Annotated in this window: 82 protein-coding genes (1 of these 82 only partly in view); 27 read left to right on the top strand and 55 right to left on the bottom strand. The window is 63.2% G+C overall.

The features are described from left to right. From VGO12_RS18135 to repA, 5 genes are all read right to left on the bottom strand, one after another. Positions 1–715: the 5' portion of an RHE_PE00001 family protein gene (locus VGO12_RS18135; RefSeq protein ID WP_327514134.1), read on the bottom strand. The gene continues 443 nt to the left of window position 1, outside the view; only the first 715 of its 1,158 coding nucleotides appear in the window; its start codon is at positions 713–715; its stop codon lies off the left edge, out of view. 93 nt (positions 716–808) lie between these two features. Continuing rightward, positions 809–1,483, bottom strand: coding sequence for an AAA family ATPase (locus VGO12_RS18140; RefSeq protein ID WP_327514135.1), 675 nt, complete (start codon positions 1,481–1,483; stop codon positions 809–811). A gap of 422 nt (positions 1,484–1,905) precedes the next feature. Continuing rightward, the gene (gene repC, locus VGO12_RS18145; protein WP_327514219.1) at positions 1,906–3,186 is read right to left on the bottom strand and encodes a plasmid replication protein RepC; all 1,281 of its coding nucleotides are present in this window, start codon (positions 3,184–3,186) and stop codon (positions 1,906–1,908) included. A 154-nt stretch (positions 3,187–3,340) separates the two neighbouring features. Then, positions 3,341–4,348 carry a plasmid partitioning protein RepB gene (repB, locus tag VGO12_RS18150; RefSeq protein ID WP_327514136.1) on the bottom strand — a complete coding sequence of 336 codons (1,008 nt, stop codon included), beginning with the start codon at positions 4,346–4,348 and terminating at the stop codon, positions 3,341–3,343. Positions 4,349–4,351: 3 nt separating this feature from the next. Continuing rightward, complete coding sequence (gene repA, locus VGO12_RS18155; RefSeq protein WP_414650744.1) at positions 4,352–5,548, bottom strand: plasmid partitioning protein RepA; 1,197 nt, start codon at positions 5,546–5,548, stop codon at positions 4,352–4,354. A 296-nt stretch (positions 5,549–5,844) separates the two neighbouring features. Between repA and VGO12_RS18160 the strand changes: the two genes are divergently transcribed. Together VGO12_RS18160 and hutC are read left to right on the top strand one after the other, a co-directional pair. Then, entirely contained in the window at positions 5,845–6,021 is a 177-nt protein-coding gene (locus tag VGO12_RS18160; RefSeq protein WP_327514138.1) for a hypothetical protein, read from the top strand. A gap of 129 nt (positions 6,022–6,150) precedes the next feature. Then, positions 6,151–6,930: a histidine utilization repressor gene (gene hutC, locus VGO12_RS18165; RefSeq protein WP_327514220.1), complete on the top strand. Its 780-nt coding sequence runs from the start codon at positions 6,151–6,153 to the stop codon at positions 6,928–6,930. Positions 6,931–7,025: 95 nt separating this feature from the next. Here hutC and VGO12_RS18170 read toward each other — a convergent pair whose 3' ends face one another. The 7 genes from VGO12_RS18170 to VGO12_RS18200 form a co-directional block, all read right to left on the bottom strand. Continuing rightward, entirely contained in the window at positions 7,026–8,270 is a 1,245-nt protein-coding gene (locus tag VGO12_RS18170; RefSeq protein ID WP_327514139.1) for an adenylate/guanylate cyclase domain-containing protein, read from the bottom strand. Positions 8,271–8,386: 116 nt separating this feature from the next. Beyond that, positions 8,387–9,865: a HAMP domain-containing sensor histidine kinase gene (locus VGO12_RS18175; RefSeq protein ID WP_327514140.1), complete on the bottom strand. Its 1,479-nt coding sequence runs from the start codon at positions 9,863–9,865 to the stop codon at positions 8,387–8,389. Then, positions 9,862–10,536 carry a response regulator transcription factor gene (locus VGO12_RS18180; protein WP_327514141.1) on the bottom strand — a complete coding sequence of 225 codons (675 nt, stop codon included), beginning with the start codon at positions 10,534–10,536 and terminating at the stop codon, positions 9,862–9,864. The genes VGO12_RS18175 and VGO12_RS18180 overlap by 4 nt, the downstream gene beginning before the upstream one ends. A gap of 75 nt (positions 10,537–10,611) precedes the next feature. Next, a complete protein-coding gene (locus VGO12_RS18185; protein WP_327514142.1) occupies positions 10,612–10,992 on the bottom strand; it encodes a hypothetical protein in 381 nt (126 codons plus the stop codon). Between the two features lie 291 nt (positions 10,993–11,283). Then, positions 11,284–11,580, bottom strand: a complete 297-nt coding sequence (locus VGO12_RS18190; RefSeq protein ID WP_327514143.1) for a hypothetical protein — start codon at positions 11,578–11,580, stop codon at positions 11,284–11,286. 327 nt (positions 11,581–11,907) lie between these two features. Further along, positions 11,908–12,675: an EAL domain-containing protein gene (locus tag VGO12_RS18195; protein WP_327514144.1), complete on the bottom strand. Its 768-nt coding sequence runs from the start codon at positions 12,673–12,675 to the stop codon at positions 11,908–11,910. A gap of 75 nt (positions 12,676–12,750) precedes the next feature. Further along, a complete protein-coding gene (locus VGO12_RS18200; protein WP_327514145.1) occupies positions 12,751–13,473 on the bottom strand; it encodes a hypothetical protein in 723 nt (240 codons plus the stop codon). Positions 13,474–13,744: 271 nt separating this feature from the next. Here VGO12_RS18200 and VGO12_RS18205 point away from each other — a divergent pair, with 271 nt between their 5' ends. Both VGO12_RS18205 and VGO12_RS18210 read left to right on the top strand, forming a co-directional pair. Continuing rightward, the gene (locus VGO12_RS18205; RefSeq protein WP_327514146.1) at positions 13,745–15,127 is read left to right on the top strand and encodes a sensor histidine kinase; all 1,383 of its coding nucleotides are present in this window, start codon (positions 13,745–13,747) and stop codon (positions 15,125–15,127) included. 5 nt (positions 15,128–15,132) lie between these two features. After that, positions 15,133–15,798 carry a response regulator transcription factor gene (locus VGO12_RS18210; RefSeq protein ID WP_327514147.1) on the top strand — a complete coding sequence of 222 codons (666 nt, stop codon included), beginning with the start codon at positions 15,133–15,135 and terminating at the stop codon, positions 15,796–15,798. On the opposite strand, the gene VGO12_RS18215 is transcribed toward VGO12_RS18210, so the two are convergent. Continuing rightward, positions 15,795–16,232: a hypothetical protein gene (locus VGO12_RS18215; protein ID WP_414650745.1), complete on the bottom strand. Its 438-nt coding sequence runs from the start codon at positions 16,230–16,232 to the stop codon at positions 15,795–15,797. The two genes, VGO12_RS18210 and VGO12_RS18215, sit on opposite strands and share 4 nt — an antisense overlap. 388 nt (positions 16,233–16,620) lie before the next feature. Here VGO12_RS18215 and VGO12_RS18220 point away from each other — a divergent pair, with 388 nt between their 5' ends. Then, a complete protein-coding gene (locus VGO12_RS18220; RefSeq protein ID WP_327514148.1) occupies positions 16,621–17,769 on the top strand; it encodes a hypothetical protein in 1,149 nt (382 codons plus the stop codon). Positions 17,770–17,835: 66 nt separating this feature from the next. Here the strand turns inward: VGO12_RS18220 and VGO12_RS18225 are convergent, their stop codons facing one another. The 16 genes from VGO12_RS18225 to VGO12_RS18300 form a co-directional block, all read right to left on the bottom strand. Then, the gene (locus VGO12_RS18225) at positions 17,836–18,918 is read right to left on the bottom strand and encodes a sn-glycerol-3-phosphate ABC transporter ATP-binding protein UgpC (RefSeq protein ID WP_327514149.1); all 1,083 of its coding nucleotides are present in this window, start codon (positions 18,916–18,918) and stop codon (positions 17,836–17,838) included. Positions 18,919–18,921: 3 nt separating this feature from the next. Beyond that, the gene (locus tag VGO12_RS18230; RefSeq protein ID WP_327514150.1) at positions 18,922–19,968 is read right to left on the bottom strand and encodes an NAD(P)-dependent alcohol dehydrogenase; all 1,047 of its coding nucleotides are present in this window, start codon (positions 19,966–19,968) and stop codon (positions 18,922–18,924) included. A gap of 18 nt (positions 19,969–19,986) precedes the next feature. Then, positions 19,987–20,808, bottom strand: a complete 822-nt coding sequence (locus VGO12_RS18235; RefSeq protein ID WP_327514151.1) for a carbohydrate ABC transporter permease — start codon at positions 20,806–20,808, stop codon at positions 19,987–19,989. Next, positions 20,808–21,668, bottom strand: a complete 861-nt coding sequence (locus VGO12_RS18240; protein ID WP_327514152.1) for a sugar ABC transporter permease — start codon at positions 21,666–21,668, stop codon at positions 20,808–20,810. Before VGO12_RS18240 ends, VGO12_RS18235 begins: the two co-directional genes overlap by 1 nt. Positions 21,669–21,759: 91 nt before the next feature. Beyond that, positions 21,760–23,037, bottom strand: a complete 1,278-nt coding sequence (locus VGO12_RS18245) for a sugar ABC transporter substrate-binding protein (RefSeq protein WP_327514153.1) — start codon at positions 23,035–23,037, stop codon at positions 21,760–21,762. Positions 23,038–23,261: 224 nt separating this feature from the next. Then, positions 23,262–24,194, bottom strand: a complete 933-nt coding sequence (locus VGO12_RS18250) for an AraC family transcriptional regulator (RefSeq protein WP_327514154.1) — start codon at positions 24,192–24,194, stop codon at positions 23,262–23,264. A 54-nt stretch (positions 24,195–24,248) separates the two neighbouring features. Next, a complete protein-coding gene (gene pepT, locus VGO12_RS18255; RefSeq protein WP_327514155.1) occupies positions 24,249–25,481 on the bottom strand; it encodes a peptidase T in 1,233 nt (410 codons plus the stop codon). A 100-nt stretch (positions 25,482–25,581) separates the two neighbouring features. Continuing rightward, positions 25,582–25,857, bottom strand: a complete 276-nt coding sequence (locus tag VGO12_RS18260; protein WP_327514222.1) for a type II toxin-antitoxin system RelE/ParE family toxin — start codon at positions 25,855–25,857, stop codon at positions 25,582–25,584. Further along, complete coding sequence (locus tag VGO12_RS18265) at positions 25,857–26,117, bottom strand: ribbon-helix-helix domain-containing protein (RefSeq protein WP_327514156.1); 261 nt, start codon at positions 26,115–26,117, stop codon at positions 25,857–25,859. Before VGO12_RS18265 ends, VGO12_RS18260 begins: the two co-directional genes overlap by 1 nt. A gap of 109 nt (positions 26,118–26,226) precedes the next feature. Then, on the bottom strand, positions 26,227–27,039 hold the full coding sequence (hpaI, locus tag VGO12_RS18270) for a 4-hydroxy-2-oxoheptanedioate aldolase (RefSeq protein ID WP_327514157.1): 813 nt from the start codon (positions 27,037–27,039) through the stop codon (positions 26,227–26,229). Positions 27,040–27,047: 8 nt separating this feature from the next. Next, on the bottom strand, positions 27,048–27,851 hold the full coding sequence (hpaH, locus tag VGO12_RS18275; protein ID WP_327514158.1) for a 2-oxo-hept-4-ene-1,7-dioate hydratase: 804 nt from the start codon (positions 27,849–27,851) through the stop codon (positions 27,048–27,050). A gap of 3 nt (positions 27,852–27,854) precedes the next feature. Then, positions 27,855–28,724, bottom strand: coding sequence for a fumarylacetoacetate hydrolase family protein (locus VGO12_RS18280; protein WP_327514159.1), 870 nt, complete (start codon positions 28,722–28,724; stop codon positions 27,855–27,857). Continuing rightward, on the bottom strand, positions 28,721–30,157 hold the full coding sequence (locus VGO12_RS18285) for a pyridoxal phosphate-dependent decarboxylase family protein (RefSeq protein ID WP_327514160.1): 1,437 nt from the start codon (positions 30,155–30,157) through the stop codon (positions 28,721–28,723). Before VGO12_RS18285 ends, VGO12_RS18280 begins: the two co-directional genes overlap by 4 nt. 52 nt (positions 30,158–30,209) lie before the next feature. Next, positions 30,210–31,190 carry a 3,4-dihydroxyphenylacetate 2,3-dioxygenase gene (gene hpaD / locus VGO12_RS18290; protein WP_327514161.1) on the bottom strand — a complete coding sequence of 327 codons (981 nt, stop codon included), beginning with the start codon at positions 31,188–31,190 and terminating at the stop codon, positions 30,210–30,212. Between the two features lie 33 nt (positions 31,191–31,223). Then, positions 31,224–32,741, bottom strand: coding sequence for a 5-carboxymethyl-2-hydroxymuconate semialdehyde dehydrogenase (gene hpaE / locus VGO12_RS18295; RefSeq protein ID WP_327514162.1), 1,518 nt, complete (start codon positions 32,739–32,741; stop codon positions 31,224–31,226). A gap of 62 nt (positions 32,742–32,803) precedes the next feature. Continuing rightward, on the bottom strand, positions 32,804–33,196 hold the full coding sequence (locus tag VGO12_RS18300) for a 5-carboxymethyl-2-hydroxymuconate Delta-isomerase (protein WP_327514163.1): 393 nt from the start codon (positions 33,194–33,196) through the stop codon (positions 32,804–32,806). A 108-nt stretch (positions 33,197–33,304) separates the two neighbouring features. Here VGO12_RS18300 and hpaR point away from each other — a divergent pair, with 108 nt between their 5' ends. Next, complete coding sequence (gene hpaR, locus VGO12_RS18305; RefSeq protein ID WP_327514164.1) at positions 33,305–33,793, top strand: homoprotocatechuate degradation operon regulator HpaR; 489 nt, start codon at positions 33,305–33,307, stop codon at positions 33,791–33,793. A 20-nt stretch (positions 33,794–33,813) separates the two neighbouring features. Here the strand turns inward: hpaR and VGO12_RS18310 are convergent, their stop codons facing one another. Genes VGO12_RS18310 through VGO12_RS18335 form a run of 6 tightly spaced genes read right to left on the bottom strand, consistent with a single transcriptional unit; the run spans position 33,814 to position 40,181 of the window. Next, positions 33,814–34,836 carry a phosphotransferase enzyme family protein gene (locus VGO12_RS18310; protein ID WP_327514165.1) on the bottom strand — a complete coding sequence of 341 codons (1,023 nt, stop codon included), beginning with the start codon at positions 34,834–34,836 and terminating at the stop codon, positions 33,814–33,816. Positions 34,837–34,843: 7 nt separating this feature from the next. Then, complete coding sequence (locus tag VGO12_RS18315; protein WP_327514166.1) at positions 34,844–36,124, bottom strand: aspartate aminotransferase family protein; 1,281 nt, start codon at positions 36,122–36,124, stop codon at positions 34,844–34,846. A 4-nt stretch (positions 36,125–36,128) separates the two neighbouring features. Then, positions 36,129–37,484: an aspartate aminotransferase family protein gene (locus VGO12_RS18320; RefSeq protein WP_327514223.1), complete on the bottom strand. Its 1,356-nt coding sequence runs from the start codon at positions 37,482–37,484 to the stop codon at positions 36,129–36,131. Positions 37,485–37,486: 2 nt separating this feature from the next. Then, positions 37,487–38,149: an HAD-IA family hydrolase gene (locus tag VGO12_RS18325; protein ID WP_327514167.1), complete on the bottom strand. Its 663-nt coding sequence runs from the start codon at positions 38,147–38,149 to the stop codon at positions 37,487–37,489. Beyond that, entirely contained in the window at positions 38,146–39,399 is a 1,254-nt protein-coding gene (locus VGO12_RS18330; RefSeq protein WP_327514168.1) for a Tm-1-like ATP-binding domain-containing protein, read from the bottom strand. Before VGO12_RS18330 ends, VGO12_RS18325 begins: the two co-directional genes overlap by 4 nt. After that, the gene (locus tag VGO12_RS18335; RefSeq protein WP_327514169.1) at positions 39,399–40,181 is read right to left on the bottom strand and encodes an IclR family transcriptional regulator; all 783 of its coding nucleotides are present in this window, start codon (positions 40,179–40,181) and stop codon (positions 39,399–39,401) included. The genes VGO12_RS18330 and VGO12_RS18335 overlap by 1 nt, the downstream gene beginning before the upstream one ends. 295 nt (positions 40,182–40,476) lie before the next feature. On the opposite strand from VGO12_RS18335, the gene VGO12_RS18340 reads away from it, so the two are divergent. Together VGO12_RS18340 and VGO12_RS18345 are read left to right on the top strand one after the other, a co-directional pair. Further along, entirely contained in the window at positions 40,477–41,928 is a 1,452-nt protein-coding gene (locus tag VGO12_RS18340; RefSeq protein ID WP_327514170.1) for an APC family permease, read from the top strand. 109 nt (positions 41,929–42,037) lie between these two features. Continuing rightward, positions 42,038–43,516: an aldehyde dehydrogenase gene (locus VGO12_RS18345; RefSeq protein ID WP_327514171.1), complete on the top strand. Its 1,479-nt coding sequence runs from the start codon at positions 42,038–42,040 to the stop codon at positions 43,514–43,516. 62 nt (positions 43,517–43,578) lie between these two features. Here the strand turns inward: VGO12_RS18345 and VGO12_RS18350 are convergent, their stop codons facing one another. Beyond that, entirely contained in the window at positions 43,579–44,481 is a 903-nt protein-coding gene (locus tag VGO12_RS18350) for a LysR family transcriptional regulator (protein WP_327514172.1), read from the bottom strand. Between the two features lie 199 nt (positions 44,482–44,680). On the opposite strand from VGO12_RS18350, the gene VGO12_RS18355 reads away from it, so the two are divergent. Together VGO12_RS18355 and VGO12_RS18360 are read left to right on the top strand one after the other, a co-directional pair. Continuing rightward, positions 44,681–46,408: an amidohydrolase family protein gene (locus VGO12_RS18355; RefSeq protein ID WP_327514173.1), complete on the top strand. Its 1,728-nt coding sequence runs from the start codon at positions 44,681–44,683 to the stop codon at positions 46,406–46,408. Positions 46,409–46,569: 161 nt separating this feature from the next. After that, on the top strand, positions 46,570–47,280 hold the full coding sequence (locus VGO12_RS18360; RefSeq protein WP_327514174.1) for a YczE/YyaS/YitT family protein: 711 nt from the start codon (positions 46,570–46,572) through the stop codon (positions 47,278–47,280). Between the two features lie 57 nt (positions 47,281–47,337). On the opposite strand, the gene aroQ is transcribed toward VGO12_RS18360, so the two are convergent. The 6 genes from aroQ to VGO12_RS18390 all read right to left on the bottom strand — a co-directional run bounded on the left by aroQ (position 47,338) and on the right by VGO12_RS18390 (position 51,977). Next, positions 47,338–47,781 (bottom strand): type II 3-dehydroquinate dehydratase, encoded by a 444-nt coding sequence (gene aroQ, locus VGO12_RS18365; protein WP_327514175.1) that lies wholly within the window; start codon positions 47,779–47,781, stop codon positions 47,338–47,340. Positions 47,782–47,812: 31 nt separating this feature from the next. Further along, positions 47,813–48,874, bottom strand: coding sequence for a Gfo/Idh/MocA family oxidoreductase (locus tag VGO12_RS18370; protein ID WP_327514176.1), 1,062 nt, complete (start codon positions 48,872–48,874; stop codon positions 47,813–47,815). A 101-nt stretch (positions 48,875–48,975) separates the two neighbouring features. Continuing rightward, positions 48,976–49,701, bottom strand: a complete 726-nt coding sequence (locus tag VGO12_RS18375) for an amino acid ABC transporter ATP-binding protein (protein ID WP_327514224.1) — start codon at positions 49,699–49,701, stop codon at positions 48,976–48,978. A 66-nt stretch (positions 49,702–49,767) separates the two neighbouring features. Next, a complete protein-coding gene (locus VGO12_RS18380) occupies positions 49,768–50,613 on the bottom strand; it encodes a transporter substrate-binding domain-containing protein (RefSeq protein ID WP_327514177.1) in 846 nt (281 codons plus the stop codon). A gap of 40 nt (positions 50,614–50,653) precedes the next feature. After that, positions 50,654–51,304: an amino acid ABC transporter permease gene (locus VGO12_RS18385; protein ID WP_327514178.1), complete on the bottom strand. Its 651-nt coding sequence runs from the start codon at positions 51,302–51,304 to the stop codon at positions 50,654–50,656. A 4-nt stretch (positions 51,305–51,308) separates the two neighbouring features. Further along, complete coding sequence (locus tag VGO12_RS18390) at positions 51,309–51,977, bottom strand: amino acid ABC transporter permease (RefSeq protein ID WP_327514179.1); 669 nt, start codon at positions 51,975–51,977, stop codon at positions 51,309–51,311. A gap of 371 nt (positions 51,978–52,348) precedes the next feature. Between VGO12_RS18390 and VGO12_RS18395 the strand changes: the two genes are divergently transcribed. Together VGO12_RS18395 and VGO12_RS18400 are read left to right on the top strand one after the other, a co-directional pair. Next, positions 52,349–53,053: a TetR/AcrR family transcriptional regulator gene (locus VGO12_RS18395; RefSeq protein ID WP_327514180.1), complete on the top strand. Its 705-nt coding sequence runs from the start codon at positions 52,349–52,351 to the stop codon at positions 53,051–53,053. 124 nt (positions 53,054–53,177) lie between these two features. Continuing rightward, positions 53,178–55,067 carry a bifunctional sugar phosphate isomerase/epimerase/4-hydroxyphenylpyruvate dioxygenase family protein gene (locus VGO12_RS18400; RefSeq protein ID WP_327514181.1) on the top strand — a complete coding sequence of 630 codons (1,890 nt, stop codon included), beginning with the start codon at positions 53,178–53,180 and terminating at the stop codon, positions 55,065–55,067. A 20-nt stretch (positions 55,068–55,087) separates the two neighbouring features. Here VGO12_RS18400 and VGO12_RS18405 read toward each other — a convergent pair whose 3' ends face one another. Further along, a complete protein-coding gene (locus VGO12_RS18405; RefSeq protein ID WP_327514182.1) occupies positions 55,088–55,600 on the bottom strand; it encodes a flavin reductase in 513 nt (170 codons plus the stop codon). An 8-nt stretch (positions 55,601–55,608) separates the two neighbouring features. Further along, on the bottom strand, positions 55,609–57,171 hold the full coding sequence (locus VGO12_RS18410; protein ID WP_327514183.1) for a 4-hydroxyphenylacetate 3-hydroxylase N-terminal domain-containing protein: 1,563 nt from the start codon (positions 57,169–57,171) through the stop codon (positions 55,609–55,611). Positions 57,172–57,266: 95 nt separating this feature from the next. On the opposite strand from VGO12_RS18410, the gene VGO12_RS18415 reads away from it, so the two are divergent. Continuing rightward, positions 57,267–58,142, top strand: a complete 876-nt coding sequence (locus VGO12_RS18415) for a helix-turn-helix domain-containing protein (protein WP_327514184.1) — start codon at positions 57,267–57,269, stop codon at positions 58,140–58,142. 45 nt (positions 58,143–58,187) lie between these two features. Here the strand turns inward: VGO12_RS18415 and VGO12_RS18420 are convergent, their stop codons facing one another. From VGO12_RS18420 to VGO12_RS18435, 4 genes are read right to left on the bottom strand one after another with little or no spacing between them, the layout of a single operon-like run. Beyond that, entirely contained in the window at positions 58,188–59,312 is a 1,125-nt protein-coding gene (locus tag VGO12_RS18420) for a P1 family peptidase (RefSeq protein ID WP_327514185.1), read from the bottom strand. A gap of 2 nt (positions 59,313–59,314) precedes the next feature. Further along, on the bottom strand, positions 59,315–60,145 hold the full coding sequence (locus VGO12_RS18425; protein WP_327514186.1) for an ABC transporter permease: 831 nt from the start codon (positions 60,143–60,145) through the stop codon (positions 59,315–59,317). Positions 60,146–60,153: 8 nt separating this feature from the next. Then, complete coding sequence (locus VGO12_RS18430) at positions 60,154–61,053, bottom strand: ABC transporter permease (RefSeq protein ID WP_327514187.1); 900 nt, start codon at positions 61,051–61,053, stop codon at positions 60,154–60,156. Beyond that, entirely contained in the window at positions 61,053–62,144 is a 1,092-nt protein-coding gene (locus VGO12_RS18435; RefSeq protein WP_327514188.1) for an ABC transporter ATP-binding protein, read from the bottom strand. Before VGO12_RS18435 ends, VGO12_RS18430 begins: the two co-directional genes overlap by 1 nt. A 163-nt stretch (positions 62,145–62,307) precedes the next feature. Here VGO12_RS18435 and VGO12_RS18440 point away from each other — a divergent pair, with 163 nt between their 5' ends. Next, a complete protein-coding gene (locus VGO12_RS18440; RefSeq protein ID WP_327514189.1) occupies positions 62,308–63,387 on the top strand; it encodes a spermidine/putrescine ABC transporter substrate-binding protein in 1,080 nt (359 codons plus the stop codon). A 271-nt stretch (positions 63,388–63,658) separates the two neighbouring features. Further along, entirely contained in the window at positions 63,659–64,516 is an 858-nt protein-coding gene (locus tag VGO12_RS18445; protein WP_327514190.1) for a MurR/RpiR family transcriptional regulator, read from the top strand. A gap of 17 nt (positions 64,517–64,533) precedes the next feature. On the opposite strand, the gene VGO12_RS18450 is transcribed toward VGO12_RS18445, so the two are convergent. The 4 genes from VGO12_RS18450 to VGO12_RS18465 all read right to left on the bottom strand — a co-directional run bounded on the left by VGO12_RS18450 (position 64,534) and on the right by VGO12_RS18465 (position 69,126). Continuing rightward, complete coding sequence (locus tag VGO12_RS18450) at positions 64,534–65,832, bottom strand: amidohydrolase family protein (RefSeq protein WP_327514191.1); 1,299 nt, start codon at positions 65,830–65,832, stop codon at positions 64,534–64,536. A 136-nt stretch (positions 65,833–65,968) separates the two neighbouring features. Then, positions 65,969–66,751, bottom strand: coding sequence for a sulfite exporter TauE/SafE family protein (locus VGO12_RS18455; RefSeq protein WP_327514192.1), 783 nt, complete (start codon positions 66,749–66,751; stop codon positions 65,969–65,971). A gap of 7 nt (positions 66,752–66,758) precedes the next feature. Beyond that, a complete protein-coding gene (locus VGO12_RS18460) occupies positions 66,759–67,634 on the bottom strand; it encodes an MBL fold metallo-hydrolase (protein WP_327514193.1) in 876 nt (291 codons plus the stop codon). Next, entirely contained in the window at positions 67,627–69,126 is a 1,500-nt protein-coding gene (locus VGO12_RS18465; protein WP_327514194.1) for an aminotransferase class V-fold PLP-dependent enzyme, read from the bottom strand. Before VGO12_RS18465 ends, VGO12_RS18460 begins: the two co-directional genes overlap by 8 nt. A 100-nt stretch (positions 69,127–69,226) precedes the next feature. On the opposite strand from VGO12_RS18465, the gene VGO12_RS18470 reads away from it, so the two are divergent. Together VGO12_RS18470 and VGO12_RS18475 are read left to right on the top strand one after the other, a co-directional pair. Further along, positions 69,227–69,709: an Lrp/AsnC family transcriptional regulator gene (locus tag VGO12_RS18470; protein ID WP_327514195.1), complete on the top strand. Its 483-nt coding sequence runs from the start codon at positions 69,227–69,229 to the stop codon at positions 69,707–69,709. A gap of 232 nt (positions 69,710–69,941) precedes the next feature. Next, positions 69,942–71,921 (top strand): caspase family protein, encoded by a 1,980-nt coding sequence (locus tag VGO12_RS18475; protein ID WP_327514196.1) that lies wholly within the window; start codon positions 69,942–69,944, stop codon positions 71,919–71,921. Positions 71,922–72,014: 93 nt separating this feature from the next. Here the strand turns inward: VGO12_RS18475 and VGO12_RS18480 are convergent, their stop codons facing one another. Both VGO12_RS18480 and uxuA read right to left on the bottom strand, forming a co-directional pair. Next, entirely contained in the window at positions 72,015–72,707 is a 693-nt protein-coding gene (locus VGO12_RS18480; RefSeq protein WP_327514197.1) for an RraA family protein, read from the bottom strand. A 10-nt stretch (positions 72,708–72,717) separates the two neighbouring features. Then, positions 72,718–73,908: a mannonate dehydratase gene (gene uxuA / locus VGO12_RS18485; RefSeq protein ID WP_327514225.1), complete on the bottom strand. Its 1,191-nt coding sequence runs from the start codon at positions 73,906–73,908 to the stop codon at positions 72,718–72,720. Positions 73,909–74,120: 212 nt separating this feature from the next. Between uxuA and VGO12_RS18490 the strand changes: the two genes are divergently transcribed. The 10 genes from VGO12_RS18490 (at position 74,121) to VGO12_RS18535 (ending at position 84,101) form a co-directional block, all read left to right on the top strand. Then, a complete protein-coding gene (locus VGO12_RS18490; protein WP_327514198.1) occupies positions 74,121–74,864 on the top strand; it encodes a FadR/GntR family transcriptional regulator in 744 nt (247 codons plus the stop codon). 121 nt (positions 74,865–74,985) lie between these two features. After that, positions 74,986–75,945, top strand: coding sequence for a substrate-binding domain-containing protein (locus VGO12_RS18495; RefSeq protein WP_327514199.1), 960 nt, complete (start codon positions 74,986–74,988; stop codon positions 75,943–75,945). Positions 75,946–76,014: 69 nt separating this feature from the next. Beyond that, positions 76,015–77,559: a sugar ABC transporter ATP-binding protein gene (locus VGO12_RS18500; protein ID WP_327514200.1), complete on the top strand. Its 1,545-nt coding sequence runs from the start codon at positions 76,015–76,017 to the stop codon at positions 77,557–77,559. Then, complete coding sequence (locus tag VGO12_RS18505; protein WP_327514201.1) at positions 77,556–78,548, top strand: ABC transporter permease; 993 nt, start codon at positions 77,556–77,558, stop codon at positions 78,546–78,548. Before VGO12_RS18500 ends, VGO12_RS18505 begins: the two co-directional genes overlap by 4 nt. A 55-nt stretch (positions 78,549–78,603) precedes the next feature. Then, entirely contained in the window at positions 78,604–79,389 is a 786-nt protein-coding gene (locus VGO12_RS18510) for an SDR family NAD(P)-dependent oxidoreductase (protein WP_327514202.1), read from the top strand. Positions 79,390–79,403: 14 nt separating this feature from the next. Beyond that, the gene (locus tag VGO12_RS18515) at positions 79,404–80,522 is read left to right on the top strand and encodes a mannonate dehydratase (RefSeq protein WP_327514203.1); all 1,119 of its coding nucleotides are present in this window, start codon (positions 79,404–79,406) and stop codon (positions 80,520–80,522) included. A 9-nt stretch (positions 80,523–80,531) separates the two neighbouring features. Beyond that, entirely contained in the window at positions 80,532–81,425 is an 894-nt protein-coding gene (locus tag VGO12_RS18520; protein WP_327514204.1) for an SMP-30/gluconolactonase/LRE family protein, read from the top strand. After that, the gene (locus VGO12_RS18525) at positions 81,422–82,444 is read left to right on the top strand and encodes a hypothetical protein (RefSeq protein ID WP_327514205.1); all 1,023 of its coding nucleotides are present in this window, start codon (positions 81,422–81,424) and stop codon (positions 82,442–82,444) included. Before VGO12_RS18520 ends, VGO12_RS18525 begins: the two co-directional genes overlap by 4 nt. Before the next feature lie 42 nt (positions 82,445–82,486). After that, positions 82,487–83,329: a fumarylacetoacetate hydrolase family protein gene (locus VGO12_RS18530; RefSeq protein ID WP_327514206.1), complete on the top strand. Its 843-nt coding sequence runs from the start codon at positions 82,487–82,489 to the stop codon at positions 83,327–83,329. A gap of 22 nt (positions 83,330–83,351) precedes the next feature. Further along, positions 83,352–84,101 (top strand): SDR family oxidoreductase, encoded by a 750-nt coding sequence (locus VGO12_RS18535; RefSeq protein WP_327514207.1) that lies wholly within the window; start codon positions 83,352–83,354, stop codon positions 84,099–84,101. A 350-nt stretch (positions 84,102–84,451) separates the two neighbouring features. Here VGO12_RS18535 and VGO12_RS18540 read toward each other — a convergent pair. Continuing rightward, positions 84,452–85,087: isocitrate/isopropylmalate family dehydrogenase (locus tag VGO12_RS18540; protein WP_327514208.1), on the bottom strand; the 636-nt coding region annotated here is incomplete at its 5' end.

The raw sequence follows: 85,087 nt of genomic DNA on the forward strand, positions 1-85,087 counted from the left end.
TTCTGTCCCAGACGTCGAAGACAAGCGCTGCCCCGAGGCAAGGGGGCAGGCGATCGGCGGCCGACAGCGTCTCCCGCCACTCGGCAAGACGGGCCTCCTCGTCCCATTCGTCATCAAAAAGCAGGCCCAGCTGTCCAAGCGGCTCCGGCTTGACGATGAGCGCAGCCCGTTCTGCAGACTCAAGCGTGTCCTGGTCATGCTCATCCAGAAGCTGTTGCGACCGGGCGATGGCGGCGTCAATGGCTGCGAATTCGGCGGCCATCGGATTGCCCTGCTCGTCGTCGTCGGGTTCTGGTCCGGACGGCCCGGCAGCGTCGTGCGTTCGAAGCGCATGCGTCTGGATCGGCGCGCCGCCGTCGACGGCTGCGGCCTGTTCGCCCCGAAGCGTGGCAAGCCCCGGAACAGTCAGTGCCCATCCCGGCTCCGCGAGCCAAATGCGTCGACGGGCGCGAAGCACGGTATGGGCAATCGTCAACTCGTGAGTCGGGGCACGGGCATCCATGTGGGCGTCGTGGAGCACAAGATCTTCGACATGAACGAGCTCGCCGGCGACCCAGAGCGCGGCAGCGGCGTCGAAGAAGTGGCCGCGCTCGCGATACCCGTCTTCGACCACATGCCGGCTGGTGCGCTCGTCAAGGCGGGCCAGCGCATCCTCCGCCGAAATCATCAGCGCTATCAGGGTCGGATGGTAGGGATCAGGGCTTTTGTATCGCATTTTGAATGAGGATGATTTCGACAAGAACGGAACGTAACATGATAGTTGTTTCCGTCCCAGCATCGAGCGGCTTCGTCCACTGGCGGATTGCCGTCATCGCCCACAGTTTGAATTTTCGGGAGGGAAGGCGTTGACAGCTGTCAACAGGGTCCTGCTTTGCCGGCCACCAATTCTCTGCGCCCTTCCTCTTGCCGAAGCAAAGGGATGGGCCGTTGCAGGTGTAGCTCTAGGCCAACCGCTTGGGTCAAACCGGTCCTGCGGCCGTCGGCTGCGACATCTGGCGCAGGATATTCTCGACCGTTTCTTCGGCGAACCCGTATTCGCGATGATCCGGCCGAGGCCGGCCAGATTGTGTTCCAGCGCCTCATAGGTCTTGGTCACGGCATCACCCATCCGTTCCCGGCCCACTCGCGTTGTTTCCCGATGGATGACCTCGTCGAGCGGCGCCCATAGAGTAAAGACGTGGAACGCGATACCTGCCGACAAGCCACGGCGGAAAAGCTCAATCGTCTCAGCACGATCGAAAACATAATCGACCAGCACCCGTGCTGCGCCCATGTCCAGATAGCTCGCGGCAAGTGCGGCAGCGGCTCTGTAGGTCGAGCCGGGACCCAGATGATCACGGGTATTGGCCGGTGCGAATGATCGCACCGCGTCGCCGGAGATGTGGATTGTACCCGGGCTTCTCCGGGCGAGCGCACGGCCAATCGTCGTTTTTCCAACGCCGGCTGATCCATTGATCACCAGGACTTGCGCGTCTTTCGGCACCCGCCCTTCCTCTGTCGAATCCTCACGTCTGAACGTGAGCAGGGGAGGGGCACAATTGGAGAACTCGCCGTGTTGACAGGTGTCAACAGCCCAATCGTGGCCCTGTTTACGCGGACGAGATGGGGATGCGGCGCGTCATCTGATCCCATCAGGATCCAGGTGAATTCTCGCGAAGTCCAATCCCCATCCGCATGACGGAACAAAACATCCTGTTCCCTTCCGGTACAGATCGAAAACCTAATCTTTTCTGATAAATGCGGGGCGCCTGAAACCGCTACACCGCTTATCTTAAAGCAGAGATATCAACGAATCCCTTCCTTCGCAGTGTCCTCCATTTCCCAGGCGCAGACAAGCCGATGGCTACATGCGGCCGGGCTGAACGGCGGCACTGGGCGCGAGTGTCTCGATTGTCATACGGCGCCTCATCCGGGCATGGCGGACGCCCCAAGTTGTGCGCGCAGACGTGCCGACAGCATTGGTTGGACCGAAAACGCCTGACTTTGCGCCCGCCGTGTGAGCTCGCGCAGATAGCCGCCGGCAGAATGGATATGTTCGGCTCTCTCCAGTAGGCAGGCAAGAATGGTTGCGGTTGTTTCAGGGCCGAGAACCACACAGGCCGCATCGTAGGCGTCGGGGCTCACGCCAAGCATGGTCTTGACGACCGTCGCCGCCTGGATGAGGTCACGCCAGTTGTGTATGCGCCCTGCGGGGCCGTAATCGTTGATCTGCGGGCACGCCTTGAGAACGTCCGGGAGCCGTTGTTGAAGGGGATAGGGCGAAGGAGCGAGCGATCTTTGGCTTGCAGCCTGCTTGCCTGGAGTGTTCCGAACCGTCCCGTCGTCAAACCGGGTTTTCGCGCCGCCACCGGCCGAAAGATCTCCCACCACATGTTCATCAGCGATTTCAGATTCAGAAGGATAATCGGATTCTGTATTCTGTATGTGCCGCTCATTCTGGCGTTCATTGGCAGCCGTATTTTCCGTTTTCAGCTGTTTTTCCAATTGATTAGTCAGATCGTCGCGCAATGTCGAAAGCATGGCCACGACGCGTGACACGTCGCTGATCAAGGGCTTGCGTGAGAGCGTGGCACAGACGGCCTGGCACCGGGTTTCCACCGCCTGAGCGTAGAAGCCGTCAAACGGGCGCAGGAGATCGACGAGCTTGGCGACGTCGCGGCGCAGCAGGCTCAATCGTTCACGCATGGCCTGCAGATAAACCCGGTCCGCTTCCAGCCGGGCGGCTTCCGCTTCGAATTCGCTGGCACGCGCAATCAATGGCGCAAGGTCGAACCCGAAGGCCTGGCCAATGGCACCCTTGCGATCGCGCCGGGCGTAACGTTTGCCGTTCGGGCTGTCGCGCCGCACCAGCAGGCCGGCGTCGATCAGCGTCGTCAGGTGTCGCCTGAGCGTCGTTTCGGCCATGCCGTGCGTTCTCAATGACAATTGAGCATTGGACGGGAACACGACGAGGTTGCCGGCCCGGTCGAGTTCGGTCTTCGGATAGAAAGACAGAAGTGCGTTCAGCACGGCAAGTGAACGATCAGACACACCAAGGCTGGCCTTGGCAGAGCATATAGTTCGAAACAATTTCCATTTGTCGACGGCCCCATCGTCGGCAGGCGAAACGCTGGAAAGTTGGCTTGCCAACATCCCAAGCGTCATCGACCGCCGCCCGAAGGGCGTCGTGACAATCCCACGATCCATTTTCTTCACCTTTTCCAAGGCAAAAGAAATCCGTTCGCCGAAACGACGTTGAAAACTCTTGACACCGATTCGCGGAAATGGGATTCTCTAGTTGCTACACGAGAGAAGGGTTTCCGCTGCGCTAGTCGTTCGGAAGCCTTTTTCTTTTGCTCTGTTAGTCTCCTGTTTCCTCTTGATATTCGAGGTACAGAGATTTGAGCCTCTGCCTCACGAAATCTGCAAAACCCGGCGCCGCTTTCCTGCTGAAGGCGAGCGTCATTTCGCCGTCCGTCTCACGGATCCTGAGCGGGGTCGTATCGTCGGGCGCCACCCAGGGAACGGCCCTTGGACGCGCTCTCGGCGTACTCAGGAATGCGAACAGGGCGTCGAAGCGCCGTTCGAGATCTGTCTCCTGAAACCGCTTGCCGCGCGTGAACGTGCTTGCCGCTTCCGACATGCCGTGCTGTGCCAGTAGCTCGCACAACTCGAGCCATCGCCGACGGCCGATCGACGGTGCCGCGCCGATCGCTTCGATCACCGCTATCGGTAGCCTGCGAACAATCGAGATCATCTTCGAGAGCGCCGCCTTGTCGACACCGAGGGCCGACATGATGATCTCGCGCGAAAAGCCGCGATCCTCCAGCCGGGCGGCAAACAGAGACCGCTCGATAAACGACAGATCGGCGCGGGTATTGTTTTCCTGGCCCTGCGAGACGACCAGCTGCTCATCGTTGAGCTCACGGACAACGGCGCGCACCTTGGTTTCGTTGTCCCGCGCCGCCGCCAGCCGCCGGTGCCCATAGGCGACCTGGTAGCGGCCTTCGACAGTCGGATGCGGTCGCACCAGGATCGGGACCTGTTGTCCGTGGTCCCGGATCTGGGCCGCCAGGCTTTGCTGTGCGTCGGGAGAGATCGACAGACGATCGGCGACAAAGGATGCATCGACAAGCGCCGGGTCGAGCTCGACGACCACGAGCCCCTCGGCGAGTTGCCGTTCGAGTTCCTGAGCCCGCTCGACCCTCTGGGTGATATTGGAAAGGGACCGGGTGATGCCGCCGACCGGGTTCGTGGTCCGGGGTGCGGCGTTCAAGCCGGCGATGGGCCGGTTTGCGGCAACTGGTTCGAGATCGGCGCCGTCCACGGCCCGGTCATCGGAGATACCGATCAGGTTCTTGCGGGCCATGGATTACTTCCTCCCCCAGACCTTGCGGATCAGTTCCTCGATCTCGCCATTGACCAGGTTGAGCGAATCCATCGCGCGATCATAGGTGCCGCGCACGAATTGCGAGCGTTCGACTTCGTAGAGTGTCTGCTTGGTGACGCCGGCATCCGAGATCGCCGTGGACTTCACCATGGCATTCTGCAGCATGCGATTGCCGAAGATCGCCCGCATGAAGCCGGTCATCTGGCTCTGAGGCCCGTCGTTCGGTTCAAAGCGGGTGCCCAGATAGCGCATCCAGTCGTAGCTGGTGCGGCCACCGGCCTTTTCCACGACGCTCATCAGTTCGCTGGTCATTGACAGGAACTGCGACATCGACATGACGTCGAGCATCTGCGGATGGACCGTGATCAGGACCGACGTCGCGGCGCAAAGGGCCGACATGGTGAGGAAGCCGAGCTGTGGCGGGCAATCGACGATGACGACGTCATAGAAGCTCTCGATCTGGCCGATCACATCGCCGATGCGGGCAAAGAAGAGCGTCTCGGCGGCACCGCCGGTCATCATTGCTTTCGGGGTTTCGTGCTCGAACTCCATCAGCTCGAGATTGCCAGGGATAAGGTGCAGATTGGCCGTATAGGTCGAGCGCACGACCTCGGCGATCGGACGTGGAGCCTCATAGCGGATCGCGCCATACAGCGTCTCGCCCTCGCCGACATCCAGTTCCGGCTGATGCCCGAAGAGGGCGGAGAGGGAGGCCTGCGGATCGAGATCGATCGCGAGCGTCCGGTAGCCACGAAGCGCCAGATACTGCACCAGGTGGGCAGCCGTCGTGGTCTTGGCCGACCCGCCCTTGAAGTTCATCACCGATATGACTTGCAGCTTCTCGTCGCCGCGGCGGTGCGGCACATATTTGCCGGTCTTGCCGCCTTCGTCGAGCACACGGCGGATACGCTCGATGTCGTCGATCGCATACATCCGCCGGCCGTTTGACAATGGCGCCGGCCCATGGCCCTCTGAGGCCACCTGTCGCAGGTAGCCTTCGGCGATTCCGATGAAGGCTGCAGCCTCGGCCGGACTGAAAAGACGCATCGCCTTCTGGGCCTGCGGCGGAAAGATCTTCTTTTGATGTTGCTGCAGCTGATGGGCCAGTTCCAAAGCGTCGGCAGCCAGAAGCGTCGGCAGATGCTCCTGTACGTCTTGGCTTTGAATTTTCTGCTGCAACATCGATATCCCCGGAAACTGCGCAAAAACCGTCATATCGGAACAATATGCGCAGATGCACTATGCTCCGATTCGGCGCGGTTTTACAAATGCATAGCGATCCGGACCCGATGCCGCCGCGGCTGGCTGGTTGTCCGCGGACAACTCGGTTGTGGAGGGCCTGTTGCCCTCGGATGATCAGCAGAGGGACGGGGTCATGATCAATTCTGTTAGAGCATAGATTTAATAGACTATTGACTGCGTGCGAGATTGTGTCAGGATTGTGTTTATCGATCCCGTGAGCGAGAAGGTTCGTCATGTTCTATCTTGGTGGAATGACCCTCGGCTATCTGGCGCCGCCGCCGCCGAAGGCGATCCGGCAGAAGCAGACCGATGTTCGGCCGTCGGCGGCTGAAAAGGCCGACTGCGAGGAGGCGGACCGGAACCAGGAATGGGCGCGCGCGTTCCTGACGCCCTGGCATCTGCTGTACTGACAGCCCTGACGAAAGGGATTGCGACGCGTTGACAGCTGTCAACAGGACCGCAAACCGGTCGTCGTGGAAAAGCGCGAAACTGTGACGGGAGGGCTGTTTCGGAACCGCGAATTGATTAAGTTCGCAGTCATGGACAGCAAGCAAGACCGACCCGTCTCGAATGACCTTACCGCCGGCGCTGTGGACAGCCAGGGGCAAACTCTGTCGTTGCATCAGCGTATCCTCGGCGACGTCGAAGGGCGCATTCTGTCGGGAGAATGGCCGCCGGGCCACCGGATACCGTTCGAGCATGAGTTGACCGAACAGTACGACTGCTCGCGGATGACGGTGAACAAGGCCTTGACGGAGCTCGTCAAGCGCGGCCTGATCGAGCGGCGGCGCAAATCCGGAAGCTACGTGACCTTTCCCCAGGTCCAGTCCGCCGTCATGGAGATCCACGACGTCAAGCTCGAGGTTCAGTCGCTGGGGCTCGAATACAGGTTCGAGCTGGACGAGCGCAAAGTGCGCAAGGTCGAGGGTAGGGATGCCGATCGGCTCGATCTCCCGATGTCCGCACGGCTTCTCGAGGTGACGTGCCGGCATTTTGCCGGAACGCGGCCTTTCTGCTTCGAAGAGCGCTTGATCAGTCTTGCCGCCGTTCCGGAAGCCGAAGAGGAATTGTTCGAAACCTCAGCGCCCGGCTCCTGGCTGCTGGGCAAGGTGCCATGGAGCACGGCAGAGCATCGCATCCGGGCCGTCGCTGCAAACAAGGCGGCGGCACAGGCGCTCGATATCTCGAGCGGCACCGCGTGCCTGGTCATCGAGCGGCGCACCTGGAGCGGCCGCGCGCCGGTGACCCATGTGCGCCTTACCTATCCCGGTGACCGCCACGAACTTGTCGCGCAGTTTGCTCCGAGCCCGATCGGATAGCCTATGTCGCGTGGTGGCAGTTGTCCGCGGACAACTGCCAATCCCCGTAGCGAATAGCGAGGACCGCCAATCACAACAACGCGATGGCGAAACGTTCAGGCGACCACGCGCAAGGTCGGGGTCGGTCCGTTGCCCGAGAAGGCGTAGACGTCGATGGGCTCGCCAATTCCGCGGACCGGATAGGAGCCGAGATGTTCCATGCTTTCAGAGCAGCCGGCCAGCTCCACGAATGCCCGTGACAAGAGCACCGGGCGTTTCGTTTCTTTCGTCAGGCTCTCCAGTCGCGACGCGATATTGACCGCAGGGCCGATCACCGTGAAATCCAGCCGCCGACGCGAGCCAATATTGCCATACATCACGTCGCCGACATGGACGCCGATCCCATAGCCGAACGGTTCCCTGCCCTTGGCCGAGTTTTCCTTGTTCAGGAGGGCAATGGCAGTCTCCGCTTCGCTGATCGCTTCAAGCAGGTTTTCGGCTGCGCCTGGATTGCTGAGCGGAAAGATCGCCAGCAGACCATCGCCCATGAACTTCAGGATTTCGCCGCCGTGGCGTTCGATCGGTTCGGACATGGCGTCGAAATAGGCGTTGAGCAGTTCGATTACGTCGTCGCGCGGCCAGAGATCGGACAGTTTGGTGAAGTTCCTGAGGTCGCAGATGAGGATGGCGGCGCCAACCGTGACGCCGCTGCCACGGGTCGTGGCGCCTGCGAGGATCTGTTCGCTTGCATGCGGGCCGACATAGGTCTCAAGCAGGGTGCGCACGAAGCGGTTCTTGAGCCGGATCTCGCTCACCAGCGCCAGCGCGGGCAGCAGCTCCTTCAAGAATGCGACATGCTCATCCTCGAAGCCGCCCTCGACGTCGGTGGTGAAGGTGACGACGTGGCGCTTGCCGAGGGTGTGCACCAGCGGCCAGGCGATGTACTCGGTCAATCCCTCAGCCTTCAGGTCGACGTAAAGCGAGTTTTCGGCGTGTTCGTCCGCCAGCACTTCCAGGTTCGTGCGCACTTCCTCGCCGCCGTTGTTGATCACGTAAAGCGGGCTGTTGAGATAAAGCGTGGTGTTCTGGGTGCCGTAATCGTAGAGATCGATCTCGCCCTCGGCGAGACCCTTGCGCCACAGGATGCGGGCGCCGAGCCATTGCGGATGGTTGATGCGAAAATGCAGGGTCGCTCTTGCAACGGGCACCCCGGCGGCCATCAGCCGCTCACACAGCTCGACCAGAATGTTGTCGATGAAACGTTGGTCGCGCGTCTCGATAATCAGCCAGTCGAGCACACTCTTTTGTCGTGCCGACCAGTTTCCGTCTTGAGCTGAAGTCGAAGATGCCTGCGTCTGCATTGCCATTCTCCATGATGATCGAACGCGACGCCAGAAGGCGGGGAGCATTCGCGAAACACAGGAGCAAATGTGGAGCATCAACGGCGCCTTGATAAGGGGGCGGTTGAAAAGCGTGCTCAGAAAATTGGGGAGGGGATGGATGCGGGACGGTCGGCTGCCGGATTGCGCTCGATGAGCGGCAGCTGCAGCCGCACGCGGGTACCCCGCCACGGGCCGGTGAGAATGTCGATGCGACCGCCGTGCAGCCTGGCGATTTCGCGCGCAAGGTTCAACCCAAGACCGGCACCGGTCGAGCGCGGGCGCAATCGATAGAACGGCTCGAACACCCGTTCGCGCTCAGCCACCGGAATGCCGGGGCCGTCGTCGTGAATCTCAAGGCCACCTTGAGCGTTGATCAGCACGGTGATCGTGCCGCAACCGCCGCCGTGTTCGATCGCGTTGCGCAGCAGGTTTGCGGTGGCCTGCTCGACTTGCCGTGGCCGCGCGCTGACGAGCGCAGTCGCCATTTTCGCTTCGAAGGCGAGCTCGTAGCCGGCTTCGAAGGCAAGCGGCGCGAAGTCGGCAGCCATGTTCTTCGCAACGCCGACAAGGTCGATGACCTCTGGCGCGCCAGCGGCGTGCTCCAGCACCTGCCGGTCGAGCAACTGCTGGGCGAGATGCGACAGGCGTTCGATGTCGAGGCGCAGACGGGCGCTTTCGGGATCTTCCTGGAGAAGCTCGGCGCGCGTGCGCAGAATGGCGATCGGCGTGCGCAGCTCGTGGGCTGCGTCGGTCAGGAACCGATTGCGCTGGTCATAGCCTTCGCCAAGACGTGCCAGCGCCCTGTTGAAGGCGTGCACCAGTGGGGCGACCTCGGTCGGGACATCCTTGGTCTCGAGCTGGACCGCCCGATTGTCGATGTCGATGCGTCCCGCCTGATCGGCGGTCGACACCAGGCTTGCAAGCGAACGACGGATGACGGCGGGCGTCGTCATCAAGGTGGTAAACCCCATGACGAGAACGATGGGCAACAGGAAACAAAGCGCAAGCAGGACAAGCACGGGCACCACTTCCGTCCAGGTCGTCGTGCCGTCGATGTCACGCGCGACATCGACATCGACGTGAATTTGCACGTCCAGCGTTTCATTGTCGCGGCGTGCTGTAACCGTCGAGGTGATGATCTGGACCCGCCCGGCGTCGGTTTCGGCGTTTCGCAGGACCGCGTCCGGCAGCGTTCCACCCTCGGCGAAAAGCAATGTCGCCCCTTCCACCCGTTGGAGCAGATCGCCGCCGCTTGCGGTGTAGGGCGCCGGAACGTTTCCTTGCGTGAGGATCTCGCCGGCGGGTCCGCGAATGACAAACCAGAGATGGGGATAGGACTGGCGAAGCTCCGTGAACTCCTCCGTCTCGCGCACCATCAGCCCGCCGTTCGCATCGCGTCCGATGGCGCGGTTGAGGATATCGAGGGCGGCCTCGTTTTCGACCACGAGCCGCGGTTGGGCGATGAAAAGTGCTGTGATGATCAGACCGATGAACACGAACAGCGTCACCGCCTGCAGCACGATCAGCCGGCGCACCAGGACCCATTGCAGCGATCGCGGACGGGCCTTCGTCATGTCGTTGCGCGCAGAAGATAGCCGAGGTTTCGGATGGCGCGGATCTCGACGCCGGCGCTGACCTCGTCGAGCTTGCGGCGCAACCGGGAAAGATGCGAGTCCAGCGCATTGGAGCCGATCTCGTCGTCCATGGCGTAAACGGACTCTTCCAGCGTCGAGCGCAGAACGGTTCGCCCCGGACGCCGCATCAGCGCCTCAAGCGCGAGCCGCTCGCGGCGCAGGAGGTCGAGCGGCTTGTCGTCGACGGCCGCTTCGCGATGACGAAAATCGTAGATCAGGCGCCCGACCCTGGTCTGTTCCGCTTTGAGCGACACCGGCCGCCGGGCGAGCGCCCTCAGCCGCGCCATCAGCTCCTCGACGGCAAAGGGTTTGGCGAGATAATCGTCGGCGCCGGCGTCAAGCCCGGTCACACGGTCGTCGATCGAGCCGAGTGCGGTCAGCATCAGCACCGGGGCTTCCACGCCAAGGGTCCGCAGTTTCGGGATGAGGGTGAGACCTTCCCCGTCGGGCACCCGGCGGTCGAGCACGACGACATCGTAGGGCCAGAGCTCGGCGACGGCCTCGGCATCGGCAAGGGTCGAAACGTGGTCGACGATCACCTGACGCCGCGCAAGCGCGGCCTTCAGGGCAGAGGCCATCTCCGGTTCGTCCTCGAGAAGCAAGATGCGCATGCTACACCTTCCTGGCGCGCTCGCGTCCGCTCGCGCTGCTGATCGGTCATGGAGTTTTCGGCCTGCGTTGAACGCTCACTCACATTCGAGCTTCGGCTGACGGAAATTGGTGATGTACCAGCGTCCGTGCTGCATGCGCGCGTAGAAGGTGTAGAAGCATTCCTGTTCTTCGACGTAACCGGGTGTCGAGTATTCCTCGTAGCGCATTCCACGTCGGGTGTCTCTGATTTCGCCGCTCGACGTGCCGCCCACGACATTCGTCGAGATCTTGCGCCATTGATAGGCTCTCTGGTCCCAGCCGAGATCGAGCACGTTGGTGGGCGGGCCATAGTCGATGATGACCGATTCGACCGGCTGACCGATGTAGTTTTTCATCGTTTCGGAGGCGCAGCCGGTAAGGAGAGCGGCGGCGGCGGCAAGGCATGTGAGGGCGCGACGGCCTTTGGCGAAAAGCATGATGGATCCCGGTCCTGCTCGTGGCGCCAGGCGTGCGGAATTGATCTGCCTCGGCCACCAAGGTGTTTGACTGCTGCATCTGACCGGACGCGAATCCACGACGATGAAGCGATAGACCGGCAGCTAACGAGCCAAGATTACAGGGACATTGCGAATGGACGACGGCCCGGCATACATGTGCCAAGATATCAGGCCAGCCGGCGCGCCTGAACCAAACGACCGCCGCGTGACAAACGGTGGCAAAGGGCAGGAGCGAAAACCGACGTACCGTGAGCCGGAGGCTGCCAGCGGTCAGGCCGCGCGGTGTGCGCCTTCCGTGGCATCGGCCGCGTAGACCAGGCCGGGCTGCACGATCCACTCGCCCGAGCGCAGTGCCAGGACGTCGAAGCCGCCTTGCGCAAGCCGTGGTGCGACGCCGACGAAGCGGTAGCGCAAGCCATCCTGGTCGATCACGGCTTCGCGGATCGGTTGCCCGGCAAGCGAGCCGATCACCGCACCGGCGTGCTGGATACCGGGCAGCACGAAGTATTCCGTCGGCAGGCGACGGCTCGCCCTGGAGGTGAGTTTGAACCCGTTCTTGAATGTCATCGTCTTGCTCGTTGCGCGGCATCCACGGCTTCGAGGAGGCCGGTGCCAGCACACTTTCGTGTTACATTGTGGTTGTTCGGCCGGGGCGGATATCCTGCTTGCGGAAGTCGAGCCGACAGCGCAGGCGCGCCTGCGCTGCATGGCTGCGTCTCAAGCCACCGAAAAGCGGCACCATGAAGGCAAGGGGAAGAAGGAGCGCCATGCCTCCTGGGCGACCCACCGCCTTCACACCGGTATCAAGCCACAGACCCACATTCGAAATCGCTTGGGAAACAGCGCCGGAACCATAAGAAAAACGTCAGGCTGCGGCGAACGTCTCACGGGCGATCAGCACAGATATTTGGTCCGGGCCGGGTGCACGGCGCCGCCGAACAAGGGGGCAAGGGTTGGCTCGGAGAGCAGGAAGCCTTGCACATGGCTGGCTCCGGCTGCCTGCGCGGTCTCGAACTGTTCATAGGTTTCGACGCCTTCAACGACCACCACCGGGGCGACGCAGGACGCGAGGCCGACCATGTGCTGAAGGAAACGCCTCGCCTCGCTGCGGCCGAGGCGCAGAAAGAGGCCGTCAATCTTCACGATGTCGACGGGCAGCGAGAGGAGCGCCTCCGGCGTCGAAAAGCCGGTTCCGAAATCGTCGAGGGCAATCCGGTAGCCGAGATTTCGAACGCCTTGCAGGAACGGGCGGGCAGCCGGATGAGCCGAGACCGGCAGGCTTTCCGTCAGCTCCAGAACGAGACGTGACGCAAGCAGGGCGTTTGCGGCCAGCAGGTCATGGAGGAGAGCCCGGTTGCGCTCGTCGGAAATGTTCGCGGCGGAAACGTTGCAGCCGAGGTCACCCGATGGATGGCATGCCAGCCAGTCAAAGGCGAGGCTGAGCATGTGCCGGTCGAGCGCTGCGACACGACCGGCCGCCTCCAGGTGGCCGATGAACTCGCTAGCCGCCAGGATCCCGCCGTCCGGCCCCACGAGCCGTCCCAGGCACTCCGAGTAAAGGACCTGTCCGACATCCGCGATGGAGTTGACGTGCTGAAGCGAAAACCCGACCCGACCGTCTTTTGCCGCCTGATCGAAAACGTCAAGAACGCGATTGTACATCCGGGATTCCTGAGATTGGCCCGCAAGGAAGGCGTGCAGCCGGCCGTCGCGAAAGGCGCCGGGCCGGCCGAACCGTCATTGCACCGGCTCGACTTCGGGGTCGTCGAGGTCGGACGACAGCGGTGGGAGCGTGTCGCGGATTTCGTCGATCTTGCCGACGGCCGGCCCGACGCCGAGAATATCCTTGGCTTGGAAAACCATGTCGTCGGTGACGACACCGTCCTTGGTGAAGCCGGCAAGCGCCTCGCGAAGCGCTTCGTCGCTGAGGGCTGGATCCGCCGGTATGGCGCCGACGCCGTTCTCGGCTTCGAATTCTGCATAGGCGATCGCATAGGCCGAAACGGCCGCCATCTTCGGGTCGTTCGAATTGAGATAGGCGTGATAGTTACGGTTGAGCGAACGGAAGCCGGGCGTGACGCCCGGGGCCGCGACGGGATCGAGCAGAGGATCCGAGACGACCGGCGTGGATTTTACAACCTTTTCTGCCTTTGTCGGCCTCGATACCTTCGCGTTGCTGCCGGACTTCTGCGACCTGTGGTGCGACTGCCCGTCGGTATCGTCGGTTGCCTTTTTGCCAGCGCGTCCGTCGTCCGATCGACCGGTGCCGGAACGGCTTTCGTGGCTGCTGCCATGCCCGCCGCCGTTGCCGCCGCCATGGTCGCTGCCGCCACCCCCACCACCGCCGTTGCCGCCCTTGGCGTAGGCCGCTTCGACGAGCCAGGCGGTGCCGCCGCAGAGCGGTGCTACGGCCAGCGTGAGCGTCAGCATGCTCCGGGCGACGATGTTCTTGATAGCCATCAGGTTCTCCATTGCTTCGGCATGAGTCGGTCTTCAAGAAAGAAGGCGGCCCGCTTGATTTGGCGAAGATATCGCCGGGGCCGAAGCGGTGCCATCGGCCCCCGACCATTGCCGTAGCGTCTAGGACTTAGGTCCGAGGGACGGACCTCAAAGGTCTGGGGGCATGGGCGGCCGCGGCGACATGGTTGACCATCGATCGGGAGTGGCTAGGTTGGCGCAGCCTTGCTACAATCGTCGTGCCGCGTGCCGGCGGCCCGATCCGAGAGACCTGGTGCAACTCAGTCAACTCATCACCCGCTGGAATTCTCACTCTCTCGCAACACAGTTCCTGGTCATCGGGGGAGTGGTCGCCGCTGGCGCGATGCTCTTGGTCGGCGCTTTCGTTTCCAATCGCATCGAGGATGCGGTGACGCGGAACTCCGCCGCGACGACGGCACTCTATGTCGACAGTGTGATTGCGCCGCTTTTGCCCGACATGCAGAGAAACGAGGTGCTTGACGAGACAGTGGCACGCGCGCTGGACGAGACGCTCGGCCAGGGAGCTCTTGGAGACCGGTTGCTGTCGTTCCGGCTCTGGCGGGCGGACGGCACCGTGCTGTACGCAAGTGACCCGAGCGCAACCGGCACGAACACCGGGCTTGGCGATGAGTTGCGGATGGCGTTTTCCGGGAAGATGGTCGCCCGTTTCGACCCGGATGGAGAGCCCGGGCAGGGGCGAGCGGGCGTCCCGGCGCTTGCGATCTATAATCCGGTGCTGCAGCCCTGGTCGGGGCAGGTGGTCGCCGTTTCCGAGTTTCACGAAGTCGCCAACGACTTCGAGCAGAGCCTGAACCGGGCCCGCCTTCATACCTGGCTGGCTGTCGGGGCGTTCACGCTTGCCTTCTTCGTCATGCTGTCGGCCATCGTGCTGCGCGGAAGCAGGACGATCGAGAGCCAGCGGCATGCGCTCAAGCAGCGAGTCGACGAGCTTTCAACACTGCTTGCGCAAAACGAGACATTGCGCGGTCGCCTGCAGCGGGCATCCCAGCGCGCGACCGCGCTGAACGAGGGCTATCTCAGGCGGATCGGTGCCGACCTGCACGACGGCCCCGCCCGGCTTGTCGCCTATGCCGCCCTGCGGCTCGACAGTGAAGCCTTCAAGAGCAGCAGGATACCGGTCGCAACGCGCGAGCACGAGATCGGGGCGATCAAGGCGAGCCTGGACGAGGCGATGCAGGACATCAGGACGATCTGTGGCGGGCTGGTGCTGCCGCAGATCGAGGCGGCCGGGCTATCGGAAATTCTTCAGCGCGCCGTCAAGGCGCACAGGCAACGGACGGGATCGGAGGTCGAACTCTCCCTGAGCAATCCGCCCGACCGCCTGTCACAGGCAGCAAAGATCTGTATTTTCCGGTTCGTCCAGGAAACGCTCAACAACGGCTTCCGCCATGCCGGTGGCGTCGGCCAGCGGGTCGCGCAGTGGGCGGACGGCGATTGCGTCACGATCGAGGTTGCCGACGCAGGACCCGGATTCGATCCGGAAAAGGTTCAGCCCGCAAGCCTTGGCCTTGCGGGCCTCAGGGAACGGATCGAGAGTCTTGGTGGAACGTTCGAACTTGTTGTCGGCGCGCACGGAACCACCGTCCGCATGACGACCAGCATCAGGGAGATTTGACGGTCATGGTCGCAGGGATACGCGTTGCCGTCGTTGACGATCATCCGTTGTTTCGGGAGGGCGTGACGCGCAGTCTCTCGGAGATCGAAGGGTTCGAGATCGTCGCGGAGGGCAGTTCGAACGACGATGCGGTCAGGATCGCCAGGACGCTCGAGCCGGACGTGATGCTCCTGGATATTTCGATGCCCGGAGGCGGGCTTGAGGCCATACCGGCGATCCTCGAGATCCGCCCGTCGCAAAAGATCATCATGCTCACCGTTTCCGAAGACGGTGACGACGTAACACGCGCCCTCGATCGCGGCGCCACCGGCTATGTGCTCAAGGGGGTCGGCGCGAGCGCGCTTGCCGAGGTCATCCGCACCGTGGCTTCCGGCGAGCGTTACGTGGCGCCCGCCCTGTCCGCCAAGCTTCTTTCCAGCCGGACGGCCCCGGCCGCGTCAGACAAATCCAGTCTCGTTGCCAATCTGACACCGCGTGAGAAGGAGGTTCTGCAACTGGTGGCCGCGGGCATGAGCAACAAGCACGTCGCAATCGAGCTCGACCTGCAGGAAAAGACCGTCAAGCATCACATGACGCAGATCATGACGAAACTCGGCGTTGCCAATCGCACCGAGGCGGCGATGGTGCTGCGCGATTCACGCGAAGCGCAGCCGCCACGGACGCATATCTAATGTGCAAACGACTGCAGGCGGCGTTTGTCGGCCGTGGTCGCGCGTCGATTGATGATGGTGCGGCCGCGACCATCCTTCATGATGTAGCGCCCGCTTTCGATCACTTCCGTGATGCCGCCCCTGCGACCGGCGCCTTCGTCTGTCGGCTCTTCGCTGGAACGCGAGGCCTTGGCGTTGTTGCCGCCGGAACCGCTGCCGCTCGAGCCACTGTTCCCGTTTCCTCCACTGTTTCCGCTATTCCCGCTGTTGCCCCCGTTTCCGCCCCCGTTTCCGCCATTGCCGTTTCCCCCGCCGCTATTCCCGTTCTTGGCAAGGGCCGTCGCCTGGGCGATCGCGACGCCATTGGCGGTGACGCTGAGTTCATAGGGCACGCTGGTGGCCAATAGGAAAGCAGCGGCCGCGAGGGCTGCGGCAAATGGCGTTCGGGGCATCACGATGTTCAAACCTCTGGCGGTCCCTTCCGTGCGCCGTCAGGACGCGGCCTGTCGCCGATCGGGCGCGCACGTCTCGACTTTGCCCACGGCCGACAGGGCCAGTCAACGTGCGTCTGCGATCATGGCGGCGCTGCCAGACCTTTTCGCTTGCGCCGCCGGACGTTCGTCGGGGCGCTATCGGACCAAGGTCCCTGCTGCCGTTTACGGGCAGCGGGGCGACATTTTACCGTGTGCCGAATTGTATCGTTTCATTCGGCCATATTCTCGACACCGAGATTGTTGACCAGTCGCCGCAGGCTGGGAACACCCGGCGCTCATCGAGCGCCCGCCGCTGCGTCTTGTTCGGGACACAGCGGCGGGCGTTTGCGCCTTTTGAAAGATCACTCGCTTGTCGCACGACACATCGCCCGGGCACGTCAAGAAACGCATCGTGCTGCATTTTCCCGGTTTCGAGCCACTGGATGCGACTAAACATCAGGCCCGCTACCAGCGATCTGCGCTCAAGACGGCCAGACTTCAGGATTTCGCCGTGAAGGTCGGTCCGGTGCAGACAGAAGGGAGCAGCCGCTACTTCGACGTCGACAGTGAGGGCCCGGACTGGCAGACGAACAGCCGGGTCTACATTTTCGATCATGACGATCTCGTCAAACACCTGAGCAACAGGCCGACGCTGATCAGAATGGCGGGTGGGTTTCGCAGTGCCGCCCGGGTGATATGGGAGGGCGGGGCGCTCGGCTATTTCCGTCACGCCTGGCGTTTTGGCCTGTTCTTCGTCTTTCCGTTCCTGCTCGTGGCGATCGGGCTGGCCCTGAGTGTGGCGCTCGGCACCGCGCCCTATTGGCTGGCGATGGAATCATGGCTGCTGCTCGTCAGCGGGATGCTTGCCTATCTTGCCTTCTTCAAGTTCTTCCTTCCCTGGTCGGAGCGATGGCATACGCTTCATCTCTTTGACGACTGGGAATTGGCCGTCGCCGTTGCCTCGATGGAAAAACCCTATTTCAAGCAATGGGTTGAGGATCGCCTGGCATCCGTGCGGGCAGCGATGAGCGAGCCGGCGGACGAGTATGTCATCAGCTCTCACAGCATGGGCTCGAGCATCGCTGCACAAGTCGTCGGCGCGCTGGTGGAGCGGGAAGCAAATCTGTTTGAGGGCAAGCGCGTCGTCTTTGTCACGCTTGGCGGGGCGATCCTGCAATGCGCGCTGCTGCGCTGCGCCGATGTGCTGAGGGCCCGCGTCGGCGCGATCGCTCGGGTCCGGGACATTTTCTGGTTCGACGTCCAGTGCCTGACCGACGCGATCAATTTCTACAGGTGCCAGGTTGTCGCTTTGACCGGACATCACAATGCGCCACAGCCACCGATCGTCTTCATCCGGGTCAAGCACATGCTTTCCCCGGATCGCTACCGCCGGATCAAGCGCGACTTCCTCCGGGTTCATCGTCAATATGTGCTGGATGCGGATGTGCGTGCGCCGTTTGATTTTACGATGATGACGGCGGGGCCGCTGCCGGCGGCGTCGTTTGCCGATCCCGCTTGAGGACATCCGACCTGCTCAGCCCGGATTGAAGCCGGGCTGATGTTGCCGTAGCGACGGATCCTCAGGTCAGGGCTTCCGCAAGGAGAGCCCGCTTTCCCGGTCGAAGAGATGCAGGCTTTCCGGCTCGATGGCGAAGGCAACGACGTCGCCGGGTTTCGGGCAAGCACTGGCCTTGACCAGCGCACCGATTTCCTTGTCGGCATAAAGGAAGGTCACGAGCGCGTCATTGCCATGGAATTCGACGAGGTCGGCGGTGCCGGAAATGTGGTTGACGCCTTCTGCGGCGATCTTCAGATCGGCCGGACGAATGCCGAGCACCACGTGCTGGCTATGGCGGAGCGCGAACGTGTCGTCCGGGACAGCGAAGTTGCCGCCGGCGCTGCGCAGCAGCCATCCGCCTTCGGTCTTTTCGACGATGGCATCGATGACGTTCATGTTCGGCGTGCCGATGAAGCCGGCAACAAAAAGCGTGCGCGGCCGCTCGTAGATCTCGGCGGGCGTACCGACCTGCTCGATCGCGCCGCCTTTCATCAGGACAATCCTGTCTGCAAGCGTCATTGCCTCCAACTGGTCGTGGGTCACGTAGATCGTCGTTGTCTTCAGCTTCTGGTGCAGTCGGGCGATTTCGACCCGCATGTGGTTCCTGAGTTTCGCATCCAGATTGGAGAGCGGTTCGTCGAACAGGAAGACGCGCGGCGTCTTGATCATGGCGCGGGCGATCGCGACACGCTGCTGCTGTCCGCCGGACAGTTCGGTCGGCTTGCGGGCAAGATAGGGCTCAAGCCCGAGCGTCGCTGCGACGGCTTGTATGCGCGCGCCGATCTCCGCCTTGGGAACCTTCATGCGCTTCAGGCCGAAGGCGATGTTGTCGTAGATCGTCATGTGCGGATAGAGCGCGTAGTTCTGGAAGACCATCGCGACGCCGCGATCCCGGGGTGGCAGGTCGTTGACCGCCAGACCGCCGATCGAGACGGTGCCGCCGGAGATGTCCTCAAGCCCGGCGATCATGCGCAGAAGCGTTGACTTGCCGCAGCCCGACGGCCCCAGAAACACGATGAACTCGTGATCGGCGACATCGAGGTTGAAATCGCTGATGACGTTGACGGCGCCGTATTGCTTGTCGACGCTGGAGCAGACGATGTTTGCCATGGCTCAATCCTTTCCGCTGTCCATGAGGATCTGCAGCTTGATGTCGGTCGGCCGGGCCGAGGCGGCTCGCTCGAACGCCTTTACGCTGTCTGCAAACCGGAAGGTTTCGGTGATCAGCGGCTTCAGGTCGACCTTGCCGGACGCGATCAGTTGCAAGGCGCGGTCGAAGATGTTGGCGTAACGAAACACCGTCTCGATGCGGACTTCCCTGGAGATCGCGCCCGGCACGTCGAACTGCACGACCTCGACCGGCAGCCCGACCAGCACGACGGCGCCGCCCGGACGGACCAGGTCGAAGATGCCCGCAAAGGCCTTGGCGCTGCCGCTGGCCTCGAAGACGATATCGGCACCCCATCTGCCGGTTTCTTCGGCGATGACATCGGCAAAGGCGCGCTCGGCGATGTTGATCGGGATGATGCCCGGATACTGGGCGGCGATCGCCAGTTTCTCGGCGCTGAAATCGGAGATGAAGACGCGGCTGCAGCCGCCGGCAAGGGCCGCCAGCGCCACCATGATGCCGATCGGCCCGCAGCCGATGACGGCGGCGACGTCGCCCGGCGCGATCCGGGCGCGGGCGGCCGCCTGCATGCCGATGGCGAAGGGCTCGACCATGGCGCCTTCGGCAAAGGAGACGGTGTCTGGCAGCTTGTAGGTGAAGGCGGCCGGGTGGACGGTAAAGGGCGTCAGCACGCCATGAACCGGCGGTGTCGCCCAGAAGCGCACCTTGGGATCGACATTGTAGATGCCGAGCTTGGAGGCGCGGGACGAAAGGTCCGGAACGCCCGGTTCCATGCAGACGCGGTCACCGACTTGAAGCGTTTCGACGTTGCTGCCGACCGCGACGACGGTGCCCGCGGCCTCATGCCCAAGCACCATCGGCTCGCGCACCACATAGGGGCCGATGGCGCCATGGGTGTAGTAGTGCACGTCGCTGCCGCAGACGCCGACCGTGTGAATGGCGATCTTGACGTCATCGGGACCGAGTTCCAGCGGGAGATCGATCTCCCGGAGCGCGAGCTTGCCTTTTTGCTCGAGGACCAATGCTTGCATGAGAGTATTTCCCTGTTTCTACTGTGTCTTGCGTTTGAAGGCGCTGTTGAGCATGCCGCTTAAGACCCCGATGAAGAGCAGCGGCGGAATGGAGAGCAGCACCACGGAGGCGTTGAGGATGCCCCAGGGCACGTCGCGGCCGAGTTGGGTCAGTTCCGAGGCGACGATCGGCAGCGTCTTGGCGTCGGACGTCGTCAGCATCAGCGCGATCAGGAATTCGTTCCAGACGAGCACGAAGGCAAAGGCGACGGCGCCGATCAGGGATCGAAGGGCAATCGGCAGCGCGATCAGGAAGAAGATCGCGTAAGGGCCGTAGCCGTCGACGCGGGCCGCTTCCTCGACTTCCTTCGGCACCCGGGCGAACGCCGGGACGCTCAGCCAGATGATGGTTGCAAGCGTCAGCAGAGAATAGGTGACGATCATCGACAGGCGGGTGTCGTAAAGCCCGAAGTCGAGCCAGATCACCATCAGCGGAATGGCGATCGCGACCGGCGGCAGGAAGCGCAGCGACAGCACGAAGAACTGAATGTCGCGAGACCATCGATTGGGATAGCGCGCAATCGCATAGGCCGCCGGCAGGCCGAGCACGGCACCGATCAGCACTGCAGCACCCGAGATCAGCAGCGAATTGACAAGGCCGGCAAAGACGCTTTCCCGGCCGAGCACATAGGCGAAGTTGTCGAGCGTCGGCTCGAAGAGGAAGAGCGGTGTCGGGGTGACGATGTCGACCCGGTTCTTGAAGGCGTTGAGCGTGGTCCAGACCATCGGGAAGACGGCGGAGAAGGCAGCAAGGCCAAGGATCAGCCGGCCAATGAGGCGGCCAAGGGTGTGAGCGGTCATCACTGAACCCTCTTCCAGATGAAGGTGAAGGCGATCGAGGTGGCGATCATCATCAGAACGGCCATGCTGGACGCGTAAGAGATGCGGCCGGATTCGATGAAGCCTTGCGAAAAGGCGTACATGTCGAGTGTTTCGGTCGCGATGCCGGGGCCGCCGCGGGTCATGACGTAGATCAGGTCAAAGGCGCGCAGCGACTCGATCATCTTGACGAAGGCGAGCGAGATCAGCGGTGCCTTCAGCATCGGCAGCGCGATGAAGGCATAGATCTCCCACGTGCGCGCATGGTCGAGCCTTGCCGCTTCGAAGGGCTGCGGCGGCAGCGTTTCCAGAAGCTTCGAGACGATGACGGCGAAGAACAGGCCCCATTGCCACACGTCCACCAGCGCAACGGTCGCAAGGGCCGTCGCCGGATTGGAAAGCAGGTCGAGCGGCTCACCGGTGATCGCCTTATAGGGGTAGGTGGCGATGCCGTAGAGCGGGTGAAAGGCGAACTTCCAGACGAAGGCGGCAGAAACGCGCGGCAGGATGACCGGCACGAGGAACAGCAACGCCAGCAGGTTGCGCGTGCGCGGCGATACGCATTCGAACAGCAGAATGCCGAGGCCGACGGCGATGACGAGCGTCATGCCGACCGTGACCGCCTCCCAGGTCAGCGAGACGCCGATGGCGTTGATAAAACGGCGATCCGAGAACAGGTCGATGTAGTTGGCGAAGCCGATGAGGCTGCCGTCCGGACGGCTGAGCTCCCGGTTCTGGAAAGAGATGTAGATCGCATAGGCCGTCGGCACGAGGGCGAGAACGGCGAGGATCCCCATCGCCGGGGTGAGGAACACCGCCGGCAGGCTGTTTTTTTGGCTCATGTCATGACGTCCTGCGGCTTCAAGCGCCGATGGTGCGGCGGTCCACCGGCGCGGCTTTTTGCCGGCCGATGGACACTCGGGAGGAACGGCGTTACTGGCCGCGGGCAATCAGGTCCTTGGCGAAGCCGTCGAGTTCGTCGAGGCCTTCCTTGATATCGCTGCGGGTGCCGGTGATCAGTTCTTCCAGGATGATGCCCCAGCGGTCGCCGAGATCGGGCCATTGCGGGCTCTGCCAGAAGTTGACGGCGGTAACCTTGCCGGTGTCGGCGAGCGCCTGGCCGAGATCGGGACCGTAGAGCTCGGCGAATTTCGGGCTGGTCATGATGCTGGTGCGGTTGAGCTCGCTGAATTGGCCGGCGTCGAGCCTGCGCGCCTCGTTTTCCTTCGAGGTCGCCCAGGCGACGAAGAGGCCGGCGCAGGCCTTGGAAGCCTCGTCCTTGTTGGCCTTCATGCCGATCGCCAGGCCATGGCCGTAGCCGCCGCCCGTCAGCGGTGCGGGCGGCGGCAGGTAGCCGACCTTGCCGGCGACCTTGGAGGATTTCGGATCGATCGCCATGCCGACGAGCGGGGTGGATTCGATCAGCATCGCCACCTGGCCGGAGGTGAAGGCGCCGACCGCCTCGTCCCAGCCTCCGGTCTGGCTGCCCGGAGCCGAATACTTGAAGAGCTCGAGATAGGTCTCGGTCGCCTTGATCGCCTGCTTGCCATCAAAGACCGGCGTCTTGCCGTCGAACCAGTTGCCGCCGAACCCCTTGAAGAAGGGCATCCAGCGCCAGACATTGGCGCCCGAGCCGCGCTGGCCGCGCAAGGCCGTACCGTAGATGCCCTGGTCGGGCTGGTTCAGCTTCTTGACGGCGGCGACATACTCGTCGAGCGTTTTCGGCGGCGCGATGCCGGCCGCTTCCAGCAGGTCCTTGCGGTAGACCATCAGGTCGCCGCCGCCGGTGATCGGCGCAAACCAGACCTTGCCGTCATAGGTCGCGACCTTCTGGCGGCCTGGGTCGAAGTCGGCATAGTCGTACTCTGCCGGATAATAATCCATCAGCGGTGCGACCCAGCCCGCCGACGCGAACAGCGCCACATTGGCCTCGTCGATGTAGTAGACGTTGTACTTGCCGATGGTCGAGGCGTCGGCCTTGGTCTTGGCGCGCCGATCGTTTTCATTGAGATAGTCGATCTCGAAGGATGCACCGCCCGAGAGCTTTTCGAATTCGGACTTGTAGTCCTCAAGCAGCGTCAGGCCGTCGCGTGGCTGAGCCAGCACCTTGATCGTGCCCGAGCATTCGGCCGCGACCGCGAGCGTCGTCAATCCGCTGGAAAAAAGGCATGCGAAGGCAAGGCTCGAAACGAGCGTTTTGGCTTTAGTCATTGTGAAAGACCTCCCCAGGTCTGCGATGCGCGCCGGATACTCCTCAGATCCAGCGCTTTCCTCATAGCGAACCGTTTCGCTGCGTCTGATGATAGGCCCTACGCGGCGCCGAACTAGCGTGCCAGATGCGGCCGATCTATACTTTCATGCGGAAAAGGACGCTCAACGCATCATTTGCAGCGCAGCAAATGCAAGGATTCATCGTTGACGTCCGGCGTGGCGCCTTAAGAGCGGGAGGTCCGGCGTTGGCTGGTCAGCCGCCGATAGGCCGATGGCGTCATCTTGTGCTGGCGCAGGAAGGTGCGGTTGAAGTTGGAGATGTTGAGGTAACCGACTTCGAAGCAGATGTCGGTGATCGGCATGTCGGTTTCGGCAAGCAGCTTGCAGGCCTGCCAGATGCGCAGCTTGTTGACGTGGTCGGTGAAGGTGTTGCCGGTGTTCTTCTTGAAGAACCGCGAAAACGCCGTCTCGCTCATGCCGGCCTCTCTGGCGAGGTCGGCCAGATGGATGTCGCTCGCGATGTTCTCGTAGATGAAGGCGAGCGCCTGGCGCAGCACGTCGAGGGATTGCTGGTCGAGCTCCGGCGCGAACTCCGGTGAGGAGAGCCGATCGTATTCGTTGGTGTTGACGAGCAGGTCGAGCAGCTGGATGAACAGTGAGAGACGCGAAAGACCTTTCAATGCGCCCATCTGTTCGATCAGCTCGGCCCCCTTTGCCCGGCTCTCTCCATGAAACACAAGGCCGCGTTCGGCGCGGGCGAAGAAGGCATCGAGTTCGGCGAATTCCGGCAGGGCGTCGGTAATCTCGCGCATGCGGTCCGGGTGGAACTGGATGACGATATCGCGCCCCTCGATGATCTCCCCGGGCTCGGTGACCGTCACCCAGTCATGCGGCAGGTTGCTGCCGATGACGGTGAGATATCCGGGGTCGAACCGGCCGATATGATCGCCGACGAAGGCGAGGCCCGAAGCCTTGCGGATGAGATGGATCTCGATTTCCGGATGGAAGTTCCAGACGTTGCGTTCCCAGGGATAGTTGTCGAGGCGCCATAGGAACGTCTCATCAACCCCGGTGACGATGTGCTCGAAGGTCGGCGGATTGGTCGCCAGCGAAGCCGGCTTCGTCGGCGCGCGCTTGGAGCCTCGCGCCGCGCTCATTGCCGGGTCTCTCCTGACGAGATATCGATCGCTGCCTCCCTTGTCGGCCTTTGCTCAGGCGCGCTCCGCCCAGGTTTTTGCCAATTCAACGAGCGTCTTTACGCTGCGTTCCATGTCCTGGCGGCTGACCCATTCGAGTGGCGAGTGGAAGGCGTGGCCGCCGGCAAACAGGTTGGCGGAGGGCAGGCCCATGAAGGAGAGGCGCGAACCGTCGGTGCCGCCGCGGATGCTGCCGCGCACCGGCTGCATGCCGGCCCGTCGGATCGCCTCGATGGCGTTTTCCACGATCTCGGGATGGCGGTCGAGAATGGCCTTCATGTTGCGATATTGCTGCTTCACCTCGAAGCTGTAGGTTGAGCCGGGATAGGCCGCCATCACGTCCTTGACGATCGCCTCGAGCATGGCCTCCTTCTTGGTGAGGCCCGCTTCGTCGAAATCGCGCACGATGAAGCCGAGCTGCGCCTTGTCCATCGAACCGGTCACGCCGGTCGGATGAACGAAGCCGTCGCGGCCCTCGGTGCCTTCAGGAGACACGTCTCTCGGAAGCCGGCTAATGATGTCGCCGGCGACCTTGATGGCGTTTTCCATCTTGTCCTTGGCAAAGCCGGGATGGATGGCGACGCCGTGAATGACGATCTCGACACCATCGGCCGAGAAGGTCTCGTCCTCGATATGTCCTGCAGTTTCGCCATCGACCGTGTAGCAGAATTGGGCCCCAAGCTTTTTCAGGTCGACCTTGGCGACGCCGCGGCCGATCTCCTCATCGGTGGTGAAGAGCAGCTTGATCGTGCCGTGTTTGATGTCTGGATTGTCGATGAGAACCTGCGCCGCCGTGACGATTTCAGCAAGGCCGGCCTTGTCGTCGGCACCCAGCAGCGTCGTGCCATCCGTGGTGACGATGTCATTGCCGATCTGGTCGTTCAGAACAGGGTGATCGCTGACGCGGATGACCTGCTGCGGATCGCCCTTCAGCTGGATATCGCCGCCCTGATAATTCGAGAGGATCTGCGGCTTGACGTCGGTTCCGGTGAAGTCGGGCGCCGTATCCATGTGCGAACACCAGCAGATGACCGGAACGGGCTTGTCCACATTCGAAGGAATGGTGGCGTAGACATAACCGTTTTCATCGAGGTGGGCATCCTCGAGCCCGATCGCCAGTAGCTCCTCGACGAGCACGCGACCGAGGTTCTTCTGCTTCTCCGTCGATGGCTGCGTCTTCGACCTCGGGTCGGCCTGGGTGTCGATGACGACGTAACGGAGGAAGCGGTCGAGAACGGTATCGGTCATGAGCGGGATCCAATGCTGGTGGCGTTGAACCGCTATACCCCCGCGTCACAATTCCTCAAACCGGATTCGGTTGTGGCGTATAGTGCGGGAACATCTTGGCTCAGCGGTCTTCGCGTGTATGCCAGATGCGCAGGATAAAGATCGTTGACTGCTTGATCTCATAGCGCATTTCATAGTGTCCAACGAGCAAGCGACGAACTTCTCTGGGCGCGAACTCGTCAATGCGTTCCCCAAGACGGGGTTGTTCGATCAGATGGGACGGGGCGGAGATTAAGGACCGCACCGTCCGTGCCGCCGCCGTCCTGTTGACGGGCGCCAGAAACTCGAAAAGGCGCCCCAAATCGGACGAGGCCTTTGGCGTCCACTTCAGCTCCATCATTGCGGAACGGGGAGCGGTGTGTCGCTTTCGAGACTGTCGGCCCAGGCCTGCATGGCCTGATGATCGATGACGTTTCCGGCATCGACGTCCGCAAGCGCCTCAAGCGTCAAACGGCGTCGTTCTTCTTCCTGGTCGACCCAGGCAGCAAGCGCCTGCTTGATGATCCAGCCGCGCGGTCGCTCCAGACGGGCCGCGAGCTGATCCACCTTTTCTGCCAGCGGCAACGGAACGTGCGCAGTCAGCACTTTCGTTTCCATGTGCATCTCCTTCAATCAGTATCAATCATAGTGATTAATTCTGACTAAGTCGATGATGTTCGGCGTTCGGCTCCATCTGTCGGGCGGCGGCACGAGATAAGTCGGAACGCTAGTAAGCCCCGCCCGACCGTCCCATGATTTCGGCATCGCCACTGCTACTCTTGAACTCCGCAGCCAGCTTGGAAGTCGCACCGACCAGCAGGCCGACGTCGTTGCCGACGGCGACAAAGGTGGCGCCGAGCTCGAGATAGCGCCGTGCGAGCGCCTGGTCCGAGGTGAGAATGCCGGCCGCATTGCCGTGCGACTGGATGCGAACGAGCGCCGCTTCCACGGCCTGTTGAACCTCGGGTGCGCCAGGTTTGCCGAGGTAACCCATATCGGCGGCAAGGTCGGCAGGGCCGATGAACACACCGTCGACGCCGTCGGTGGTGGCGATGTCGTCAAGGGCGGCAAGGCCGGCCCGGCTTTCGATCTGCACGAGCAGGCAGATCTCGTCATTGGCGGTCTGCAGATAATCCGGGATGCGGTTGAAGGCCGACGCCCGGGCAAGGGCAGCACCCACGCCGCGTACGCCGTGCGGCGGGTAGCGCACGGCGCGCACCAGGGCGCGGGCCTGTTCGGCGCTCTCGACCATCGGCACCAGCAGCGTCTGCGCGCCGATATCGAGGATCTGCTTGATCATCCAGGTTTCGCCGATCGGCGGACGGACGATCGCGTGGCTTGGCGAAGCCGAGAGCGCCTGAAGCTGGGCCGCCAGCAACGGCACGTCGTTCGGCGCATGCTCGGCATCAAGCAGCAGCCAGTCGAAACCGGCACCGCCGCAGACTTCAGCGGTGTAGGGATTGGCAAGCGCCAGCCAGAGACCGATCTGTGGGCGCTTTTCGGCAAGCGCCTGTTTGAACTGGTTGCGGGGAGCGGGCATGGTCGTTCCTATTCGAAGTAGCAGCTGACGGTGCCGGACGGACCGAAGTCGGCGACGATCGTGTCGCCATGGCGGGCCTCGATCGGGCGGATAAAGGAACCGGCAAGCACGATCTGCCCGGCCTCGATGCGGTCCCCATAGAGCGACAGTCGATTGGCAAGCCAGGCGATGCCGCGGGCCGGATGATTGAGCACGCCGGCGCCAAGCCCGGTCTCCTCCACCTCGGCATTGCGCGAGACGATCGCGCCCATCCAGCGCATGTCGATCGCATCCGGCCGCATCTGCCGCCCGCCGAGAACGATGCCGGCATTGGCGGCGTTGTCGGAGATGGTGTCTACGATGGTGCGGGCTTTCTTGGTCTCGGGATCGACGCGCAGGATGCGGGTGTCGAGGATTTCGAGCGCGGGGGTCACATAGTCCGTTGCGTTCAGAACGTCGAAGACGGTGACGTTGGGACCTGAAAGCGGCGCCTTCATCACGAAGGCGACCTCGGCCTCGATGCGCGGCTGGATGAAACGGTTGCCCGGAATGCGCGCGCCGTCTTCAAAAAGCATGTCGTCGAAGAGCACGCCGGAATCCGGGATGTCGATGTTGAGCGCATATTGCATCGCCTTGGAGGTCAGCCCGATCTTCCAGCCGATCACCCGGCGTCCGCCGGCGATCTTCTTTTTCACCCAGGCGGCCTGTACCGCATAGGCGTCGTCCATGGTCATGTCGGGGTGTTTGAGCGACAAGAGGCCGGTCTGGATGCGCTCGCGTTCGGCGGTGTCGAGGGCGGCGGCGGCCGCCTCGATCTGGGATTGTTCGAGCATGGCTCAGGCCTCGTCGGCAATGGGGTTGATGAGTGTGCCGATGCCTTCGGCCTCGACCTCGACGATATCGCCGGGCTTCAGCCAGATCGGCGGATCGAAACGGGCGCCGGCGCCGGTCGGCGTGCCGGTGACGATCACGTCGCCCGGAACCAGCGTGGTAAACGTCGAGACGTAGTTGATGATCTTGCGGAAGGAAAAGATCATCCGGCTGGTCCGGTCCTGCTGGCGCACCTCGCCGTTGACCCGCGTTTCGAGCCTGATGTCCGCGAGTTGCGCTTCATCGGTGAAGGGCACCAGCCACGGACCGATCGAGCCGGTGCGGTCGAAGTTCTTGCCCTGGGTGACGTTGAACTTGGCGTGCCGCACCCAGTCGCGGATCGTGCCTTCGTTGCAGAGTGAAAGAGCCGCGATATGGTCGAGCGCGCTCGCCTCAGGGATGCGGCGGCCGCCCTTGCCGATGACGATGACGATCTCGCCCTCGTAATCGAGCTGCGGGCTTTCCGGCGGGCGGATCAGCGGCTGACGGTGACCGGTAAAAGAGCGCGGAAAGCGGATGAACAGCGACGGGTTGGCGGGCGCCGCCTGGCCGTCCTTGTATTCTTCGTTGCGGTCGGGGAAGTTGACGCCGACGCAGATGATCTTTTCCGGTGCCGGCACCGGGACCTCGTAGCGGATGTCCTCCAGCGAGAAGTCGGGCGACATTCCGGCCGCCTCGTCGGCAAGCCTGCCAAGGGCGCCGGCCTCGATCACTTCGCGCAGCGTCGGGAACGTCGATCCGTAGCGTTTTGAAAGGTCGATCAGGCCATCGCCGGAAACGAGGCCGTATCCTTGCTTATTTCCGGCCGAGAAGGTGACAAAACGGGGAGGGGTCATTGGGGAGCCTTCGCTTTCTCGATGCGCCCGCCGAGACCGGCGGCGACTTCGACGATCACGTCGAACGCCGTCTCGGCATCAGCCTCTGTCATGTCGAACTGGCCCGCCTGGAAGCGGATCGCAACGCGACCGTCGACGCGGGTCTGGGTGAGATAGATGCGGCCGTCATCGTTGATCGCGTTGACGAGCGCGATGGTGTGGGCGTCCGGATCCCCGTCACTCAGATGGCGGAACGAAAACAGCGACAGCATAGGCTCTGTGACGATCTCGAAATCCTTGTGACCGCTGAGGCGCTCCGCCAGCCGCTCCGACCAGCGCACGTGGTTACGGATCATCGTCTGCAGACCAATAAGGCCGTGGAAGCGCAACAGGAACCAGAGTTTGAGCGCCCGGAAGCGTCGCCCGAGCGGGATCGTCCATTCGGAATAGTTGATGATGCCGTCGCGACCGTGGGTCTTCAGGTATTCCGGCTGGATCGCCAGCGTCTTCACCAGATCGTCCGGGCTGCGGATGAAATGTGCCGAGCAGTCGAATTGTGCGCCGAGCCACTTGTGCGGATTGAAGACCACGGAATCCGCATTCTCGACGCCGGTCCAAAGCGCACGGAACTCTTCACAGATCATCGCGGCCCCGGCCCAGGCGGCGTCGACATGGACGTAGAGACCGTGCGCGTGGGCTACCCGCACCACCTCGGCGATGTCGTCGCAGGCGCCCGTGCTCGTGCCGCCAGTGCAAGCAATCACGCCGGCCGGCAACAGGCCAGCCGCCTTGTCTTTGAGGATGGCGGCTTCCAGTGCGCCGGTATCCATCGCGCGTCGCGGACCCTTGGCCGGAATGCGAACAAGGTTCTCCTCGCCGATGCCCGAGACCCAGATCGCCCGGTCGATCGACGTGTGCACCTGGTCGGAAGAATAGATGCGCAGTTGCTGCTGGCCGGAAAGACCCTTCTTGTTGCCCTGCCAGCCGAGCGCCTTCTCGCGCATGACCAGCACGGCCGACAGCGTCGCCGAGGATGCGGAATCCTGGATGACGCCGGAGAAGCCCTCCGGCAGGCCGATCGCCTGTCGCAGCCAGTCGATGACCTTGGTTTCAAGCTCGGTCGCTGCCGGCGAAGTCTGCCAGAGCATGCATTGCGCCGCCATGGCAGTGACGAGATACTCGGCGACGACGGAAACCGGCGCCGCATTCGCCGGGAAATAGGCGAAGAAACGGGGATGCTGCCAATGGGTCATGCCCGGCAGGATGATCTTCTCGAAGTCCTCGAAGATCGCCTGCATGTCCTCGCCCGTTTGCGGCGGCCGCGACGGTATCTGGGCGGCAATCGCGCCCGGTGCCGTTTGCGCTCGCACCGGCCGGTCGCGCAGCGACGCCCGATAGTCGGCGCCCCATTGCGCTGCCTTCAGCGACCACTCGCCGAAACTTTTCTCATCCATCTGCGTCCTCCCGTCTTATCTCTGGCTCTATCCGCCCCTTCTCTCCAAGTCGTCAAGGCGCGACGATCGGTTGAGCCTTCAGGATCGAGTCTCGGATTTCGGCGCCGGCAAAGACGCTGCCTTCCTCGAACCAGGATTTCGGCGCCGGCGCGCCCCAGAGCGTCTGGCGCTGCGGGTCCTTCAGGTCCCATTTGATCGGTTCGAGATCCGGATCGATGGTCTGGTAGTCGGAGCAGTAGATCTCGATGCGGTGGCCATCCGGATCGCGCACGTAGAGGAAGAAGGCGTTGGAGATGCCGTGGCGGCCGGGGCCGCGCTCGATATTGGTAAGCCAGCCGGAGGTCGACATCAGGTCCAGGAGGTCGATGATGTTGAGCGGCGTCGGCACCCAGAAGGCGGTGTGGTGCAGGCGCGGACCGCGGCCGTTGGTAAAGGCGATGTCGTGCACGCCGCCCTTACGGTGGGTCCAGGCGGCCCAGAGCCGTCCGGTTTCCTCGTCGGCGGTGTATTCCGTTACCCGGAAGCCGATCTCGTTGTAGAAGGCGACGGCCTCATCGACATTGGGCGAGAAGCAGTTGAAGTGGTCGATGCGCAGCGGCTTCACGCCGCGGTAGAGCGCGTACTTCTGGTGGATCGGCGGCAGGCGGTCCATCTTCGAATAGAATTCGAGCGGGATGCCCTGCGGATCACGGGTGCGGAAGGTGCGTGACTGGTAGGGGCGCTCGATCCACTCAACCGGCAATTCCTTGGCCTTGAAGAAATGCGCCGCCTTTTCGAGGTCCTCGTCGCCAAAAACCTTGAAACCGAGGTCGCGGGCTTCCGCGCTCGCCGCCTTCTTCAGGATGATGCAGTGATGGCCACGTTCCTCCATGGCGCGGAGGTAGATCGTGTCCGCCGTCTCGTCGGTGACCTGCAGGCCGAGCACGTCGACATAGAAGGCGCGCGATTTGGCAAGATCGGTGACGGCGAGTTCCACATGGCTCAGCCGCACGATGTTGAAGGGCGGATAGAGGTTCGGTTTCGGCAAGGGCATTGATGTCTCCTCCAGAAATTTCTGCCTGCGCGCTCAACCGCCGAGCTTGGCGATCGCATGCGCCGAGCTGGCAAAGGCGATGTTCTTGGTTTCCATGTAAAAATCGAACGACCAGTCGCCGCCGTCACGGCCGATGCCCGAGCTCTTCACCCCGCCGAAGGGGGTCGGCAGGTGGCGCACGTTCTCCGAATTCACCCAGATCATGCCTGCCTCGAGGTGATCGGTGAAACGGAATGCGCGGGTGACATCCGAGGTCCAGAGATAGCCGGTCAGGCCGTATTGCGTGTCGTTGGCAAGCAAAAGCGCGTCCGCCTCGTCCTTGAAGGGGATGGCGGTCAACACCGGTCCGAAGATCTCCTCCTGGGCGATGCGCATGCCGTTGTTGGCGCCGGTGAACAGCGTCGGGGTGACGTAGCAGCCACCGCCTGGCCCTGCGAACTTCTCGCCGCCGGCGGCAACAGTCGCCCCTTCCTCGCGGCCGATACGGATATAGTCGAGCACCTTCTTTTCATGCACCGGATGGATGAGCGGACCGACGACGGTTTCCGGGTCAAGCGGATGGCCGACCCTAATGCGCTTCGCCTTTTCGGCAACGAGCGTCGTGAAGCGATCGTGGATACTGTCCTCGACGAGCAGGCGTGAGGACGAGGTGCAGCGTTCGCCGTTCAGCGAATAGATCATGAAAACGGCGGCGTCGGCAGCGCGTTCGAGATCGGCGTCGGCAAAGACGATGACGGGGTTCTTGCCCCCGAGCTCGAAGTGAACGCGCTTCAGCGTATCGGCGCCCTGTTTCATGATCATCGAGCCGGTGCGGCTTTCGCCGACAAAGCCGATCGCCTTGATATCCGGGTGTTCGGTGAGCGCCCGGCCGGCATCCTCACCGAACCCGTTGACAAGGTTCCACACGCCTTTCGGCAGGCCTGCTTCCTCGGCAATCTCGACCAGCAACCGTGCGGTCAGCGGCGAGAACTCCGCCGGCTTGTGCACGACCGTGCAGCCGGCGGCAAGGGCCGGCGCGATCTTCCAGGTCGACAGCATGAACGGTGTGTTCCACGGCGTGATGATGCCGACCGGGCCGATCGGCACGCGTGTCGTCATGTTGATCTGGTTGCCGCCGCGCAACACCTTGCCGTCGCGCGCTTCCGGCGCCCGGTCGGCGAAGAAGCGGAAGTTCTCCGCACCGCGCAGCGCCGCCTTGGCCATGAATTTCAGCGACTGTCCGGTGTCCATGCACTCGACGAAGGCGATTTCCTCGGCGCGGGCGACGATTGCGTCGGCTATATTGTGCAGCAGCTTCTTGCGCGCCTCGCCCGGCATCGCGGCCCATTCGGCAAAAGCAGCCTTGGCGGCCTTTGCCGCCCGGTCGATATCGGTGGCCTTGCCGCGAGCGACCGTTGCAAGCGGCTTGAGGTCGACGGGCGAGATCGTCTCGAAGGTCTCGCCGTCGAGCGCCGGCACCGCCTTGCCGTTGATGTGGTTGAGCACGCCTTCGCTCTTGAAGCGGGCGAGGTAGCGTTCCGCCTTGGCGAGGTTTTCGTCGAGCTTGGACATGATGTTCTCCGATGCCGGCGCGAATTTTTTCGCGCGCTGCTGTCGTTGGGATGCGGCGACGGCTAGCCTTTGGTGGCGCGCAGCCGGGGGTGAATGGCGTTTTTCTTCCAGCTCAGCTCCGGATCGATCTCGCGGATTTCCAGGCTGAGGGCGAAATGCGGCGCCTCGAAAAGCGTCGCGAGTTCATCACTGACGGCCTTGAAGATGGCGTCGCCCGTGGCCTTCTTTTCGGCATCGCTACGGCCGCTACCGATGCGGAAGGACATGTCGATGAAGCCATTCTCAGGCAAAAGGTCGGCGACTGCGTAGTCCGCACTGCGGATCGTGCGCACCCTGACGGCGCCGAGTTCGAACAGGCCGGTGCCGAGAATGGTCGCGTGCACCGTGCGGCACAGCCTGGCAAAGTCGACGCGACCGTCGAGGTTGCCGGAGTATTCGATTGTCAGATGCGGCATCTTTCCTCCCGATGCGCTCTCATATATTTAACATGTTAAAGAAATTGTCTGCGGTGTCAAGCCGCTCGCGTTCCGCACCTGCGTCCGCCGATTGCAGAACGAAAGAAAATGTCGGATAGAACGCACATGAGCCGCGAGAAAACCCCAGATGACCTCGGTCACGACGCCCTTTTGCCGCACAACACGCGCCGGTCGCTGCCGATCGCGCTGCTGCGCGCCCGCGAAGCCGTCATGGCGCATTTTCGCCCGATGCTCGCCCGTCACGACATCACCGAGCAGCAATGGCGGGTGATCCGCATTCTCGCCGAGGCCGGCCGGGTCGATGCATCCGAAATGGCCGACAAGGCCTTCATCCTGGCACCGAGTCTCACGCGCATCATCCGTTCGCTCGAAGAGCGCGGCATGATCACCAAGCACAAGGATGCGGACGACGGGCGGCGGGTCCTGCTTGAAATCGCCCCCGAGGGCATGCGGGTGATCGCCGATGTCAGCCCGGAGAGCCGGGCGATCTACGAACAGCTTGAAACACGTTACGGCCGCGACCGCGTCGAAATCCTGCTCGATATGCTCGACGAACTCGCGACACTCAACGACTGACCGGTTCGGTCCCAAGCTCGTCATCTCAGGCCCACCTCTGCAGCAAGCGCCAGTGTCTCGTCGGCGTAGCGCAGCACCCGTTTGCGAGCGTCAGACAGCTCCGGTCGCTCGGCGAACCAGCCGACATAGGTGAGGCTGCGAAGCACGAGGAAAAGGGGCAGGCAGGTCAGGGCTTCGTCGCTGAGGTTGCGCCGGCTACGGTAACCGGAGATCAGGGCCGCCTCGATCACGTCGTAGGCCGGCTCGCGCCTGTTCTTCAAAAGTGCGGTTGCCAGATCGAACAGGCGGTAGCCGTAGCCGGCATCGTCGAAGTCGATGAGTTTGACCCTCATGTCGCCGGCCTTGTCCTCGACCAGCACGTTCTCGCGCACGAGATCGGCGTGAATCAACCCGAAATCCCGAGCCGGGGCCGGCAGGGAAGCGAGACCCTGCGAGAGATCGAGGCGCAGCTTTGACAACGCCGATGCCTGCGCTGCGGACAGGCCCTCGCAGTCCCAGAACCGGCCCCAGAGCGGGCGGTCTCCAATCAGGCCTTCTTCATCCCAGGCGGCGCGCCAGAAGCCTTCGGGTGGCGTCCAGCGATCGGCGAGATTGTGCATCTCGGCCATCGAGGCTCCGAGCGCCGAGAAAATCTCGACAAGCCGCTCGGGCGATTGGGCCAAGGGTTTCCCGCTTTCACCCAGCGACTCCCCGTCCACCCAGTCGATGACATCGGCATGCTGCGCGGCAAATGCGTGCCAGTGAGGCAGGGGAACGAGCAGCCGTCCGTCCCTCGAAGCGATCGGCTGCGGCACCGCAAGTCCACCCTCGGCGAGCGCCGCCATAAATTGCAGTTCCGAGCGCAGCGCTGCTTCACCGTGGTAGCCCGAGCGATGCAGCCGCAACGCCGCCGGGCGACCGTCGGCGAGGCGAACGCGGAACACAGCGTTTTCGCGGTATTTCAGCAGCTCCGGGCTTTGCTCGGCGACGCCCCAATGGACAAGCGCCTGGCGCGCCCGGTCGTCGAGCGCGTTTCGAAAGGTCTTGGGCAACTCCGCCGACATCGACCGCTCACAGGCCCGAGAGCACGTCGTCGAGCGCCGACAGCATCAGATCCGCATTGTCGCGGGTAAAGGGCATGGGCGGTCTGATCTTCGTCGTGCACTGGTGGATGCCGAGCTTGCCCATCAGCACGCCGCGCTCGCGCATGGCGTTGATCACCTTCGTCGCGAGCGTGCTCGCCGGCGTTTTTTCGGCGCGGTCGATAACAAGCTCGGCACCGAAGAACAGCCCGGTGCCCCTGATATTGCCGATCACCCCGTGCTTTTCCGCAAGTCGGGTGAGACCCGCCTTGGCGTAGGCGCCGATGTTGGCGGCGTTCTCGATCAGGTTCTCGTCTTCGATGACGTCGAGCACGGCCATGGCCGCCGCACAGGAGACCGGGTTGCCACCGAAGGTGTTGAAGTAGCGAAACGCCTTGCGGAAGGCGTTGAGCGTCTCGGCGCCCGCCACCACGCCGCCGATCGGGTGACCGTTGCCCATCGGCTTTCCGAGCGTGACGACATCAGGGACGATGCCCGCTTTCTGGTGTCCCCACATATGCCCGCCGGTACGGCCGAAACCCGGCTGGACCTCGTCGGCAATCACAAGACCGCCGGCCCTTCTGACGGCAGCGACCGCGCCGTCGAGAAAGCCCGTGGGCAGATCCGGAAAGCCCTCATTGGCAAAGAAGGGATCGATGATCAGCGCCGAAAAACCGTGCGGACTTTTTTCGAGCGAGGCGATCGCTTCCTCCACCTTGGCGGTAAACGCTGCTGCGAAAGCCGCACCCGGCTCGCCGCCGAGCGGCCGGTAGCTGTCGGGTGCAGGCACGTGGCGGACATGGCCGCCAAAGCCGCCGACCGGCGGCATGCGGGTCGAAAGCTGCGACACGGCCGCCGTGTTGCCGTGATAGGTATGGTCAGTGGCGATCACCCCGGTTTTGCCGGTCACGGCCTGCGCCATGCGCAGCGCGACGTCGTTCGCCTCGCTGCCGGTGCAGGTCAGGATTGCCGTGTCGAGGCTCTCGTCGAAGGTGGCGGTCAGCCGCTCGACATAATCGAGAATGCCTTCGTGCAGATAACGGGTGTGGGTGTTGAGCGTTGAGGCCTGCTGGGCGATCGCGTCGGTCACCCGCGGATGGCAATGGCCGACATGCGGCACATTGTTGTAGCAGTCGAGATAGCGGCGGCCATCGGCGTCATAGAGCCAGACGCCTTCGCCGCGCACCAGATGCACCGGCTCTTCGTAGAAGAGCGACATGTTGCGCCCGAGCAGCCGCTCGCGGCGCGCGATCAGGTCCCGGTTGTTCATCCCGCTATCCCCGTGCTGCCGTGAGGCCGGCGTCGAGCGCCGTCAGAATGCGGGTGACATCGGTTGCCGTGATGACCAGCGGCGGCGACAAAATGACGTTGGCGCCCGAAGTCCGCACCATGACACCGGCATCATAGGTCACGTCCTGGACCTTCTGGACGATATCCTTCGCTGCTGCTGATTTCTTCTCGCGGTCGGAAACGAGTTCGAGCGCGCACATCAGCCCCTTGCCGCGCACGTCGCCGATCAGCTCGTGCCGGGTCTTCAGCGCTTCGAGGCCAGCCATCAGTTCCTCGCCGCGTGCCTCGGCGTTTTCCGCCACGTTGTGCTTGCGCGTTTCCTTCAAGGTCGCGAGTGCTGCCGCGGCGCCGACCGGGTGGCCGGAATAGGTGTAGCCGTGACCGATCGATCCGGCCGCCGTCTTGTTGCTCTCGAAGGCTTGCGCGACCTTGTCGGCGATCATCACCGCGCCGAAGGGATAATAGCCATTGGTGATCGCCTTCGCCGTCGACATGAAATCGGGCTTCACGCCCCAAAGCCGCGAGCCGGTCCAGGCGCCGGTGCGGCCGAAGGCGGTGATCACCTCGTCGGCAATCAGCAGGATGCCGTGGCGGTCGCAGATCTCGCGCATCAAAGGCATGAAGGTCTCGTGAGGCACGATCACGCCGCCGGCGCCAAGCACCGGCTCCATGATTAAGGCCGCGATGGTGTCGGCCCCCTGGAAGGCGATCTCGTCCTCCAACAGGCGGGCAATCGACTTGGCAATCACCGCGCCGTCGGTCGTGTCGAACGGGTTGCGGTAGCTATAGGGCGCCGGCAGGTGGAAGACGCCCGGCAGCAGCGGCTCGTAGTTGCGACGGAAATTGGCGTTGCCGTTGACCGATGCGCCGCCGAAATGGGTGCCGTGATAACCCTTCTTCAGGGCGACAAACTTGGTGCGCTCCGGCTGGCCGTTGAGCTTGTGGTACTGGCGAGCGAGACGCAGGCAGGTCTCGACGGAATCCGAGCCACCGGAGGTGAAGAACGAGCGCGTCAGCCCGTCCTCGCGAAACCATTCGGCGAGCTCGTAGGAAAGCTCGATCAGCGGCGAGTTGGTGGTGCCTCGAAAGGTCGAATAGTAGGGCAGGTCGTCGAGCTGGAGGCGGATCGCCTCCTTCACCGGCTCGCAGGAATAGCCCAGATTGACGTTCCAGAGGCCGCCGACCGCATCGAGCACCTTCTTGCCGTGGATGTCGACGATCTCGACGCCCTCTCCGGCATTGATGATGCGCGGCGGCGTCGCCTGCATCTCGGCCGGATGGGCCATCGGATGCCAGAGATGGCGGGCGTTGTTCTCGATGAGGAAGTTGGTTTCGCGCATGGTCATGCTCCTGTCCGTTCGAGGCCGAGCATCCGAAGCGCTCTGGCGTAACTTTCTGCGGGTCGGGTGACGTCGAAATGGACGTGAGGCAGGCCGACGGCCCGCGCACCCTCGATGTTCTTCAACTGGTCATCCACGAAGACGCAGGCCTCGCGCGGCACGTCGAGCTGGCTCAGCACCAGTTCGTAGGCGCGCGGGTCCGGTTTCAGGATGTTGGTGTAGGTGGCGTCGACGATCGTCTCGAAAAGTTCGATCAAAGGGAAGCGTTCGCGGAACGCGACCCCATAGAAGAGGTCGAGCTCGTTGGAGAGGATCGCGAGGCGAATGCCGGCCCCGTGGGCGGCAAGGATAGCGGCCCGTGCTTCGGGCCTGAGCACGAGTTCCGGCTCGGCTCCGCGCGCCCGCTGCACGAAGGTCTTCATGTCGCTCCAGTCTTCGCCGAGCAATTGCCCGACTTCGCGAGTGCGGGTCGTCCAGTAGTCCCGCTCGGTGATCTCGCGCCGTTGCATGGCCGCCCAGAGCGGATCGGTCGCCGTGTCGAAGGGACCGCGCCATGTGAGCGTGCCTGGCGAAAGACCGAGCGCGCGTTCGGTGATGTCGTGTGTCTCAAACAGCGTGCGGGTGACGACGCCGCCGAAATCGAGGATCAGCGCGCGATCGCTCATGGCCGGCCCTCGGGCACGATGCCGCGCACCACCCAGTCGTCGAAGATCGCCAGTGCTGCCTGCGAGAATTCCGGCGCGTTGATGTGGCTGTCGACTTCGTGCAGGGCGACGCTTGCCGGGATCTGCCGGCGCATCTCGACGACGAAGGCTTCGAGCGCTTCAGGCTCATGCAACGGCTCGCCCGGCTGGTCCCATTCCTGAATGCCCCCAAGCGGCAGGATGAAGGCGACCTCGGCGCTGGCATCCTTAAGCTTGCCGCCGATCACGCGGGCGATCTCGCGCCGCCCCTCCGACGACGTGGTCACGGAGCCGAGCAGCCGGTTGTGGGCGTGGTACGGGCGATCGGCAAAAGCGTCCGGAACGGGCTGCCAGGCGGGCAGGTCGACCATGTCGACGGCGCCGGGTGCGACGATCTGGGGGATTCCGGCGCGTCCGGCATTCTCCAGCCGGTCCGGACCGGAAGTCACCACGGTGCCGTGGTGATGGTTGCTGACCTCCTGGATGCAGAAGTCGAAGACGGCGGTGAAGCCCTTCTCGGCGGCAATGGCCTCGAAGGCGCGTCCGCCCATGCCGGTCGCATGGAAGACGGCGACATCGTAGCCACGGCGCTCAAGCTCGGGCTTCAGGTGCTTCATGTATTTGAGGCAGCTCGAGCCGAGCGAGGTCATGCCGACCAGCGGCCGCGATCCGTCCGGCTTCGTGCCGAAGCGCGCGGCACCCACGACTGCGCCGCAGGCCTGCGAGAGCACCGAACGGCAGATGCCGTTGAGGCCGTAGAGCCCGCCGGCCCAGAGAATCATCATCAGATCGGGGGCGATGCGCTCCGGTGGCAGAAGGTGCGAATAGGCAATGGTCGAGACGATGAATTTCGGCACGCCGAGCGGTAGCGCCGCGGCAACGTCGAGCGCCAGATCGGTGCCCATGGAGCCGCCGAGGATGATGACGCCATCGGCCTGGCCGGCCTCGTGGAGCGACCGCGTAAGGGCGGCAGCACCTTCTGCCATCAGCGCCATGGCGCTGTGTTCGTCACCGCTCGCGGCAATTGCTTCGATCGTCACGCCGGCGGCGTCGGCGATGTCGTGGCGGGAAAATTCCGGCTGGTAGGGCGGATCGCCGAGAATGCTGACATCCATCATCACGGGCAGGCCGCCGGCTTCGCGGATGACGGACGCCATGAACTGGAGTTCGTCGCATTTGGTGTCTCCCGTACCCACGACCAGGATGTTGGGGAGACGGTTCATTGCATTCATCAGCCGGCCCTCCTTGCCAGCGGATCGGCAGCAACCTGCTCCAACCCGAAAAGTCTTTCGGAAATGCGCCGCGCTGCGGTCATCGCCGCGCGGCCCATCTGCTCGACCGTTTCTTTTTCGGCCCGAGTCGCAGGCGCCGCGATAGCGATGGCGCCGACCGGCGGGCTACCGGGCGCGCGGATCGGAGCGGCAACGCTGACGACGCCGGTTTCAAGCCCGTGATGGCAGATCGAGTAGCCGCGGCGCAGCGTCTCCCCCAAGGTCTGGCGGAGGGCTGCCGGCTCGGTCAGCGTGTGGTCGGTGAACGCTTGAAGCGGCGCCGACAGGGCCGCGTCGATGTCCTTCTGCGGGCAGAAGGCCAGAAAGCCGAGGCCGGATGCGGTGGCGTGGAACGGCAGGATGCTGCCGACATCGACGATCACCCGGTGTGCCCGCTGCGAATCCTCGACGTGGATGGTCGACAGGCGGCCGGCGGCGTGCTCGGAGAGATGGACCGTCTCGCCTGTCAGGTTAGCCAGCTCCCGGGCAAAGGGTGTTGCGACGCTCAGATAGGGAAAACGCGTCTCGCGGATGCGGGCAAGGCGCACCGGCGCGCCGCCGAGGCGATAGCGCCGCGTTTCCGGGTCCTGCTCGACGAAGCCGTGCTTTTCCAGTTCGACGAGAAAGCGCCTAGTGGTCGCCTTGTCGAGCGCACAGTGCCTGGCGATGTCGCTCAGGCCCGCTTCCTTCTCCAGGCGCGAGATCGTGTCGAGCAAAGTCAGGGCCTTACCGATGGTGCTCATCCATTCCTCCTCGTTGAGCGCCGTCGCAAGTCTCTCCGCCTGTTCCCGTTGATGGGGCGGTGCGTCCGCCCTCATGCCTCAGGTCGAGATACTTAACATGCGAAATAACTTGACAGGACCGCGCGGCATTTGCAAGTCTATATTTGAAGCTAAGGTTCACATATTGAACCGAAAGACTTGCGCGGCCAAGATAAAAAGCAAGACCCCGCGCCTCTCGTCCGCTTCTGGGAGCATGCCTCTGGAGAGAAGGACCAGCGGCAAAAAGGCGCTATCGCCAACAAGGGGAACTGACACCATGACAACTCCATCGTCGCCCGAGACCGGGCCGAACCAATTGCGCAAGAACGCCCTTGGCGTCGGCGCGGTCACCTTTCTCGTCGTCTCAGCGGCAGCACCTTTGACGGCGGTTGCCGGCGGCGTTCCGCTGTCGATGCTGCTTGGAAACGGCGCCGGCATTCCCGGCACCTTCCTCATCGTCACGCTGATCCTGCTGCTGTTTTCCGTCGGCTATGTCGCCATGGCCCGGCATATCCGCAATGCCGGCGCCTTTTACGCCTACACGGCTCAAGGGCTCGGCGGCCTGATGGGCGGTGCGGCCGCGATGATCGCAATCCTTGCCTATAACGCCATGCAGATCGGCGTTTTCGGCCTCTTCGGTGCAGCCACTGCCGGCCTCTTCGCCGGCCTTGGCATCGATCTTCCCTGGTGGGTCTGGACCTTTATCGGCATCGCCGCAGTCGGCGTGCTCGGTTATCGCCGCGTCGATCTCTCCGCCAAGGTGCTGACGGTCCTCGTCATCCTCGAATATCTCGTCGTGCTCGTCATCGACGTGGCGATCCTCGCCAATGGCGGCGACAGCGGCCTGACCGCCGTCTCGTTCACGCCTTCGGCGGTTCTGTCCGGCTCGCCGTCGATCGGCATTCTCTTCTGCTTTGCCGCCTTCATCGGCTTCGAGGCAACGACGATCTACAGCGAAGAGGCGCGTGAGCCTCACAAAACCGTGCCGCGCGCGACCTACATCTCGGTGCTCATCATCGGCATCTTCTACATGTTCACCTCCTGGCTGATGGTGAATGCCGCCGGTGCCGATAAGCTGGTGCCGGAATTGCAGAGCCTTGCCGATCCGACGACGTTCCTCTTCGGCCTTGCCGAACGCTATGCCGGTGGCTGGCTGCCGCCGCTGATGAACGTGCTCTTCGTCACCAGCCTTTTTGCCGGCGTGCTGGCGTTCCACAACGGCGTCGCGCGCTACCTCTATGTCGCCGGCCGCGAACGGCTGCTGCCGGCCTCGATCGGCGTCACCCATCCGGTCTACCACAGCCCCCATGTTGGCTCGCTGATCCAGACCGTGATCGCCGTGCTGGTCGTGGCGCTCTTTGCCGCCACCGGTCAGGACCCGGTGCTGGCGCTGTTTTCGTGGCTCACCAATGTCGGTACGCTCGCCGTCATGACGCTGATGGCGTTTACCGCCTTTGCGATTGTCGCCTTCTTCGGCCGCAATCCCGGTCTCGAACGCAACCCGCTGGTGACCAAGGTCATTCCCGTCGTAACCGGGCTGATCCTTGTTGCCGTCATCATCGCCATTGCCGTCAATTTCGGCGATCTTGCCGGCGCAACCGGCATGCTCGCGGTGTTGCTGCCGGGGCTGGTGGTGATCTTCGGCGTGATCGGTCTAGTGCTTGCAGCATCGCTGAAGTCGGGCAACCCGCTCGAATTCGCCCGCCTCGGCGCCGGCCAGGAAGTCTGACGGCAGCCTTGTGGTTCCCGGACCCAGAATTCCGGGAACCGCGCGATCTCGAACAACCGGGACGGCGGATTTTCCGCCGTCCCCAAAACGTCAAACGGGACCAGACATCATGCAGGACAACATCGACCAGTTGCGAAGCCTTCCCGTCGCCGGGCAGAAGCTGTTTATCGGCGGCCACTGGGTGGAGAGCCTGTCCGGTCAAACGCTTGATGTCGTCTCGCCGATCGACGGCAGCCATCTGACGACGATTGCCGATGCGGGTGCCGTCGACGTAGATGCAGCGGTTCGCTCCGCGCGCGCGGCCTTCGAAAAGGGAAGCTGGTCAAAGGCGGCGCCGGTGGTGCGCAAGAAGGTGCTGACGCGCATCGCCGAGATCATCGAAGCGCAGGCGCTGGAGCTCGCCGTGCTCGGTGTGCGCGACAATGGCACCGAAATTTCCATGGCGCTGAAGGCGGAGCCGGGCAGTGCCGCCGGCACCTTCCGTTACTACGCCGAGGCGCTCGACAAGGTCTATGGCGAGATCGCGCCGACGGCCGACAACATCCTTGGTCTCGTGCATCGCGAGCCCGTCGGCGTGGTCGCGGCGATCGTGCCCTGGAACTTCCCGCTGATGATCGGCGCCTGGAAGATCGCCCCGGCGCTTGCGGCCGGCAACTCGGTGGTGCTGAAGCCGGCCGAAGGCGCGTCGCTCAGCCTGCTCAGGCTTGCGGATATCTGCGCCGAGGCCGGTCTGCCGGAGGGTGTCTTGAACGTCGTCACCGGCCGAGGTGCGACGACGGGGGAGGCGATCGGCCTGCACGGCGATATCGACGTGCTCGCCTTCACCGGCTCGGGCGGTGTCGGCCGGCGGCTGCTGGAATACTCCGCACGCTCCAACCTGAAGCGCGTTTACCTCGAACTCGGCGGCAAGTCGCCGAATGTGGTCTTTGCCGATGCGCCGGATCTCGATCAGGCGGCGCGCGTCTCGGCCTACGGCATCTTCCGCAATTCCGGCCAGGTCTGTGTCGCCGGCTCAAGGCTACTGGTCGAGCGCTCCATCCACGAAGTCTTCGCCGAGAAGGTGGCTGCTATCGCTGCGTCGATGAAGGTCGGCGATCCGTTGCTTCTCTCCACCGAGGCGGGCGCGATCTCGAGCGAGGCCCAGCTCCTGAAGAACCTTGAGTTTGTTCGTGAAGCGGAAGCGGAGGGCGCAGGGCTGCGCTCAGGCGGCAAGCGCACCCTCGAAGAGACCGGCGGCTTCTACATGCAGCCGACGGTTTTCGACGTCCAGCCCGAAATGAAGCTGGCGAAGGAAGAAGTCTTCGGGCCTGTGCTCGCGATCATTCCGTTTGACGACGAAGCAGACGCGCTGAAGATCGCCAATGCGACCGATTATGGTCTGGCCTCGGCCGTCTGGACCGCAAATCTGTCGCGGGCCCACCGCATGGTGCGTGGCATCCGGGCCGGCGTCGTGCACGTCAACACCTATGGCGGCGCCGACAACACGGTGCCGCTCGGCGGCGTCAGGCAGTCCGGCAACGGTCACGACAAGTCGCTGCATGCGCTCGACAAATACACAGATCTGAAGACGGCCTGGATCCAGCTCTAGAACTCGACCGACTGCCACGCCGCGAATGCACGGGCGTCGCCAGGATGTCATCCCGGTGGCGGTCACTCCATCGCGCTGCGCAACGACCGCATGATTTCCTCGGCGAACATCGAGGCTGCAAGGCCGTGGCTGCGCTTCTCGCGCTGGACGAGCGAAAGCACGTTTTTGCCGAATGTCCGGTCGCGAATCTGCAGATAGGTGAGCATGCCGTTGCGCTGTTCTTCGGTGATGTCGAATTTGCTGAGGAAGGCAATGCCGTCGCCTGCGGCGGCAAGGCACTTCATCGCCTCGATCGAGTTGGTGAGATAGGTCGGCTCGACCTCGACGCCGGCCTGCGCGAAGGCGTCCGCGACGATGCCGTGGATCTGCATCGACCTGTCGGCAAAGATCAGCGGATAGGGCTGGCAGGAGGCAAGCGGCAGCGTTTCCATGCCGACGAGCGGATGCTCCGGTGCCACCACCGCGCCAAGACGGGTATCCATCTTCCAGAGGGTTTCGAGTTGCGGCGCGGGCGGCAGGTTGAACGCGAAGCCGAGATCGGCTTCGCCATCGGAAACCGCCTGAACGATATCGCGGGCAAACATCACCCTGATCGTGATCTTGAGCCGCGGGTGGCGGGCGCCGAATGTGGCGACGGCCTTTGGTACGATGCCGCCCGCAAGGCCGTTCATCGTGGCAATGATCACCTCGCCGCTCTGCAAGGCCTTGATGTCTCGGATCTCGGCTTCGACCTGGTTGTACTCCTTCATCGTGCGCCGCACATGCGCGACCAGGATGTCTCCGGCAGGCGTCAGCCGCAGGCCACGCGGCAGTCGCTCGAACAGCGGTTCGCCGATTTCCTCCTCCAGCTGCAGCACATGCTTGTTGATGGCGGACGCCGCGACGTTCAGCCGTTCACTGGCGCCGCGGATCGAGCCGCAGCGCGCCACTTCGTCGATGTAGCGCAGTACGCGCGAGTGCAGCATGAGGATCTTCCTGTTTCATGCGTTCTCGAAAAGAGAACGATGCGCGCATTTAATACTGCTTTTCGGAAGCGGTGCAATGGCCTCTTATGGTTGGCGAGGGGCGCGCAGTGGCGGCGCCTGCGGGAGCTCAATCGATCATCGGTATCGCCGACCATGCCTGTTCGCAGGCGCCGGCGACAAGGAATGTGGAGGACTATTCGTGAACAGCACTGAAGCCGCGCACTACGACACGGTGCGCGCCATCTTCGATATCGTGAACGGCGAGAAGGAGGCCGACCTCCTCCTGAAGAACCTGAACATCCTCGATGTTCACGGTGAGACCGTCTATCAGGGATCCATTCTCGTCTACGACAAGCGCATCATCGCCTTGAACCCGGACGAGGCGGTCCTGAAGGTCAAGGACGTGTTCGACGGCAAGGGCCTCTATGCCATCCCCGGTCTGATCGACGCCCATATCCATTTTGAATCGCAGCTCGCTCATCCGACCGCACTCGCCGAGGCGATGGTGCCCTGCGGCACGACGACGATCTATGCCGAATGCCTGGATTTGCTGAGTGCCGCCGGCAAGGAGGGCATCGAGGCCGCCGAGGCGCTGTTTAAGGATTACGAGCAGCTGCCCTACCGGCTCTATGCCTTTGCGCCGGGCAAGAAGACCGCGGCGTCGGTGACGGAAGCCGTGCTCAAGATGGAGCCGGTGATCGGTCTCGGCGAGTTTGAGCATTTCACGTACAGCTCCGGCAATGACGACGACTTCCGCAAGGCGGCCTGGGTTCGGGCCAAAGGCGGCTTCATGAACGGCCACTGGGGCGTCACCGCCCTTTCCGACATGATGCTCAACTACCTGCCGGCGATCGGCGTCTCCAACAATCACGACGTCTGGAACGAGAAGGACATCGAAAAGAGCATCCGCTACGGCTTCCCGACGCATATCAAGTTCGGGGTCGGCAGCAGCGAGGTGATCAAGGTGCTTTTGCGCGCGATCGTCGACCGCAAATGGCCGACCGACAACTTCATGCTCTGCACCGACAACATCTCGATCGAGCGGCTGCTGACCATGGGGCATATGGACTGGATCATCTCGCTTTGCGCGGAAATGGGCATCAACCCGATCCACGCGATCAAGATGGCGACCTACAACACCGCGCGCTCGTTCCATATGGAGGACAAGATCGGCTCGCTGACCCCCGGCCGTTTCGCCGATATCGTCTTGACCGACAGCCTGTCGCGCATCAACCCGCTCTACGTCTTCAAGGATGGCGAGCTGGTCGCCAAGGACCGCAAGCTCCTGAAAAATGCCGAGATCGACTATTCCGGTATGTGCAAGGACGGGGTCACCGGGCTCGGTGATCTGACGCCGGAGCAGCTTGACATCGTGCCTCTGGAGGTGTCGGAAGACGGGACCCGTGCGAAGGTCTATCTCTTCGACGTCTATGGTCGCGGCCACGCCAAGTTCTATCAGGAGATCTGGGTTCCGCTTAAGGACGGCAAGGTCGTCGCGGAGCATGACGGCGTGAAACTGAGCCGGCTGTCGGTCGTCCAGCGTTATGCCGATGGCAAGCGTCACGTCGTCAACGGCCTGTTCAAGGGCGTCTCCCTCGAGCGTGGCGCAGTCGCCACGTTCTGGCCGGCGCCGAAGCCCTATTTCGTTGTTGTCGGCGAGGATAGCACCGAAATGTGCCACTGCCTGAAGCGCGTGGACAGCTATGCCGGCGCCTGCATCGTGACCGAGGGCAAGGTCGATAAAGCCGTCATGCCGCTCGAGATCTACGGTGTCATGGCCAACATGACCGTGACGGAGCTGACGGCAAGCGCCGGCGCGATCGACGCGGCGCTGGAGGCGCTGGGCAACCGCAATGAGGGCGAACCGGTGGTCAACAAGCTGCTGAGCCTGTTCATCTCGTTGCACCGCTTCCGGTTTATGGCCTAGGAGCCAGTTCAGAAATGCCGACGGGCGCTTCGGCGCCCGCCGGTCAGGAAATGGGTTTGGCCGCCGCAACCGGTGGATAGGCCAGACGTTCACAGGCTCATCTCTGAGGGGGGATGAGCAGCGGGCGAAAGAAGCCCGCAAAAGATCCGAGGGAGGAAACTATGGACCATAATGCGGCGGAAGCCGAGATCGTCGATACCGGCAGCCTAACCCGGCGCTGGATCATGTATGTCGTCGGCATCTATGTGCTGACATTCGGGGTCAGCCTGGCGATCAGAGCCGGCATCGGCATCTCGCCCCAGAGCAGCCTGACGAGAACCATGACGCTGGTCTACCCGCCCTTCAGCCAGGGCACCTACAACTTCATGCTCGAACTGATCATGCTGTTTTTGACTTACCTGGTGCTGCCCAAGGACTTCAAGCTCAAGAACTTCGCGTCCTTGATCCCGGCCTTCGTGCTGGCGGTCTTCCTCGATTTCAACCTGGGGATCACCGAGTTCATCAAGCTCGACGCCTATCCGCTGCGGGTAGCACTGCTGGTGTTCGCCGATGCCGCACTCGCCTTCGGCCTGTTCCTGATGATCCGCGCCAATCTCGTGCTGATGCCGATCGACATGTTCGTCAACACGATCTTCAAGCGCACCGGCTGGAAGTGGGGCAACATCAAGACCGGCTTCGACTGCACCCTGCTGGTTCTGTCGGCCTGCATCGGATTGCTGTTCCTCGCCGAGGTCAAGTTCATCCGCGAGGGCACGATCCTCAACGCCATTCTCGTCGGGCAGTACATCAAGCTCTATTTCTTCCTGTTCAGGAAGCTGCAGGGTCGCAAGGCGTCGACCTCTGCGAAGGGCCTGGAGGCTGCGGCGGAGTAGAACCGACACATCAAGCGTCAGGCGAGGCCGTCATCACCGACGGCCTCGCCTGTGTTTTTACTGCGCAGTGAGTCTGGCTGCCTGTTCCACGGCGACGTCGTAACCCGCCGGTCCGAGCCCGCAGATGACGGCGGTGGCGGCGAAGGAGATGTAGGAGTGGTGGCGAAATTCCTCGCGGCGGTGAACGTTGGTAATGTGCAGCTCGATGATCGGGCCGGAGAAGGCCTTGAGCGCATCGTGGATCGCAATCGAGGTGTGGGTCAGCGCGCCGGCATTGATGACGATCGCCGAGCCCTCCTGGCGGGCCTCGTGAATCCAGTCGACGATCACCCCTTCATGATTGGACTGGCGGAAAACGATCCCGTGCGTTTCCGCCGCGTTGGTCCTGCGGCAACTCGCTTCGATGTCGGCAAGCGTGGTGTAGCCATAGATATGCGGCTCGCGCTCTCCCAAGAGGTTGAGGTTCGTGCCGTTGAGAACGTAGATCGGTTTTGCGGTCATACTTTCGGTTCCTGAGGTGTTATGGATCGGGTCAGGCGGCAAGCGACTGGTAGCGGGCGCCGAGCTCGACCCTTGCCTTGCGTCGCGCCGCTTCGGTGACCGCGAGCGTCGCGATCAACGTGCGCGCCCCGTCCTCGACGGTTTGCAGGCTTTCGGCCGTGCCGCGGATGACGTCGCGGAAGTGCTCGAGCTGGGCGACATAGGGGTCGATCGTCGTCGAAAACAGCCGTTGCGCGCGAACTGGCCGGTTCCAGGTCCGCTCCTCCGGCGACTGGTCCCAGCGCACGAGATTGGGGAATTCGAGCGAACCGTGGCTGCCGAGGAAGCGATAGCTGCTCTCGCCGCTGAAGGGGAACTCGACCGCCTCGCCCACACCCTGTTCGACCGTCCACGGGGTCACGGCGCTGTCGCTGATGATGAAGGTGCCGATGGCGCCGTTTTCGAATTCGAGCACAGCACCTGCTGTGTCCTCGACGGCGAAGTGGCGCTGATCGCTGGAGGTGACGGCGCTGACGGCGACGATTTCGCCGGCGGTGAAGCGCAGGAAGTCGATCTCGTGGATCAGGTTGATCAGAACCGGCCCGCCACCCTCCTGGGTCCGCCACGGTGCCACCTGGAAATACGCATCCGGCTTGTAGGCGGCCCAGATCGCCGAGACGCCGACCAGCGCGCCGATATCCTTGTCGCCGATCAGGCCGCGCAATTTCCGCACCTGGTCGTGGTGACGGCGATGATGGCCGACCAGCGTGCGGATGCCGGACCGGTGGACCTCCTCGATCAGGTGCGAGGCCGCCTCGAGCGTGTCGGTCACGGGCTTTTCGACAAGGATGTGGATGCCGCGGCGGGCGCATTCGATGCCGATTTCGGCGTGGACCTGGTTGGGCGAAGCGATGATCGCCGCCATCGGGCGGGTTTCGTCGAGCAGACGACGATAGTTGGCAAAGACGGGTATGCCGGGGTATTGCGCGCCGACCACATCGCTGTTGACGTCGGCGATGCCGACAAGTTCGAAGTCGGCATGGTCGATCACCTTCTTCAGGTGCTTGCGCCCGATCAATCCGGCGCCGATGACGGCGATCGTGATCCTGGACATCCGTTGAAATCTCCTTTGTTTTGCTGGCAAAAGGCAGCAGTAAGCCGTCGGCGCATGCGGGCAGGCCTGCGCTCGTTGACAGTCAGGGTCAGTATGGGTGGTCAGTGTCCGAGGATCTGACCGAGAAAGGTCCGCGTCCTTTCGCCTCTTGGATTGGTGAAGAACTCGGCGGGGGTCGCCTCCTCGACGATTTCGCCGCCGGCCATGAAGATCACCCGGTCGGCGACGGCACGGGCAAAGCCCATCTCGTGCGTAACGCACACCATGGTGCGGCCTTCACCGGCGAGGGACACCATGGTGTCGAGCACTTCCTTGACCATTTCCGGATCCAGCGCCGACGTCGGTTCGTCGAAGAGCAGGACCTTCGGGTTCATGCAGAGCGCGCGGGCAATCGCGACCCGTTGCTGCTGTCCGCCGGAAAGCTGGGCCGGGTACTTGTCGGCCTGGTCGGCGATGCGGACGCGCTCGAGATAGGTGCGGGCGATCTCCTCGGCCTTGCTGGCCTTCAGGCCCCGCACCTTCATCGGCGCCAGCATGCAGTTGTTGAGCACGGTCATGTGCGGGAACAGATTGAAGCTCTGGAACACCATGCCGACCTCGCGGCGAATGGCGTCGATCGAAGCGCTTTTGTTAAGCCCGATACCATCGACGACGATCCGGCCCTCGGCGATCGCTTCGAGGTGGTTGATGCAGCGGATGAGTGTGGATTTTCCGGACCCCGACGGGCCGCAAAGCACGACTTTTTCGCCCTTTGCGACCGTCAGGTTGATGTTCTTCAGCGCATGAAAGGCACCGTACCACTTGCCGACACCGTCCATGACGATCATCGGGTCGATGGCTGCACTTTTCTGGATCTGGGGCGTGTTCACGATGCCTTCCTCCTCAAGCGCCGGTCAGTTCACGGCGAAGGGGATATCGGGCAGAGACGCCGGGAACTCCGGCACCTTCTGGCCGAGCCAGCGCTCGTAAATCTTGTCCAGTTCGCCGTTCGCCTTAATCTCGTCGATGAAGGCGTTGAGTTCCTCGACATACTGTTTCTGGCCGGGGCGCACGCTGATGCCGTTGTACTGGCGGTTGAAGTCCAGCTTGACCTCGAACTGGGCTGTCGGCGCGACCTTGGCGATGCTCAGATTGTAGGTGTTGTTGGCACCAAGCGCGTCGACCTGGCCGGCAAGGAACGCCTGGATGGCGGTGGAATCGTCGTCGAAGCGCTGGATCGTCGCGTCGGGTGCCGCCGCCGTCACCGCCTTGTCCTGGGCCGAGGCGCGGGCAACGGCGATGCGCATGCCCTTGAGATCCGCAGGCGATTTGATGCTGGTTTCCGGCTTGGCGATGAGCGTGATGTCGATCGCCGAATAGGGCTTGGTGAACTGCACGACCTTGGCGCGGTCCGGATACATGCCCATGACGGCGATCAGCGCATCGACCTTGCCCGTCATCAGCGACGGAATGCGGTTGGCGACGGCGACGCGCTCGAACTGAACGGGCACGCCGATCTTCTTGCCAAGCAGATTGCCGACATCGGCATCGAAGCCGACGCTCTGGTTGCTGCCGTCGACGAAGCCCCAAGGCGGATTTTCGCCCTGGATGCCGATGACGATCTTGCCGTTCTTGCGCAGTTCCTCGAAGCTCTGTGCCTGCGCAGTCGAAGCCGCGATCCCGAGGGCTGCGACGGTCACCGCCAATCCGGCCAGCCGGCCTCGTCCTGCAAATGCTGCTGCTTTCGATATCATGCTCATTTGGCTCTCCTCCTTGCCAGGTGATGCAGTTTTCCAGGCGCTACCGTGCGGCAGCGAAGCGTTTTTCCAGTCGTTCGCTGAAGAGCGACAGCGGCCAGCACAGCGCGAAGTACAGCGCGCCGACGATGCCGAAGACGAGCATCGGCTGATAGGTCGCGTTCGAGATGATCTGGCCGGCGCGCGTGACCTCGGTGAAGCCGATGATTGCTGCGAGCGACGTGCCCTTGATCAGCTGCACCAGGAAGCCGACGGTGCTCGGCAACGCCATGCGCAGTGCCTGCGGCAGGATGACGTAGAAGGTGCGGTTCCAGTATTTGAGACCCAGAGCCTTTGCCGCCTCTTCCTGGCCTTTCGGCACGGCGAAGATAACGCCGCGCCAGATCTCGCCGAGATAGGCGCTGGCATGCAGCATCAAGCCGATCGACAGGGCGACCCAGGCATTGACGTCGATCGCGAGCAGCGCGACGCCGTAATAGATGACGAAGAGCTGCATCAGCAGCGGCGTGCCCTGGAAGACGATAATGTAGGCGGCGGCCAGCGACCGCAGCGGCGCATAGGGCGCGGTTCTCAGAAGCGCGATCGCGAGGCCCCCGACGGCGCCGCAGGCAAAGGCGATGCCCGACAGGACCAGCGTCCATCCGAAGGACTGCAACAGGAACAGGAATTCGTCGAGGCCGAAGGAGCGGATCATGGCGTCACCGGACCGGGTATGAGAGAAACAGGCGCTCGATGGTCGCAAACAGCGCGGCCAGGAGGGCGGACATGGCGAGGTAAAGACCGGTCAGGGTCAGGTAGATCTCGAAGCTTCGAAACGTCGTCGTTTCCAAGAGTTGGCCGATCGTGGTCAGCTCCACCGCTGAAATCGAAGCGACGATGCTCGAGGTCAGCATCAACAGGATGAACTGGCTGCCGAGCGCTGGGAAACAGATGCGCAGCGCCGGCACCAGGATGATGTGGCGGAAGATCTGCAACGGCTTGAGCCCGAGTGCGTAGCCGGCTTCGATCTGACCCTTATGGATGGAGTCGACGCCGCTGCGGATGATCTCCGTCGCATAGGCGCCGCCATTGAGACCGAGTGCCAGGATCGCGGCCACATCCGGGCTGAGGCGGATGCCGAGCGAGGGCAGGCCGAGAAAGATGAAGAAGGCCTGCACCAGAAACGGCGTGTTGCGGATGATCTCGACGAAGGTCTTGACGGCGAAGATGGCGGGCGCATAGCCGGTCCGGCGCAGGATGACGCAGGCAAGGCCGATAGCGAGCCCGAGCAGCATCGCCTGGAAGGAGATCGAAAGCGTCAGCAGACACCCGCGCAAGAGATCTGGCCAGGCGGCAAGCACCACCCCGAAGTCGAATTGATAACTCACCGTTTCCTCCCGGTGGCTTCAGCCGGCCATCTCCCCTGCCGCGCTGTCACCAAATGTTTGAGTTGGTACATTAATAATGCTGCGCCAAGCCGACTGTCAATTGTGGGGAAAGATGCGTGTTTCAGGCAAAAATGCTTATTAATCAACAAAATGTACCGCTGGATTATGAGTTTCTCAGAAAATTTCATGAGTCGCGGTTCCCGCGCATATCTTGACCATAATGAACGTATCAGTTCATTATTGCTTCAACAGGCGGTTTGCCTGCTGTAATGAACCGGATGGAATATTCGGTTCGGTGACTTGAAGGGAGGCGGACCATCACGATAAGGAGCCTGGGCATCTTCGGCATCCTGAGTGACGGCGGAAAAAGCATGGACGAGACGACGCGAAAGGCGGCAGGCGACGCAAGGCGCAAGTATCAGCGGGCCGAGCCGACGAACGACCCGGAGCGCACCCGCACCGACATTCTGCATGCGGCGGAAATCCAGTTCGCGCGCCACGGCTATGCCGGCACGACGGTCGACAGCATCGCCGCCAAGTCCCGCCGTTCCAAGCGCATGATCTATTACTACTTTGCGTCGAAGGCGAAGCTCTATGTGGCGGTGCTGGAGCACGCCTATGGCCGCATGCGCCGCGCCGAAGTCGAGATCAACCTCGAAGAGGACGACCCGAGGCAGTCGCTCAAGAACCTCGTGGATTTCTGCTTCGAATTCCATTTCGCCCACCCGAACCACGTCAAGCTGGTGATGGGCGAGAACCTGAACGACGCGAAGTATCTTGCGGCGTCGTCGCTCGTTCCGGAACTGCACCGGCCGATCATCCAGCGGATCGAGCGCCTGCTCAGACGCGGCTACGAAACCGACATCTTTCGCCAGAGCATCACGCCGATCGAAGTCCACATGACCATTTCGGCGCTCTGCTTCTTCAACGTCTCGAACCGGGCGACATTCTCGGCCGTGTTCGATGCCGACATGCAGTCGCCGGCCGCCCGACGCGAACGCAAGCGCCAGATCCTGCTGTCGATTCTGGGACGCCTCGACACCAACCTGTCGGGCTTCCAGCCGGAATACGCATGAGCGACGCCGGCGGCTAGGCCGGCGGTTCAGAAAAAGCCAATCGAGATACCACCTGCGGCCATTCTTGCGGGCACGGTTTTCCGTGTGTCCGCACAAGCGCTGCCGCCTTGACGAGGACCCCGTGATGAAGACGTCGATTGCGACCGTAACCTTGAGCGGCACCTTGCCGGAGAAGCTGGACGCCATCGCGGCAGCCGGCTTCGACGGCGTCGAGATATTCGAGAACGACCTGTTGGTGTCTGACGAAAGCCCACGGCAGATCGGCCGGATGGTGCGCGACCGCGGCCTGGAGGTCGCACTCCTCCAGCCCTTTCGCGACTTCGAGGGCATGCCGGAACATCTGCGCAGCCGGACCTTCGATCGCGCCGAGCGGAAGTTCGATCTGATGCAGGAGCTGGGAACCGACCTGATCCTCGTCTGCTCCAACGTCTCGCCGGTTTCGGTCGGCGGCCTCGACCGCGCCGCGGACGATTTTCACGCCCTTGGCGAGCGGGCGGCCGCGCGGGGTCTGAGGGTCGGCTATGAGGCGCTCGCCTGGGGGCGGCACATCAACGACCATCGCGACGCCTGGGAGATCGTGCGCCGCGCCGATCATCCGGCGATCGGCCTCGTGCTCGACAGCTTTCATTCGCTGGCGCGCAAGATCGAGGTCAATTCCATCCGCTCGATCCCGAAGGAGAAACTGTTCATCCTCCAGCTTGCCGACGCGCCGCTCCTCGACATGGATCTTCTGCAATGGAGCCGGCACTATCGCAACATGCCGGGCGAGGGTGATCTGCCCGTGCGCGAATTCATGCAGGCCGTGGTGGCCACGGGCTACGATGGCTATCTCTCGCTCGAAATCTTCAACGACCAGTTTCGCGGCGGTTCGCCGACGACCGTCGCAGCGGACGGTTATCGTTCACTGATCTATCTTGGCGACGAGGTCGGACGGGCCGAACCGGGCGGGAGCCTGCCGTTGAAGCCGATGCCCGAGCGAGCCCAGGTCAACGGTGTCGCTTTCGTCGAATTCGCCGCCGACGGAAAGGACGTGCCGCAACTCGAGGCGCTGATCGGCGGGCTCGGCTTTTCAGCTGTCGCGAAACACCGATCGAAGGACGTGACGGTGTTCCGTCAGGGCGAGATCAATCTGGTCATCAACAAGGAGCGGCGTGGCTTCGCCAATTCCTCCTATCTGGTCCATGGTGCGACGGCCTATGCGCTCGCACTGCTGGTCGATGACGCTGAAGCCGCCCTTGCCCGTGCCGTGGCGCTGGGCGCCGAACCCTTCGAACAGCCGCTTGATCCAGGCGAAACCGGGATGCCGGCCGTCCGTGGCGCTGGCGGCGGCCTTGTCTATTTCCTCGATCAGCGCTCGAAGCTCGGGCGCATCTGGGAAACGGATTTCGAACCGATCAAAGAGAGTTCTGCATCGACCTCAGCGCATCTCGTCGCCATCGACCACGTGGCCCAGACGGTGCGATATGAAGAATTGTCGACCTGGCAGCTGTTTTACACCTCGATCCTCAAAGCCGACAAACTGCCGATGGTCGACATTTTCGATCCCGCCGGTCTTGTGCGCAGCCAGGTGATCGAGAATGCGCCGGGCACCCTGCGCATCACCATGAACGGTGCGGAAAACCGCAACACGCTTGCCGGACATTTTCTCGCTGAAACCTTCGGTTCCGGCATTCAACACCTCGCCTTCAGCACCGACGATATTTTTGCGACGGCCGCAGCGCTCGCCAGGAACGGCTTCGCCACGCTGACGATTTCGCCGAACTACTACGACGATCTCGAGGCCCGCTTCGGCCTCGACCCTGTCCTGACCGACCGACTGCGCGCCCACAACATCCTCTATGACCGGGACGAGCACGGCGCTTATTTTCAGCTCTACAGCCCGACCTTCGGCGAAGGGTTCTTCTTCGAAATCGTGCAGCGCGATGGCTACCATGGCTACGGCGCGGCCAATGCGATCTTCCGCATTGCCGCGCTCAGGAAACACCTTCGTCCCGGCGGCATGCCGAAGGCGTGAAAGGTTGGCCCTCGATTGGGTCAGCCGCCGAAGCTTCCAAGCTGGGTCGGCACGTGCACGTAATTGCGGTCGAAATAGAGCAGCGCATTGCCGTCGCTGCGCGAACGGATGCCGACGACCCGGCCAATCAGGATATGGTGAGTGCCCAGAAGCCGCGCTTCCGCCAGTTCGCAGTCGAGCGAGACGATCGCGTCCTTGACCGCGTAGCTTCCCGACGACATCTCGACCCAGTCGGCGGCCGCGTAGCGTTCGGCCATGTCCTTCGTTGCGCCTGCGAAATGGCCGGCGAGGTCCCGGTGGTCGTGGCTGAGCACGTTGACGCAGAAGCGGCGGTTGTCGATGAACAACCCGCATTGTGCGGAATTGCGGTTCATACAGACGAGCAGCGTCGGCGGCTCGTCGGTCACCGAGCACATGGCGGTGGCGGTGAACCCGCCGCGTCCGGCGGGTCCGTTTGTGGTGATGACGTTGACCGGCGCGCAGACCCGCGCCATGGCGTTGCGAAACTCGGTCTTCGAGACGAGCGGTTCCATGGCGCGCCTCACTCGGCGGCGTTGCTGAGAGGCTGTCCGTCGTCGAGCGGCGGCAGCCAGGTGTTGCTGGTCCAGCCGTTCTCGTCGTAATCGGCCATGCACTGGTCGACGAGCGCTTCCATCTCCTTCAGCCGCCCGCCGCGCTCGGCACCTTTGAGCACCTGCAGCCGGACTTCCTCCGGTGCGCCGGCATAGTTCAGCTCATAAAGCGCATGACGTCCGCCAAACTCCGTGCCGGTCGCATCCCAGAGCAGCTTCATGATCTTGATGCGCTCGATGTGGCCCATGTCGTTGGAGCCGCGGACATACTGCGCCAGGTATCGATCGATCTCGGGGTTGCCGAAGTCGCGCGCCGAGGAGGGCAGGTAGATGAGGCCCGAGGCGATGACCCTGCGGATGGTCTCGACGACACGCGGATAGGCCTCGGACATGAAGGTGCGATAGGAAAGGGCCGCCTCGAGATTGGGAAGAACGGCGCCGTCGGCCCAGGGAATGGGGTTGTGCGCCATGGCGTTGGAGAAGCTCCAGAACATGTGCCTGAGCGCGATCACCTCGCCGAGTGCCGCCTGATTGCCGCGAAACGCGTCGCCGCCGGTGGCCCTGAGCGCCTTGGCCAGCAGGCCGGCGAGGAAGTCGAGCTTCACCGCAAAGCGGGTGCAGCCCTGGAAGCAGTAGCCGTGCATGAAGCCGGAAGCCGGGTGGAAGGACAGGATCTTGGCGGCATCGCGCAGCACCAGCACGTCTTCCCAGGGTACGAAGACATTGTCGAGGACGAGGATCGCGTCGTTCTCGTCGAAGCGCGATGACAGCGGGTAGTCGAAGGGGTGGCCGACCGTATTGGCGGTCTGCTCGTAGGAAACCCGGCAGAACATCTTGATACCAGGCGCGTTCATCGGAACGATGAACATGACCGAGAGCGAAGGATCCTCGGTCACCGTCGCCGAGCTCTGCGCCAGGAAATTATAATGCGTCAGCGCCGAGGACGTTGCGACCACCTTGGCGCCGGAGACGTAGATGCCGGCATCCGTTTCCTTGGTGATGTGGACGAAGACGTCTTTCACTGCGTCCGCCGGCTTGTGACGGTCGATCGGCGGATTGACGATCGCGTGGTTCATGAACAGCGCCGCTTCCTGCGCGCGTTTATGCCAGGCAAGCGCGTTGTCCTTGAAGGGCCCGTACCAGTTGGCATTGGCGCCGAGCGTGTTCATCAGCGCCGCCTTGTAATCGGCGGTGCGGCCCATCCAGCCATAGGACATGCGCGCCCATTCGGCGATCGCGCCCTGCTGGGCCGCAAGGTCGATGGAGGAGCGGGCGACGCGGAAGTATTTGTGGGTGTAACCGCCGGAGCCGGTATCGGTCGGCGATGTCAGGATCTCCTTTTTCGCCGGGTCGTGCAGCGCGTCGTAGAGCCTTGCGAGCGAGCGGGCGGAGTTGCGCATGGCCGGATGGCTGGTGACGTCGTGCACCCGCTCGCCGTTGATATAGACCTCGCGTCCGTCGCGCAGGCTTTCCAGATATTCGGCGCCGGTGAAGGGCCGCGACCGGTCGGCGCGGAAATCCTCTGCTCTCATTCTCTCCTCCCTCAAGTTTCGTCAAGGCTAGGCGTTGAATTCATCGGCCACCATGGACAGAATGGCAAAATGACTTGGACTTTTTCGGGCGAGCCATGAACAACGTCATTCCCAATTTCTTCGTCTACGGCGAGCCGGAACAACAGATCGAGCCCGGATTCTTCCACGTCGAGACCGTGATGGCCCGCAAAAGCCTGCATCAGGGGCAGGTCAATGCGCACAAGCATGACCAGATGGGGCAGGTGACCTTCTGGCTGAGCGGTGGCGGCACCTATTTCATCGATGACAAGCCATTGGACTTTTCAGCACCGGCCGTCAGCTTCGTGCCGAGCGGTGTCGTGCACGGCTTTTCCGTCGATCCTGAGACGAGCGATGCCATCGTCGTGTCGGTGGCGGATGGCGCGCTGCTGTCGATCCGGGAGAACACGACGCTTTCGCTCGATACGCCGACGATGGTCCGCGGCGACGGCGAAGACAGCGGCTGGCGCCGCCTTTCCCAACTGCTGGAGATCGTCGCGGGCGAGTATGCCGGCGGTGCGGCGGGCGCGCAAAAGATGCTCGCCGCGCTCATTGCCGCCGTCCTGACCCAGATCGCCCGCCTGGCTTCCGCATCACCTACCGGCGAGCAGACGCAAGCGGCGCTGGCCACGCAATTGCGCCGGCTCGTCGACGTGCACTTTCGCGAGAACTGGAGCGTCGGGCACTACACCGATGCGCTGGCGACGACGCCGCATCTGATCGCCAAGGCGAGCCGCGAGGCCTTCGGCATGCCGGTCAAGGAACTGATCAACGAGCGGCGGCTGCTCGAAGCCAAGCGCCTGCTGCTCTTCACCGTGCGGCCGCTCGAAGACATCGCCTACGAGATCGGCTTTACCGACGCCGCCTATTTCTCGCGCTTCTTCCGGCAGCGTGTGGGGGAGGCGCCGAGCGACTGGCGACGGGCGCGTGTCATCGCGCCGGATGCCGGCTAGGGCGGACAAGGAACCATCGCCTGCCTTCTTTGGCGACGGGGGCCGCTAGCGGCCGTAAGCGCGCATCACATCCATCAGCGGCTCGTGCCGGATCGCCTGGATCTTGAAACGGTCATAGGCGGTGCCGCCGGAATCTTCCGCTGCAATCATGGCGTTGACCACCGCTTCTTCGACCGTGTCGACGGTCGCGAGATAGACGGGATCGAGCAATTCGTCGTTGACGATCTCGAGCGATAGCCGCGGCGGCGCCTTGTGCGCCATCGGCTGGGCATTGGCGGTGGAAAAGGCAAGGAAGATGTCGCCGGAATTGTTGCCGCCGGGCGTGCCGTTGCGTCCGATGCCGATCGCCGCCCGCCGCGCCAGCCGCTTCAACTGATGCGGCGCCATCGGCAGGTCCGTGGCGATGACGACGATGATCGAGCCGCGCTCCTGCATCTGGCTCTGCGGCGTGCCGTCGCGCATGTGTTCGCCGACCGGAACGCCGCGGATCGTCAGCCAGTCGCGCTGACCGTGGTTTGCCTGCACCAGCGTGCCGATCGTGTAGTCGCGGCCGCCGAACTCGACGATACGCGAGGCAGTGCCTGTGCCGCCCTTGAAGCCATAGGCGATCATGCCGGTGCCGCCGCCGCAATTGCCTTCCTGAACGGGGCCGGACGTCGCGCCGTCGAGTGCGGCGCGCACGTCGGCTTCGGTGACCGGCTGACCGTTGATGTCGTTGAGCACCCCGTCATAGGTTTCGGCCACCACCGGCATCAGCCAGAGGAAGTCGTCCGTGTCGTAGGTCGATTTGTAGCGCTCCAGCATCCACTGGATGGTGGCGTGGTGCGTCATGCCGACGGCGTGGGTGTTGGTGATCATGACCGGCCCCAAAAAGAAGCCGCCGTCCTCGATCCAGTGAGTCCCGGTCATTTCGCCATTGCCGTTGAAGCGGTGCACGCCGGCGTAAACCGGGACCGGCGTCGTCGAGGCCGAATGCGGCAGGATGGCGGTAACGCCGGTGCGCACCGGGCGCTTGCGGCCTGGCCGCGGCGTCTGCTCCTCGATGGTGCGGAACCCGACGGCGATGCCGTCGACATCGGTGATGGCGTTGAAGCGGCCGGTGCGACCGGAAAAAGGCAGGCCGATATCGCGGGCACGAGCGGAGGAGGGCGTAGAAGTCTTGTCGTTCATGATCATTTCTGCCGGGAGCGAAGGTAGAGGCCGAGCGAGGCGACGACGAAGGAGAAGGACAGCATCATCACGGCGATCGCGTTGATCTCCGGTTTGATGCCGCGTCGAAGCATGGAGAAGATGAACATCGGCAGCGTGGTGACGTCGACGCCGGCGATGAAGTAGGTGATGACGAGATCGTCCATCGAGATGATGAAGGCGAGCAGCGCGCCGCCGACGATCGCCGGAAAGAGCTGCGGCAGCACCACCCGGCGAAAGGTCATCCACTCGTTGGCGCCGAGATCGGCCGAGGCGTGTTCCAGCGTCCTGTCCATGCCGGCAAGCCGGGCCGAGACGACGATGAAGACATAGGAGATCAGGAAGGTGCACTGGCCGATGATGATCGTCGTCAGGCCGAGCCTGATGCCGGAGCTGACGAAGAAGATCAAAAGCGCGATGCCGAGCACGATATCCGGCATCAGCATCGGCATGAACATCACCACCCGGTAGAAGCGCTGGCCGACGAATTCGAAGCGGTAGAGTGCGATCGCGATCGCCGTGCCGAAGACCGTCGCAATCGCCGTCGTGGAGGCAGCGATAACGAGGCTGTTCCACACGGCCTGCAGCAGTTGTCCTGTCGATTCGATATAAAGTGCGCTTTCAGAGACCTTGGTCTTGAAGCCGAGCACCTGCGCGTACCATTCGGTGGTGAAGCCCGTCCAGGTCATCATGTTTACCGGATTGGCGTTGAACGAATAGACGGCGATCACGACGAGCGGAATGTAGATGAAGGCGAAGAACAGGCCGGTATAGGCGATGAGGCCGCCGTTAAAAAGGGATCGAGCGATCTTCATGGGCGACCTCACCGTGCCAAAGCTGCGGCTCTGCCGCGCCGTCCGGAAAGGACCACCTGCGCGATCATCATGACCAGCATGACGCTCATCACCATCATCGCCAGCGCTGCGCCAAAGGGCCAGTTGCGGGCGGCCAGGAACTGCTGCTCGATCAGATTTCCGAACATCATCACCTTGGCGCCGCCGAGCACCGCCGGGACGACGAAATTACCGAGCGCCGGGATGAAGACGATGACGGCGCCGCCGGCGATACCCGGGGCTGTCAGCGGCAGGATGATGCGCCAGAAGGTGCGCACCGGCCCGGCGCCGAGATCGAGCGAGGCGCGCACCAGCGTCCAGTCGAGTTTCTCGACGCTGGCGTAAACAGGCATGAACATGAAGGGAATGAACACATAGGTCATGCCGAGGATGATCGCGCCCTTGGTGTAGATCAGGTCGAGCGGCCGCTCGATCAGCCCTGAGGACAAAAGCACCTCGTTGACGAGCCCGGTCTGGCGCAGGATCAGCACCCAGACGAAGAGCCGCACGATCAGGCTGGTGAAGAACGGCAGCGTGATCAGGAACAGACAGAAATTCTTCCAGCGCTCGGAAAGCCGGGCGATGCAGAAAGCTGCGGGATAGCAGACGACAAGGGTCGCAAGCACCGTCAGCGCGGCGATCTCGACTGAGCGCAGGAAGATCGCGATGTAGATCGGATCGAATTCCTCGAACATCGGATCGGCAAAACCGAGGATGCGGCCGAAATTGTCAGGATAGAACGTCCACTCCACGCCACCGTAAAGGCCGGGCGCGAGGAAGCTGGTGACGACCATGATCGCAAGCGGGCCGAGGAAGAAGACGGCGAGAAAGGCCGAAACGGGTCCGAGCAGAAGGCCAAGTTGAAAGCGGCGGCGGCTGGCGATCGACATCAGGCGCCTCCCCTTTCGCCGATCAGGTGCACGGCCGAGGGGTCATAGGCGAGCCGCGCCTTGCGGGATTGTTCGATCGCACCGACGAGGCTTCGCCGGTTGGCCGGAACTTCGGCCACGACCTTGCGCCCCTCGGCTGTGCGGCCGAACAGCTCGAAGGTCGAGCCGACGAAAACGATCTGGTCGAGATCGACTTCGATCGTCGGGAAGGGGGCGTTGTCCTCGGCGAGGAAAAACTGTTCCGGCCGGATGAGCGCCGTCGCCTTCGTCGATATTTTCCGCTCGCAGGGCTGGTGGCGGATCGCCATGCCGTCTGAAGTCATCAGCCGGTCGCCGTCGAGCGTACCCTCGAACAGATTGCTGGCGCCGATGAAGGTGGCGACAAAGGTGTTGACCGGATGGTCGTAGATGGCCCGCGGCGTATCGAGCTGCTGGATCCGGCCGCCCGAAAGCACGGCGACGCGGTCCGACATCGTCAGTGCTTCCTGCTGGTCGTGGGTGACGAAGATGAAGGAGATGCCGAGCTCGTTCTGCAGCGTCTTCAGCTCGATCTGCATCGCCTGGCGCAGGTTCTTGTCGAGCGCCGAGAGTGGTTCGTCGAGGAGCAGCAGCTTCGGCCGGGCGATGATCGCCCGGGCAAGCGCGACGCGCTGCTGCTGGCCGCCGGAGAGCTGGCGGGGCTTACGCCCTTCCATGCCCTCGAGCCCGACCATCTTCAGGGCGGAAGCAACCTTTTCGCGTCTCGCCGGCTTGGCAACACCCGCGACCTCCAGCGAATAGGCGACGTTCTCGCCGACCGTCATATGCGGAAACAGCGCGTAGTTCTGGAAGACTGTGTTGACCGGGCGGCGATAGGGCGGCCGGTCGGTCATGTCCTCGCTGTCGATCAGGATCGAGCCGCCGTCCAGCTCGACGAAGCCGCTGATCGCCTGAAGCAGCGTGGTCTTGCCGCAGCCGGAAGGGCCAAGCAAGGTCAGGAATTCATTGCGGCGGACGTCGAGATCGATGCGGTCGAGCGCCGTCACGCTGCCGCCTTCCGGAGTGGCGAAGGCCTTGCTCGCCTCCACCAGCCGGACGATGGAATTCTGCATACTTCTGTTCCCCAAAATGTTATGCAAATAACGCTTGTGCGTTTTGGATATATGGATACCATTTGTTCATCGGTGTCAACGGCCACGAGAAGCCGTGATCCGGAAGCGGCCGGCAAGGGCCGCTGAGGGCCGTCCGGCCGTAAACCTTCAGAGGAGAATATCTATGACGACGATAAACGGGACGACACGCGCAGGCAGGAGAGCTCTCGCGACCCGTGCACGCACTGTGGCACTGTCCTTGGCGACGCTGACCGCCCTCTTCGGCACGGCAGAGGCGGCCGAGCTCAACATCTACAACTGGGGCGAATACATCAATCCGGCTGTCTTGAAGAAGTTCGAGGAGGAGACCCAGATCAAGGTCAACCTCTCGACCTATTCTTCGAACGAAGAAATGCTGGCGAAGATCCAGGGCGGCGCCACGGGCTATGACATCGTCTTCCCGTCGGTGCACATGCAGGACATCATGGCCAAGCTCGACCTGCTCGAGAAGACCGACATCAACGCCTTTGAGGGCTTCAAGAACATCGACCCGACCTTCCTGCGCGCCAGGAGCGACCCGAAGGGCGAGTATTGCCTGCCCTACGCCTTCGGCTCGGTCGGCATCCTCTACAACAGAAAACTGCTCGGCAAGGACGTGACCGGCTGGCGCGACCTGATCGATACGGTGAAGGCCAAGGGGCTGAAATTCACGCTGCTCGACGACATGCGCGAGGTGCTATCGGTCGGCCTGATCCTCAACGGTCACAAGGTCAATTCGACCGATCCGGCCGAACTGCAGCAGGCGGCCGATACGATCATCGCGATGAAGCCCGAGGTTGCCGCCTTTACCTATGACACCCGTCCAATGGTCGCCGCCGGCGACGTGGCGGCCGGTCACTTCTTCGTTGGCTCGATGGTCGATGTCTTCGCCAACCCCAAGGATCTCGGCTACGTGATCCCGGAGGAAGGCGCGACGATGTACCAGGAGGACATCTGTGTCCTGAAGTCAGCACCGAACAAGGACAACGCCCTCAAGTTCCTGCAGTTCTACACGCGCCCGGAAGTGGCGGCGCTCAATATCGAGCAGCAGACCAACGGCACGGCCAACGTGCCGGCGCGGCAGTTGACCCCCGAGCAGATCAAGAACAGCAAGGAAATCAATCCGCCGCCGGAAACCATGCAGAAGCTGCAGATCTTCGAAGATCTCGGTCCCGGTGTGCGCCAGCTGGACCGGGTCTGGACGAAGGTGAAGACAGCTGAATAGAACGCAAAGCGATCAGGGGCGGAAGCGGCGACTTGTTGTCCCGTATCCGCCTCTACAACGCTCAGTGTTTCCTTCGCTCCCGGCCGGGGATAAACATGCAACAAATCGAGGAGCCGAGTGGCCCCTGTCCGTCTGGCAAGACGGTTGGCGCTTAGAGCAATTCCAGGAAAAGTGTAGAACGGTTTTCCGCCCGGAATTGCGTAATATCAGAGAGTTAGATCATTTCACTGTTTCGACGAAACAATGAAATGATCTAGGAATGGGAGGGGACGTGGCACCGCGCATCCTGAAGCTGCTGCGCAGCGATGAGATGAGACGCTCGAAGTCGGACAAGCTCATCGCCAACTATCTCGAGCGCAACCTCGCCGATATCCCGTTCGAGACCGCGCGCTCGATCGCGACCCGGCTTGAGGTCTCGCCGATGACCGTCGGGCGCTATCTGCGACGCATGGGCTTCGATGGCCTCGACGAGCTGAAGCATGCGTTGAGGCGCGACGGCTCCAACAATCCCGCCTGGCAGGTCAAGGGTTCTGTCGGCCGGCTGCGGGAGGACAACCGCGAGGGCAAGCTGCTTGCCGGCCTGATCCAGCAGCAGGTCGACAATCTCGGCATGATCTACGAGCTGACGACGGCGCCGGAGTGGCAGCAGACGATCGATGCGCTGATTTCAGCGAGCGAAGTCTATGTCGCGGCCTACCAGAACGTTCGCGGGATCGCGCAATATTTCGCGAGCCAACTCTCCTACACCCGGCCGCGGGTGCAATTCGTCGACGGCCTCAACGGAACCTATGCCGAGCTGCTCGACGGTTCGGTCGAGGGGCGGGTGCTGTTCCTGCACGATGTCCGCCGCTTTGCCGCCAAGGCAAGACCGCTTGCCGAGGAAGCCCGCCGCGCCGGCGTCAAGGTCATTCTCTATACCGACGAGTTCTGCCCCTGGGCGCCTGAAGTCTCCGACATCTGCCTCGTTGTTCCGGGTTCGCACGGGCCGCTCTGGGATGGGGCGGCAACGACGGTCGCGGTCCTGGATCTGCTGTTGAGCAACATCATCGTCGTGCTCGGTGACGATGTCGGTGAGCGGGTTGCGCAGCTCACAAGGCTGCAGAACGTCTTCGGCGATTTCGAGGACTGAGACGCATCCCTCCGGGATCAGGGGGCCGGCGTCCGGGGAATGTAGTCCTTTCCGATATCGATCGAGGCCGGCCGGCCGTCGAGAAAGAGTTCGCAGATGCGCGCTGCCGTGCGGGCGATGATTTTACCGGCCTTGATCACGAACAGCCGTGCCGGTTTCAGCCGCAGGGCCTCGTTGACGTCGGCCGCCTGCAAGAGGACCAGATCGGCCTTGCAGCCGACCTCCAGCCCATAGCCTTCAAGTCCCATGGTTTTCGCAGAATTCCCGGTGATCGCGTCGAAGATCTTCCGCTTGTCCTCGATGCTGCCCATCTGTGTGACGTGAATGGCCATATGGGCGACTTCCAGCATGTCGCCAGACCCCATCGAGTACCAGGGATCCATGACGCAATCGTGCCCGAAAGAAACGTTGAGGCCGGCCGCCATCAGCTCCCTCACCCGCGTCATGCCGCGGCACTTCGGATAGGTGTCGTGACGCCCCTGCAGCATGATGTTGATCAGTGGGTTGGGGATGACGTTGATCTCGGCCTCCGCCATCAGAGGGATGAGCTTGGAGACATAATAGTTGTCCATCGAATGCATCGAGGTCAGGTGCGAACCCGCGACGCGGCCCTGAAGCCCGAAGCGAACCGTCTCGGCCGCCAGCGTTTCGATGTGGCGCGACATCGGATCGTCGGTTTCGTCGCAATGCATGTCGACCGGCAGGCCGCGTTCCGCGGCGATCCGGCACAGCGCTTCGACGGAGCGCGCGCCGTCTTCCATCGTGCGCTCGAAATGCGGGATTCCGCCGACGATGTCGACACCCATGTCAAGCGCCCGGTTCAGGGACGCCACGCCGTCGGCCGCGCGAAAATAGCCATCCTGCGGGAAGGCGACGAGCTGGAGGTCGATATAGGGCGCGACCTTTTCCTTCACCTCCAGCAGCGCTTCGGCGGTGACCAGCCTTGGATCGGACGTGTCCACATGGCTTCGAACGGCAAGAAGTCCCTGGCTGACGGCGAGATCGCAGTAGCGCAGCGCCCGCTCGACCAGCGCCTCCCTGGTCAGGGTCGGGCGCAACTCGCCCCAGAGCGCGATGCCTTCGAGCAGCGTGCCGGAAACGTTCATGCGCGGCAGGCCGAGCGACAGTGTCGCGTCCATGTGAAAATGCGAATCGCAGAAGGGTGGGCTGAGCAACCGATCGGTCGCGTCAATCTTTTCGCCCGATGTCGCCGCAAGGGTCTTTTCGATTGCCGCGATCTTTCCGTCGGCAATACCGACATCGAAGCCTTGGCGGCCGTCCGGAAGGTTGGCGTTGCGGATGATCAGGTCGAACATGCTGGCATCTCCCGGTGTCGCGGCTGACAGGATCTCGCCGCCGCGAAGCGCGACGTGGAGATCCCGAGCACGTCAGCAATAGCATCGGGGGGCACTTCCCGGTCAAGCGCTGCCGGTTCAGGATCGACCTTGACGGTCACGCCGCTCCGTAGCTGCGCCAGAGAACATAGAGACTGACGGAGAAGATGATCGCACGGAAAATCTTGGTCAGCGTATCGCGCTGGGTCGCAAGACGAGTCGCGACGACGGTGCCGACCGCGCCGCCGAGGATGCCGCCGACGATGAAGTAGCCGGCAATGCGCCAATCCACCAATCCTGACGCGGCATAGTTGATTGCCGTCGTCAGCCCGAAGGTTCCGACGGCGAGCAGCGAGGTGCCGACCGCATTGATGAGCGGCATGCCGGTCGCAAGCAGCAGGCCCGGGACGATCAGGAAACCGCCGCCGATGCCGAAGAAGCCGGAACAGGTGCCGGTCAGAAGCGCTGCCAGGCCCGTCTTGCCGTGGGTCGCGGCCGTCAGCGATTGCGGCGTCGCTGCCGTATCGCACCTGACCTTTTGCATGGCGAAGCTGACGAACATCATGACGAGCCCGAACAGGAACAGCAGGCGCTGGCCGTCGATCAGCTTGCCGAGACTGGAGCCAAAAAAGGCCCCGAGCGAACCGGCGACGGTGAAGATCAGGGCGCAGCGCCACCAGAGATGACCGCGAAGCGCATGGCTGATCAAGTTGAGATAGGCGTTGGCGGAGACAGCAAGGGCGCCGGTGCCGAGCGCCGTGTGCACGTCGCGGATGCCGACCACATAGATCAGGAGCGGGGTTGCGAGGATCGAGCCGCCGCCGCCGATCAGCCCGAGCGTGAAGCCGGTCAGTGACCCGGAGCCGATCGCGAGCAGCATCTGCTGGAAGGGGTCCGCCATGGCGCCGTTATCCCCAGACCGAGCCGGGGAGAGCGTTGAGCGGTATCTTCAGATAGCGTTTGCCGTTGTCTTCGGCAGGCGGAAGCTCGCCGCCGCGAACATTGACCTGCAGCGCATGCAGGATGAGCTTCGGCATCGGCAGGGTGCGGTCGCGCGCCTCGCGCAAATTTACGAAGTCTGCTTCGCTCTTGCCGGCGACATGCGCGTTCGTCGTCTTCTGCTCCGCGACCGTGCTTTCCCAGCGTGCCTCGCGGCCGCCTGCGCAATAGTCGTGGCCGGTGAAGAGCCGTGTCTCGTCCGGCAACGCCAGGATGGCCTGGATCGAGCGCCAGAGGTCCGATGCGCTTCCGCCCGGGAAGTCGGCGCGGGCCGAGCCGCTGTCGGGCATGAACAGCGTGTCGTGCATGAAGGCGGCATCGCCGATCACGTAGGAGATCGACGCGAGCGTATGTCCGGGCGAATGCATGACACGCGCCTTGAGCTCGCCGATCTGGAATGCCTCGCCGTCGGCAAACAAGCGGTCCCATTGTGATCCGTCACAGGCAAAATCCGGCCAGTTGTAGATCGCTTTCCAGATCCGCTGCACGCCCTTCACATGCTCGCCGATCGCGGTTGGCGCGCCCGTTTTCGCTTTCAGGTAACGGGCCGCCGAGAAATGGTCGGCGTGGGGATGGGTGTCGAGGATCCATTCGACCGTCAGGCCCTTGGCTTCGACATGGGCGAGGATCGCATCGGCATTCTTCGTGGCGGTCGAGCCCGACTTCTCGTCGAAGTCGAGCACCGGGTCGATGATGGCGCATTTGCCGGTGGCCGGGTCGGCGACGACATACTGGATGCTGCCGGTGCGGGCGTCATAAAAGCCGGTCACATCGGGCTTATGCATAAGCGCGGGCCTCTTCGGCCGTTTGCCGCGGGAAGAAGATCGCGCGGGCCGGGTCGAAGTCATAGTCGGCTTCGTAGGCCGCAGCGTCCGCCGCCAACTGCGCGACGCAGTCGAGGATGAATTTCACCTTGTCGTCCGACAGCAGCACGCTGAAGTTCAGGCGGGTGAAACCGGGCTTCTCGATCTCTTCGCCGGCGAGGATGGCCTGGCGGATCTCTTCAGAGTGAGCCGCATCGATTGACAGCAGTCGGTGAACATAAGGCCCGGCACAGGCGCAGCCGCCACGCGCCTGGATGCCGAAGCGGTCGCTCAGCATGCGGGTGACCAGTTGCTGGTGGACGTAGCCGCCGCGGCCGTTGCGGATGCGGAAGGAAAAGATCGGCAGGCGGTCCGGCTCCTGAAGGCCGAGCAGTTCCAGCTGCGGAACGCGCTTCCACGCGGCGAAGGCCTGCTTCGTCAGGGTGCGGTTTCGCTTGCCCATCTCCTCAAGGCCGATCGCGTGCTTGACGATGAAGGCAAGGGCTGCGCGGATGTCGCCGACGACATTCGGCGTGCCGGCCTCTTCGCGCGCTTCGAGGTTGCCACTGTAATCATGGGTCTCGGGCGAGACGAACTTCACCGTGCCGCCGCCCGGCCAGGTCGGCTTGCTCGCCACAACGGCGTCGCGGCGCACGATCAGGATGCCCGATGCGCCCGGTCCGCCGATGAACTTGTGCGGTGAGACGACGATGGCGTCGATCTCGCAGTCGGCCTTCGGCGTCATCGAAATCGCCACATAGGGGCCTGCGCCGGCATAGTCCCAGATCATCTTCGCGCCCGCGGCCTTCACCATCCGGGTGATCGTCGCGACATCGCTGGTGATGCCGGTGATGTTCGAGCCGGCCGAGAGCGCGCAGACCGTCAGATCCGGTGAACCGGCAGCGAGCGCCGCCTGAAGGAGGCCGAGATCGGGACCGCCCGTTGGACACTCGGCGATTTCGACGATCTCGGCACCGCTCTCGCGCCAGGGCAGGATGTTGGAGTGGTGCTCGTAGGGGCCGATGATGACGCGCACGTTCCGGCCTGCCGCAACCGCTTCGGTGACGCCAACCAGATTGACCAACCGGTTGATGCCGGAGGTCGCGCCGGAGCCGGTGAAGATCACGGCATGATCGGCCGTCGCGCCGCAGAACTCGGCGACGAGGGAGCGTGCTTCCCGCCGCATCCGGGTCATGAAGCCTCCGCAATAGGACGCTTCCGTGTGGCTGTTGGCGTAATAGGGCAGAACGTCTTCGAGTACGAAGTCTTCAATCACGCGGAGCGCCCGGCCGGACGCGACATAGTCGGCATAGACCAGGTCCCTGGCGCCATAGGGGCCGGCGATTTTTGCCTTCGCTCCGACGAGACCCTCGCGCAAGTCGGAGATCAGACCGGGGCGGTCCAATGCCTGACGAAACTGGCTGAGCGGCGTCAGCGCTTCTGAGGGTTGGCGGTGGACGGCAGGCACGATCATCTCGCTCACTCCTCGGCGCGGACGTTGACAACAATTGTAATCCCGTCCACGGTCGAAAAGTTCACCTCTTTTCTGCAGATTCATCCACGGATTGTGTCAAATGATCGATAATTCGCTCAAAATAGACGCTTTCGATCTGAATATTCTTGCCGCATTGCAAAAAGATTCGTCGCTGTCGCAGCGAGATCTGGCCGAGAAGGTCGGGCTGTCGCAAAACGCCTGCTGGCGCAGGCTCCAGCGCCTGCAGGCGATCGGCCTGATCCGGGGCGCGCATGCAGACATCGATCTTGACGCGCTTGGGCTCGATCTGACCGTCTTCGTGATGATCCGCACTCGCCATCACTCCAAGGAGTGGAGCGACGGCTTCCGCCAGCATGTCGAGCGCTTGGCGGAAGTGATCGATTTTTATCGCATCGGCGGCGACTGGGACTATCTGATCAAGGTGGTGACCCGCGGTATGCGCGGCTATGACGCCTTCTACCAGAAGCTCATCACCAATTTCGACCTGGCGACCGTGACCGGCTTCTTCTCGATGGAGGCGATCATCAACAACCGTCCGGTGGACCTGAGCCGGCTGAAGTAAGCCCTTCGGCCCCCCTTCATGGTTCCGCGATCAGGCCGAGCCAGGCTGCCGCGTGACTAGCCTACTTTGGTGAATTGACGGGGTTCCGCGCTCGTTGAGATAGTCGTCGGCACGATGACGTGCCGGTCGCGCAAGCATCGCGCACGCCTTTCAATCCATCTCGATGAAGCTGACGCGATCGTCGGCACCCGGATCTCGCGCTGCAATTGCGCGGAGGAACGAGGAGGGGCACATGCGCGTGATCCTGTGGCATCGTCTCCTGTTCTGCCTGATGTTGGCGCTGCCGATCGACGCTTTGGCGTCCGTCCGGCACGCATTGCTGATCGGCAACAGCCGCTATGAGGTGGCGACGCCGCTGCGCAACCCCGAAAACGACATCGAGATCGTCGGCGCGGCGCTGGAAAAGAGCGGCTTTGCCGTCACCAAGGTCGCCAACGCGACGGCTTCCGATACGCTGTCAGCGATCGATGCGTTCGTTTCCAGGCTCGCGGCCGTCGAAAACCCTGTCGTGATGGTCTATTTCGCCGGTCACGGCGTGCAGCTCGCCGGCGAGAACTACCTGCTGCCGGTCGACGTCAAGCTCGGATCGGAAGAGGAATTGCGCACGGTTGCGCTGTCGCTTGGCGATCTTGCCCGCCGGCTCGACGCGGTGAGGAGCAGCCTGCAGATCGTCGTGCTCGACTCCTGCCGCAACAATCCTTTCGAACAGACCCGTGGTCTGCAGCGCGGCCTGGCAACGGCGCCGGAACGCCTCGGCCGCATCGTTGCCTATTCGACCTCTCCTGGCAATGTCGCAACGGACGGCGACACCGGCGCCAGCCCTTACGCGACCGCGCTTGCCGAATCCGTGACGATCCCCGGACTTTCGATCGAAGGCGTCTTCAAGCGCGTGCGCGCAACGGTGCAGGAGCGAACCAGCGGCAAGCAGGAACCCTGGGAAAACAGCGCCGTCTACGGCGATTTCAGTTTCGTCGAGGCAAAGCCGGCCGCGACGGGGGACGACGAGGTCGCGTTTTTCGAGTTCGCAGCACTTGCCGACAGCCAGGAGGCCTACCGGAAGTACCTGTCGCGCTATCCTCAGGGCATGTTTGCCAGCTTGGCCCGACAGAAGATCACCTTCATGGACAAGGACTTCAGTTTCCGTCGCCAGAACGAGACGTTCCGCAAATTCGCCTTCAAGCGCGACGACGAGGATTTCTGCAAGCGCGTCGGTTTCGTCAACAGCTTCGCCGACGGCGAGAAGTTCCCCGCCGACAACGAGATTATCCTGCTCGACATCTACTACGAGTTTCACACCAAGGTTTGTCCTGATGTCGGCTATCTTGGCTATGAACAGGATCCGGATACGGGTCGCTTCAAGCCGATCTGGTCGGCACTCAGCGCCTACGGACAGACCTACTCCAATTTCCCGAAGGCGGGCGTCGTCGATCCGGCAATCCTGAAAGAGCACTTTGCCGAGTTCGACACCAACATGTTCTACTACCGGATCTTCGATGACGCTCAGTTCAGCGTTGTCGTTGCCCCGTTCGATCCCAGCCTGCGGGCGTTCTATTCCTACGACAGCTGCATTGCCTCCTGCATCAGCCTGAGGGCGCTCGTGCGAACCCATATTGAGGCCGACGAAGAATCGACGACCTACCGATTCGAGGTCGTCGACGCGGCGGAACTGGGCATGAGCTGGAAGTACCAGAACACGCTCAACCGGGCCGATGCGCCCGAGCCCGACCAGCTGCTGGCATCCTATGTTTGGCCAATCCCCCAGCCGCCGGTGCCGGTGATCGACGAACTTGCCGCCGGTCCCTTCCGCAAGGCGCGCGATCTTTCCGGCTGGAACATCGTCGCGGTCGTCGGCGAGGGCGGCGCACTCGTCAACTGCCGCGCCATGCGGCCCCAGCGCGGCGCCAAGATGGCGATGTTCCGCCTGTATCCAGGTGGAGCGCTTTCCTTCGGCTATTTCGATCCGGCTTCAAGCCTGGACCCGGCCTATAGCGGCTTTGCCGGCTATCTGGTCGACGGTCAGACGGGCGGCATCGTGCCGATCAAGGCCTATTCGACGCAGGAACTAGCCTATTCGATCGGCAGCGAGAAGCGCGTACTCGATCAGCTGAAGGCAGGCCGCCAGATCGAACTTGCCAATGAAAAAACCGACCTAGCCGGTTCGCGCGCCGTGCTCGACCTTTTGCAACAATGCGTCGTGGCGTTTGGCGGTTGAGGCAGCGCCGCTCCCCTCACCGTGCCGTCGTGTTCCGGCGACGGCCGGTACCCTCACCGGATCGGGGTCGCTTGCCCGCCTTGGCAGCTTCGGTCACATCACGCCGAAACGCTCGAAGGCCTCGACAGTGCTCATGCCGGCCTCGATCGCCAGGCGCACTTTGTTTTCCGTTTCCGCTTTTTCGAGCGCAAGGGCGATCGCTTCCTTCTCCGCCTCGCGCGGAATGACGAGCACGCCGTCGCGGTCGCCGAAGAGGATATCGCCCGGCCGGATGCGGATGCCGCCGATCTCGATCGGGATATGGTAGTCGACGACCTTGCCGCGCGGGCCCTGGTCCTGCGCGTAGGATCCGTAGCAGAAGGTCGGGAAATCAAGCGCAAGGATGCCGGCGCTGTCGCGGCAATAGCCGTCGCAGATGGCACCGGCCGCCTTCAGCTTCATCGCCCTTGTCGACATCAGCTCGCCCCAGACCGCATAGCGCGGCGAGGAGCCTGAGCAGACATAGATCTCGTGTTCTTTGAGGCTGTCGAGCGCGTGGAACATCAGGCCGAAAGGTTTGGCGCTGAACGCCGAGTGGCCGTCGGCCTCGGTCGTGGCGAAGAAGTCCGCCTCCAGCACCGGCATGGCCCGGCCGACCGCCACCATGTCGTCGCGAAGCGCCTTGATCTCAGGCGGCAGGAACTGGTGCTGCAGGCCCATCGTGTCGAGGATGTCGCCGACCACGGCCGTGAACAGCCGGCTGCGCATGGCGGCAAACAGTTCGGTATCGTCTTCAAAACGTGTCATGTCTCTTCCCTCAAACCTTGTGGGCAACGGCCGTGTCGATGCCCTGCATGACGCCGCGGATTTCCGCGAGCCCCTTCAGCCGGCCGATCAGCGAATAGCCGGGATTGATCCGCGCCTTGCCGATGTCATCGGCGAGCAGATGCCCGTGATCCGGACGGAGCGGGATCTGCCAGTCGGTGCGACCCTCCTGCACGCGCCGCTCCTGCTCCTGCATCAGCGCCAGGATCACCGCCGGCATGTCGCTCGATCCGCCGAGATGATCGGCCTCGTAGAACGAGCCGTCCTCCTCGCGCTGGACATTGCGCAGATGGGCGAAGTGGATGCGCGGGCCGAACTCGCGCACCATCGCCGGCAGGTCGTTGTCCGTGCGCGTGCCATAGGAGCCGGTGCAGAAGGTGATGCCGTTCGCCGGGCTGTCGACAGCGGCAAGGATGCGCCTGACGTCCGCCGCGGTCGAAACGATGCGCGGCAGGCCGTAGAGCGAAAAGGCAGGATCGTCGGGATGGATGCAGAGCCGGATGCCGACCTCCTCGGCGACCGGTACGATCTCTCGAAGGAAACGCCTGAGGTTGGCGTGCAGGTGATCGGCCGTCACGCCGTCGTATTCGGCAAGGGCGGCGAGAAAGCTCGAGCGGTCGTACTGGCGTTCGGTCGCTGGCAGGCCGGCGATGAGGTTGCGCTCGATCCGCTCGATCTTGGCCGCGTCCATCTCGTCGAAGCGCTGGCGGGCGACGAAAATCTGGCGCTCGGAATAGCTTTCCTCGACGCGTGGGCGCTTCAGCACGAAGAGGTCGTAGGCGGCAAAGTCGACGGCATCGTAGCGCAGCGCGTAGCCGCCATGGGCGAGCGGCTGCATCAGTTCGGTGCGCGTCCAGTCGACCACCGGCATGAAGTTGTAGCAGACGGTGTCGATGCCGGCGCGCGCGAGCGCCCGCAGCGTATCCTTGTACCAGCCGATGTAGCGGGCGCTCTCCGGTGTCGCGAGCTTGATCGAATTGTGCACCGGAATGCTCTCGACGACGCTCCAGCGCATGCCGGTGGCCTCGATCAGCGTCTTGTGGGCGAGGATCGCCTCATCCGGCCAGGCGGAGCCGTCATAGATTTGGTGCAGCGCCGAGACGATCCCCGTAGCCCCGGCCTGCCGGATATGGCTGAGCGGTACAGGGTCGTTCGGGCCGTACCAGCGAAAGCACTCTTCCATCAGTCTCATGCAGATCTCCTCGCCGCACCGGATCCCTATTGTTGGACCACGCTCGTCATTAATGTCCGACTGGCCCAACAATTCAAGTCCAAAATGCGTGAAATTGGCTCAATCGGACCGACGGAAACTGAAAATTCGCGCCTCTCTCTAATTTCCTCTTGACGCTTCGCGAAATCTGGACCAACAAATAAGTCATCGCAGGGAGAATCGCGGTGAGCAGTTCAGTACGGGAAGATGCATTGTCAGGCGTGGAAGCCGTCGAGCCGGGCAAAACCTCGGCGGTCGACCGGCTGGTCGAGCAGATCCGCGACATGATTTCCGAGCGCGGGCTTGGCATTGGCGACGCGCTGCCGACCGAGCGCGATCTCGGCGAACAGTTCCAGGCCGGCCGAAACACCGTGCGCGAGGCACTCCAGGTGCTGCGCGCCTATGGCATGGTCGAGACCCGTCCGAAGGTCGGCGCCGTCATCAGCGGCGGCCACGGCGAGGCGATCCGCCGGCTTTTCGCCTTTCACAGCGGCATCTCGCCCGACTCCTTCCATGACCTGCAGGGTTTCCGCCGCATCATCGAGACCGGCGTGGGCGAGCACATCATCCTGACGGCGAGCGACGCCGATTTCGACCGGCTGGACGCGATCAATGCGCGGATCCTCGTGGCCGAAAGCGTCGAGGAAGCGGCGCAATGCGACTACCAGTTTCATTCGGCGATCGTCGAACTCTCGGGCAATCGGACGACGCTTGCGGCCTACCACATGCTGCGCTCGGTGATCGAGGAGGTCATGCGGCTCGGCAAGGCGGAGCGCCCGGTGCATGCGGCAACTTTCGAGGCGCATGCGGAGATCATCCGGGCACTGAGGGCCCGCGACCGCATCGCCTACGTCTACCTGATGAGCCGTCATCTGGAATTCGGCATCCGCTTCGTCGATGCCGCGCCCGGCGGCCAGCCGTCGCGATGAGCGCATAGAAGATTTGGCCTGGACTGCCTCCGATCAGGGAGGCGGTGCGGGCAGCCGTTTGCCGGATCCTCTCGCCCGTCGATCCGGCGGCACTGACAGGGCACTTGGGAGGAGAACCAACATGAGCAATATGAAACGTCTGGCGCTTGCCGCGCTGTTTGCCACCGTCAGCTTCGCACCCGGTGCGGCGTTCGCCGGCGGCAAGGCGATCGCCGGCATCGTCTTTCAGCAGGACCAGTATTTCCGCGGCATCCAGATCGGCATGGAAAAGGCGGCGGAAGCCGCCGGCGACGAACTGCTTGCCGGCAACAGCGACAGCAAGCTCGAAAAAGAGGCGCAGCTGATCGATACCTACATCGCCCGCGGCGTCAATTCGATCGTCGTCGCGCCGCTCTCGGCCGACGCCTCGGTGCCTGCCTTGAAGAAGGCGCGTGACGCCGGCATCACGGTCGTCACCTACGGCACGTCTGCCAATGGTGACGTCGCCCAGGCGACGGTGACGAGTTCGGACCGCGATATCGGCATCGGCACCGGCAACGCGGCGACCGATTTCCTGAAAACGCTCGGCAATGGCGGTAAAGTCAAGATCGGCACACTCGCCTTCAAGGCGCTTTTGCCCGAACAGTCGAATGCCCGCGTCGACGGGTTCCTGAGCGTCGTCAAGGATCAGGTCGACATCGTCGCCCAGCAGGACGCCTGGCTCGCCGAAAAGGCGCTCGCCGTTGCCAGCGACATGCTGACGGCCAATCCGGATATCCAGGTGATCTACGCGGCAAACGAGGGCGGCACGATCGGTGCGGTGCAGGCGGTGAAGAAGGCCGGGCTTGAAGGCAAGGTCTTCGTCTTCGGAACCGACGGCTCCGAGCAGCTCGCCAACATGCTGCTGAACTCGGACAACGTGCTTCAGGCAACGACCGCACAGCAGCCGCTCGAGGTCGGCAAGCAGGCGATCGAGGCGGCGCAGAATCTGCTCGACGGCAAGAAGATCGAGACCAAGGTCAACGTGCCGGTGCTGCCTTTGACCCGGGCCAATGCTGACCAGGTCGCCGCCTACAAGGAAGGCCTGAAGGCCCTGAAATAAGGGCAGGATCCGTGAACCGGGCGGCGGCATTGCCCGCCGCTCCTTCGCCGCCGACAGCAGGACATCCGAATGATCAATCCGCAACCAAGGTCAGCCGCGTTGCAAGGGGTGCAGGGACGGCTGGACTTTCGGGCCGTGACCAAGCGTTACGGCCCGACTGTCGCCCTCTCGGAATTCACCCACAGCTTCGCGCCCGGTCAGGTCCACGCCCTGATGGGCAAGAATGGCTCGGGCAAGTCGACGCTCGTCAAGCTGCTTGCCGGCGTGACCGGTCCGACATCCGGCACCATCAGCGTCAACGGCGAGGACCGCCATTTCACCTCGCCGCACGATGCTTTCGCGGCGGGAATTGTCACGGTGCACCAGGAACTCTCGCTGGTGCCGGAGCTTTCGGTCGGCGAGAACATCTTTCTCGGTCGGCTGCCGCATCGCCGCCGCGCCGGCTTCAGCGTCGTCGACTGGGCGGGCCTGCACAAACGCGCCGGCGAACTGCTTGCCGACATGGGACTTTCGATCGATTCCCGCCAGCCGGTCTCCGCCCTCAGCGTCGGCCAGCAGCAGGTGGTCGAGATCGTCAAGGCGATGTCCTTCAACCCGTCGATCCTGCTCTTGGACGAGCCGACCTCGGCGCTTGCGTCGCGTGAAGTCAAGCAGCTCTTCGCGCTGATCGAGCGCCTGCGCGCCCGCGGCGTGACGATGATCTACATCACCCACCGCATGAGCGAGCTCTTCGAGATCGCCGACACCTGCACGGTGATCCGCGACGGTCACTATATCGGTTCGGTCGCGATGAAGGAGACGACGCCGTCGGCCATCGTCGGCATGATGTTCGGCGATGCCGCCCGCGCCACGCGTCCGCCGCGGCGAGCGCTCGACCGCGCCAGGCCGGTGCTCGAGGTGCGCAATCTCAGCCGGTCGGGACATTTCCAGGATGTCTCCTTCGACCTCTATCCGGGCGAGATCCTCGGCATTGCCGGCCTGCTCGGAGCGGGGCGTACCGAGCTGATGCGGGCGATCTTCGGCGCCGACCGGATCGACGGCGGTACGGTCACATTCGACGGTCGCGACATGACCGGCGCCAGCCCGCGCGACATGCGCAAGGCGGGCCTCGGCTACACGCCGGAAAACCGCAAGGAAGTCGGCCTGGTGCAGTCGCTCTCGACCGCCGACAATCTCTGCATGGCAAGCCTCGGTCCGATCGCAAACAAGGGCTTCATCTCGCGCCGGCGCGAGCAGCCGTTCATCCGCCGCCAGATCGCCGACCTGCACATCAAGTGCGGCGACCCGGAACTGCCGGTGTCGTCGCTATCGGGCGGCAACCAGCAGAAGGTGGTGATCGGCAAATGGCTGAACCGCCAGCCGTCGGTGATGTTCTTCGACGAGCCGAGCCGCGGCGTCGACGTTCAGGCCAAGCGCCAGATCTTCGACATCATCTGGCAGCAGGCCGCCGACGGTCTTGCCAGTCTCTTCGTCTCGACGGAACTCGAGGAAGTCCTCGAAGTCGCCGACCGCATCCTCGTCATGCACCACGGCGCTGTCGTTGCCGAGGTGGACCCGACGAAAACCGACCTTACCGAACTTTACGGCCTGTGCATGGAAGGGGCCAGACAATGACACTTGTGAGCCAAACGACGGAAGAAGGCGGCCCGAACACGCCGCTCAAGTTCCTGAAAACCTATCCGATGGAGATCATCCTTGCGGCACTGGTGATTTTCCTGATCCTCGTCGCGCCGGGCTTCGCCTCGACTGCCAACGTCTTGAACGTGCTGCGCACGGTCTCCATGCTCGGCATCATCGCCTTCGGTATGACGGCTGTCATCATCAGCGGCGAGATCGACCTGTCCGTCGGCGCCGGTGCGGCGCTCGCCGGCTGTATCGTCGCCTGGTTCGCCGATCGCTTTACCGACGTCTTCGGCGACTGGGGCGCGGTCACCGTCGGCTTCGCCGCGGCGCTGCTGCTCGGCTTCATGCTCGGTTATCTCACCGGCCGTTTCCGCCAATGGTTCAACGTGCCGACCTTCATCACCACGCTAGCGCTGTTTGCAGCCCTGCGCGGTGTTGCCAACCTGATCACCGGCGGCTTTCCGATGTCGTCCTTCCCGCTCGGCTTCGATTTCCTCGGCGGCGGTTACCTCTTCGGCATCCCGTTCCCGGTCTATATCTTCGCGCTCACCTTTGCCGGCATGCACTTCCTGATGAAGTACACCAGCTTCGGCCGCGAGGTTTACGCGGTCGGCGGCAACATGGAGGCCGCCCGCCTTTCGGGCATCGACATCTGGAAGGTGAAGGCGCTGACGCTGGGGCTGACCGGCGCTCTGACGGCCGTCTCCGGCACGCTGATCGCCTCCCAGATCGGCGCCGGCACCGGAACGACCGCAACCGGCATGGAGCTCGACGTGATCGCGGCCGTGATTATCGGCGGCACATCGCTCTTCGGCGGCAAGGGCCGCATCTGGGGCACGTTGATCGGGGTTCTGTTTCTCGGCTGCATCTCCAACGGCATGACGCTGATGAATGTCAGCGAATATTGGCAGTACGTCGTGCGCGGCGGGATCATCCTCGGCGCCGTGCTCTTGAACCAGGTTCTGGAACGGGTGCGATGAGACGGAGCGGGGTGCCCGCATCCCGCGCCAACTTTTGAAATTCGCGGAGACAATCATGACTGAATTCAAGGGAAAAATCGCGCTCGTCACCGGCACCTCCGGCATCGGCCTCGCCTCGGCGATCCGCCTGGCCTCGCAAGGCGCAACGGTGCTTGCCTGCGGCAACGACATCGATACCAACGCGATCTTCGACCGCATCGCTAGAGAACGCGACCTGCCGATGTCGACGCGGCTGACCGATGTTTCGGTGGAAGCCGAGGTGGAGGCGGCCGTGCGCGAGGCGGTGCTGCGCCATGGCGGGCTCGACATCATCGTCAATGCCGCCGCCGTCCACCCCTATGGCACCGTCGTCGACACCAGCGCCGAAACCTTCGCCCGCTGCCTCGCCGTCAATGTCGGCTCGATTTACCTGACCGGACGCTTCGGCATCCCGGAAATGGAAAAGCGCGGTGGCGGCGCCATTGTCAACATCTCCTCGGTGCAGGGCCATGCCTGCCAGCAGAACGTCGCGGCCTATGTCGCCTCCAAGGGGGCGATCCATGCGCTGACGCGCGCCATGGCGCTCGACCATGCGGCAGTGAAAGTCCGGGTGAACTCGGTGAGCCCCGGCTCTGTGCGCACGCCGCTCTTGGCGCTAGCGGCCCGCACCTATGGCGGCGAGGGCGTCAGCGAAGCGGAAGCCTTCGCCCGCTTCGGCGCAGCCCACCCGATCGGCCGCATCGGTGAGCCGGAGGAGGTGGCGGAGCTGGTCGCCTATCTCGCCTCCGACCGCGCCGCCTTCGTCACCGGCTCGGACTTCCGCATCGACGGCGGCCTCACCGCCGGCATCGGCGTCAAGTAATCAGACAGGAAAGTATGAAGATGAAGATCGGCCTTGGGCTCTACCGGGAGCAACTCACCCCGGACAATTTCCAGTTTGCGCAGCAGGCGGGTGCGACCCATGTCGTCGCGCACCTGACCAACTATTTCGCCGGCAAGGATCCGAAGATCGACAGCGGCGACCAGGGCGGCTGGGGCGATTGTTCCGACGATCGGCTCTGGTCCTACGAGGAACTGTCGGGGCTGGTGAAGGATGTGCGGGCCGGCGGTCTCGAGATCGCGGCGATCGAGAACTTCTCGCCGCGCTTCTGGTCCGACGTGCTCCTGGACGGACCGGAGCGAGCCCAGCAGATCGAGGGGCTGAAGCAGCTCATCCGCGATGCCGGCCGTGCCGGCATCCCCTGCATCGGCTACAATTTTTCGCTTGCCGGCGTCTACGGCTGGACGCGCGGCCCCTATGCCCGCGGCGGTGCGGAATCGGTCGGCTTTGGCGTCGAGAAAACCATTGCGCCGAACCCCGATGCGCCCATCCCCGACGGCATGGTCTGGAACATGCGCTATCGCCGTGGCGTCGCTGGCGCGACGTCGGCCTCCGTCAGCTCGGCTGAACTCTGGGATCGCCTTGGCCGCTTCCTGAAGGAGGTCGTGCCGGTTGCCGAGGAGGCGGGCGTTGTGCTCGGCGCCCATCCGGACGATCCGCCGGCCGAGGAGCTGCGTGGTACGGCGCGGCTCGTCAACCGGCCGGAGAAGTACGACCGGCTGATGGCGATCGTCGACTCACCCTCCAACGGCCTCGAACTCTGCCTCGGCTCACTTCAGGAAATGCCGGGCGGCGACATCTACGAACACGTGCGGCGCTTCGCCCGTTCCGGCCGCATCGGCTACATTCATTTCCGCAACGTACGTGGAAAGATGCCGCGTTACGTCGAAACCTTCGTCGACGAGGGCGATATCGACATGGCGGAGATCATCCGCATCCTGCGCGACGAGAATTACCAGGGCGTGCTCATCCCCGACCATACGCCGGCCATGACCTGCGGCGCCTCCTGGCACGCCGGCAAGGCTTTTGCGCTCGGCTACATGAAGGCGCTGGTGCAGAACGCCGAGGCGCTCGGGCCGTCGCGTTCCATACCAACGAGCATCGCGGCGGAATAGGAGGCGCGGATGGCACGCGAGATCGTCTGTGTCGCGCCCGTCGGCGACCGTTGCGGTGAGGGCGCCGTCTGGTCGGCGGCGGAAGCAGCACTCTACTGGACCGACATCAACCGTTTCCTCGTGCATCGCTACGACGAGGCGACGCGCGCCGTCAGAACCTGGCTGTTCGACGAGCCGGTGGTGGCGATCTCGCTGACTGAAGAAGACGGCCGCCTGCTCGTCGCTCTCGGCTCGAAGCTGATCTGGTGGTGGCCTGAGACCGACCGGCGCGCGGATCATGGGTTCTTTCTGCCCGGCGCGCCGCGGGTGCGCCTCAATGACGGTCGCGCCGATCCCGCCGGAAACTTCTGGGTCGGCTCGATGAAGAACAATGTCCTTCCCGATGGCCAGCTCGGCGATGTGGCACCCGGGGAGGGCATCCTCTACCGGATCGCGCCTGATGGCGCTGTTACCGAATGGCGGGTCGGCCTCGGAATTTCCAATACGCTCTGCTGGAGCCCGGACCGACGCACCTTCTATTTCGGCGATACGCTGGCCAACGAGATCTACGCCTTCGACTATGATGCCGCGGCCGGAGCGATATCCGGCGAACGGCACTTTTTCACCGGATTCGACCGCGGCTCGCCCGACGGCTCGGCGATCGACAGCGAAGGCCATCTCTGGAACTGCCGCTATGGCGGCAGCTGCATCGCCCGCATTGCACCGGATGGCAGCCTTGCCGAGGCGGTCGAGATGCCGGTCACCAACATCACCACCTGCACCTTCGGCGGCGCAGACCTGAAGACGCTCTATATCACAACGGCGGGCGCCGGGCCGGCCGAGCGCCTTGCCGGCAGCCTCTTTGCCACGCGCGTCGAAGTACCCGGCATGCCGGAAAATCGGTTCGGGGTGGCCACAAGGTGAGCGCGCAGACGACTCGACGCGCGCTCGCATGGGCGCATGGCAGCCTAGCGGTGCAATCGCTCGGCGGCATGCTCGGCCCGGTGCTGTTCCTGCTGCCCGATGGGCGACAGGTGAGCCCCCTGCATATTGCGCCCTGGGGTAACGACCCCGAACGCGAGATCCTGCCGGACATCCTGCAGGAGTTGCGCGGCGAATGGCCGTGTGTGCCTTTCGGCAGCGACGCTGATCGCGCGCTGCCTGCGGGCTGGTCGGCAATCGGCGAGAGTTTCGACGGCGCCGGCGTGCCGCATGGCCACGGTTCCAACGTCCATTGGACCTGGGGCGACTGCGACGAGCGTCAGATCACCCTGGAATGCGCTTATCCGGGTAACCATCCCGTCCGATCGCTACGCCGGCGGATCGAACCGGACCCGAATGCGGCTGCCATCGATATCACGCTGGAGATCGAAGCGCGGTGGCCGTGCCGCCTGCCGATCGGCCTGCACCCGACCTTCCGGCTATCACCGCGGCCGGGTTCGGTCGTCATCGAACCGGGGAGCTACGATCGGGTGTGGAGTTTTCCGGGCGATGTCGAGCCGGGTGCAGCTCTGTTCGCACCCAGCCAGCAATGGCCGTCACTCGGAAAGGTCGACACACGCGGTGGTGCGACAGTCGATGCGGCCCGCGTACCGCTCGCCGAAGACGTCGAAGACCTGCTGCAACTCTCCGGCATCGATGGCAGCATCGCGCTCCACCACCGTGATGAGGGGTTTCGTGCGCGGCTTTCCTGGCAGAAGGAGCATTTCCCGAGCGTGCTGCTCTGGTACAGCAACCGCGGCCGCAAGGCCTATCCGTGGAACGGACGGCATGTGGCACTCGGCGTCGAGCCGATCGCCTCGGCCTTCGATCTCGGGCCGGCCATTTCCGCTGGCGTCAACCCGCTGTCGGCATCGGGCGTCGCAACGACGATCGCCTTCGAACCCGGACAAACCTTCACCACACGCTACCGGCTTTCCGCCGAAGCCGCGCCAGCGGGCTGAGCCGAGCGCTCGCCCCGTTCCTTCCAAACGAAAGGCCACCCGATGAAATTGTTGCGTTTGACCGTAAACGGCGCTGCCGTGCCCTGCGTTCTGGACGGCGGGGGGCAGGCTCGGAATGTATCCTCATTCGTTCAGGACTTTACGGCGGAGACCTTGCCAGATGTCGTCGGCGCCTTGTCGGGGGTGGATCTCTCGGCTTTGCCGGTGGTGCCCGTCATCGATGCGGATATCCTGCCGCCGGTTGCAAGGCCGGGCACGATCTGGTGCATCGGGCTCAACTACTCGGACCACGCCGAAGAGGCGGGTCTGCCGGTGCCGTCCGAACCGATCCTCTTCAACAAGGCGGCCGGTACCTATTGCGGGCCAAATGCCCCGCTTCTTTATGCGGAAAAGATGTCGAAGCTCGACTGGGAGGTCGAACTCGGCATCGTCATCGGCAAGCGTGCCCTGAATGTGTCGCGCACTGACGCGATGGCGCATGTCTTCGGCTACACCGTCGTCAACGATGTCTCCGAGCGGGCCTGGCAGATCGAACGCGGCGGGCAGTGGGTGAAGGGCAAGAGCTTTCCGAACTTCTGCCCGACGGGGCCATGGCTTGTGACCAAGGACGAGGTGCCGGATCCGCAGGCACTGCCGATGTGGCTCGACGTCAATGGCGAGCGCATGCAGGCGGGCACGACTGCGCGCATGATCTTCGATGTCGCGACCATCGTCTCCTACATGAGCGAATTCTGCGTGCTGGAGCCGGGCGATCTCATCTGCACGGGCACGCCTCCTGGCGTCGGGATGGGCAAGAAGCCGCCGCGTTACCTGAAGCCCGGCGACGTGGTGGAACTCGGTATCGACGGCCTTGGCCACCAGCGACAGGCCGTTGAGGCCATTTGATGCGTGCGAAAGGAAACGGATCATGAATGAAAAGACGGGACGATTGGCCGGACGCGTGGCGGTGGTCACCGCCGCCGGCCAGGGCATCGGCCGCGCGGTTGCCGAACGGCTGGTGGCAGAGGGTGCCGAAGTTCACGCGAGCGACATCAACGATGGCCTGCTCGCCACACTCGATGGTGCCGCGACGACGCGGCTGGACGCGACAGACCACGCGGCCGTAGCCGGCTACTTTGCAGCCTTCGAGCGGGTCGACATCCTGGTGCACGCGGTCGGCTACGTGCACCAGGGCACGATCGAGGAATGCTCTCCGGACGACTGGCGGCGCTCCGTGAACATCACGCTCGACAGCGCCTACAACGTCATCGCCGGGGCGGTTCCGAAGATGAAAGCGGCTGGCGGTAGCATCATCACCATCGGCTCGGTCGCCTCCTCGATCAAGGGCTTTCCGCGCCGCGCCGCCTATGGCGCCGCCAAGGGTGGCGTCATAGGCCTCACCAAGGCGGTCGCGGCCGATTACGTGTCAGCGGGTATTCGCTGCAATTCGGTCTGCCCCGGAACGGTGGCCTCGCCCTCACTGGAAGAGCGTATCGGCGAGCTCGGGGATAAACTCGGAAGCCGCGACGAGGCCTATCGGTCCTTCATCAGCCGCCAGCCGGCCGGCCGCTTCGGCACGGTCGAGGAAGTCGCCGCCATCTGCGCCTTCCTTGCTTCCGACGAGGCTGCCTTCATCACGGGCCAGGCGATCAATATCGACGGTGGGATTACGATCTGAGGCCAAGCCGCCGTCGACGTGGACGCGACGAGTGGCAGCTGCGCGGTGCTCCACACTCCGTCTTCCTCGCCCTTGTGGCGGGGATCCAGCGACCCGACGTCATCAGGGTCAAAATGACTTTTCAGCCCAAAGACTTGGGCTGGTCCCGCAGTTCCAGCGGAACTGCTAGAGATTTCTGTGACGAGCACAGAAATGAGGGAGGTTTGGTTGCCTCCTCTTCCTTTCTGCGGCGTCGCGGTAGCAACGCGCAATCTTGTTTGTGCAGGCCACCAAACGCAAAACACCCCCGGATGGGTTCCGGAGGTGTTTTTGTCGCATCGGCCTGAGGCCGTGCGGAGATCGTCCGGCAATCAGGCAGACAGCGCCTTGAACTCGGAAAGGATGGCGTCGCCCATCTCTGTCGTTCCGACCTGTCGTGCACCCTCGGCCATGATGTCGCCGGTGCGGATGCCCTGGTCGAGCACGGTGGCGATCGCCTTTTCCAGGTTGTCGGCGTCCTTCACGAGGTTGAAGGAGTAGCGCAGGCACATGGCAAAGGAGGCGATCATCGCGATCGGGTTGGCAATGCCCTTACCGGCAATGTCGGGGGCCGAGCCATGCACCGGCTCGTAGAGCGCCTTGCGCTTGCCGGTGACACCGTCAGGCGCGCCGAGCGAGGCCGACGGCAGCATGCCGAGCGAACCGGTGAGCATGGCGGCCACATCCGACAGCATGTCGCCGAACAGGTTGTCGGTGACGATGACGTCGAACTGCTTGGGCTGGCGCACCAGCTGCATGCCGCCGGCGTCGGCCAGCATGTGCTCGAGCTGAACGTCGGAATACTTCGCCTTGTGCGTCTCGGTCATCACCTGGTTCCACAGCACGCCCGACTTCATGACGTTGCGCTTTTCCATCGAGCAGACCCGGTTGTTCCGGGTGCGGGCGAGTTCGAAGGCGACGCCAGCGATGCGCTCGATCTCGTAGGTGTCGTAGACCTGGGTGTCGAT

Source organism: Ensifer sp., assembly GCF_035999135.1.
Taxonomy (GTDB): Bacteria; Pseudomonadota; Alphaproteobacteria; order Rhizobiales; family Rhizobiaceae; genus Ensifer.

Excerpts from the sequence above, each read along its gene's own strand:
- repC (WP_327514219.1), bottom strand. The coding sequence starts at position 3,186 with ATGGATCGTGGGATTGTCACGACGCCCTTCGGGCGGCGGTCGATGACG.
- repB (WP_327514136.1), bottom strand. The coding sequence starts at position 4,348 with ATGGCCCGCAAGAACCTGATCGGTATCTCCGATGACCGGGCCGTGGAC.
- VGO12_RS18160 (WP_327514138.1), top strand. The coding sequence starts at position 5,845 with ATGTTCTATCTTGGTGGAATGACCCTCGGCTATCTGGCGCCGCCGCCG.
- hutC (WP_327514220.1), top strand. The coding sequence starts at position 6,151 with ATGGACAGCAAGCAAGACCGACCCGTCTCGAATGACCTTACCGCCGGC.
- VGO12_RS18170 (WP_327514139.1), bottom strand. The coding sequence starts at position 8,270 with ATGCAGACGCAGGCATCTTCGACTTCAGCTCAAGACGGAAACTGGTCG.
- VGO12_RS18175 (WP_327514140.1), bottom strand. The coding sequence starts at position 9,865 with ATGACGAAGGCCCGTCCGCGATCGCTGCAATGGGTCCTGGTGCGCCGG.
- VGO12_RS18180 (WP_327514141.1), bottom strand. The coding sequence starts at position 10,536 with ATGCGCATCTTGCTTCTCGAGGACGAACCGGAGATGGCCTCTGCCCTG.
- VGO12_RS18185 (WP_327514142.1), bottom strand. The coding sequence starts at position 10,992 with ATGCTTTTCGCCAAAGGCCGTCGCGCCCTCACATGCCTTGCCGCCGCC.
- VGO12_RS18190 (WP_327514143.1), bottom strand. The coding sequence starts at position 11,580 with ATGACATTCAAGAACGGGTTCAAACTCACCTCCAGGGCGAGCCGTCGC.
- VGO12_RS18195 (WP_327514144.1), bottom strand. The coding sequence starts at position 12,675 with ATGTACAATCGCGTTCTTGACGTTTTCGATCAGGCGGCAAAAGACGGT.
- VGO12_RS18200 (WP_327514145.1), bottom strand. The coding sequence starts at position 13,473 with ATGGCTATCAAGAACATCGTCGCCCGGAGCATGCTGACGCTCACGCTG.
- VGO12_RS18210 (WP_327514147.1), top strand. The coding sequence starts at position 15,133 with ATGGTCGCAGGGATACGCGTTGCCGTCGTTGACGATCATCCGTTGTTT.
- VGO12_RS18225 (WP_327514149.1), bottom strand. The coding sequence starts at position 18,918 with ATGGCAAACATCGTCTGCTCCAGCGTCGACAAGCAATACGGCGCCGTC.
- VGO12_RS18230 (WP_327514150.1), bottom strand. The coding sequence starts at position 19,968 with ATGCAAGCATTGGTCCTCGAGCAAAAAGGCAAGCTCGCGCTCCGGGAG.
- VGO12_RS18235 (WP_327514151.1), bottom strand. The coding sequence starts at position 20,808 with ATGACCGCTCACACCCTTGGCCGCCTCATTGGCCGGCTGATCCTTGGC.
- VGO12_RS18240 (WP_327514152.1), bottom strand. The coding sequence starts at position 21,668 with ATGAGCCAAAAAAACAGCCTGCCGGCGGTGTTCCTCACCCCGGCGATG.
- VGO12_RS18245 (WP_327514153.1), bottom strand. The coding sequence starts at position 23,037 with ATGACTAAAGCCAAAACGCTCGTTTCGAGCCTTGCCTTCGCATGCCTT.
- VGO12_RS18250 (WP_327514154.1), bottom strand. The coding sequence starts at position 24,194 with ATGAGCGCGGCGCGAGGCTCCAAGCGCGCGCCGACGAAGCCGGCTTCG.
- pepT (WP_327514155.1), bottom strand. The coding sequence starts at position 25,481 with ATGACCGATACCGTTCTCGACCGCTTCCTCCGTTACGTCGTCATCGAC.
- VGO12_RS18260 (WP_327514222.1), bottom strand. The coding sequence starts at position 25,857 with ATGGAGCTGAAGTGGACGCCAAAGGCCTCGTCCGATTTGGGGCGCCTT.
- VGO12_RS18265 (WP_327514156.1), bottom strand. The coding sequence starts at position 26,117 with ATGGAAACGAAAGTGCTGACTGCGCACGTTCCGTTGCCGCTGGCAGAA.
- hpaI (WP_327514157.1), bottom strand. The coding sequence starts at position 27,039 with ATGCCCGCTCCCCGCAACCAGTTCAAACAGGCGCTTGCCGAAAAGCGC.
- hpaH (WP_327514158.1), bottom strand. The coding sequence starts at position 27,851 with ATGCTCGAACAATCCCAGATCGAGGCGGCCGCCGCCGCCCTCGACACC.
- VGO12_RS18280 (WP_327514159.1), bottom strand. The coding sequence starts at position 28,724 with ATGACCCCTCCCCGTTTTGTCACCTTCTCGGCCGGAAATAAGCAAGGA.
- VGO12_RS18285 (WP_327514160.1), bottom strand. The coding sequence starts at position 30,157 with ATGGATGAGAAAAGTTTCGGCGAGTGGTCGCTGAAGGCAGCGCAATGG.
- hpaD (WP_327514161.1), bottom strand. The coding sequence starts at position 31,190 with ATGCCCTTGCCGAAACCGAACCTCTATCCGCCCTTCAACATCGTGCGG.
- hpaE (WP_327514162.1), bottom strand. The coding sequence starts at position 32,741 with ATGTCCAAGCTCGACGAAAACCTCGCCAAGGCGGAACGCTACCTCGCC.
- VGO12_RS18300 (WP_327514163.1), bottom strand. The coding sequence starts at position 33,196 with ATGCCGCATCTGACAATCGAATACTCCGGCAACCTCGACGGTCGCGTC.
- hpaR (WP_327514164.1), top strand. The coding sequence starts at position 33,305 with ATGTCGGATAGAACGCACATGAGCCGCGAGAAAACCCCAGATGACCTC.
- VGO12_RS18310 (WP_327514165.1), bottom strand. The coding sequence starts at position 34,836 with ATGTCGGCGGAGTTGCCCAAGACCTTTCGAAACGCGCTCGACGACCGG.
- VGO12_RS18315 (WP_327514166.1), bottom strand. The coding sequence starts at position 36,124 with ATGAACAACCGGGACCTGATCGCGCGCCGCGAGCGGCTGCTCGGGCGC.
- VGO12_RS18320 (WP_327514223.1), bottom strand. The coding sequence starts at position 37,484 with ATGCGCGAAACCAACTTCCTCATCGAGAACAACGCCCGCCATCTCTGG.
- VGO12_RS18325 (WP_327514167.1), bottom strand. The coding sequence starts at position 38,149 with ATGAGCGATCGCGCGCTGATCCTCGATTTCGGCGGCGTCGTCACCCGC.
- VGO12_RS18330 (WP_327514168.1), bottom strand. The coding sequence starts at position 39,399 with ATGAATGCAATGAACCGTCTCCCCAACATCCTGGTCGTGGGTACGGGA.
- VGO12_RS18335 (WP_327514169.1), bottom strand. The coding sequence starts at position 40,181 with ATGAGCACCATCGGTAAGGCCCTGACTTTGCTCGACACGATCTCGCGC.
- VGO12_RS18340 (WP_327514170.1), top strand. The coding sequence starts at position 40,477 with ATGACAACTCCATCGTCGCCCGAGACCGGGCCGAACCAATTGCGCAAG.
- VGO12_RS18345 (WP_327514171.1), top strand. The coding sequence starts at position 42,038 with ATGCAGGACAACATCGACCAGTTGCGAAGCCTTCCCGTCGCCGGGCAG.
- VGO12_RS18350 (WP_327514172.1), bottom strand. The coding sequence starts at position 44,481 with ATGCTGCACTCGCGCGTACTGCGCTACATCGACGAAGTGGCGCGCTGC.
- VGO12_RS18360 (WP_327514174.1), top strand. The coding sequence starts at position 46,570 with ATGGACCATAATGCGGCGGAAGCCGAGATCGTCGATACCGGCAGCCTA.
- aroQ (WP_327514175.1), bottom strand. The coding sequence starts at position 47,781 with ATGACCGCAAAACCGATCTACGTTCTCAACGGCACGAACCTCAACCTC.
- VGO12_RS18370 (WP_327514176.1), bottom strand. The coding sequence starts at position 48,874 with ATGTCCAGGATCACGATCGCCGTCATCGGCGCCGGATTGATCGGGCGC.
- VGO12_RS18375 (WP_327514224.1), bottom strand. The coding sequence starts at position 49,701 with ATGATCGTCATGGACGGTGTCGGCAAGTGGTACGGTGCCTTTCATGCG.
- VGO12_RS18380 (WP_327514177.1), bottom strand. The coding sequence starts at position 50,613 with ATGAGCATGATATCGAAAGCAGCAGCATTTGCAGGACGAGGCCGGCTG.
- VGO12_RS18385 (WP_327514178.1), bottom strand. The coding sequence starts at position 51,304 with ATGATCCGCTCCTTCGGCCTCGACGAATTCCTGTTCCTGTTGCAGTCC.
- VGO12_RS18395 (WP_327514180.1), top strand. The coding sequence starts at position 52,349 with ATGGACGAGACGACGCGAAAGGCGGCAGGCGACGCAAGGCGCAAGTAT.
- VGO12_RS18400 (WP_327514181.1), top strand. The coding sequence starts at position 53,178 with ATGAAGACGTCGATTGCGACCGTAACCTTGAGCGGCACCTTGCCGGAG.
- VGO12_RS18405 (WP_327514182.1), bottom strand. The coding sequence starts at position 55,600 with ATGGAACCGCTCGTCTCGAAGACCGAGTTTCGCAACGCCATGGCGCGG.
- VGO12_RS18410 (WP_327514183.1), bottom strand. The coding sequence starts at position 57,171 with ATGAGAGCAGAGGATTTCCGCGCCGACCGGTCGCGGCCCTTCACCGGC.
- VGO12_RS18415 (WP_327514184.1), top strand. The coding sequence starts at position 57,267 with ATGAACAACGTCATTCCCAATTTCTTCGTCTACGGCGAGCCGGAACAA.
- VGO12_RS18420 (WP_327514185.1), bottom strand. The coding sequence starts at position 59,312 with ATGAACGACAAGACTTCTACGCCCTCCTCCGCTCGTGCCCGCGATATC.
- VGO12_RS18425 (WP_327514186.1), bottom strand. The coding sequence starts at position 60,145 with ATGAAGATCGCTCGATCCCTTTTTAACGGCGGCCTCATCGCCTATACC.
- VGO12_RS18430 (WP_327514187.1), bottom strand. The coding sequence starts at position 61,053 with ATGTCGATCGCCAGCCGCCGCCGCTTTCAACTTGGCCTTCTGCTCGGA.
- VGO12_RS18435 (WP_327514188.1), bottom strand. The coding sequence starts at position 62,144 with ATGCAGAATTCCATCGTCCGGCTGGTGGAGGCGAGCAAGGCCTTCGCC.
- VGO12_RS18440 (WP_327514189.1), top strand. The coding sequence starts at position 62,308 with ATGACGACGATAAACGGGACGACACGCGCAGGCAGGAGAGCTCTCGCG.
- VGO12_RS18450 (WP_327514191.1), bottom strand. The coding sequence starts at position 65,832 with ATGTTCGACCTGATCATCCGCAACGCCAACCTTCCGGACGGCCGCCAA.
- VGO12_RS18455 (WP_327514192.1), bottom strand. The coding sequence starts at position 66,751 with ATGGCGGACCCCTTCCAGCAGATGCTGCTCGCGATCGGCTCCGGGTCA.
- VGO12_RS18460 (WP_327514193.1), bottom strand. The coding sequence starts at position 67,634 with ATGCATAAGCCCGATGTGACCGGCTTTTATGACGCCCGCACCGGCAGC.
- VGO12_RS18465 (WP_327514194.1), bottom strand. The coding sequence starts at position 69,126 with ATGATCGTGCCTGCCGTCCACCGCCAACCCTCAGAAGCGCTGACGCCG.
- VGO12_RS18470 (WP_327514195.1), top strand. The coding sequence starts at position 69,227 with ATGATCGATAATTCGCTCAAAATAGACGCTTTCGATCTGAATATTCTT.
- VGO12_RS18475 (WP_327514196.1), top strand. The coding sequence starts at position 69,942 with ATGCGCGTGATCCTGTGGCATCGTCTCCTGTTCTGCCTGATGTTGGCG.
- VGO12_RS18480 (WP_327514197.1), bottom strand. The coding sequence starts at position 72,707 with ATGACACGTTTTGAAGACGATACCGAACTGTTTGCCGCCATGCGCAGC.
- uxuA (WP_327514225.1), bottom strand. The coding sequence starts at position 73,908 with ATGGAAGAGTGCTTTCGCTGGTACGGCCCGAACGACCCTGTACCGCTC.
- VGO12_RS18495 (WP_327514199.1), top strand. The coding sequence starts at position 74,986 with ATGAGCAATATGAAACGTCTGGCGCTTGCCGCGCTGTTTGCCACCGTC.
- VGO12_RS18500 (WP_327514200.1), top strand. The coding sequence starts at position 76,015 with ATGATCAATCCGCAACCAAGGTCAGCCGCGTTGCAAGGGGTGCAGGGA.
- VGO12_RS18505 (WP_327514201.1), top strand. The coding sequence starts at position 77,556 with ATGACACTTGTGAGCCAAACGACGGAAGAAGGCGGCCCGAACACGCCG.
- VGO12_RS18510 (WP_327514202.1), top strand. The coding sequence starts at position 78,604 with ATGACTGAATTCAAGGGAAAAATCGCGCTCGTCACCGGCACCTCCGGC.
- VGO12_RS18515 (WP_327514203.1), top strand. The coding sequence starts at position 79,404 with ATGAAGATGAAGATCGGCCTTGGGCTCTACCGGGAGCAACTCACCCCG.
- VGO12_RS18520 (WP_327514204.1), top strand. The coding sequence starts at position 80,532 with ATGGCACGCGAGATCGTCTGTGTCGCGCCCGTCGGCGACCGTTGCGGT.
- VGO12_RS18530 (WP_327514206.1), top strand. The coding sequence starts at position 82,487 with ATGAAATTGTTGCGTTTGACCGTAAACGGCGCTGCCGTGCCCTGCGTT.
- VGO12_RS18535 (WP_327514207.1), top strand. The coding sequence starts at position 83,352 with ATGAATGAAAAGACGGGACGATTGGCCGGACGCGTGGCGGTGGTCACC.